We start from the raw sequence: 115343 nt of genomic DNA on the forward strand, positions 1-115343 counted from the left end.
GCGCACCGCGTCGGCCACTTGCGTAATGGCCTTGGCGGTGGCTTCGGCGATCGCCAGCACCGCCGCGGCCTCGCCCTGGGCCTGGTTGATCTGGGCCTGCTTCTCGCCTTCCGAGCGGGCGATGGCGGCTTCACGTTCGCCGGTGGCGATGTTGATCTGTTCCTGGCGGCGGCCTTCCGAGGCCGCGATCAGCGCGCGCTTTTCACGCTCGGCGGTGATCTGCGCCTGCATCGAGCGCAGGATCTCGTTGGGCGGCGTCAAGTCCTTGATTTCATAGCGCAGCACCTTCACGCCCCAGTTCAGCGCGGCCTCGTCGAGCGACGACACGATGGTGCTGTTGATGGCGTCGCGTTCCTCGAAGGTGCGGTCCAGTTCCATCTTGCCGATCACCGAGCGCAGCGTGGTCTGCGCCAGCTGTGTGATGGCCGAGATGTAGTTGGACGAGCCGTACGAGGCGCGCATCGGGTCGGTCACCTGGAAGTACAGCACGCCGTCCACCTGCAATTGGGTATTGTCGCGCGTGATGCAGACCTGGCTCGGCACGTCCAGCGGGATTTCCTTGAGCGAGTGCTTGTAGGAAACGCGCTCGATGAACGGGATCACGAAGCCGGCGCCCGGCGACAGTACGCGGTCGAACTTGCCCAGCCGCTCGACCACCCAGGCATGCTGCTGGGGGACGATGGCGATCGCCCTGATGACGATCAGGATCGCCAGCGCGACGATGACGAGCAGGACGATGGTGGAGTTATCGATCATGGTGTGGTGCCTCTTCTGGGGTGAATGCGATGACGCGCCTGCCCGCGAAAGTCAGGGCGCCTGCTGCGGCCGGCCCGTCTGCGCGGGTCCGGGTCCTGCCTTGGAACGGGCCGGCGCGCGAAGGCACGAAGCCTTCCACGCCGCCACGCCCTAGCGCGTGGCGCCGGTCGCGTCCCCCTTGGGAGTCAGGACCAGGCGCGTGCCGCGCATTTCGGTGATGATGTGTTCGCCGCCGTGGGCCGGCTGCCCCTCGGCCAGTTCCGCCTGCCAGTGCGCGCCGCGGTACCAGACGCGCGCGGTGCCGTCCTGGCTCCAGGCTTCCACCTTGACGGTCTGGCCGATGTCCAGGTTGACGTCGGCGTTGCGCGAGGCGTCGACCTCGCGCTTTTTCAGGACGCGCGTCTTGCGCAGCACCAGCAGGCCCAGCAGCAGCACGACGCCGCACGCCACCAGCTGCCATTCCAGGCCCGCCAGCAGCCAGGCGGCGACGCCGCCCGCGGCCAATCCCAGCGCCACCAGCAGCAAGTAGAAGGTTCCCGTCGCCAGTTCGCCAATGAGCGCCAGCGCGGCCAGCCCTAACCAAATCCACATAGTTACGTTCGCCTGAAAGGATGAGTCGGTCAGCGGATTGTACGTATTTCCATGACGCCGCGGTGACACCCCCGCCGACCCCGGACAATCGGCTGGATTATGATGTGCGCTGGCTGCAGTCCCCGGCCCCAGCATTTTCCACGCATACACCCCAATGACCGCTGCAATCTCCTCCGCCCGTCCCGTTCTCATCCTGCACACGGGCGACCCGGACGATACGCTCAAAAGCCAGTTCGGCGGCTATGCCGAACAGCTGGCGCGGGCCTCCGGCCTGACGCCGGACGCCCTCGAGGTCGTGGCCGTCCACGCCGGCGAACGCCCGCGCGTGCCAGACCAGTACCGCGCCGCCCTGATCACCGGCTCGCCCGCCATGGTCTCCGACCTGGAACCCTGGAGCGAGGACACCGCCGCCTGGCTGCGCGAGGCCGCCGCGGCCGGCCTGCCGATGTTCGGCATCTGCTACGGCCACCAGCTGCTGGCGCACGCGCTGGGCGGCAAGGTGGGCTACAACCCCGCCGGCCGCGAAGTCGGCACCCAGACGGTCGAGCTGCTGCCCGCCGCCGCCGGCGACAGGCTGCTGGCCGGCCTGCCGCCCACCTTCCCGGCCCAGATGCTGCACGCGCAGACCGTGCTGCAGCTGCCGCCCGGCGCCGCCGTGCTGGCGCGTTCCGACCTGGACCCGCACCAGATGATCCGCATCGGCCGCAACATCTTCTCGACCCAGTTCCACCCCGAATTCGGCCCCGATTTCGTGCGCGCCCATCTGGAACGCTTCGGCCGCCGCTACGCCGCCGAGAATCTCGACGTGCCCGGCCTGTCCGCCAACGTGCGCGCCACCCCGGTGTCGGGCGAGCTGGTGCGCCGCTTCCTGGACGCCTACGCGCCCGCCTGAGGCCCGGCCTGGGGCGCGCCGCCCCGGGCAACAACCGGAGTGCGGCACGGGCCGGCCTTTGAGAACATTGTCGAAAGCGCGCGAACCGGCGCGCCCCTGGAGCCCGACATGACCCACGCCGCCCCCTTGAGCAAACAGCACGCCGCCGCCGTCGAACGCGCCTGCCGGGCGCTGGAGGCCGAGCAGCCGCCCGACCTGAACACGCTGGCCGAACAGGCCGGCATGAGCCGCTTCCACTTCCACCGCATCTTCAAGGCCGCCACCGGCATCACGCCCAAGGCCTACGCCAACGCGCTGCGCGCCGACCGCGCCCGCCAGCAGCTGCGCCAGAGCGCCAGCGTCACCGACGCCATGTACGGCGCCGGCTTCAACTCCAGCGGCCGCTTCTACGAGGCCGCGCCGGCCATCCTGGGCATGACGCCCACCGCCTTCCGCAAGGACGGCGCAGGCGTCGAGATCCGCTTCGCCGTGGGCCAGTGCGCGCTCGGCGCGCTGCTGGTCGCGGCCAGCGACACCGGCATCTGCGAAATCGCGCTGCACGAGGATCCCGAACAGCTGGTGCGCGACCTGCAGGACCGCTTCAAGGCGGCCCGGCTGATCGGCGCCGACCACGAATTCGAGCAATGGATGGCGGCGGTGGTCGGCTTCGTCGAGAACCCGTCGGTGGGCCTGCACCTGCCCCTGGACGTGCGCGGCACCGCCTTCCAGCGCCGCGTCTGGGAGGCGCTGCGCGAGATCCCGGTGGGCACCACGGTCACCTACACCGACGTCGCCGAACGCATCGGCTCGCCGCGTTCGGTGCGCGCGGTGGCGCGGGCCTGCGCCACCAACAACATCGCGCTGGCGATTCCCTGCCACCGCGTGGTGCGCACCGACGGCTCGCTGGCCGGCTACCGCTGGGGCATCGAGCGCAAGCGCGAACTGATCGAACGCGAGGCCAAGGCGGCCTGAAGCAAGCAGCGCGTCATGGCCGCGGGCGCGGCGCAGCCCGCCTCGGCCCGGCATCGCATGCCACGGCAGGGAACCCCGGTATAATTGAGAAACGTTGTCAATCGTATTTGACTGATTCTCACCCGGGCCATTCCGCCCGCCGGCTTTCCATGAACGTGCCCGTTGGCGACATCTCCGCCCTCTACCAAGCCGAAGTGCGGCGCCTGCGCGCCATCGTGCGCCGCATCGTGGGCAGCCAGGGCGCGGCCGAGGATGTCGTGCAACAGGCCTTCACCAACCTGCTGCGCGTGGGCGCCCCGCCCACCCAGGTCAATGCCGGCTATATCACCCGGGCGGCCCACAACCTGGCCCTGAACCACCTGCGCGACGCGCGCAGGCGGGCGCAGATGGAACTGACCGGCCTGGAACTCGAGCACATCCCCGATCCCCGGCCCACGCCGGAAATGATCGTGATGTACCGGCGCGAGCTGGAGCGCCTGCTGCAAGCCATCGCGGCGCTGCCCGAACGCCGGCGCCAGGCTTTCGTGCTCAAGCGCCTCGAGGGCCTGTCCTATGACGAGATCGCCGAGCGCATGGGGACCAGCCGCAATACCGTGATCTCGCAGGTCGTGGCCGCCATGGCGCAACTGGATGCCGCGCTGGAGCCCGCCTGAGCCATGGCCGCCCCCGCCCAGGATCCGGTTTATCTGGCCGCCCTCGAATGGCTCGCGCGGCTGAACGACGAGGACGCCACCGAACAGGATCGCCGCGCGTTCGCCGGCTGGCTGGACGCGGATCCGGCCCACCCCGCCGCCTATGCGCGGGCGCAGGCGCTGTGGAACCGCTTCGACGCGGTCCGTCCCGCCGTCGACCGCATGCACCGGCGCCGCGCCATGCTGGGCGTGCTGGCGGCCGCCTTGACCGTTCCCGCGCTGTATGCGTTGTCGCGCCTGCACCTGCTGGCGGACTATCGCACCGGCATCGGCGAACGGCGCCGCATCGTTCTCGCCGACGGCAGCACGCTGGAACTGGGCAGCGACACCGCCTTGTCGGTCCGTTTCGACAGCCACCAACGCCAATTGACCCTGCATCGCGGCCAGGCCTACTTCCAGGTCGCCGCCGACGCCGCGAGGCGCTTTTCCGTGCGGGCCGGCCAGGGGATCAGCACGGCGCTCGGCACGCAATTCGACGTCAAGCTGCTGGACGACATCGTCACCGTGTCGGTCACCGAGCATGCGGTCGCGGTGCGGCCGCGCCCCGACGCGCCACCCGTTACCCTCGAGGCAGGCTGGCAGATGCGATACGGCGTCTCGGGCGGCGCCGCGCCCACGCGCTTCGACCAGGCGGCCGCGCTGGCCTGGCGCCAGGATCGCCTGGTGTTCAACGACGTGCCGCTGGCCACCGTGCTGGCCGAGCTGCAACGCTACCAGCGCGGCCCCATCTTCCTGATGGACGCGCGCGTCGGCGCCCTGCCGGTCACGGCCGCCTTCCACACGGCGGATCCGCAAGAGGCCCTGCGCGGCCTGGCGGAAACCTTCCCGATCCGGCTGCGCGTCGTGGCGGGCTACGCCACCCTGGTCTACGCGCGCTGACCACCTCAAAACATTTAGTTACCAACTACCCGCCCGCTTCGATCATCAGTTTCCGCGCGCCCGGTGTTTGACAGGGGGAGGACGCGCAATTCGCCGTCGCGATATCGAAACACGAACAAGGGCAAACCGCATATGTCGGCCGCACAACACCATTCCCTACGCCACCGCGCTGGCGCCTCTCTGCACACCGGCCGCCATGGCCTGCGCCGCCTGGCGGCCGCCCTGCTCGCGGCCACCGCCTGGACCGCGGGCCAGCCCGCCGCGCGGGCGCAGGCCGCTCCCGCCGCCACGCACCAACGCTTCGATATCCCCAGCCAGCCGCTGGCAAGCGCCCTGCTGTCCTATACCGCCTCCACGGGCCTGCAACTGGTCATGAGCGGCGACATCGCGCGTGACCGGACCGCCCCCGCACTGCGCGGCAGCTATACCCCCGATGAGGCCTTGACGCGCCTGCTGGCCGGCTCGGGCCTGGGCTGGCGCCACAGCGGCGACACCCTGATCGTGTCGCGGCTGCCCGCCGCCGCGAGCGACGCCACCACGCTCGCCCCCATCCGGGTGCAAGGCGCGAGCGAGACCGCCCGATACGTGGCCGACACCTCCGGCGCCGGCACCAAGACCGACGCCCGGCTGATCGAGACGCCGCAATCCATCTCGGTGGTGACGCGCCAGCAGATGGACGACCAGGCGGTGCAGAACGTGCGCCAGGCGTTGCGCTACACGCCCGGCCTGACCGCCGAATACCGCGGCGCCGGCGGCTCGCGCTACGACACGGTGATCTACCGCGGCTTTGGCGGCGGCATCAACTACGACTACGCCTATCTGGACGGGATGCGCCTGCTGGGCGCGAACTACGCCATCCCGCAGATCGACACCTACAACCTGGAACGCATCGAAGTGCTGCGCGGTCCGTCCTCCGTGCTGTTCGGCCAGGGCACCCCGGGTGGCCTGATCAACCTGGTCAGCAAGAAGCCCACCGCCACGCCGCTGCACGAGATCGAACTGCAAGCGGGCAGCCACAGCTTCGGCCAGGCCGCCTTCGACTTCGGCGGCCCGGTGGACGACGCCGGCAAGGTGCTCTACCGGCTGACCGGCATTGCCCACACCGGCAAGACCCAGATCGACCACCAGAAGGACGAGCGCGTGGCGATCGCGCCCGCGGTCACGTTCCGCCCCAACGCCGACACCTCGCTGACGCTCCTGGCGCAGTACCAGCATGATCCCTATGGCGGCTACTTTGGTTTCCTGCCGGCCGCGGGCACCGTCCAGGACCTGCCCGGCGGCGGCCGCATCGGCCGCCACTTCTTCGACGGGTCGCCGCGTTTCGACGAATTCAAGCGCACGCAGACGGCCCTGGGCTATCTGCTGGATCATCGCATCGACGCGGTCTGGTCGGTGCAGTCCAACCTGCGCTACATGCAGATGAAAACGGACTACAAGAGCGTCTACACCACGGGACTGAACGCCGCCGATCCGGCCAACCCGCTGCTGACGCGCCGCGCCATCGTCAATCACGCCAACATGGACGCCGTGACCGCCGACAACCATGCCCAGGCCCGCTTCAACACGGGGGCCCTCGCGCACACCGCGCTGTTCGGCATCGACTACCAGCGCCTGGGTTATCGCGAAGACCAGGGCATGGGCGCGGCGCCGTCCCTGTCGATCAACCAGCCTGATTACGCCGCCGCCATCGCCACGCCCTCGATCACCGTGCGCAGCAAGCAGACGCTGGACCAGCTCGGCCTGTACGCGCAGGACCAGGTCAAACTGGGCCAATGGACAGTGCTGGGCGGCATCCGCCAGGACTGGGCCGGCAACGACCGGCGCAACCGGATCAACGGCGACACCACCAACCAGTCCGACCGCGCCTTCACCTGGCGCCTGGGCTCGGTCTACGAATTCGACAATGGCGTGGCCCCCTACGTCAGCTATTCGCGTTCGTTCCAGCCGGTGGCCGACGCCGACGCCCAGGGCAATCTGTTCAAACCCACCAAGGGCGAGCAATACGAGGCCGGCATCAAGTACCAGCCGCCCGGCCAGGACGCGTTCATCAGCGCCGCGGTCTACCAGCTCACCCAGAGCAACGTGCTCACGACCGATCCGGCCAACACCAACTACAGCATCCAGACGGGCGAGGTGCGCTCGCGCGGCCTGGAACTGGAGGGCAAGGCCAGCCTGACGCGCAACCTGGATCTGCTGGCGTCCTACACCCTGATGGACAACGTCAACACGCGCAGCACCACCGCGCAGGGCAAGCACCCTACCTACGTCTCGCGCCACAGCGCCAACGCCTGGGCCAACTACACCTTCCACGGCGGCGCGCTGGCCGGCCTGAGCCTGGGCGGCGGCGTGCGCTACGTCGGCAGCAGCTATGCCAACGCCGACAACACGCTGAAGGTATCGCCCTTCACGGTGGTGGATGCCGCGGTGCGCTACGACCTGGGGCAAGCCATCCCTTCGCTCAAGGGCCTCACCGCCGCCATCAACGCCAGCAACCTGTTCGATCGCGAATACGTGTCGGCGTGCGCCACCGCGACCAAGTGCTTCTACGGCGCCGGACGCACCGTCATCGGCACCCTGACCTACCGTTGGTAAGCGTGGCGGCCCCGGCATGAGCACCGACGCCCCGCCTCGCCTGCGCACCTGGCGATGGCTCCATACGTGGTCCAGCCTGGCATGCACGCTGTTCCTGCTGATGCTGTGCCTGACCGGGCTGCCGCTGATCTTCCATGACGAGATCGACGCCTGGTTCGACACCCCCGCCAGTGTTCCGCCCGCGCGGCAGGCGGCCGCGCCACGGGACGTGGATGCCATGGCCGCGCAGGTGCGCGAGCAATACCCGCGCCGTGACATCCGCTTCATCGTCTGGCTGGATGAACCTCACCAGTACCGTTTCGGGCTGAGCCCCGGCGCGCCCGGCCAGAGGCCCTTCGCGCTGGTCGATGCGCGCGGCCCCGTGATCACCGGCGAGGCCTGGAGCGAAAAAGACTGGCGCCATGGCGGGCCGATGGCCCTGTTGTTGCGGCTGCATACCGACATGCTGCTGGGCATGCCGGGCAGCCTGATCCTGGCCGTCATGGGCGCGCTGCTGCTGGTATCGCTGGTTTCCGGTGTGGCGCTGTACGGCGGCTTCATGCGCAAGACGCCGTTCGGCACCGTGCGCAAGCGGCGTTCGCGGCTGCTGCGCATGCTGGACCTGCACAATCTGCTGGGCATGGTGCTGCTGGTCTGGTTGGCCGTGGTCGGACTGAGCGGCGCGATCAACACCCTCGATTCCTTCGTCTTTGGCGCCTGGCGCACGCACGCGGCCAGCCGGCAGTTGGCCGCCCCGCCGCCCGGTCCGCCGGTCGCCCGGCCGCTGCAGGCCGCCGTCGACCTGGCCCGGCGCACGCTGCCGGCTCGCGACGTCAGCTTCCTGGCGCTGCCCGGTTCGCTGTTCTCGTCCGACGGCGCCTGTACCGTCTTCATGCAGGGCCGCACGCCGCTGACGCGGCACCTGCTGCAACCGGTCGTGGTGCGCATCGCCGACGGCGCGCTGCTCGACGCGGATCCGCCGCCCTGGTACATGTGGCTGCTGGAAGGTTCGCGGCCGCTGCATTTCGGCAACTACGCCGGCCTGCCGCTCAAGCTGATCTGGGCCTTGCTGGACCTGGCGACCATCGCCGTGCTGGTCACGGGGCTCTACCTGTATCTGCCCAGGCGGCGCCGGCCAGGCCGGCCGCAGCCCGGCGAGACGCGCCGCGGCGCGCCCGCCGCACCACGAAGCTAGACGCGGCAGACAACGGCTGGCAGGCCGCGAAGCCGCCCCAAGAAAAAACCCCCGCTTCTTTCGAATGCGGGGGTTTGCGTCACAACGCGGGCGACTTACTGCTTCGCCAGGCGCTGCCAGGTGTCGACCACCGTGTCCGGGTTCAGCGACATCGACAGGATGCCTTCATCCTTGAGCCACTGCGCGAAATCCGGGTGATCGCTGGGGCCCTGGCCGCAGATGCCGACGTACTTGTTGGCCGCCAGGCAAGCCTTGATCGCGCGGCGCAGCATGAACTTGACGGCCTCGTCGCGTTCGTCGAAATCGGCCGCCAGCAGTTCCATGCCGGAGTCGCGGTCCAGGCCCAGGGTCAGCTGGGTCATGTCGTTCGAACCGATCGAGAAGCCGTCGAAGTACTGCAGGAACTCGTCGGCCAGGATGGCGTTGGAGGGCACTTCGCACATCATGATCAGCTTCAGGCCGTTCTCGCCGCGCGCCAGGCCGTGCTTGGCGAGCAGGTTGACCACCTTTTCCGCCTGGCCCAGGGTGCGCACGAACGGCACCATGATCTCGACGTTGGTCAGGCCCATGTCATCGCGCACCTTCTTGAGCGCTTCGCATTCCATGCGGAAGCACTCGGCGAAGTCGTCGGCGATGTAGCGCGAGGCGCCGCGGAAGCCCAGCATCGGGTTCTCTTCCTCGGGCTCGTAGCGCGAACCGCCGACCAGCTTGCGGTACTCGTTGGACTTGAAGTCCGACATGCGCACGATCACGGGCTTCGGGTAGAAGGCCGCCGCGATGGTGGCCACGCCTTCGGCCATCTTCTCGACGAAGAAGGCGCGCGGGCTGGCATGGCCGCGGGCGGCCGATTCCACGGCCTTCTTCAGCTCGCCATCAACGTTCGGGTAGTCCAGCACCGCCTTCGGGTGGATGCCGATGTTGTTGTTGATGATGAATTCCAGGCGTGCCAGGCCGACGCCGCCGTTGGGGATCTGGGCGAAGTCGAACGCCAGCTGGGGGTTGCCCACGTTCATCATGATCTTCAGGTCGATGGCGGGCATTTCGCCGCGGCGCACTTCCTCGACCTCGGTCTCGATCAGGCCGTCATAGATGCGGCCTTCGTCGCCCTCGGCGCACGACACGGTCACGGCCTGGCCTTCCTTGAGCAGGTCGGTGGCGTTGCCGCAACCCACCACGGCCGGAATGCCGAGCTCGCGCGCGATGATGGCCGCGTGGCAGGTACGGCCGCCACGGTTGGTCACGATCGCCGAAGCGCGCTTCATGACGGGTTCCCAGTTGGGATCGGTCATGTCGGTGACCAGCACGTCGCCGGGCTGGACCTTGTCCATGTCGGAGATGTCGCCGACCACGCGCACCGGACCCGAACCGATCTTCTGGCCAATGGCGCGGCCGGTGATCAGGACCTGGCCGGTGGCCTTCAGGCGGTAGCGCTGCTGCACGTCGTTGACGCCCTGCTGCGACTTCACCGTTTCCGGGCGCGCCTGCAGGATGTAGATCTTGCCGTCGACGCCGTCGCGGCCCCACTCGATGTCCATCGGACGGCCGTAGTGCTTCTCGATGATGACGGCGTAGCGCGCCAGTTCGTTGACCTCGTCATCGGTCAGCGAGTAGCGGTTGCGCTCGGACACCGGCACGTCGACCGTGCGCACGGCGCGGCCTTCCGGACGCTCGGGGTCGAATTCCATCTTGATCAACTTGGAGCCGATGCGGCGGCCGACGATCGGGAAATGACCCTGGGCCAGCGTGGGCTTGAAGACGTAGAACTCGTCGGGGTTGACGGCGCCCTGCACCACGGTTTCGCCCAGGCCGTACGACGAGGTGATGAACACCACATCCTGGAAGCCCGATTCGGTGTCGATGGTGAACATCACGCCGGCGCTGCCCTTGTCCGAACGCACCATGCGCTGGATGCCGGCCGACAGGGCCACATCGGCGTGGGCATAGCCCTTGTGCACGCGGTAGGAGATGGCGCGGTCGTTGTAGAGCGAGGCGAACACGTGGCGGATCTTGTCCAGCACGTCATCGATGCCGACGACGTTCAGGAAGGTTTCCTGCTGGCCGGCGAACGAGGCGTCGGGCAGGTCTTCGGCCGTGGCCGACGAGCGCACGGCGAACGAGCCCTTGCCATCAGCGTCGAGCTTGGCGAAGGCGTCGCGGATCTGGGCTTCGAATTCGGCCGAGAACGGGGCCTCGACGATCCATTGGCGGATCTGCGCGCCGGCGTTGGCCAGCTCGCGCACGTCTTCGGGGTTCAGCGTGGTCAGGCGTTCGGCGATGCGCTTGTCCAGGCCGGAGGCCTGGAGGAAGTCGCGGAAGGCGTCAGCGGTCGTGGCAAAGCCGCCCGGCACGCGGACACCCGCGCCAGACAGCTGGCTGATCATTTCGCCTAGTGATGCGTTCTTGCCTCCTACCGAGTCCACGTCCGTCATGCGGAGCTGCTCGAACAAAACAACATACGACATTGAAGTCACCTTTTACAATGGAATGAAAGCGAGTTTGGTCAATGCAGATTCGACGCCGGCTACCGCCGGGAATTCGTCGATCCGCCTGCGCTGACCAAACTGGCCTTGGACCGCCCTTGGGGTGACTTATAGGGGCCTGATTGTACTCGGAGGAGCACATCCGGCCATCCGCCTGGTTGGAATTTTTACATATGACATCTACCCCGATCGTACGCACGGTATACATCGTTTCCGACAGCACCGGCATCACCGCGGAAACCTTCAGCCAGTCGGTGCTTTCCCAGTTCGAGCAAGTCGATTTCAAGCCCGTGCGGCTGCCGTTTGTCGACACGCTCGAAAAAGCCGCTGAAGTGGCCATGCGCATCGACCGCAGCGCCCTCGAAGCCGGCGTGCCGCCGATTGTCTTCAGCACCCTGGTCAATCCCGACATCCTGGCCCGTGTTCGCCAGGCGAACGGGATTTTCCTGGACCTGTTCGGCACTTTCGTCAGCCATATCGAGCAGGCGCTGGGGCTGAAATCCAGCCACTCCATCGGCCGCTCGCACATGCAGGCCAATTCGGAAAAGTACCGCAACCGGATCGACGCCATCAATTTCAGCCTGGCGCACGACGACGGCCAGTTCGTCAACCAGCTGGACCAGGCCGACGTCATCCTGGTGGGCGTGTCGCGCTGCGGCAAGACCCCGACCAGCCTGTACCTGGCCATGCAGTACGCCATCAAGGCCGCCAACTTCCCCCTGACGCCCGATGATTTCGAGCGCGGCACCCTGCCCTCGACCATCGCCCCGCACCGCGCCAAGCTGTTCGGCCTGTCGATCCAGCCCGAGCGCCTGTCCGAGGTGCGCAACGAACGCCGCCCCAACAGCCGCTACGCGCAGCTGGAGCAGTGCCGCTATGAAGTGGCCGAGGCCGAGCGCATGATGCGCCGCGAGGGCATTTCGTGGCTGTCCACCACCACCAAGTCGATCGAGGAGATCTCGACTACGGTGCTGCAGGAAGTCGGCCTGGATCGCGGCTGAGCAGCTGCCGGCCCGGGCGGGCTTCGCCGGGGCCGGTGGAACGCGCCAGGATCAACGCGTCGCACAGCCGGCGCCTGCCGGCTGCGCAAAGTCCGTCACTGCCGCACGGCCCCGGGCAGGACGACCGGGCGCGACAGCTCGATGTAACTGCTGTCGACGGGCAGGTAGAACCCCACCAGCTTGCCGGACGAGGCCACCAGATAGGCGTCAGTCCGGTGGGGCAAGGCGATCGAGAACGGGCCGCCCAGCGGCCGGAACACGTCGCCCTGCACGATGGCGCCGGCCCGCCGCCATTGCGAGCCGGAAGGCAGCGTCACGGCGGCGTCATTGGGCAGCTTGGCCACCACCTCGCGCGACAGCTGCAGCCGGCCGGCCGATTCGGTCATGTCGACCGGCACCAGGCTGACCCGTTGCGGCTTGCCCGAGGCGCATCCGCCCAGCGCCAGCGCGCACAGGCAGGCGGCAAGCAACAACTGGCAGCGCGCACGCGTGGCGTGGCGTGGCTGGGAATGAGCGACCGGCAATGGCGCCATGGAACACCTTGGGAGCGGCAAAGCGTCGAGTATATGCCGGCCCGGCGCGCGCGACGCGTTGCCCGTCGCGCGCCGCGGCCACCACTCGAAGCACAGGATTGCATCGGCCGCATCGAGGCCATGGACGAGCCACTGCGGCCGGACATGGCCGGTCGTCTCTCAGACGGAATCAGGCGGACATCGGCAATCGATCCCGACAGGGATCCAGACACGCACCGAGGATCAGCGCGCCGCGCCCGCCAGCGCCTGGCGGCGCTGCTCGAACAGGCAGATGGCGGCGGCGGCGCCCACATTGAGCGACTCCACCGCGGCCATGTCATGGGGAATGCGCAGCTTGAGCCGCGCCGCCGCCAGCAACTCGGCGGCCACGCCCTGGCCCTCATGGCCGAAGACCCAGGCGCAGCGCTCGGGCAGGCGCCCGGCATACAGGTCCTGGGCGCCTTCCAGCGCGGTCGCCACCAGCGGCACGCCCAGGGTCGGCAACAGCGCCGGCAGGTCCACGTGCTCGTGGATCGCCAGCGCGAAATGCGCGCCCTGGCCGCTGCGCAGCACCTTGGGCGACCACGCGGCGGCGGTGCCGGTGGCCAGGAACACGCGCTTGACGCCGGCCGCCGCGCAGGTGCGCAGCAAGGTGCCGACATTGCCCGGATCCTGGATGCGGTCGAACAGCACGCAATTCTCGTCCACCGCCTCGGGCAGGGACGGCAGCGGCGGCGTCACCACGAAGGCCACGCCCTGCCCGCTTTCGACGCTGGCCAGCGCCTGCATCAGGCGGGCGTCCAGCGCCAGGCAGCGGGCATCCGGCACGGCCGCCGCCAGCGCCGCGATATCGGGCTGCGACAGTCGCTCGACATCGAAGATGGCCTGGTCCGGCGCGCCATGATGCTGCAGCCACGCCTGGCACAGGTGCACGCCGTCCAGCAGCACGGGCGCGCCGCGCTTGCCGGCGGTGCCCGCCAGCTTGACGAGCGCCTTGACCGCGGGATTGTCGCGGGAACTGATGTGTTTCATGAAACCAGGCCGAAGGCCTTGATGGGCGCGAAACTGCGGCGATGCTCGGCGCAGGGGCCGTGTTCGCGCAGCATCTGCAGGTGCAGCGCGGTGCCGTAGCCCTTGTGCTGGTCGAAGGCGTATTGCGGATAGAGCGTATGCAAACGCAGCAGATCGGCGTCGCGCGCGGTCTTGGCCAGGATCGACGCGGCGGAGATGGCCGGCACCAGGGCGTCGCCCTTGATCACCGTCTGCACCGTGCAACCCAGCTTGGGCGCCTGGTTGCCGTCCACCAGCGCCAACTGGGGCGCCAGCGACAGGCCCTCGACGGCGCGGCGCATCGCCAGCAAGGTGGCGCGCAGGATGTTCAGGCTGTCGATCTCGGCGACGCTGGCGCTGGCCACGCACCAGGCCAGCGCATGCGCCTGGATCTCGAGCGCCAGCGCCTCGCGCGTGGCGGCCTTCAGCACCTTGGAATCGGCCAGGCCATCGATGGTCCGGGCCGGATTCAGGATCACGGCGGCCGCGTACACGGCGCCCGCCAGCGGACCCCGGCCGGCTTCGTCGACGCCGGCCGTCACCAATGCCGGCTGCGCCGGCGCGGCAAACAGGTCAGGCTGCTCCACCGGCCACCTCCAGGATCGCCTGGGCGGCGAGCGCCGGCGTATCGCGCAGCAGCTCCTGGTGCAGGGCCGTGAAGCGCGCCTCGATGCGCGCCGCCAGGGCTTCGTCGGTCAACGCCGTCCAGGTGGCCTCGGCCAGCTTCTCCGGCGTGGCGTCGTCCTGCAGCAGCTCGGGCACCGCGAAGTCGCGCAGCAGCACGTTGGGCAACCCCACCCACGGCAGATAGGGCCGTTCCTGCCCGGACTTCCAGGCCATGATGCGACGCATCAGCGGCGACAGCACGTAGGAAATCACCATGGGCCGCTTGTACAGCGCGGTTTCCAGGGTGGCGGTGCCACTGGCCACCAGCACCGCGGTGCTGGCTTCCATCACCGACCACGCCACCGGGGCCTGGCGATCGCCATCGGCGCCATGCAGGTCCTGCGCGGTGACGCAGCGCAGCCCCGGCACCGGGTACTTGGCCAGGATCGCCTGGAATTCGGCGCGGCGCTGGTCGTTGACCATGGGCACCACGCACTGCAGCGCCGGATCGCGCTTCTGCAGCATTTGCGCGGCTTGCAGGAAGCGCGGCGCCAGCAGGCGGATTTCGGACGAACGGCTACCCGGCAGGATCGCCAGCACGCGCGCGTCCTGGTCGATGCCGAGTCGCGCGCGCGCGGCGGCGCGGTCTGGCTGCATCGGCACGGCGCCGGCCAGCGGGTGGCCGACATAGGTCACCGGAATGCCTTCCTTGCGGTAGATCTCTTCCTCGAACGGGAACAGCACCAGCATGTGCGACACCGATTCGCGGATCTTGTGGATGCGGTCGTAGCGCCAGGCCCAGATCGAGGGGCCGACGAAATGGACGGTCGGCATGCCGGCCTGGCGCAACTGGTGCTCCAGGCGCAGGTTGAAGTCGGGCGCATCGATGCCGACGAACACCGACGGCGGCTCGGCCAGCCAGCGGCGCGAGACGTCGCGATAGGTGCGCAACAGGCTGGGCAGGCGCTTGAGCGCATCGACATAGCCGAACACCGTCAGCGCATGCATCGGGTGCCAGGTGTCGAAATCGCGCGCCTCCATCTGCGGGCCGCCAATGCCTTCGCACAGCACGCCCGGGGCGCGCTGCTGCAGACCGGCAATGATGCGGCCGGCCAGCAGATCGCCCGAAGGCTCGCCGGCCACCATGCCGATCCGCATGTTCATGGACGGATGATGCCGCGGGACGAGACGTCGAGGAAATCCAGCAGCGTCTGCAGGTGCTCGGCGACTTCGGGCTCGGCCTGCTGGCGGGCGCGCAGTTCGGCGCGCGCGTCGTCCAGCGACAGGCCGCGGCGGTAGATGATCTTGTAGGCGTCGCGCAGCGCCGACACCTGGGCCGGCGTGAAACCGCGGCGCTTCAGGCCCTCGACGTTGACGCCGACCGGACGGCACGGGTTGCCCGCGGCCAGCACGAACGGCGGCGTGTCCTGCATCAACGAGCTATTGCCGCCCGTCATGCTGTGGGCGCCGATGCGCGAGAACTGGTGCACGCCGGTCAGGCCGCCGACGATGGCCCAGTCGCCGACGTGGACGTGGCCGCCCAGCTGCACCGAGTTGGCCAGGATGGTGTGGCTGCCGACATGGCAATCATGCGCCACGTGCACGTAGGCCATGATCCAGTTGTCGTCGCCCAGCGTGGTGGCGCCGCCATCCTGCACCGTGCCGGTGTTCAGCGTGACGAACTCGCGCACCGTGTTGCGGTCGCCGACCACCAGGCGGGTCGGCTCGCCGTTGTACTTCTTGTCCTGCGGCATGCCGCCGATCGAGCAGTACCGGTAGAACCGGTTGTCGCGCCCGATGGTGGTCACGCCATCGACCATGCAATACGGGCCGAGCTCGGTGCCGGCGCCGATCGTCACATCGGGTCCCACGACGCAGAACGCGCCGATGACCGCGCTGGGGTCGATTTTCGCCGCCGGATCGACGACGGCGGTAGGATGGATGTTTCCTGCCATTTACTCTTCCAGGCTACGGATCGCGCACATGAGCTTGGCCGACGCCACTTCCTGTCCGTCGACGGTGGCGCGCGCTTGGTATTTACAGATGCTGCGGCTCAGGCGCTCGGCTTCGACCTCGATGCGCAACTGGTCGCCCGGCACCACCGGACGGCGGAAACGCGCGCCATCGATGCCGACCAGGTAGTAGGCCGTCTTGGCGCCTTCGCACTTCAGGCCGCCGTTCTCGTCGGTGAACGAGAACAACGCCGAAGCCTGGGCCATCGCTTCCACGATGAGCACGCCCGGCATCACCGGATGGTGGGGAAAGTGGCCGTTGAAAAACGGTTCATTGATCGAGACGTTCTTGATGGCGACGATGGATTTGCCGGGCACCATTTCGACGACACGATCAATCAGCAGCATCGGGTAACGATGCGGCAGCCTCTCCATGATCCCCTTGATGTCGAGTTCCATTTTTCTGTGAATTCCTGCGTAATGAATTAAATCTGTCGGCGCCGCAAGCGCCAGGGCGGCATGGCGGCGCCCTAGTCTTTTTCCAGCGTCCGCAAGCGGCGGCGCAATTGCGCCAACTGTTGTATCACGGCGGCGTTGCGCTGCCATTCGCCATGTTCCGCATACGGGTACACCCCGGTATAGCGGCCAGGCTTGGAAATGTTGGACGTCACCGCGGTGCCGCCCGAAATGTGTACATCGTCAGCCAGCGTCAGGTGCCCCGACAGCATGGCCGCGCCGCCGATGGTGCAGCGCTCGCCGATGCTGGTGGACCCCGCCACGCCGACGCACGCCGCGATCGCGGTGTAGGCGCCGATACGGCAGTTGTGGGCCACCATGATCTGGTTGTCGAGCTTGACGCCGTTGCCCACGACGGTGTCTTCGAGCGCGCCGCGGTCGATGGTCGTATTGGCCCCGATTTCGACGTCGTCGCCCACCGACACCCCGCCCAGCTGGGGAATCTTGCCCCAGGCGCCCTTGCCCAGCGACGGATCCGGCGCGAAACCGAAGCCGTCGGCGCCAAGCACCGCGCCGCTGTGGATGATGGCGCGCGCGCCGATCTTCACGCCTTCGTACAGCGTGACGTGCGCATGCAGGCGGCTATCGGGGCCGATCGAGGATCCGACGCCGATGACACAGCTGGCGCCCAGCACGCTGCCACGGCCGATGCTCGCACCCGATTCGATCACGCAATTCGGACCGATACGCACGTCTTCCTCGATGTGCGCGTCAGGCGCGACCACGGCCGAGGGATGCGTGGACGCAGGCTGGGCCGGACGCCGGGCGGCATCGAACCACTGCGCCACGCGGGCGTACAGCAGATAGGGATGCTTGCAGACGACCAGTGTGAAGCGCGGCCGGTCGGCGCCGGCGGCTTCCAGCGCCTCGGCCACGTCGGCCGAGACGATCACCGCCCCCGCCTGGGTGGCGGCGAGCTGGCTCTGGTACTTGGGATTGGCCAGGAAACTGATTTCCTGGCCGCTGGCCGAAGCCAGGGTACCGATGCCACAGACCCGCAAGGGGTCTGCGCCAGCGGGCGCGCTGATGCGCCAGTCCATGCCCTGGGTATTGGCGGCGCTCAACAGCGCTTCGAGCGTCGGCGCGCGGGCAAGATCCAGTAGAACCGGCATACGGCGACTGCAGCTTACTTGCCCAGGCTCTGGATCACCTTGTCGGTGATGTCGATGCGCGGGTTGACCGTGACGGCGTCCTGGATGATCAGGTCGTAGTTTTCCTGTTCAGCGATGCGCTTGATGGCCTCGTTGGCCTTCGTCACGATGCTGGAAAACTCTTCGTTGCGGCGGCGGTTGAAGTCTTCCTGGAATTCGCGGCGCTTGCGCTGCAGGTCGGTATCCAGGTTCGACAGCTCGCGCTGGCGCTTGACGCGGTCGGACTCGGACAGCACGGGCGCGTCCTTGTCGAATTTCTCGGCTTGCGAACGCAGGCTGGTGTTCAGACGCTGCAGTTCGTCGTCACGCTTCTTGAATTCGGCTTCGATCTTGCTTTGCGCCGTCTTGGCCGGGCCGGACTCACGCAAGATCCGCTCGGTATTGACGAAGCCGATCTTGGTGTTTTGAGCCTGAGCGGGCACCGCCGCGACGGAACCGAGAATGAGCGCACCCACCAGGGCAATGGAGCCGCCCAACTTGCCACGACGATTAACGCGCGGCGAATTCGATGATTTAAGTGCGAAGTCAGACATCATGAAAATCTCACCTTCCAGTAAGGCAAAGCCAAAGTATGTATTGTGCCACTAAACGGCAAGGGAGCCGGACCAGGGGGTCCCTCCCTTGTTTTCAAGCGTAACGCCAGTGCTTAGAACCCGGTCCCGATCTGGAACTGGAAGCTCTGCTTGTCGTCGCCCGGCTTGGCATTGAGCGGACGCGCGTACGACAGTTGCAGCGGGCCCATCGGCGACTGCCACGACAGGCCGATACCGGCCGAGAAACGCCAGCCGCACGGATCGTCGACCTCGCTGCCCGGCTTGCCGTTGGTGCAAGACAGGCCGCTGCCCGCGCCCACCTGGCCCGCGTCGCTGAAGATGAACCAGCGCAGCGTGCGGTCCTTGGACGCGCCCGGGAACGGCAGGTACAGCTGGGCGTTCGCCACGATGCGGCGCGAACCACCCAGGTAGTCGCCCGTGACCGGGTCGCGCGGACCCAGCGACGAACCTTCGTAGCCGCGCACCGTGCCGATACCACCGGCGTACACGTCCTTGATGATCGGGTAGTCCTTGCCGCCGTAGCTCTGGCCCCAGTCGACCATGCCGTTCAGCGCCAGGGTGTACGAGCCGCCCAGCGGGATGAAGTACTGCTGCTGGCCGGTGAGCATGTAGTACTTCAGGTCGACCGTCGAGAAGTCGCTCTTCAAGCGGGTGTACGAACCCTTGGTCGGCGCCAGGGCGCTGTCGCGGGTGTCGTTGGACCAGCCGGCGGTGAAGATCACCGAGTTGGTCGCATCGCCGTACTGGTCGACGAAGTTGCGGTAGGCCAGCGGCGAATTCGAGAACAGATCGATCTGGTTGCGCTCGAGGTTGGCGCCCAGGAAGATCCGGTCGTATTCGGAGATCGGCACGCCGAAGTTCATGCCCAGGCCCATGGACTTGACGCGGTAGTCGCCGTCGTTGTTGTTCCAGGGCTCGGTCACGCGGTAGTACGCCGACGTGGTGCGGCTGATGCCGTCCTTGGTCCAGTACGGGTCGGTGTGCGACAGCACCACGGCGCGGTTGGATTTGCTGGTGTTCAACTGCAGCGTCAGGTTGGTGCCGCTGCCGAACACGTTGTCTTCGCTGATACCGGCCGACAGGATCGCTTTTTCAGACGAACCGTAGCCCACGCCCAGGTTGATCATGCCGGTGGGCTTTTCCTTCACGTCGACGTTGACGTCGACCTGGTCGGGCGAACCCGGCACCGGATCGGTCTTGACGTTGACGTCGCTGAAGTAGCCCAGGCGGTCGACGCGGTCGCGCGAGGTCTTGATGTCCTTGGCGTCGTACCAGGCGGCTTCCTGCTGGCGCATTTCGCGGCGCACGACTTCGTCGCGCGTGCGGGTGTTGCCGCCGATCTGGATGCGGCGCACGTACACGCGGCGGCTCGGATCGACGTAGAACGTCAGGTCGGCCTCGTGCTTGGCGCGGTCCAGCTGCGGGTTCGGGTTGACGTTGGCGAACGCGTAGCCCAGTTCACCCAGGTAGTCGGTGATCGCCTTGGCCGAATCGTTGGCCTTGGCCGCCGAGAAGGTCTCGTCCGGCTTGATCTTGACGAGGTCGTTGATTTCCTTGTCCAGGCCGATCAGGTTGCCGGCCAGCTTGACGCTGCGCACCTTGTACGGCTCGCCTTCATGGACCGTGATGGTGATGCGGATGTCCTTGCGGTCGGGCGAGATCGTGACCTGGGGCGGCTCGACGGTGAATTCGAGGTAGCCGCGGTCCAGGTAGAACGAGCGCAGGCGCTCGAGGTCGCCCTCGAGCTTTTCGCGCGAGTACTTGTCGGTGTCGGTGTACCAGGTCAGCCAGCCCGGCGTGGTCAGCTTGAATTCGTCGAGCAGGTCGCTTTCAGAGAAGGCCTTGTTGCCGACGAAGCGGATTTCCTGGATGCGGGCGACCGAGCCTTCGAACACGTCGAAGCTCACGCCAACGCGGTTGCGCGGCAGCGGCGTGACGGTGGAGGTGACCTCGACGCCGTACTTGCCCTTGGACAGATACTGCTGCTTGAGTTCGTATTCGGCGCGCTCGAGCATCGAGCGGTCGAAAATGCGGCCCTCGGCGAAACCCACCTGCCCCAGCGACTTGGTGATGGCCTTGGAATCGAATTCGCGCATGCCGTTGAAATTCACGGATGCAATCGTCGGACGTTCCTGGACCACCACGACCACGACATTATTGTCGGTCTGGATCTGCACGTCGGTGAAAAACCCCGTGCCGTACAGGCGGCGCACGGCCTCGGTGGCTTCTTCCTCGGTGAATTTCTCACCGACCTTGACGGGCAGATAACCGAACACGGTGCCCGCGTCGGTTCGCTGGATCCCCTCTACGCGGATATCCCGCACGACAAAAGGGTCGAAGGCGTGAGCCATGCCTGGCAGCAGCAATGCGGCGATCAGACTCGGCACTATGCCCGGCAGTACACCCTTTTTGTGATGAAACATCCGGCGAAAAGACATCCTTGAGTATCCTCGGTCGTGCAAATGGCGGGGGATTTTATGCTAATTGGCGCTTAAGTGAACAAGCGCGTGAAATCATTGAACAACGCAAGCCCCATCAGGCTTGCCAATAAACCAATGCCTGCGCGCTGTCCGATATCGATCCACCGTGCGGGCGGCGGACTGCCCCGCACAATTTCGACGAGATAGTACAGCAGATGGCCACCATCCAGCATAGGAATGGGAAGCAAATTTAGTACGCCCAGGCTGATACTGATCAACGCGATATAGGCGATATACGCAACAATGCCGATCCGGGCGGTCTGGCCGGCATAATCGGCGATCGTGACCGGGCCGCTGACGTTGCGCCAGGAAACGTCGCCCGTGACCATGCGGCCCATCATGCGCAGCGAAAACAGGGCGGTGTCCCAGGTGCGGACGGCGCCGCGCCAGAGGCTGTCGAAGACGCCATAGCGCACCGTCACCGTGGCCACGTCGCCGCCCAGCTGGACGCCGAGTCGGCCGACGACCTGGCCATTGACCGTTTCGGCGCGCGGCGTGGCATTCAGGGTGATCTGGGCGCCGTCGCGCACCAGCGTCAGCGCCAGCGCCTTGCCCGCGCTTTCCTGGATCTGCTGGACGAGCTTGCCGGTATCCGGGGTGGGCTGGCCATTGACGGCCACGATCAGGTCGCCCGGGCGCAGGCCGGCCGCCTGCCCTTCGCCGCCGTCGTTGACGACGCGCACGGCGGGCTTGGGCCGGACCAGGCTGATGCCGGCGGCCAGCAGCGGATCGCCGCCGGCCGGGTCCATGGCATTGGCCGGCAGGGTCACTTCGCGCTGCTGCGAGCCGCCGCCGGGCGTGGCGACTTCGATCTGGGTACGGCCGCCAGTGGCCATCACGTCCATCAGGCGCCAGCGGGCGTCGGGCCAGGACACGACTTCCTGGCCGTCGATGGACAGGATGCGGTCGCCCGCGGCCAGGCCGGCGCGCGCGGCGGGCGTCCCGGCCTCGGGCTGGGCGACGACGGCCACCGGTTCTTCGGTGCCCGCCATGTTCAGGCCGGCATACAGGAAGACCGCGAGGATGAGATTGAAAATGGGACCAGCGGCAACGATGGCGATGCGCTTGCCGACGGATTTGTTGTTGAAGGCGCCCGCCGCTTCGGCCGGGCTGGCGCCGACCGGGGCATCGTCCTGCATCTTGACGTAGCCGCCCAGCGGCAAGGCCGACAGGGCCCATTCGGTGCCATGGCGGTCGGTACGGCGCAGGACCACCTTGCCGAAGCCGACGGAGAAGCGCAGCACCTTGACGCCGCACAGCCGCGCCACCCAATAGTGCCCCAACTCATGGAAAATGATCAGGGAGCCAAGCGCGACGGCAAAGGCCAGCAGGGTGAAAAGCATCAGGGTCAGGAAATCAAGGAATCAACGCAGGGGATGAACGGCGCACGGTGCGGGAACGGTCCGTGCGCCATCACGCCAGGCCGAGATTGCCGGCGTAAACGCGCGCGGCGGCATCCAGCGCCAGCACATCGTCAAGACTGTTGAGCGTAACAGATGATTGCCCCCCCTGCCACTCCAGGGTCGCCTCGATAACCCGCGGTATCCAGGTATACCCCAGGCGGCCCGCCAGGAAGGCTTCCACCGCCACCTCGTTGGCGGCGTTCAGGGCGATGCACGCGCCCTGCCCGGCCCGCAGCGCCGCGAACGCCAGCGCCAGGCACGGGAATCGCGCCAGGTCCGGCTTTTCGAAGTCGAGCCGGCCCAGGCGGGTCAGGTCCAATGGCCCCACGCCGCTGTCCAGGCGTTCGGGAAAGCCCAGGCCGTAGGAGATCGGCGTGCGCATGTCGGGCTGGCCCAGCTGCGCCAGGATCGACCCGTCGTCATATTCGACCATGGAGTGGATCACGCTCTGCGGATGCACCACGACCTCGATGCGGTCGGCCGGCATGGCGAACAGCCAGTGCGCCTCGATCACCTCCAGGCCCTTGTTCAGCATGGTGGCGGAATCGACCGAGATCTTGCGGCCCATGCTCCAGTTCGGGTGGGCGCAGGCCTGGGCCGGCGTCACCTCGTGCAGGTCTTCCAGGTCGCGGCCGCGGAACGGGCCGCCGGAGGCGGTCAGCAGCAGCCGGCGCACGCCCGGCGCCGGCGCATCCGGCGCCCCGGCCCGGCCGCCATGCGGCAGGCACTGGAAAATCGCATTGTGTTCGCTGTCGATCGGCAGCAATTCGGCGCCGTTGTCGCGAATTGCCTGCATGAACAGGGAACCTGCGGCGACCAGGGCTTCCTTGTTGGCCAGCAAGACCCGCTTGCCGGCGCGCGCCGCCGCCAGGGCCGCGGGCAGGCCGGCAGCGCCGACGATGGCCGCCATGACCGCATCGCACTGCGCGTCGGCCGCCGTGTCGGCCAGGGCCCGCGCGCCGACCCGGATATCCGGCGCGGCCTGGCCGGCCGGCCAGGCCGCCAAGAACTTGTCACGCGCCTTGCCGTCGGGCACCACCACCACCGCGGCTTGGCTGGCCAGCGCCTGCTCGGCCAGCCGCTCCATGCGGCTGTAGGCGGACAGGGCATACACCGCCAGGCGGTCCGGATGGCGCGCGATCACGTCCAGCGTGCTCTCGCCAATCGAGCCGGTCGATCCCAGCACCACGACGCGTTGAAAAGCCGTCAAAACAACACTCCAGACAAGATTAGCGCCAACGGCGCGACCGGCAGGATCGCGTCGATACGGTCATAGACCCCGCCGTGGCCCGGCAGCAGCGCGCTGGAATCCTTGCGGCCCGCGCGGCGCTTGAGCAACGACTCGAACAGGTCGCCGATGATGGACAGCACGCCCAGCAGCGCGGCGATCGGCAGCGCCAGCCAGAACGACCAGTGCGCCACCAGCGCGTGGCCGAAGGTGCCGTCCCACAAGCTCGACAGGCCGATCCAGATGACCGCGCCCAGCACGCCGGCGACCGCGCCGGCCACCGTCTTGCCGGGGCTGACCCGCGGCGCCAGTTTACGCTTCCCGAACGCGCGGCCGGCGAAATAGGCGGCGATATCGGCGACCCACACCAGGGCCAGCAGCGACACCACGAAGGCGGCGCCGCGCGCCATGAACATCTGCGCCAGCACCGCCCAGGCGGTGAACGCGGCGGGCACCGAAAACAGCGACCACGCCAGGCTCGCCGGCGCGGCGTCCGAACGGCCGCGCACGACCGCGGCGGTGGCGCCGAACAGCCAGACCACGGCGACCAGCGGCGCGGCGTAGCGCAGGATCCAGGACGGATCCGCGATGCCATCGCGCTGGCCCGACAGCCAGGCCGACGCCAGGGCCAGCATGGCCGCGAACAACAGGATGGGAATGCCCGCGGCGATCACGGGCGAAGGCGGTTGCGGCAGCGTCAGGCGCAGCCACTCCCAATTGGCGCAGGCAGCCGCCAGCGCCAGCAGCGCCACGAACCACCAGGGATTGGCGCTCATCATCGCGGCCGCCAGGACGGCGAGCAGGACGATGGCGGTAACGATACGCTGGCCCAACATGGTGACGATCTCCTCGGGTCGGCCCACAGCCGCCGCGCGCGGGGCGCGGCGGGCCGCAGCCGGACTATTTTTCGCCGATCTCGGTGAGCTGGGCGCTGGTGCGGCCGAAACGGCGCTCGCGCGTCCGGTACCAATCGAACGCCTGGCGCAGCTCGTCGGCGCCGAAATCCGGCCAGTAGCGGTCGGTGAAGTAGAACTCCGCGTACGCCATCTGCCAGATCAGGAAATTGGAAATGCGCTGCTCGCCGCCGGTGCGGATGAACAGATCGGGCTCGGGCGCCCAGGACATGGAAAGATGCCGCGCCAGCCGTGCTTCGTCGACCAGTTGCGGTTGCGTCGCCAGGGCCGGCTCGGCCGCCAGCATGGCGCGGGTGGCCTGCAGGATGTCCCAGCGGCCGCCGTAGTTGGCCGCCACCGTGAGGTGCAGGCGATCATTGTGGGCGGTGCGGGCCTGCGCGGCGAAGATCAGTTCCTGCAGGCGCGGCTCGAACGCGGACAGGTCACCGATGACGTGCAGGCGCACGCCCTGCTCTTCCAGCTTGCCGACTTCGCGCTCCAGCGCCTGCACGAACAGGCGCATCAGCAGCGACACTTCCTCGGCGGGCCGGCGCCAGTTCTCGGAACTGAAGGCGAACAGCGTCAGATAGCGCACGCCCGCCCGGCCGCAGGCCTCGACCACGCGACGCACCGCCTGCACACCCTTGGCATGTCCGGCCGTGCGCGGCAACAGCCGCCGCGTCGCCCATCTGCCGTTGCCATCCATGATGATGGCCACGTGCTCCGGGATGTCGCGGGTATCGGGAACCGCCTGGGTAGAACTGGTTGCCATGGGTCTGGGGAGCGCCGTCGACCGGCGTAAAACAGGGAATACGGGGAAAAACCCGCGCCGTCGATCCACCGCTGCGTCAGTGTGCTGCGAAGCAATGGATAGGACGGCGCGAAGGCAAAAATCCTGGCGCCGGGGCGGCTGACTGCCCGCTCCGGCCCTGCAAGGATTATACGGTCATGATTTCCGCTTCTTTCTGCGTGACCATCTTGTCGATGTCGGCCACGTTGCGGTCCGTCAGCTTCTGGACGTCGTCCTGGGCGCGACGCTCGTCGTCCTCGGAGATTTCCTTGTCCTTGACCAGCTTCTTGAGCGTGTCGTTGGCTTCGCGGCGCAGGTTGCGCACGGCCACCTTGGCGTCCTCGCCTTCGCTACGCACGACCTTGGTCAGGTCGCGGCGACGCTCTTCCGTCAGCGCCGGCATCGGCACGCGGATGCTGTCGCCCAGCGACATGGGATTCAGGCCCAGGTCCGATTCGCGGATGGCCTTCTCGATCGCGGCGGCCATGCTCTTTTCGTAGGGCTGGACGCTGATGGTGCGCGCGTCGATCAGGTTCACGTTGCCGACCTGGCTGATCGGCACGGGCGAACCGTAGTACTCGACCTGCACGTGGTCCAGGATGCCGGTGTGGGCGCGGCCCGTGCGGATCTTGGCCAGGTTGGTCTTGAGCGTGTCAAGCGACTTGGCCATCCTGGCTTCGGCGGATTTGCGGATTTCTGCGACGCTCATGGATATTCCTTTTCTTTAAACGTGTACCAACGTGCCTTCGTCTTCGCCGCTGACGACGCGCTTGAGCGCGCCCGACTTATTGATCGAAAACACCTTGATCGGCAGCTTCTGGTCGCGGCACAGCGCGAACGCCGTGGCGTCCATGACTTCCAGGCGGCGGACGATGGCTTCGTCGAAGCTGATGCGCGCATAGCGCGTGGCGGAAGGATCCTTGTTGGGATCCGCGCTGTAGATGCCGTCGACCTTGGTGGCCTTCAGCACGATCTCCGCACCGATCTCGGCGCCACGCAGGGCGGCCGCGGTATCGGTCGTGAAGAACGGGTTGCCGGTGCCCGCGGCGAAGATGACGACCTTGCCTTCTTCGAGGTAACGCAGGGCCTTGGGGCGGATGTACGGTTCGACGACCTGGTCGATGTTCAGGGCCGATTGCACGCGGGTGTCGATACCCTTGTGCTTGAGCGCGTCCTGCAGGGCAAGCGCGTTCATGATGGTGGCCATCATGCCCATGTAGTCGGCGGTGGCGCGGTCCATGCCCTGCGCACCCGGGGCGACGCCACGGAAGATGTTGCCACCGCCGATGACGATGGCCAGTTCGACGCCGGTGGCGGCGACTTCGGCGATCTCATCGGTCATGCGGACGATGGTGGCGCGATTGATGCCGAATGCATCATCGCCCATCAGCGCCTCGCCGGAAAGTTTGAGAAGAACCCGTTTGTATGATCTGCTGCTCATAGGTGATATCCCGAAGAACAATCCGACGAAAGTTTAAGACAAGAAATAGGCCGGACTAGAATAATCTAGCGCCGGCCTCTAAGCACTACCCTGAGATCAGGCGCGGCCGGCGGCGGCGGCGGCAACCTCAGCGGCGAAGTCGCTGGTCTTCTTCTCGATACCTTCGCCGACGACGAACAGCACGAACTTGGTGATCGAGGCGCCCTTGGCCTTGAGCATCTGTTCGACCGTGTTCTTGTCGTCCTTGACGAACGGTTGCGACATCAGCGTCACTTCCTTCAGGAACTTCTGCACCGAGCCTTCGACCATCTTGGCGACGATTTCAGCCGGCTTGCCCGATTCGGCGGCCTTCTGTTCGGCGACCGAGCGTTCGGCGGCGATGTCGGCCGGGTTCACGCCGTCGGCGTTCAGGGCCTTCGGCTTGGTCGCGGCGATGTGCATCGCCAGGTCCTTGCCCACTTCCTCGGCGCCGGCGTATTCCACCAGCACGCCGATCTTGCCGCCGTGCACGTAGCTGGCCAGCGCGTTCGGGGTCTGGATGCGCTCGAAGCGGCGGATCGAGATGTTTTCGCCGATCTTGCCGATCAGGGCGGTACGGGTCGATTCGATGGTGCCTTCACCGTAGGGCAGCGCCGACAGGGCGGCCACATCGGCGGGGTTCTGCGTGGCGACCAGCTCGGCCAGCTTGTTGACGAAAGCGACGAAGTCGTCGTTCTTGGCAACGAAGTCGGTTTCGCAGTTCACTTCGATGACGGCGCCTTGCTTGGCGTCGGCCGAGATGAACAGGCCGATCAGGCCTTCGGCGGTGACGCGGGCGGCAGCCTTGCTGGCCTTGTTGCCCAGCTTGACGCGCAGGATTTCTTCAGCGCGGGCCAGGTCGCCTTCGGCTTCCGTCAGGGCCTTCTTGCACTCCATCATGGGCGCATCGGTCTTCTCGCGCAGTTCCTTGACCAGGGCGGCGGTAATTTCAGCCATGTTAGCTCCAAATTTTGCTAAGACATGCCCCGGCGGGCCGGGGCATTGGTGTGATTCGATGAGACGTCCGCAAGCTGCGGATGAGGAAGATGGGAGCCCACCTTCGCACTGCCGGCGAGGCGGGGGCACGCCGCATTCCGCGACCGCCCCCAGACACTAACCGCCGGACATGACAGCAGGCTTAGGCCTGGTTGTCCTGCACTTCGACGAACTCTTCCTGACCTTCACCGATTTCTTCGACCAGACCGTTCAGGTTCTGTTCGCGGCCTTCCAGCACGGCGTCGGCGATGCCCTTGGCGTACAGCGCGATGGCCTTGGCCGAGTCGTCGTTGCCGGGGATCACGTAGTCGATGCCGTCGGGCGAGTGGTTGGTGTCAACCACGGCGACCACGGGGATGCCCAGGGTCTTGGCTTCGGCGATGGCGATCTTGTGGTAGCCGACGTCGATCACGAACATGGCATCGGGCAGGCCGTTCATGTCCTTGATGCCGCCGATCGACTTGTTCAGCTTGTCCAGTTCGCGTTGGAACAGCAGGCCTTCCTTCTTGATCATGCGCTCGGCGCCGCCTTCGGCGACCACGGCTTCCATGTCCTTCAGGCGCTTGACCGAGGTCTTGACCGTCTTGAAGTTGGTCAGCATGCCGCCGAGCCAGCGGGCGTCGACGAAGGGCATGCCGCAACGGGCGGCTTCGGAAGCGACCAGCTCGCGGGCAGCGCGCTTGGTGCCGACGAACAGGATGTTGCCACCGCGAGCAGCCAGCTGCTTCACGAACTTGGTGGCTTCCTGGTACTTATCAACCGTCTTTTCCAGGTTGATGATGTGAATCTTGTTGCGATGGCCGAAGATGAAGGGGGCCATCTTGGGGTTCCAGTAGCGGGTCTGGTGACCAAAGTGGACACCCGCTTCCAGCATTTCGCGCATCAAAGACATAACTTTCTCCAAGGGTTGATTTCTTGCGCCGCACCTGCATCAGCCTGTGGCTGACACCCTGGGTGGTGTTGCGCGCGATTTCCCGCACATGCGGGATAGAAAACGATTTTAACCGGGCCGGCCGATCACTGCCGCAATACTCCGACGCTGCCGGGCGATTTGCCCCTCGCGCCTCTTGCTACGCTGCCGCGATAAACCCAGACGGCCGCCACGACGAAGCGCCTTGCCCTGCCTGCACGCATCGCGCCGTCCGACCCGCCAGGAAATTCCTGGCAGTTTCTTCCAGCGCACCCGGACCTGTTTTGTTGGCAGCGAAATCCAGTTCACTCGCGTCCTGGCCTCGCGGCCGGATGGCTTTTCAGCCATCACGCGCATCAGTCGCCGGGGGCATTTCTTTGAGAAAACACCGGTTTCCCGACATTTCCAAGAACTTAAGCCGGCAGCCACCTTGAACCTGCATCGCTGCTCGAAAACATGACCGGGCTTGCGAGCACGCAGCGCCCCGACCTGTGTCGATGCAACCGACCCGACCGCCCCGGCCCGCCGCCCGCTTTCGCCCGCTGTGCCGCGCAAGCCTCCCGGAACCTGGCGACTGGCTCGACTTTCCACCACAACCTTCGCTTGCGATGAAACTCCGAAGCCCGCCACCGATCTCACAAGATGCAGTGCAGCCCAACGTACTAAATCAGACAACCAACCGGGTGACCTGGATGATTCCATCCCCACCCGCCGGGATCGGCGCTTGCCGCTACCCAGATTGCTCCCCAAAATTTTAGGGAAGCCTATAATTCTACTATTCTTTCAAGCAGACATTCAAGCGAGATCCGTCAGTCATTCCATGGGCACCATTACCAATCCGGCCGACCTGGCCAAGATGCGCGCGGCCTGCCAGGACGCCGCCAAAGTCCTCGATTTCATCACCCCCCACGTCAAGCCTGGCGTCACCACCGGGGAACTGGACCGCCTTTGCCTGGAATACCTGACCGACGAGCTCAAGGTGAAGTCCGCCACCGTCGGCTACGCCCCGCCCGGCTATCCGCCCTTCCCCGGCGCCATCTGCACCTCGGTCAACCACCAAGTGTGCCACGGCATTCCCGGCGACAAGGCCCTGAAAAACGGGGACTCCCTCAATATCGACGTCACCATCATCAAGGACGGCTGGTTCGGCGACACCAGCCGCATGTACCCGGTGGGCGAACAGTCGATCCTGTCGCGCCGCCTGACCGACATCACCTTCGAGTGCATGTGGAAAGGCATCCAGCAGGTCAAAAATGGGGCCACATTGGGCGACATCGGCAACGCCATCCAGAAGCACGCCGAGGCCAACGGCTTCTCGGTGGTGCGGGAATTCTGCGGCCACGGCATCGGCCAGCGCTTCCACGAAGACCCGCAGGTGCTGCACTACGGCAAGCCGGGTACCGGCGTGAAATTGGTGACGGGTATGTTGTTCACCATCGAGCCGATGATCAACGCCGGCCGCCGCGAGATCCGCCAGTTGTCCGACGGCTGGACGGTGGTGACGCGCGACCACAGCCTGTCGGCCCAATGGGAGCATGCTGTCTGCGTCACCGACACCGGCTACGAGGTCCTGACCCTGTCGCCCGGCATGCCGCAGCCGCCCGCCTTCATCACCGAACCGATCATCATCCCCGCCGTCTGACCGCCGGCCGCCCGCCACCATGACCGCCGACATCCTCAGCACCCTGCGCGAACGCATCCAGGAATCCCGGCGGGCCGCGGTGGCCCAGTTCCGCGAGCACGAACGCCCCGACACGCTGCTGGGCGAACTGCGCCGCATCGTCGACGCGGCGCTGCGCGACCTGGTCAAGCACTATCCCCTGCCGGTCGGCGCCACGCTGGCGGCCGTGGGCGGTTATGGCCGCGGCGAGCTGTATCCGCACTCGGACGTCGACCTGCTGATCCTGCTGCCGCACGCCCCCACCGCCGAGGATGAATCCGCCATCGAGCGCCTGGTGGCCTCGCTCTGGGACCTGGGCCTGGAGCCCGGCCACAGCGTGCGCACCATCGAGGATTGCGAGCGCGAGGCCGACGCCGACATCACGGTGGAAACCGCGCTGCTCGAATCGCGCTGGCTGGCCGGCAGCCGCACGCTGATGAAGAAGTTCGAGGCCGCCACCCAGTCACGGCTGGATGCGCGCGCGTTCTTCCGCGCCAAGCGCGTCGAGATGCAGCAGCGCCACGCGCGCTACCAGGACACGCCCTACGCGCTCGAACCCAATTGCAAGGAATCGCCCGGGGGCCTGCGCGATCTGCAGGTGATCCTGTGGATGGCGCGCGCGGCCGGCTTCGGCGAGAACTGGCGCGCGGTGGCGCAGGCCGGCCTGCTGACCTCGTCCGAGGCGCGCGACCTGCGCAAGGCCGAGCAGGCCTTCAAGCGCCTGCGCATCGAGCTGCACCTGCTGGCCCGGCGCCGCGAAGACCGCGTGCTGTTCGACCTGCAGCCGGCCCTGGCCGAGGTCTACCGCATCCACGCCACCGCCACCCGGCGCGGCAGCGAACTGCTGATGCAGCGCTACTACTGGGCGGCGCGCCTGGTGACGCAGCTCAACGGCATCCTGGTGCAGAACATCGAGGAACGCCTGTTCCCGCGCCCCGACAGCGACGCGCGCGACATCGACGACGACTTCCGCAACCTGCGCGACCGCCTCGACATCATCCGCGACGACGGCTTCGAACGGAACCCCACGCTGCTGCTGCGCGCCTTCCTGGTGATGCAGCAGCATCCCGAGCTGACCGGCATGTCGGCGCGCACGCTGCGCGCCATCTGGCACTCGCGCCATCGCATCGACGCGCAGTTCCGCCGCAATCCGGTCAACCGCAAACTGTTCCTGCAGATCCTGCAGCAGCCGCGCGGCGTCGTGCACGAGCTGCGCCGCATGACCATGCTGAACATCCTGCCGCGCTACCTGCCGGTGTTCCGCCGCATCGTCGGCCAGATGCAGCACGACCTGTTCCATGCCTACACGGTGGACCAGCACACGCTGGCGGTGGTGCGCAACCTGCGCCGCTTCACCATGCCCGAGCATGCCCAGGAATATCCGCTGGCCAGCCAGCTGATCGCCGGCCTGGACCGGCACTGGCTGCTATACGTGGCGGCGCTGTTCCACGACATCGCCAAGGGCCGCGGCGGCGACCACTCCGAGCTGGGCGCGCGCGAGGTGCGCAAGTTCGCCCACGACCACGGCATGGAGCCGGAAGACACCAAACTGGTCGAGTTCCTGGTGCGCCAGCACCTGCTGATGTCGGCCGTGGCGCAAAAGCGCGATTTGTCGGACCCCGCCGTGATCCAGGACTTCGCCGCCACGGTCAAGGACGAGCGCCACCTGACCGCGCTCTACCTGCTGACGGTGGCCGACATCCGCGGCACCAGCCCCAAGGTCTGGAACGCCTGGAAAGGCAAGCTGCTCGAGGACCTGTACAAGCTGACGCTGGCGGCGCTGGGCGGCGCCCACGCCGACGCCCACACCGTGCTGACCGAACGCCGCGAGGAGGCCGCGCGCCTGACCCGCCTGGCCGGCCTGCGCGACGACGCTCGCGAAGCCTTCTGGAACCAGCTCGACGTGGCCTATTTCCTGCGCCACGACGCCTCCGACATCGCCTGGCACACGCGCCATCTGTATCACCAGGTGGCGCCGGCCCACGCGGTGGTCCGCGCCCGCCCCACCGAGCAGGGCGAAGGCCTGCAGATCATGGTCTACACGCGCGACGTGCCCGACCTGTTCGTGGCGATCTGCGGCTACTTCGACGCCAAGTCGCTGTCGGTGCAGGACGCCCGCATCCACACCACCCGCCACGGCTGGGCGCTGGACAGCTTCATCGTGCTGCTGCCCGAGGGCGCCAGCGACCTGCGCGCGCAGGCCACGCTGGTCGAGCATGAGCTGGCCGAACGCCTGAAGGACGCCAAGGCGGCCGCCCAGGCCCCCGTGACGCGCGGCGGCTATTACGGCCGCGGCCGCCAGTCGCGCATGTCGCGGGTGTTCCCGATCATGCCGCAGGCCGAATTGCAGCCGGACGAGCGCAGCACCTCGTGGCGCCTGTCGGTCACCGCGACCGACCGCCCCGGCCTGCTGCACGCCCTGGCGCGGGTCTTCGCCCGGCATGAAGTGAACCTGCTGATGGCCAAGATCATGACGCTGGGCGACCGCGTCGAAGACGTCTTCATCGTCGATGGCGCGGCGCTGACGCGGCCGCGCAGCCAGATGCAGTTCGAGCGCGACATCCTCGATGCGCTGGCCGGCGACGAGGTCCGGCAACAGGCCGCCTGAAGCCGGACCCGCGGCCCATCGCCAGACAGCCGCCGACCGCATACAATCCGGTTTTCGGCTTGGCGATACCGTGCGATGGAGCTAAACGAATACCTGCGGGTGCTGGGGACCAGCTTCTTTTTCGCGCTGGCGACGCTGCTGCCGTTCCTGAATCCGCCGGCGATCGCGCCCATCTTCCTGTCCCTGACCGAAGGCGCCTCGTCCGCCACCCGCACGGTGCTGGCCAAGCGCGTCGCCGTCAATGTCGGACTGATGCTCATCGTCGCCATGGTGGCCGGCAACGTGCTGCTGAGCTTCTTCGGCATCTCGCTATCGATCGTGCGCGTGGGCGGCGGCATGCTGGTCATGGCCAGCGCCTGGCGCCTGGTGAATTCGCCCGACGCCGACACCGAACGCGTGGCCCGCATGGCCGAGTCGTTCACCCCGGAAATGGCCAAGGCGCGCGCGTTCTATCCGCTCACCTTCCCCATCAGCTGCGGCCCCGGCTCGATCGCCGCGGCCATCACCGTGGGCGTGTCGCTGCGCGACCAGAACCACGTGCTGAGCCTGCTGCGGCTGGGCGGCTCGATCCCTGGCATCGTGGTCGTTTCGCTGACTTTGTACGTCTGCCTGCGCTTCGCGGCGCAGATGCTGCACCGGCTGGGCGATAATGGCACCGCCGTGTTCATGCGCATGTCGGCCTTCATCATGCTGTGCCTGGGCGTGCAGATCTTCTGGGAAGGCTCGCGCGAACTGCTGCTGGGGGTATTGCAGCAGGTCATGCAACCAATTCCGATTCCCAAGGCCTAACGCCTGGCGGCCGGATTGGCCATCCCCCGGGGCCCGGCCCCGTCGAACCCTTATCGTGCAACAACCATGACTTCTCGTTCCGAACGCCTGCTCCGCCTGATCGCCCTTTTCAGCTTCGGCGCCGTCGGCATCGCCCTGATTTCCCAGTACGTCTTCGACATGCCGCCGTGCGCCTGGTGCGTGATGCAGCGCCTGATCTACCTGGTGATCGGCGTCATCGCCCTGATCGGCGGCTTCGGCGGCGGCCGCGCCCTGACCCGCGTCTGCGCCGGCCTGGCCGGCCTGCTTTCCCTGAGCGGCATCGCCGCCGCCTGGTACCAGTACACCGTGGCCGCCAAGATGCTGTCATGCGACCAGACCTTCGCCGACCGCTTCATGACCGGCATCGGCCTGGACGGCGCCGTGCCGTGGCTGTTCGGCATCTACGCCACCTGCATGGACGCGGTGGTGCCGGTCCTGGGCATCGAGTACGCCCTGTGGAGCCTGGCGCTGTTCGTGATCCTGCTGGTCATGGCCCTGCCGGCGGCGTTCGGCCGCGGCCGCGCCGCCTGATCCCCGCATTCCGCGGCGGGAATGAAATACCTGACCGGTTACCCGGAATCGCTGCTGGCGCAGGCCCGCGTATTGCTCGACCAGGGCAAGCTCGGGCCGGCGCTGCGGGCCCGCTATCCCGCCGGCGCGCACACCGTGCGCACCGACAAGGCGCTGTACGACTATGTGGTGGACCTGAAGAACACCTACATCCGCAATGGCGCACCGCTCAGCAAGATCGCGTTCGACAGCAAGATCCACGTGATCCAGCACGCGCTGGGCCAGCACACCCTCATCTCACGGGTCCAGGGCGGCAAGCTCAAGGCCAAGCACGAGATCCGCGTGGCCACGCTGTTCAAGACGGTGCCCGAGGAATTCCTGAAGATGATCACGGTGCACGAACTGGCGCACCTGAAAGAGAAAGACCACAACAAGGCCTTCTACAACCTGTGCCAGCTGATGGAGCCGCAGTACCACCAGTACGAATTCGACCTGCGGCTGTACCTGACCCACCTGGAGGCCAGCGGCGACAGCCTGTGGTGACAGGCGCCGGCCGATAAAAAAAGCCGCTCCCGGGGGAGCGGCTTTTTCATGGCGCGAACCGGACTCAGGCGTCGTTGGCCGCGTAGCCCATGTTGAACTGCAGGCCGCTGGCGCCTTCGCCGTCGCCGGATTCCGCGCGCGCCTGGCCCAGGCGGGCCAGGTATTCGGCGGTGATGTCGCCGGTGACGTATTCGCCGTCGAAGCACGAGGCCTCGAAGCGCGACAGCTTGGGATTGATGTCGCGCACGGCCTGCTGCATGTCGTGCAGGTCCTGGTAGATCAGGCTGTCGGCGCCGATCGCGCGGGCGATTTCCTCGTCGCTGCGGCCGGTGGCGATCAGTTCGCTCTGCGTCGGCATGTCGATGCCGTAGACGTTGGGGAAGCGCACCGGAGGCGCGGCCGAGGCGAAGTACACCTTGTTGGCGCCGGCGGCGCGCGCCATGTCGACGATCTCGCGGCTGGTGGTGCCGCGCACGATGGAGTCATCGACCAGCAGCACGTTCTTGCCCTTGAACTCCATGCCGATGGCGTTGAGCTTCTGGCGCACCGATTTACGGCGCACGGCCTGGCCGGGCATGATGAAGGTGCGGCCGACGTAGCGGTTCTTGATCAGGCCTTCGCGGTAGTCCAGGTTCAGGCGGGCGGCCAGCTGCATGGCGGCCGGACGCGACGAATCGGGGATCGGCATGACCACGTCGATGTCGCCCAGGCGCATGTTGCGCGCGACCTTGTCGGCCAGGTATTCACCCATGCGCAGGCGGGCGTCGTACACCGACACGCCGTCGATCAGCGAATCGGGACGGGCGAAGTAGACGTATTCGAAAATGCAGGGCACCAGCTGCGGATTGTCGGCGCATTGGCGGCTGACGAAACGGCCGTCCAGGTCGACGAACACCGCTTCGCCCGGCTCGACGTCGCGCACGAAAGCGAAGCCGCTGCCTTCCAGGGCCACGGATTCCGAGGCCACCATCCACTCGACGCCTTCGTCGGTTTCCTGGCGGCCGATGCACAGCGGACGGATGCCGTTGGGATCGCGGAACGCCAGCAGGCCGTAACCGGAAATCTGCGCCACCACGGCGTAGGCGCCGCGCACGCGCTTGTGCACGGCGGCGACGGCGCGGAACATGGCGTCGTCGTCGAGCGAGACGCCACTGGCGGCCGACTGCAGCTCGTGGGCCAGCACGTTCAGCAGCACTTCCGAGTCGGAATTGGTGTTGATGTGGCGGCGGTCGACGCGGTAGAGCGACTCACGCAGCTCGCGCCAGTTGGTCAGGTTGCCGTTGTGGGCGAACATGATGCCGAACGGGGCGTTGACGTAGAACGGCTGGGCCTCTTCCTCGCTGGCGCTGGAGCCGGCGGTGGGATAGCGGACCTGGCCGACGCCCGAGGTGCCCGGCAGGGCACGCATGTTGCGCGTGCGGAATACGTCGCGCACCAGGCCGTGCGCCTTGTACATATTGAACTGGTTGCCTTGCGACGTCGCAATGCCCGCGGCATCCTGCCCGCGATGCTGCAACAGCAGCAAGCTGTCATAGAGCAGCTGGTTGACCGGCCCGCGCCCGATGACCCCTACGATTCCACACATGGTGAGATTTCCTGGTTGATGTGAAGCTAATCAATACGGCAGCCACGTCGCCAGGGACGGCGGCAGCCACGTCTTGATATGTTTGATGGCCTCGATGGCCGAATGCGAAAACATGGCGTCCTTCCACCACGGCTCCTGTGGCAGCGGCGTGTAGCCCGCGGCGGCGACCAGCGCCAGCACGATGAGCAGACCCCGGGCCAGCCCGAACATGCCGCCCAGGCCGTGATCGGCCGGGCTCAGCCCGGTGCTGCGGATCAAGGCGGCAAGCGTCATGTTGACCAACCCCACGCCGAGCAGCACGATAATGAAAACCACCGCGTACGAAACTCCCATGCGCAGCAGCGTCGTCTCGATATAGGGCTCCAGCCAGGTATAGACCGTGGGGCCCCACCAGATCGCGGCCACGAAGGCCAGCAGATACGCAACCAGCGACAGCACTTCCTTGAGCAGGCCGCGCACCAGGCCCAGCACACCCGATACCACCAGGATGGCCAGCACGACGAAGTCGAAGCCGGTCACTACTGGGCGGCGATGAAACCGTTGTCATAACCCAGGGTGCGCAACCGCGCCTGGGCCGCCTGCGCCGCCTCGCGCGAGGGGAACGGCCCCACCCGCAGACGGTACTGCTGCTTGCCTCCGATGGAAGCCTGCTCGACGAATGCATTGGTGACGCCGGCCTGGTGCAGCTTGTCGCGCCGCGACTGCGCGTCTTCGGACGTCGTGTAGGCGGCGATCTGCAGCACGAAATTGCCCTTGGCGGCCTGCGGCTTGGGCGCCGGCGTCGCGGCGGGCGCGGAACGGCCTTCGAGCAACGCCAGGGCGCGGGCGCCGTCGTCCGAACGGGTCTCGGGCTTGGGCGTGGCCGGCTTCGGCTCGGGCTTGGGTTCCGGCTTGGGCGGCGGGGTGCGCGGCGGCGTCACGGTCGCGGGCGGCGTGACCGCGGGCGGGGTCGTGGCGGACGGCGTGGTGACCGGCGGCGTGGTGGTGGACGGCGTCGCGGCCTGCGGCGCGCTGGCCTGCGGTCCGGACGTCACCGGCGGCGGCGTCGGGATCGTGGAGGGTTCGCCGGGCGTGGCGCCCTGCGCCGGCACGGCGGGCGCGTTGGCCTGCGGCTCGCTCACCTGCGGCTGGAACGGCGTATTGCGTTCCGGCACCTTGATGGGAATATTGTCGGCCACGGGCGTCGGCTGGGAATCCAGCACCATCGGCAGGATGATGACGGCCGCCAGCACCAGCGCGATGGCGCCTGCGAGCCTGCGCCGGGCGCGCCCGCGCAACTCAGCCGCCTGAACCTCGCTCGGCACGGCCGCTCGCTTGGAGGGTTGCGCCTGGTCGGCAGGATCCTTGCGTTTGAAAAAACCCATGTTTGCCTATGCCGCTCTTGCCTACGCCTTGCGACCCAGAGACTGCAAAACCGAGGCCACGGTGAGAAATGATCCGAACACCACGATTCTATCATTCTCCCCTGCCCGTTCGCGCGCCGCGGCAAAGGCCTGGGCGGGATCGGGGTAGGCCGAGACGCCAGGCGCCTCGGCCCCGGCGGGCGCGGCCGGCAGGCCGGCGGCAACCCGTTCGGCCAGGTGTTCGCCGGAGCCGCCGCGCGGCCCCGGCAGGCCGGCGCAGAACCAGTGGTCGATGCGGGTGCCGATCTTGGCCAGCACGCCGGCCAGGTCCTTGTCGTTGAGCATGCCGAACACCGCGTAGGTGTAGGGGTGGAAGCCCATGTTGTCGAGGTTCTGGGCCAGCACCGCGGCGGCGTGCGGGTTATGGGCCACGTCCAGGATCACCGTGGGCTGGCCCGGCAGGATCTGGAAACGGCCCGGCAGCGAAGCCTGCAGCAGGCCCTGGCGCACCGCCTGCTGCGGCACCGGCAGGCGGTCGCGCACCGATTCCAGCGCGGCCAGCGCCGCCGACGCGTTCAGCAGCTGGTTGGCGCCGCGCAGCGCCGGATAGGCCAGCGCGCTGCGGCGCTGCTCGCGGCCGCCATAGGCCCACTGCTGGCGGTCGCCGGAATAGTTGTAGTCGCGGCTGAACAGCCACAGGTCGGCGCCGATCTGCTCGACGTAATCGAGCAGCGACTGCGGCGGCACCGGATCGGCACAGATGGCTGGCCGGCCGGCGCGATAGATATGGGCCTTTTCGAAGCCGATCTTCTCGCGCGTGTCGCCCAGGTATTCGATGTGGTCCAGGTCGACGCTGGTGACGACGGCACAGTCGGCGTCGATGATGTTGACGGCGTCCAGGCGGCCGCCCAGGCCGACTTCCAGCACCACCGCGTCCAGGCGCGATTGCGAGAACAGGCGCAGGATCGCCAGCGTGGTGAATTCGAAGTACGTCAGGGACGTCTCGCCGCGCGCGGCCTCGACCGCGATGAACTGCTCGATCAGGGCCTCGTCCGAGGCGATCTGGCCGTTGACGCGCGCGCGCTCGTTGAAATCGATGAGATGCGGCGAGGTGTACAGCCCGACCTTGTAACCCGCGGCCAGCAGGATCGACTCCAGCATCGAGCAGGTCGAGCCCTTGCCGTTGGTGCCGCCCACCACGAACTTCACGCCCGGCAGTTCCAGGCTCATGCGCGCGGCCACTTCCCGCACGCGCTCCAGGCCCATGTCGATCGCGGTGGCGTGGATCGATTCCAGGTACTGCAGCCAATCGGACAGGGTGGCGCCGGCGGCGGGCTTTTGGGCAGAAGACATGGGGCGGGATCGCAAAGGTGAACAGCCCATGATTTTAGCAGTGCATGCCCGGTGTTTTCCCTAATCCCCCCGGGACGCCACGGGATCGCGGGGAAAAACCGCTTGCCGATGTTTTTTTCATCCGTGAAAATAAATTCACATATGAAAATTCACAAGGATGAGACATGACGCAGCGCAAGACCCCGGCCTGGCTGGTCCGGGAGGCCGACGTGCCCGGCTACCACCCGGCCAACCATACCGGCACCCTCAACCGCCGCCTGATCGGCCCCGACACGGTGGGCTCGCGCGGCGTGGAAGTGCTGCTGGGCGTGATCGACAAAGGCCAGGGCGCGCTGCCACACGCCCATCCGGGCATCGAGCAGGTCTGTTACCTGCTGTCGGGCAGCGCCCGCGCGCAGGTCCAGGACGAATGGGCCGACATGGTCCCGGGCGACTGCTGCTATTTCCCGCCGGACATCCCGCACGTGTTCACCGTGACCAGCGACGAGCCCGCGCGGCTGCTGGTGATCTACACGCCGCCGTATGAAGAATCGCCCGACCGCGTGATCCGCGGTTTCCCCGCATCGACCGCTGGCGCCTGACGCGCCACGGAGACCGGCCCCACCCCGGGCAGCGGCCGCAGAAGCCGCGCCCGCTTCGCATCCTCTGGAGACAAACCATGCGACTACTACGCCTGTTGGGCGCCACCCTGGTCGGCGGCGCCGCTGCGCTACCCCTGCCCGCGGCCCACGCCGCCGACTATCCGAACAAACCCATCACCCTGATCGTGCCGTTCCCGGCCGGTTCCGGCACCGACGCGGTTGGCCGCATCTTCGGCGCCGAGCTGTCGACCATCCTGGGCCAGCAGATCGTGGTGGAGAACAAGCCCGGCGCCAACGCCACCATCGCCGCCAGCTACGTGGCGCGCGCCAAGCCGGACGGCTACACGCTGTTCGTGACCACCAATACCTCGCATTCGGCCGCCCCCTGGCTGATGAAGAACATCCCCTACGATCCGGTCAAGGATTTCACCCCCATCGCGCGCGGTGGCAACCTGCCCTTCATCCTGGTCGCCAACCCCAAGCGGCCGTGGAAGACGGTGGCCGACCTGGTCGCCGACGCGCGCCAGCATCCGGGCCGCATCACCTACGCCAGCGGCAACAGCACCGGCATCGTGGCCGGCGCCACCCTGGCCAACCGCGCCAAGATCGACATCCTGCACGTGCCCTATAAAGGCACGCCGCAGGGCCTGACCGACGTGGTCGGAGGCCAGGTCGATTTCATGTTCACCGATCTGGCGTCCGGGCTGCCGTTCGTGCAGTCGGGCCAGTTGCGGGCGCTGGCGGTGTCCACCGCCGAGCGCAGCGCCATCGTGCCGGACCTGCCCTCCATGGCCGAGTCGGGCGTGCCGGATTTCGACCTGAATTCGTGGAACGGCTACTTCGGCCCGGCCGGCATGCCGCCCGAGGTGGTGGCCAAGCTCAACGCCGCCATCAAGCAGGTGGTGGCCAAGCCCGACGTGCGCAAGCGCCTGGCGGGCCTGGGCTTTGACGCTTTCTCCAGCTCGCCGGAGGCCTTCGGCCAGTTCGTCGGCGAACAGCGCGACCTGTGGGGCAAGCTGATCCGCGACGCGGGGATCGAGCAGCAATGACGATGTCCGCCGCCGCTTCCCCGCAGGCCGCCGGCCCCCTTGCCGGCGTGCGCATCCTGGACCTCAGTTCGGTCGTGATGGGTCCCTACGCCACCCAGGTGCTGGCCGACCTGGGCGCCAACGTCATCAAGGTCGAATCGCCCGCCGGCGACAACATGCGGGCCGTCGGCCCGATGCGCAATCCGGGCATGGGCCACCTGTACCTGCACCTGAACCGCAACAAGCGCTCGGTGGTGCTGGACCTGAAGACGCCGGAAGGCCGCGAGGCCTGCCTGCGCCTGGCCGAGACCTGCGACGCCCTGCTCTACAACATCCGCCCCCAGGCCATGGCGCGCCTGGGCCTGTCGTACGAGGCAGTGGCGGCGCGCAACCCGCGCATCGTCTACCTGGGCGCCTATGGCTTCGGCGAGGCCGGCCCCTACGCCGGCCGGCCCGCCTACGACGACCTGATCCAGGGCCAGACCGGCATCGCCGCGCTGGCGGCGCAGCAGAGCGGCGACGTGCCGCGCTACGCGCCGCTGACGCTGGCCGACCGCGCCGTGGGCCTGCACGTGGGCATCGCGCTGGTGTCGGCGGTGCTGCACGCCCGCGCCAGCGGCCAGGGCCAGCAGGTCGAGATCCCGATGTTCGAGGGCATGGCGCATCTGGTGCTGGGCGACCACCTGGGCGGAGCCACCTTCGAGCCGCCGCTCGGCCCCACCGGCTACGCCCGGCTGCTGGCGCCGCACCGCCGGCCCTACGCCACCGCCGACGGCTATATCTGCCTGCTGATCTACAACGACAAGCATTGGCGCAACTTCTTCGCGCTGATCGGCCAGCCGGAACTGGCGCAGGATCCGCGCTTTCACACCCATGGCGCCCGCGCGGCCCACATCGACGAGGTCTACGCCTTCGTTGCCGACGTCATCCGCACCCGCGCCAGCCAGGACTGGCTGCGCGAGCTGGCGGACGCAGACATCCCGGCCTCGCAGCTCTACACGGTCGACGACCTGCTGCTGGACGAGCACCTGGCCGCCACCGGCTTCGTGCAGGACCACCAGCACCCGACCGAGGGCCGCCTGCGCACGCCCGCCCCGCTCGGCCGCTACCAGGGCACGCCGACCGCCATCCGGCGCCCCGCGCCGACGCTGGGCCAGCACAGCCGCGAGGTGCTGGCCGAGGCCGGCTACGCCCCCGCCGGCATCGACGCGCTCTTTGCCAATCGCATCACCCAGGATGGAACCGACTGATGGACTTTGCATTCACCCCCGATCAACTGGCGTTGCGCGACGCCGTGTCCCGCATCTGCGCGCGCTATCCCGACGAGTACTGGCTGGAACGCGACCGTGAAGGCGGCTTCCCCGAGCCGCTGCACGCCGACCTGGCGCGCGACGGCTGGCTCGGCATCGCCATGCCGCCGGAACATGGCGGCGCCGGCCTGGGCATGACCGAGGCCGCCCTGATGATGCAGACCATCGCCGCCTCGGGCGCCGGCTTCACCGGCGCGTCGGCCGTGCACATGAACATCTTCGGCCTCAATCCCGTCGTGGTGTTCGGCAACGACGAACAGCGCGCCCGCTGGCTGCCGCCGCTGATCGCCGGCCAGCAGAAGGCCTGCTTCGCCGTCACCGAGCCCGACGCCGGCCTGGACACCACCAAGCTCGGCACCCGCGCCGTGCGCCAGGGCGACGAATACGTGGTGCATGGCCGCAAGATCTGGATCTCGACCGCCCAGGTGGCCGACAAGATGCTGCTGCTGGCGCGCACCACGCCGCTGTCCGAAGTGGCCAAGCCGACGCAGGGCCTGTCACTGTTCTACACCGACCTGGACCGCGACAAGGTCGAGGTGCGAGAAATCGAGAAGATGGGCCGCAAGGCGGTGGACTCGAACATGCTGTTCATCGACGGCCTGCGGATCCCGCTGGCGGACCGGATCGGCGAGGAAGGCCGCGGCTTCGAGTACATCCTGCATGGCCTGAACCCGGAACGCATCCTGATCGCGGCCGAGGCGGTCGGCATCGGCCGCGCCGCCCTGGAGCGGGCGGTGCGCTACGCCGGCGAGCGCCATGTGTTCGGCCGGCCGATCGGCCAGAACCAGGGCATCCAGCACCCGCTGGCGCAGGCCTGGATGCAGCTGGAGGCGGCCGACCTGATGGTGTTCAAGGCCGCCAGCCTGTACGACGCCGGCGAGCCCTGCGGCCCCAGCGCCAACGCCGCCAAGTACCTGGCGGCCGAGGCCGGCTACAACGCCTGCCAGACCGCGGTGATGACGCTGGGTGGCATGGGCTACGCCAAGGAATACCACGTGGAGCGGCTGCTGCGCGAGAGCTTCATCCCGCGCATCGCGCCGGTCAGCCCGCAGTTGATCATGTGCTTCATCGCGGAAAAGGTGCTGGGCCTGCCCAAGTCGTATTGAGGCCCGCACCCCTCGCTTGCCGGGCGCGCCGTCCGCCCGGACCGCGTGCCGGCCGGCCCCGCCTCAGGACTGCTGTTCCAGCCCCGTGCAGGCCGCCCGCAGGATGCGGGCGTATTCCTCCTGGCACGGCTCGATCCGGTAGATCGGGCCGCCCACGGAGATGGCGTAGTGCTCGCCCGAGAGCGTCACCGGCCAGGCAATGGCGCCGACGTCGGGAATCGACTCGCCGCTGTTCATGAACCAGCCGCGCTGGCGCGACAGCGCCAGATCCTGCAGGACCGCGTCGCGGGTGACCAGCGTGCGCTCGTTGTAGCGTGTCAGCGGCCCGCCGCCGAGCAGCGCGTCCCGCGCCGGCTCATCCATCAGCGACATGAGCGCTTTGCCCAGCGAATTGGCGTGTACGTCCTTGAACTCGCCGGCAACCGGCGCGTACCGGATCGTGTGCGGGGAATCCAGCACGTCCAGGTAGACCACCCTGCCGTCCTGCGTCAGCTTGGCGAATACGACGGTTTCCCGGGTTGCGTCCCTTAATTCAACCAGGCTGGGATAGACCCGGTCCAGCACCGGGTCGGCACGGGCGATGCGCTGCGCCATCGCCAGCAGGCGCCCGGTCGGGTAGTAGCCCTGACGGCGTCCGGTTTCATAGAGGTAGCCCAGGCCCGTCAGGGTGCGGATCAGGGCCAGGCAGCTAGATACCGGCACGTCCAGCAGCCGGGCCAGTTCCGACAGGGGCAGTGCGCGCTTCTCCCGGGCATAGGTTTCGATGATTTCGATGACTCGCAACGCCGTCTTGACACTCATTGCCCGATCCCAACTTGTTAGCACATGAAACAGCCCGCTGTGACGGGGGCTAAAGTTCCCTGCGGCGCTGCCGTAATCGTAGCTGAGAATTCCCTGAAAACAGCGCGTTCCTCCGAGACGCCCGCACCGCCGCTGGAGTGATCATGGCCGTAACCCCCTTAGCCCCCGCTACGTTCGCACCAGTGCCAATCGCGGCCGTGCCCGTCGCCGCAGATCCATCCGTCACCGTCGCCCCGCCCGCTGCCAGCACCAATAGCAGCGGCGCCGATTCCGCGACGTCGGAGCAGTCGAATTCGCAGAAGCTGCCTCTCGACAAGGCGCTCGACGAAATCAACGAGCAGATGAAGGCGTGGTCGACCCAGTTGCAGTTCGAGGTCGACCCGGACGTACACCAGGTGGTGGTGTCGGTGGTCGACGCCAAATCGGGGGACGTCATACGCACCATCCCCAGCGAAGCCGTGCTCAAGATCGCCAAAATGATCGTGAACATGCAGGGAAATGGCATCAAGACTTCGGCTTGACATGAGTTTCCGTATTTTCTTCTGTGCCCGTTTTGGCGCCAATCGATGATGGAAGCATCGAATTAGGCCCGCCTTATGCCCTTACCCGGCCAATCGCCGGCACCCTATTTTTGACAGAATCGCATCGCTAGGAAGGATTTCACATGGCCTCTATCACCAACCTCGGTTCAGTTTCCGGCTTGCCCCTGGAAAAGATCCTGTCGGACCTGCAGACGGCCGAGGACAAGAAGCTCTCGATTTACACCACCCGCGCTGCCAGTTACAAGACTCGCATCGATGCCTACGCGCAGCTGCAAAGCGCGCTGGAGGCGCTGCAGAAGTCCGCCGGCGTGCTGGGCAAGGCCGAAACGATGGCTGCCATCAAGGGCAGCGTCACCGGCGGCACCGCCTTGACGGCCACCGTGGCCGCCGAAGGCGCCACCGCGGGCCAGTACGTCATCGAAGTGAAGAACCTGGCCCGCGCCCAGAGCCTGCAGTCGGGCGCCGTGGCCGACCGTACCGCCAAGCACGGCGACACCGGCTCGTTCGAGGTCGAACTGGCCGACGGCACCAAGCGCACCATCGACCTGAAGGGCGACACCTCGCTCAACGGCATCGTCAAGGCCATCAACGCCGACGACAAGTCCGGGCTGCGCGCCACCGTCATCAACGACGGCAACGGCAACAACTACCTGATGCTGACGGCCAAGGACACCGGCGTCCAGGCCTCGGTCAAGAACATCACCGTCACCGGCGACCAGTCGCTCAAGGACATCCTGTCCTTCAGCACCGCCGCCGACGGCACCACCACCGGCATGGCCAGCACCAAGGCCGAAGACGCCCAACTGATCATCAACAATCTCGTCGTCAAGAGCGGCTCGAACAACGTCGCCAACGTTATTGACGGCGTGACGCTGAACCTGACCGAAAAGACCGAGACCGACAAGCCGATCACGCTCAAGCTCGAAGCCGACACGTCGGTCGCCAACAAGGCCATCCAGGACTTCGTCAAGACCTACAACGCGCTGCAGACGACCATCAAGAACCTGACGGCCTTCGACGCCAAGGCGGCCACCAATCAGCCGCTGACCGGCGACGGCACGACGCGCTCGATCCAGTCGTCGGTGACGGGCGCGCTGCAGGCCGTGCTGGGGGAAGGCACCGTCCGTTCGCTGGCCGACCTGGGCATCACCACCGATCCGCAGACGCGCCAACTCAAGCTCGACCAGACCAAGCTGGACAAGGCGCTGACCGCCAATCCGGCCGATGTCACGAAACTGCTGACCGGTGACAACGGCCTGGCCAAGAGTTTCGACAAGGCTTTCAAGGACGTGCTGGGCAGCACCGGTTCGCTCAAGACGCGCACCGACGGCCTGACCAAGTCGATGAGCGATCTGGACGCCCAGCAGAAGCGGGCCAAGGCCGCCAGCGATGCCGAAATAGACCAGATGCGCACCCGCTTCGTGGCGCTGGACAAGTTCTACATGCAAATGCAGACCACCGCCAACTACCTGACCCAACAATTTGCGGCGATGAACAAATCGAGCAAATAACCTGTAGAAGATGCATTAATGACTTACGCCGCCCGCCGCCCCACAGGGTCCCAATCCGTCCGCTCCTACGCCGATATCGGCCTGGAAACCCAGGTTCTGGGCGCGAGTCCCGAGCGGCTGATCACCCTGTTGTACCTGGGTGCCCGGGCGGCGATCGGGCAGGCGCGCATCCATCTGCAGGAAGGCCGGGTCGCCGAGCGCGGCGCGGCCATCTCGAAAGCGATCAAGATCGTCGATGAAGGCTTGAAGACCGGGTTGAACATGGAGGCTGGCGGCGAGATCGCCGCCAACCTCGCCCGGCTCTACGATTACATCGTCCGCACCTTGCTGACGGCAAATCTGAAAGCGAATGCCGAGCAACTCGACATTGCCGACCGCCTGTTGGCGGATCTGGCCGAGGCTTGGCAGACTTCCATCGACCGACCGGCTGGCCTTGCCCAGCCCTGATGGCCAAAAACACAAATTCAGCCAGCCATCGAACGCCCGAGATTTCCATGACGTCCCTTACCCAGTACTCATCCCCTATTCTGGAACACTACCAGGAGATCGCCCTCATCACGGGCGAGATGTTGACGGCCGCCCAGGCCGGCGACTGGGATACGGCGATGGCCCACGGGCAGCAATATTGCGAGCTGGTCGAACGCCTGCGGATCGCGGAACCGACCGCGCCACTGGACGAGGCCGGCCGCGCCATGAAGTACGACCTGCTGGTGCGCATCCTCGAAAACGACGCGCTCACGCGCGACCTGGCGCTCCCGCAACTGGCCCGGCTGGGCGAACTGCTGGGCCGCATGAAGCGCCAGCAGACGCTGCTGTCGGCCTACGGCTACCAGGCGCCTGAAGCATGAGCGTAGGTCCCGCGGCACTCGGCAACGTCCTAGTGCAGCGGTTGGACGCCGTGCTGGGCACGACGATGTCCGCCGCCAGCGCCAACCAGGTGTCGGGCGCGCGGCCGGATGCCGTCAGCCAGCCCGGCAACCTGGACAAGCCCGGCTCGGCCGACGGCTCCAATCGCGACCCACGGCAAGGCATCCAGACCGGCGGCGCCCGCGGCGACCGCCCGCCCACCGTCCTCGACGCCAAGACCGCCGCCGCGCTGGCGCTGGCCGCCCGTGGCCTGGTCACCAGCAGCGATACCACGGCTTCGGCCCCCACCACGCTGGGCACCACTGCCCGCGCGATCCTGTCGCTGCTGGCCCAATATCCCGACGCCGCGCCGGCGGTGCTGGGCCGCGCCCCCTTGTGGTCGCCCAACGCACCGGCGCAGGGTAGCGGCGCGCCGGCCCAACCGGGCGCCGGCCAACCCGCCGCGCAACCGGCGCAACCCGGACAACCCCAGGCCCCCGCCAGTGGCGCCGCGGCGCCCGCCACGACGCCGGCCGCCAGCGCGACCGCGGCCCTGGCCGCCGCCGCGGCAGCCACTGCCGACCTCGAAGCCGATACCCAGCTGGGCGCCAAGCCCGGCCGCCCTGGCGGCGCGGCTGACGCCCCCGGCGGCGCCAAGGGCGCCGACGCCACGACCCACGCCAGCCTGGCGGCGGCCGGACCGTCCGCCCGCGCGCTGGGCCAGGCGCTGCGCGTGGCGCTGCAGACCAGCGGCCTGTTCTACGAATCGCACCTGACCGACATGGTCTTCGGCCGCAGCAATCCGGCCCAGCTGCAGCAAGAGCCGCAAGCCAGGCTCACGCGCAGCGGCGTCCCCACCGAAGCCGACCTCGCCCGCCCGCGCGCCGACAGCGTCGGCACCTCCGCCAGCCGCTCCGGCGGCGATGCGCCGACGACGACGGGCGGCACCAACACCCCCGCGCCCGGCACGCCGGTCAGCGGCATCCACCAGGATCTCACCGTGCTGGTGCGCCAGCAGCTCGACGTGCTGGCCAACCAGGCATTGACCTGGCAGGGCGAAGCCTGGCCCGGCACCCCCATGGAGTGGGAAGTCGAGCGCGAGCCCTACGGCGGCGACCCGGAATCGGGCGTGCCCACCTGGGCCACCCGCCTGAAGCTGGACCTGCCCCGCCTGGGCCTGGTGGATGCGCGCCTGAACCTGGCCGGCGACCAGATCGTGCTGCAACTGGTCGCCCCGCACGGCGCGGCCGAGCTCAACGAGTCTTCGGACCAGTTGCGTTCACGCCTGCTGGCCGCCGGTCTCACGCTCAGCCACCTGGTGGTGAACGTGGTCGATCCGCGTCCCGTCATACCCACGGATTTCTGATGCGCACCGCCCCGCCGCCCGATCAGGGTCCCAACGCCAACCGCAACGCCGCGGTCGCGATCTCGTACGACGACAAGGATGCCGCCCCCCGGGTGGTGGCCAAGGGTTACGGCCAGCTGGCCGACACCATCGTGCGCGCCGCCGAGGAAAACGGACTCTACGTCCATGAATCGCGCGAACTCGTCGGTCTGCTGATGCAAGTGGACCTGGATGCGCATATTCCTCCCCAACTCTACGTAGCGGTGGCAGAATTGCTGGCCTGGCTGTATCGCCTCGAATCGCGCGAGCTTCCCGACGCCGCGCCGCCAGCCTGACCCCTATTTTCCAAGGACACCACTGTGTTGGATGCCAGCGATCCGGAATTCCTGCTCACGCGGCCGGAAGACATGCGCGCCGCCCTCTTCGAACTGACGCACCCCGACAGCCATATCCTGGTGCGCGACGCCGCCGATCGCGAGATGGCGGTGCTGGTGCTGGGCGCCGACAAGCAGACCCGCCAGTTCTTCTGGCGCCCGCGCGACTACGCCGGCGCCGACTTCGAACAGTCCGACAGCATGGGCCTGCTGAGCGGCACTACTTTCCATTTTCACGCCACCGCCTACGGCGGCGTGCAGATCCGCTTTCGCGTCGAGCGCCCCGAAGTCATCCATTTCGATGACGGCAGCGCCGCCCTGATGTCGCCCTTCCCCGAGCATCTGGCCCGCATCCAGCGCCGCAAGATGTTCCGCGCCTCGCTGATCACGAATGCCAACCGCTGCCAGGCGTCGTGGCAACCCGATCCGGCCGAAAAGCCGATCAGCTTCTCGGTGCGCGATCTGTCGGTGGACGGCGTCGGCCTGCGGGTGGAAATGGCGGTGCAGGCCCTGCCGGAACGCGGCTCGGTGCTGGAAGACGTGCGGCTGGATTTCGGCGACCTGGGCAAGCTCAGCGCGCACCTTCAAGTGCGCAATGTGTACCCGATTTCGGGCCAACCCATGGTCCAGGCCGACAGCCCCGACGAACCGGCGCCGACCCACGTGTCGCTGACCGGCGAACCGCCCATGAGCCATCTGGGCGCAGTGTTCCTGAACCTGGATGCGCGGCAGGAAAACTGGCTGCAACAGGTCGTCTGGCGCCTGGAAAAAAACGCAAGGTAGTGTTGCCCCCACGCGGCGCACGCGGCGCGTGCTTGCTGCCCCCCCGAGGGGGCTGCCCCGCCTTCGGGCGGCCGGGCGGCGGGGCGGGTGTTGTGGGCCCCCACGCGGCACACGCGTAGCGTGCTTGCTGCCCCCGAGGGGGCGGCCCCGCCTTCGGGCGGCCGGGCGGCGGGGCGGCTGTTGTGGGCCCCCACGCGGCACACGCGTAGCGTGCTTGCTGCCCCCCGAGGGGGCGGCCCCGCCTTCGGGCGGCCGGGCGGCGGGGCGGCTGTTCTAGCCGGCGGTGGTGACGGGGCCCGAGCGCCGCACGACACCCTTGCTTGCGGGCGATGCCGAACTTGTCTTTGCAGCCCCGCCTGGGCCGTTACACGGCCATCGACGAGATTTCCTTGTAGGCCGCGACCAGCTTGTTGCGGACCTGGACGGCCGTCTGGAAGCCGATGCTGGCTTTTTGCAGGTCGATCATCACGTCGTTGAGCGACACGTCGGGCGCGCCCATTTCGAAGGCCTTGGCCTGCGCCGTGGCGGCATTCTGCGCGCCGGTGACGCGGCGGATGGAGCGTTGCAGCTCGGCGGCGAAGCCGTCGGGCTGCGCCACGGCCTCGCCGGCGGCCAGGTTGCCGGTTTCGGCCTTGGTGACGGCCACGCGCATCTGCTGGAGCATGCTCTCGATGCCGGACAAGCCTGATACAGCCATTACGTTATTCCTTGCAGGTGGGGCGTGGACTACGCCAACAATGCACGCAGCGTAACCCGGCAACCCCGGCGTCATAGCGGTTAAAAGCCGCCAAAACACCCGATATTTCCCCCAATGCGCGGCCCCCGCCGGCGTCCGCCGCCGCCCTGCCCGTCCCGCCGCCACGGTCGCTTGTCTACATAGGGGATAAGTAACGCCAAAAAACCGCTGTTTTCGACGATTGGGTTTGCTAACGCAGCAGCAATAATCCAGGCTCTCCCCAGACCAGAAGCACGTTGCATGTGTAATCTGCCCCACCCGAACATGAAGTCATTTTCCCTGCTCCGCGAAGCCAGCGGGAGCCGCCAATGAATCAGCAGGCTACCCTGAGCGCGTCGCTACTGGCGAAGTTTCCCGTGTTGGAAAAGATACGCGCCCTGCCCAAGCCGGTCCTGCTGGGCGCGGCAGCCGCCGTGGTCGCGCTCATCGTCGCCGTGGCGATGTGGAGCAGCGAGCCCAAGTACAAGGTGCTGTTCTCGAACCTGGACGACCGCGACGGCGGCGCCATCGTGACGGCCCTGGGCACCATGAACGTGCCCTACAAGTACAACGACACCGGCACCGCCCTGCTGGTGCCGGCCGATCGCGTCTATGACGCCCGGCTGCAGCTGGCGTCCCAGGGCCTGCCGCGCGGCGGCTCGGTCGGCTTCGAGCTGATGGACAACGCCCGCTTCGGCGCCAGCCAGTTCGCCGAGCAGATCAACTACCAGCGCGGCCTGGAAGGCGAGCTGGCGCGCTCGATCGAATCCATGCACACCGTGCAGCACGCCCGCGTGCACCTGGCCATGCCGCGCCAGTCGCTGTTCGTGCGCGAACGCCAGCCGCCGACCGCCTCGGTGCTGCTGAATGTCTACCCCGGCCGCAGCCTGAGCGATGCCCAGGTTTCGGCCATTTCGTGGCTGGTCGCCTCCAGCGTGCCCGAACTGACGGCCGAGAACGTCTCGGTCGTCGACCAGAACGGCCGCCTGCTGTCCTCGCCGCTGGGCGAAGGCCGTGGCATGGACGCCGACCAGACGCGCATGGTCCGCGAAACCGAACAGCGCACCGTCGAACGCATCCTGACCATCCTCAATCCGCTGGTCGGCCCGGGCAACGTGCACGCCCAGGCCAGCGCCGAAATGGACTTCGCCCGCCGCGAGGAAACCTCCGAGGTCTACCGTCCCAACCAGGAACCCGGCCAGGCCGCCATCCGCAGCCAGCAGACCAGCGACCAGAACCAACGCGGCGTCAATCCCGCCCAGGGCGTGCCTGGCGCGCTGTCCAACCAGCCGCCGGGCAACGCCCAGGCGCCCATCGCCAATCCGCCGCAGACCCAGCCGCCGCGCCCGGGCCAGCCGCAACAGCAAGGCCAGCAACAACAGCAGCAACAGACGACCACCGGCGCCCAGAACGCCGGCGGCACCATCAACGACCGCCGCGACGCCACCACCAACTACGAAGTCGACCGCACCATCAGCCACATCAAGCAGCCGGTCGGCACGGTCAAGCGCCTGTCGGTCGCCGTGGTGGTGAACTACGTGCGCGACAAGGACGGCGACCTCAAGGCCCTGCCGCCGGAAGAACTGAGCAAGCTGACCAACCTCGTGCGCGAGGCGATGGGCTACTCGGAAAGCCGCGGCGATTCGCTGAACCTGGTCAACAGCCAGTTCAACGACGGCCCGCCGGCGCTGCCGATGTGGCGCGATCCGGAAATGATCTCGCTGTTCAAGACCATCCTGGCATGGCTGGTCGGTGGTGTGCTGGCCCTGTGGCTGTACCGCAAGGTGCGCCGTTCGGTGGGCGACTACCTGTACCCGCCGGTTGATCCGGAAGTGGCCGAGGCCGAACGCATCGAAGCCCAGCGCGAGGCCCAGGACATGGCTCGCGCCAAGGAAACCGACCGTTACCAGGACAACCTGGAACGCGCCCGCACGATGGCGAACAAGGATCCGCGCGCCGTCGCGATGGTCCTGCGCACCTGGATGACCAAAGATGAAAAATGATGCCAAGCCGATGGACGGCATGACGCGCAGCGCCGTCCTGATGATGTCGCTGGGTGAAGACGCCGCCGCCGAGGTCTTCAAGTACCTCTCCGCCCGCGAAGTCCAGCAGGTCGGCGCCGCCATGGCCAGCCTCAAGCAGGTCACCCGCAACGACGTCGCCGTGGTGCTGGAGGAATTCCGCCAGGAAGCCGACCAGTTCATGGCCGTCACGCTGGGTTCGGACGACTACATCCGCACCGTGCTGACCAAGGCGCTGGGCAGCGACCGCGCCGCCGGCCTGATCGAAGACATCCTGGAAGCCGGCGAAGGCGGCAGCGGCATCGACGCGCTGAACTGGCTCGACCCGCACACCGTGGCCGAACTGATCGGCGACGAGCACCCGCAGATCATCGCCACCATCCTGGTGCACCTGGAGCGCGACCGCGCCGCCGGCGTGCTGGCGCTGCTGACCGACCGCCTGCGCAACGACGTCATGCTGCGCATCGCCACCTTCGGCGGCGTGCAGCCGGCCGCCCTGTCGGAACTGACCGAAGTGCTCAATTCCGTGCTGGCCGGCCAGGGCGCCAAGCGCAGCAAGATGGGCGGCGTGCGCACTGCGGCCGAGATTCTCAACATGATGAATTCGGCCGAAGAGGAAACCGTGGTCGCCAGCCTGCGCGAACGCGACAACGACCTGGCGCAGAAGATCATCGACGAGATGTTCGTGTTCGACAACCTGCTCGACGTCGAGGACCGCGCCATCCAGCTCATCCTCAAGGAAATCGACAACGACACGCTCATGGTCGCGCTCAAGGGCGCCCAGGAAGAACTGCGCGCCAAGTTCCTGCGCAACATGTCCAGCCGCGCCGCCGAAATGCTGCGCGAGGACCTGGAAGCGCAAGGCCCGATCCGCATGTCGAAGGTCGAGACCGAGCAGAAGAAGATCCTGCAGATCGCCCGCCGCCTGGCCGAGAGCGGCCAGATCGTCCTGGGCAACTCCGGAGACGACGCGTATGTCTGAAGCGGATACCGGCCAGTCGACGCTCATCTCGCGCAGTGCCGCCTGGCGGCGCTGGCAGATGCTGTCGTTCGACGAGCCGCCGCCCGTCGAAGTCGAACCCGAGCCGGAACCCGATCCGGGCCCCGACCCCGAAGTGGTGATGGCCCAGCTGCGCGCCCAGGCCAGCGCCGAAGGCCACGCGGCCGGTCATGCGCAGGGTCACGCCGAAGGCCTGGCCGCCGGCCATGCCGAAGGCCATGAGGCCGGCCTCGCCGCCGGCCGCGAAGCCGGCTACGCCGAGGGCCTGGCCCAGGCCCGCGAACAAGGCGCCGAGGAAGCCCGGCGCCTGCACGCGCTGGTGCAGGCCTGCGCCGAATCGGTCGGCTCGCTCGAAGAAAAAATGGGCCAGAGCCTGCTGACGCTGGCGCTGGACATCGCCCAGCAGGTCGTGCGCACCACCCTGGCCGAGCAGCCCGACACCGTGGCCAGCGCCGTGCGTGAAGTGCTGCACATCAACCCCACCGCCGGTGGCCAGATGCGCCTGTGGGCCAACCCCGCCGACATCGAGCTGATCCGCCTGCACCTGGCCGACGAACTCAAGGAAGGCCACTGGCGCGTGCTGGCCGACGAATCCATCGCGCGCGGCGGCTGCCGCGCCGAGACGCCGTTCGGCGACATCGACGCCACCTTGCAGACCCGCTGGCGCCGCGTCGCGGCCTCGCTGGGCCGCAATGTCCACTGGGAGGATCCGGCGTGAGCGCCAATCCGGCCCCCGCGCAGCCCGGCCAACCGGCCGTGCCCGTGATCGACCGCTGGCAGACCCAGCTGCAGATCGGGTCGATCCGCGCCGCCTCGACCGACCCCTGGCTGGTCAGCGGCAAGATCACGCGCGCCACGGGCCTGGTGCTGCACGCCACCGGACTGCGCCTGCCGGTGGGCGCCGCCGCCCGCATCGAGATCGCGCGCGGCCATGACCACTGGGCCGACGCCGAAGTGGTCGGTTTCGACGGCCACACCCTGTACCTGATGCCGCAGGCCGATATTTCCGGCCTGCCGCCCGGCGCCCGCGTGGTGCCCGGCGAACCGCCCGTGCAACGCCAGATCCCGCTGCCGCGCAAGGCCGAGCTGAACGGCAACGCCAAGCCGCAGCTGGGCCGCCACCTGCCGGTGGGCAACGCCCTGCTCGGCCGCGTGCTCGACGGCGCCGGCCGGCCGCTGGACGGCCTGGGCCCGCTGACGGGCGCCGAACTGGCGCCGCTGTCGGCGCTGCCGATCAACCCGCTGTCGCGCGCCCCGATCGACACCGTGCTGGATACCGGCGTGCGCGCCATCAACGGCTTGCTCACCGTCGGCCGCGGCCAGCGCATGGGCCTGTTCGCCGGCTCCGGCGTCGGCAAGAGCGTGCTGCTGGGTATGATGGCCCGCTACACCAAGGCCGACGTCATCGTGGTCGGCCTGATCGGCGAACGCGGCCGCGAAGTCAAGGAATTCATCGAGCACAATCTGGGCCCCGAGGGCCTGGCGCGCTCGGTGGTGGTGGCCGCCCCGGCCGACGTCTCGGCGCTGCTGCGCCTGCAGGGCGCGGCCTACGCCACGCGCCTGGCGGAACACTTCCGCGACCAGGGCCTGGACGTGCTGCTGATCATGGACTCGCTCACCCGCTACGCCATGGCGCAACGCGAAATCGCGCTGGCCATCGGCGAGCCGCCCGCCACCAAGGGCTATCCGCCGTCGGTGTTCGCCAAGCTGCCGATGCTGGTGGAACGCGCCGGCATGGGCGCGCCCGGCCCCAGCGGCAAGGCCGGCTCGATCACTGCTTTCTATACGGTGCTGGCCGAGGGCGACGACCAGCAGGATCCGATCGCCGACTCGGCGCGCGCCATCCTGGACGGCCACGTGGTGCTGTCGCGCCACCTGGCCGAGGCCGGCCACTACCCCGCCATCGACATCGAGGCTTCGATCTCGCGCGCCATGACCTCGCTGATCACGCAGCAGCAGTTCTCGGTGGTGCGCCGTTTCAAGCAAACGCTGTCGCGCTACCAGCGCAACCGCGACCTGATCGCCGTGGGCGCCTACGCCGCCGGCAACGACCCGCAGCTGGACGATGCCATCGCCCGCTACCCGCGCCTCGAAGCCTTCCTGCAACAGGATATCGGCGAGAACGTCGGCTACGAGGACGCGGTCGAGCAACTGCGCGCCAGCTTTGAATTGAGGGACACCTATGCCTAGCCAATTGCCCCTGGACATGCTGATCAACCTGGCCAAGGAGAGCACGGACGAAGCCGCCCGCCTGCTTGGCCGCCTCAGCACCGAACGCACCAACGCCGAACGCCAGCTCGGCATGCTGCAGGACTATCGCCAGGACTACCTGGAACGCCTGCAGCAGGCCATGACCACCGGCATGTCGGCCAGCGATTGCCACAATTACCAGCGCTTCATCGGCACCCTGGACGACGCCATCGGCCAGCAGCAGAACGTGCTGCGCCAGGCCGACGAGAACCTGGCCAAGGGCCGGCTCTACTGGCAGCAGGAAAAGCGCAAGCTCAACTCGTACGACGCCCTGGCGCAGCGCGAATTGCGCGCCCAGGCCGTGGTCGAATCCCGCCGCGAACAGCGCGCCAACGACGAATACTCCGCCCGCCTGGTCCAGCGCCAGGCCGGGATGCATTAATTGCCCACAGGAAGCCCGCCATGACCGCTCCCCTGCCCACTCCCGCCATCGCGCCCGCCGCGCCGTCCTCGCTCGCCGACACCCTCGGCGCCAAGGCCGCGCCGGCCACGACCAAAAAGGGTCCGTCCTTCTCCGACGTGCTGGCCCAGCAGCGCCCCAATCCGTCCGCCGACGCGCGCCCTGCCGCCAACAGCGGCGCCAAGACGCCGGCCGGCGGCAAGAATTCCGGTGACGCCGCCGGCAACGCCGAGGACGCCGCCGCCCAGGTCATCGACAACGCCGTGCAGACCGCCACCCAGGCCGAAGCCGGCGCGCTCGCCGTCGCCGCGCAGCAGCCGGCCGCGCCGGTGCTGCCGCAGCAGGCGCTGGAGATCGCCGCCCAGGCCGCCGAACAGGTGCAGCTGGCGCGTGGCACCGCGCAGGCCGCCGCCACCGCCGTCAGCGCCGGCGCCGCCGTGGTGCAGGCCGCCCTGACCGCCAACGACGCCATCGCCACGCCGCGCGCGCCGGTGGCCGCCACCGCGCAGCAGGCCGAAGCCGCCGCCGCGCTGGCCAGCCGCGATGCACAGGTCGCCCAGCCGGTGGTCACCGCCGCGGTCAAGCCCGGCTCCGCTCCGGTGGTGGAGACCGCCGCCAAGGCCGCGCCCGCCGCCGAATTGCCGCGCCCCGCGCCCGAAGCCGCCCAGCCCCGCGCCGCCAACGTGCGCGTGGCCGCCGCCGAGCCGACGCCGGCCGCGCCGCAGCACGCGCGCACCGAAGAGGAATCCAACGCGCCGGTGCTCAGCACCGCGCAGCAATTCCAGGTGCCGCAGCATGCCGCCAATGCCCAGGATCACCTGGCCCAGGCCATCGCCGCCGCCTCGCAGCGCCAGCAGCCCGCGCCCATCGCCAACCCCGCCAGCGTCGCCGTGCCCAACGTGCCGGTCGTGCTGCAGGTCGCCACCCCCGTGGGCGGCACCCACTGGGGCACCGAACTGGGCCAGCAGATGGTCGTCATGAGCAACAACGTGCGCCAGGGCACCCAGACCGCCGAACTGCGCCTGGACCCGCCCGATCTCGGCCCGCTGCGCGTCAGCATCAACCTGGCCGACGGCGTGGCCAGCGCGTCGTTCGTCTCGGCCCACGCCTCGGTGCGCCAGGCCATCGAAACCGCGATTCCGCAGCTGCAGCAGGCGCTGGCCCAGGCCGGCATCTCGCTGGGCCAGACCAGCGTCGGTGAACAGGCCGCGCAACAGGAATTCGCGCAGCAGAATGGCGGCGGTTCGCAGCGCCAGGGTGGCGGCAACGGCGCCGCCGTGGCCGACGGCGCGATCGATGGCCAAGCGGTCGCCGTGACCACGTCGCGCAACGCCAATGCGCTGGTCGACACCTTCGCGTAACAATCGCGCGGCCCGCGGCTGGCAACGGTTGCGGGCGGTGCAGCAATAGCTTGAGATACGCGGCTTTCGCCCTGTTTTTCGCCTCCAAGCCGGGGGCGCATTTCGGGCAGAATGCTTTCATCCACTAAGAATCCGTTTTCATCAGCGGCAAAACACGCATCGACACCGAGATGGCGACTTCCAAACCCACAACCATGCCGCCGCGCGGCGCGCTTCCGACACGCTCCGGCGGCATTGGCCGAATCCTTCGCCCGTTGCTCATGATATTGGTGCTGTTGCTGGTGGCGGCCGCGAGCGCGGGCGCGACCTGGTTCGTCGCGCAGCGCATGCAGCCGCAAGGCGGCGCGCCGGTGCAACTGGGCGTCGGCCAGACCGGCGGCCAGCCGGGCCAACCCGGCGTCGCGGGTCCGCAAGCCACGCCGACCACCTTCGTCGCCCCGCCCACCACCCCGGCCGCGGTGCCCGCGCCGATCTTCGTGCCGATCGAGGCCTTCACGGTCACGCTGCAGAACGCCGACACCGAGCGCATCATGCACGTCGGCCTGACCCTGCGCGTCAGCGACGAGCAGACCCGCATCCGCCTCGAAAAGTACATGCCTGAAGTGCGCAGCCGCATCCTGATGGTGCTGTCTTCGCAATCGCCCACCGGCGTGCAGACGCAACAAGGCAAGACCGATATGGCCAACGCCATCAAGCAAGCCGTCAATCGCCCGTTCGCGCCCCTGCCGGACGGCCAGTATGTCACCGACGTACTGTATACGGCGTTCGTGGTGCAATAAGCATGGCCTACGAGGCGTTTCTTTCGCAGGACGAAGTCGACGCGCTGCTGGCCGGCGTCACGGGCGAGAGCGACAGCAAAAAGGAATCCGCGGGCCCCAACGACGGCGCCCGTGCCTATGACCTGAGCTCGCCGGACCGCGTGGTGCGCCGGCGCATGCAGACGCTGGAACTCATCAACGAACGCTTTGCGCGCCAGATGCGCAGCGTGTTGCTGAACTTCATGCGCCGCAGCGCCGACATCACCGTCGGTTCCATCAAGATCCAGAAGTACGCGGACTTCGAACGCAACCTGCCCGTGCCCAGCAACCTGAACATGGTTCAGATGAAACCGCTGCGCGGCACGGCCCTGTTCACCTACGACCCGAACCTGGTGTTCCTGGTCATCGACAGCCTGTTCGGCGGCGATGGCCGCTACCACACGCGGGTCGAGGGCCGGGACTTCACCACCACCGAACAGCGCATCATCCGGCGCCTGCTCAACCTGACCCTGGAAAGCTACGGCAAGTCCTGGGACCCCGTCTATCCGATCGAGTTCGACTATGTCCGCTCGGAGATGCACACCAAGTTCGCCAGCATCACCGGCAACAATGAAGTGGTGGTCGTCACCTCGTTCCACATCGAATTCGGCGCGACCGGCGGCGACCTGAACATCTGCCTGCCCTACTCCATGATCGAGCCGGTGCGTGACCTGCTCACGCGCCCGCTGCAGGAAACCACGCTGGAAGAAGTGGACCAGCGCTGGTCGCAACAGCTTTCGCGCCAGGTGCGCAGTGCCGACATCGACGTGGTCGCCGAATTCGCGCGCATTCCGTCCAATATCCGCGAATTGATGCGCATGAAGGTCGGCGACATCCTGCCCGTGGATGTGCCGCAGACCGTCACCGCCCATGTCGACGGCGTGCCGCTGATGGAATGCGGCTACGGCGTCTTTAACGGCCAGTACGCCCTGCGCGTGCAGAACATGTTTACCTACGATACCGAATCTAACGAGGCCCCCGACCATGACTGACAAGAACGAGCCCGGCTCCGGCTCGTCCCCGGCCGACGACTGGGCCGACGCGCTCGCCGAACAATCCCGCGCCAATCCGCCCACCCAGGCGGATGGCCTGAAGCCCGCCCAGGACGACTGGGCCGCCGCCATGGCCGAGCAGACCGCCGCCACGCCGCCCGCCGCGGCCGCCGCGCCGGCGCCGGCGCCTGCCCCCGCAGCCCCCGCTGCGCCCGCCCCGGCCGCGCCCGCCGCGCAATCGGCCGCGCAGTCGGTGTTCAAGCCTCTGGCCGGCGCGGCGCCGGGCACCGGCACCGATATCGACCTGATCATGGACGTGCCCGTCCAGCTGACGGTCGAGCTGGGCCGCACCCGCCTGACCATCAAGAACCTGCTGCAACTGGGCCAGGGCTCGGTGGTCGAACTGGACGGCCTGGCCGGCGAGCCGATGGACATCTTCGTCAACGGCTACCTGATTGCACAGGGCGAAGTGGTGGTGGTGGAAGACAAGTACGGCATTCGCCTGACCGACATCATCACCCCGTCCGAACGCATCAACCGCCTCAACAACCGTCGTTGACCCCGCGTCCGTGATGAACGACTCCGCCCTGCTGCGCGTCATCATCGGCCTGGTGCTGGTGCTGGCGGCCATCCTGGCCGCGGCCTGGCTGGCGCGCCGCGCCGGCCTGACGCAGCGCGGCGGCGGCAACCTGCTCAAGCAGGTCGCCAGCCTGCCGATCGGCGCGCGGCAGAGCATCGTCGTGGTCGAGATCGAAAATACCTGGGTGGTCGTGGGCGTCAGCCCCGGCCAGATCACTCCCCTGCATACCCTGCCTGCCGGCGAACTGCCGCAAGCCGCGACCTTGCCCACCGCCGCCTTCGCGGCCAAGCTGGGCCAGGCGCTCAAGCGCCGCTAGGCGGCGCGCGTTTCCACACCATGAGCTTGCCGACCCCTTCCCGCGCCCGCCGCAGCGCGCTGCCCCTGCTGGGCGCCGCCGCCCTGCTCGGCCTGGCCCTGTTTCCGGCCGGCGTCATCGCCCAGGCCACCCTGCCGGCCCTGACCGCCACGCCCGGCCCGAACGGCTCCGCGACCTATTCGCTCAGCATGCAGACGCTGCTGCTGATGACGTCGCTGTCGTTCCTGCCGGCGGCGCTGCTGATGATGACCGGCTTCACCCGCATCATCATCGTGCTGGGCCTGCTGCGCAGCGCCATGGGCACCGCGATGTCGCCGCCCAACCACGTGCTGATCGGGCTGGCGCTGTTCCTGACCTTCTATACGATGTCGCCGGTGTTCGACAAGATCTACACCGACGCCTACAAGCCACTGTCCGAGGGCTCGATCCAGTTCGAGGCCGCGGTCGAGCGCGCCGCGGGCCCGCTGCGCACCTTCATGCTGCACCAGACCCGCGAGAACGACCTGGCGCTGTTCGCCAACCTGGCCAAGCAGCCGGCGCTGGAAGATCCGTCGCAGGTGCCGCTGCGCATCCTGGTGCCGGCCTTCATCACCAGCGAACTCAAGACCGCCTTCCAGATCGGCTTCACCATCTTCATTCCGTTCCTCATCATCGACCTGGTGGTCGCCAGCGTGCTGATGGCGCTGGGCATGATGATGGTGCCGCCCGTGACCGTGGCGCTGCCGTTCAAGCTGATGCTGTTCGTGCTGGCCGACGGCTGGAACCTGCTGATGGGCTCGCTGGCCCAGAGCTTCTACCAATAGGGAATCGCCATGACCGCCGAAACCGTCATGACCATGACCTACCAGGCGATGAAAGTCGCGCTGGCGATGGCCGGCCCGCTGCTGATCATCACCCTGATCGTGGGCCTGGTGATCAGCATCTTCCAGGCCGCCACGCAGATCAACGAAATGACGCTGTCGTTCATCCCCAAACTGCTGGCCATGTGCGGCGTGCTGGTGCTGCTGGGCCCCTGGCTGATCGGCATCATGGTCGACTACATCCGCCAGCTCATCGGCCAGATCCCCGGCCTGGTGTCGTAGCGGCGCGCGCCGCCGGCCCCCGGGACGCGTCCCCATGTTCTCCTTCACCATCGAGCAGCTGAATGGCTGGATCGGCCAGTTCCTCTGGCCGTTCGTGCGCATCCTGGCGCTGGTGGGCACGGCTCCCCTCTTCTCCGAATCCACGGTCCCGGTCAAGGTCAAGATCGGCCTGGCCTTCGTGCTGGCGGTCGCCGTCAGCCCGGCGCTCGACCCCGCGCCGCCCATCGCGCCAGGCTCGTTCGCCGGCCTCTGGATGGTGATGCAGCAGGTGCTGATCGGCATCGCCATGGGCTTTTCCATGCGCCTGGTGTTCGCGGCCGTGCAGACCGCCGGCGAATTCGTCGGCCTGCAGATGGGCCTGTCGTTCGCCTCGTTCTTCGATCCCAGCACTGGCGCCAACACCGCGGTGTTGTCGCGCCTGTTCAACATCGTGGCGATGCTGACGTTCCTGGCGCTGGACGGCCACCTGCTGGTGCTGGCGGCCCTGGTGCGCTCGTTCGACACCCTGCCGGTGGCGGCGATCCAGCTGCACCAGAATGGCTGGGGCGTGGTGGTGGAATGGGGCAAGACCGTGTTCGTGTCCGGCCTGCTGCTGGCCCTGCCGCTGATCTGCGCGCTGCTGACCATCAACCTGGCGATGGGCATCCTGAACCGCGCCGCGCCGCAGCTGTCGGTGTTCTCGGTGGGTTTCCCGGTCAGCCTGATCGTGGGCGTGGTGCTGCTGACCGTGGTGCTGCCCAATGCCGGCCCGTTCCTGGAATCGCTGTTCGAATCCGGCCTGTCGGAGATGAGCCGGGTCGTCGACGCACTGGCCGGCAGATAGCGCCCCGATCGCGTCCGGGCCTGCGCAGTGCGCGGCGCCTTTTTCAGCGCGAACAATCCCGGGCAAAACGATGCCCACAAAAAAAACCGGCTCGAGGGCCGGTTTTTTCATGCGTGTCCGCGATCTACTGCTGCCCGGTCAGGCGGAACACACGGATGGTCTCGCGCAGCGTGCCCGACTGGTTGCCCAACTGCAGCACGGCGCCGCCCAGTTCCTGTACCAGCGCGGTGTTCTGCACCGTCATCACGTCCATCTGCGAAACCGCGCTGTCGACCTGCTCGATGCCGCTGGACTGTTCCTGCGACGCCTGCGAGATCTCGCCGATGATGTCGGTGACGCGATGCACCGCCGCCACGATCTCTTCCATCGTCGCGCCGGCCTGCTCGGCCTGGGCCGAGCCTTCCGTCACGCGCTCGACCGAATCCTCGATCAGGCCCTTGATCTCCTTGGCGGCCTGGGCGCTCTTTTGCGCCAGGCTGCGCACTTCGCCGGCCACCACCGCGAAGCCCTTGCCGGACTCGCCGGCGCGGGCCGCTTCGACCGCCGCGTTCAGCGCCAGGATGTTGGTCTGGAAGGCGATGCCCTCGATGATGCTGACGATGTCGACGATCTTGCGCGAGCTGTCGGAGATGCCATGCATGGTGCTGACCACCTGGCCCACCGCAACGCCGCCACGGCGCGCCACGTCCATGCTGCTGGCCGCGAGCTGGTTGGCCTGGCGGGCGTTGTCGGCGTTCTGGCGCACGGTCGAGGTCAGCTGCTCCATGCTCGCCGCCGTCTGCTGCAGCGAAGCGGCCTGGCCTTCAGTACGGCCGGCCAGTTCCTGGTTGCCCCGGGCGATGTGCACCGCCGCCTGGGTGGTGCCCTCGATGCCGCGGTACACGTCCTGGGCGATGCCGATCAGGCTCTTGCGCATGACTTCGAGCGAGAACTTCAGGCTGCCGATCTCGTCGTCGGACTCGGCCACGATCTGGGTGGTCAGATTGCCGGCGGCGACCTGGCGCGCCATGTTGGCGGCGTCGACCATCGGATCCAGCAGCGAGCGGCTCAGGCTCCAGCCCAGGCCGAAGATTCCCAGCACGCCCAGTGCCAGCAGGCCACAAGCCAGGCTGGCGCCGGTGGTGTCCAGCGAGGCCCAGTTGGCGTTCAGGCCATAGGCGCCGGCCGCCACCACGATGCCCGACGACAGCAGCGCATGACGGAACATGCGGCTACGCACATTGCGCTTGAACGGAAAGGCCAGCAGGTCCAGGCCGCGGCGCCAGCCGGCGCGCACCGGCCGGCCGCGCACGATGCGCACGCCGCGGGCGCGGCCTTCGCGGATGCGTTCGTACAGTTCCTCGGCCATCTCGATCTGTTCGTCGCTCGGCCGCACGCGCACCGACGAATACGCCACCACTTCGCCGTTCTCGACGATCGGCGTGGCGTTGGCCAGCACCCAGTAGTAGCCGCCGTCCTTGCGGCGGTTCTTGACCAGGCCGAGCCAGGACTCGCCGGCTTCGAGCGTCTGCCACAGGTCTTCATAGGCTTCTGGCGGCATGTCGGGATGGCGCACGATGTTGTGCGCCTTGCCGATCAGTTCTTCGCGAGAGAAGCCGCTGACTTCGATGAATGCCGGATTCGCGTAGAGGATGCGGCCCTTGGTATCGGTACGCGAGATCAGGTATTGATCCTCGCGCAGCTTGGTTTCCACGTCGTTGACAGGAAGGTTTACGCGCACAGCTTGTCTCCGGTTACATCATATGGCGCAGCGAACGGCCAACGGCGGCCAACCCGGACCCGGCGCCCCGCCGCAACCAGTCCCCGCCCGACCCCGAGGGCCTGCGCATGCCGATGCGCGACGCGACCTGGGGTGGTTCACTGCCCTTGTCCTGGGCGTTATGACTATGAACGGCAATATTTTCGAAAACTTAAGCTGTCCATGACAAAAATCAGACCCGTATAAGGTATTCGACCCGGCGGCCGCGAACGGGCGCCGGGTCGGCGGGAGCCACGGCCGTCGGGCCGCGCTCCGCATCACGGGGCTCGCGCCCCGGATGATCAGTCCTGCGTCAGCGTCGGCGCCTGGTAGCCACCCAGCTGATGCGCCGGCACCTCGATCACTTCGCCGGCATTGATCTTGAACACGGCCACCGCTTCGGACAGGCGATGCGCCTGTTCCTGCAGCGAGCCGGCCGCGGCCGCGGCTTCTTCCACCAGCGCTGCGTTCTGCTGCGTCACTTCGTCCATCTGCGACACCGCGCGGTTCACCTGGTCGATGCCGCTGGACTGCTCCTCGGACGCCGCCGAGATCTCGCCCATGATGTCCGTCACGCGCTTGACCGAGGCCACGATCTCCTGCATCGTCGCGCCCGCGCGTTCGACCTGTTGCGAACCGGCGCCGACCTTGGTCACCGAATCCTCGATCAGGCCCTTGATTTCCTTGGCCGCCTGCGCGCTGCGCTGCGCCAGCGAGCGCACTTCGCCCGCCACCACCGCGAAGCCCTTGCCCTGTTCGCCGGCGCGAGCGGCTTCCACCGCCGCGTTCAGCGCCAGGATGTTGGTCTGGAAGGCGATGCCGTCGATCACCGACACGATTTCCGAGATCTTGCGCGAGCTGGCCGAGATGCCCTGCATCGTGTTGACCACTTCGGCCACCGCCGAGCCGCCGCGTTCGGCCACGTCCGACGCGCTGGCGGCCAACTGATTGGCCTGGCGTGCGTTGTCGGCGTTCTGCTTGACGGTCGAAGCCAGCTCTTCCATCGACGCAGCGGTTTCTTCCAGCGAGGCCGCCTGTTCTTCCGTGCGGCTGGACAGGTCGGTGTTGCCGGCCGAGATCTCGCGCGAACCCACCGTGATTTCATCGACGCCGCGGCGCACCGTGGCCACCGTGCGCGTCAGGCTTTCCTGCATGCGCTTGAGCGCGGCGAACAGCTGGCCGATTTCGTTGTGCGAACGCACTTCGACGCGGCTGGTCAGGTCGCCGGCGGCGATCTTGTCGAAATGCTGGCCGGCCTCGACCAGCGGACGCACCACCAGGCGGCCGAACAGCACGCGGCAGAACACCATCAGGGCCAGTGCCAGCGCCACGGCGACGGCAACGGCGATCATGGCGCGGTTGAAGTTGGCCTCGGCCTGGTCGATCGTGGCCTGCTGCTGGTCGCCGATGTACTTGCTGAATTCAGCGATAGCCTCGATGAAGGCGGCGCTGCGGGGCGTGCCGTACTCGTTGTTGACCATGTAGAAGGTCGAATAGTCCTCGCTGCGCAGCGCTTCCACCATGGTGTCGACGCCGTCATCGATGTACGAACGGTAGCGGCGGACCAGGTTCATCGACAGCTGGCGGCCGGTGTCGTCCTGCAGCATGTTCTTCTGGAAGTCGGCGAAGCGGCTGCGCACGCCGGTCAGCAGGTCGGTGGCGCCCTTGAGCGCCGCGGCCGCGTCACGCGCCGAGTTCTCGCCGCTGCCCCAGCCGGATTCCTGCAGGTGGCGGGCCGCGACCATCAGGCTGACGCGGGCGCGCAGCATGTCGCTGTTGATCACATCCACTTGCTTGGAACGCTCGGTCAGCGCGTTGACCTCGCGGATGGACTCGTAGTTGTGCTGCAGGAAGAAGGCGGCCAGGCCACCCACCGCCGCGATCAACACCGCGAAGAACGCCATGACCCACAGCAGCATCGTGCCGACGCGGGCGTCGCGCAGTCTCAGCTTGCGTTTCACCTTGGGCGCACGCGAGGCCTTTTTCTTACCGACCTTGCCTGACTTCGCTCCGGATTCCAGACTCGCTTCCATATTCTTTCCCCATCCCTCAGGTACAGCTCTGACCAAATGAAAAACCACCCTGGCGTGCCTTCCTTGCGAAACGGGCACGCATCAGGGCGACGTACGCGGCGGTCTTTGAGGGCCGCACGCTCTCCGCGAAAAACGGGACCTAACGGCCCTGGCGCATCGGCTCGGGCGACACGACGGCCGGCCCCGGTATGACGATGGTTTCCACCTGGACCTCCGGTGCGGGCTGCTGCGCCCATTCCTGACTGGTGTCAGGCACAGGCGCGGGGCCCAGCAACTTCTGGCGTTCCCAGGGTTCCAGCAGAATATTGGTGCTGTCCACGAGGCGCATCAGGCGGCCGTCGGGGCCGAACTGCAGCAGCGCTTCCTTGCGGCTGTACAAGCCGTCCGTGACAAACGTGATCTTGAAGGACCAGAGGGCGAGGAAGGTGCCGTCGGTCTGTTTGTAGAACTTGTCGGGCGGGGCGGTGAGCGCCCGCGAGGCTTCTTCCAGCGTCGTCTGACCCGGCGTCAGGGTCGACAGCTTGCCGGGGTCGAAATTGTGGCCCGTTGCCGCGCAGCCCGCGATCAGTGTCGCAATCGCCGCTGCCGCCAGAAGATGTAGATAGCCTCGCATACCTGCCCATTTACCGGTCACAGCCGGCGTCAAAAAGATTCCCAATCATCGTCCGCCGGCGCCTGGCGACGGGTCGCCGCCGGTGCCGGCTTGGCATCGTTCGCCGCGGCCGTGGCGGCGCGCGGCGCCGGACGGCGCAGCGGACGCGCCGCGCTCGCCGCTTCCGCCACGGGCGCCGTCTTGGCGCGCGGCGCGGTGTGCGTCAGGCGGGCGGCCGGCGCGGCCCGGCGCGGCGCCGGCTCGGCGGGCGCCACGGCTTTCTGTTGCACAGGCGCCATTTCCTCGACCTTCGGCGCAACCACCCGCGGCGCGCTGCGCTGCTGGGCCAACTGGCGCGCCGGCACTTCGATCACGTCGCCGGTATTGATCTTGAACACGGCCACCGCTTCGGCCAGGCGCTGCGCCTGTTCCTGCAGCGAGCCGGCCGCGGCGGCGGCTTCTTCCACCAGCGCCGCGTTCTGCTGCGTCACTTCGTCCATCTGCGACACCGCGCGGTTCACCTGGTCGATGCCGCCGGACTGCTCCTCGGACGCCGCCGAGATCTCGCCCATGATGTCCGTCACGCGCTTGACCGAGGCCACGATCTCTTGCATCGTCGCCCCGGCGCGTTCGACCTGCTGCGAACCCGCGCCGACCTTGGCCACGGAATCCTCGATCAGGCCCTTGATTTCCTTGGCCGCCTGCGCGCTGCGCTGCGCCAGCGAGCGCACTTCGCCCGCCACCACCGCGAAACCCTTGCCCTGTTCGCCGGCACGTGCGGCTTCCACCGCCGCGTTCAGCGCCAGGATGTTGGTCTGGAACGCAATGCCGTCGATCACCGACACGATTTCCGAGATCTTGCGCGAGCTGGCCGAGATGCCCTGCATCGTGTTGACCACTTCGGCCACGGCCGAGCCGCCGCGTTCGGCCACGTCCGACGCACTGGCCGCCAACTGATTGGCCTGGCGCGCGTTGTCGGCGTTCTGCTTGACGGTCGAGGCCAGCTCTTCCATCGAAGCGGCGGTCTCTTCCAGCGAGGCCGCCTGCTCTTCCGTGCGGCTCGACAGGTCGGTGTTGCCGGCCGAGATCTCGCGCGAACCGACGTTGATCTCGTCGACGCCGCGGCGCACGGTCGACACCGTGCGCGCCAGGCTTTCCTGCATGCGCTTGACCGCCGCCATCAGGGCGCCGATCTCGTTGGTCGACTGCACCTCGACGCGCGTGGTCAGGTCGCCGCCGGCGATCCGGTCGAAGCTCTCGCCGACCGTGCGCAGGGGCCGCAGCACGACGCGGTTCATGAACAGGAACGCGCCCAGCGATACCGCCAGGATCACCAGCGCCAGCGCCAGGTAGACGTAGGTCATGACGGCGCCCTGCTCGCGCGAAGCGGCCACCTGCTCTTCACTGTAGGTGGTGATCGTGTTGGCAAACTCGGTCAACTGCTTGGAGAACGCGCCGCTGGCCGCGGCGGTCTTGGTGTTCTTCAGGCTCAGGTATTCGGCGTTGTCGCCCCGGTCCAGCGCGCCCAGCATGGCCTGCAGGCCTTCGGCGAAACCATTGAACGAGGCCAGCAGCTGGCCCTCCGCGGCGCGGCCGATATCGGTGGTCTTCGGAATCGCCTTGAAGCGGTCGAGCTTGGCCTTGCCGTCGGTCAGCAGCTGCTGGACGATGCGGGTGTTCTCGGCCGCGCCCGCCTTGTCGCCGGCGGCGCGCTGGGCGGCGGCGATGTCCGCGCGGATGGTGGCGCGCAGCATCTGCACATAAGAGTCCTTGACCAGATTGCTCTGCTGGACGCTCAGGCTATCCAAAGCGTTGATCGCCTCGGCGTTGGATCGCATGCTGTTCCAACCCAGGGCGATGGCAACCAGCGCGGCCACGGCGACGGCCAATTGGGCAAGCATCAACCCCGTGCGCACCTTCAGATTGCTTAACATTTTCCGATATTTCCGGTAACCGCCAGGGCGGCATATTGGCGCCGCCCCGTCGTAAAAGGGATGTGTTCTCTACTACCTATTCAATGCAACGAAATACCTTGGCAAATCACGCCGTCAGAACGATTCCCAATCGTCATCCGCGGGCGGCGTCCGGCGCGTCGCGGCCGGCGCCGGCTTGACGGGCTTGACGTCGGTGGCGTCGCTGGTCTTGACGACCGGACGACGCAGGGGCCGCGCCGCCGTGGCGCCGCTGTTCGGGGTGGGTCGGGCACGGGCCGGCTGAGCCAGGCGCGGCGCCGGCGCGGCGGCGGGCTTGGCCGCACGCGGGACCGGCGCGGCCGCCGCTTCCGGCTTGGCGGCCGGCGCGGCGACAGCGGGAGCCGCCGCGACGGGCGCTTCGTCTTCCTGCGGCGCCGCCACGCGCGGCGCGCTGCGCTGCTGGGCCAATTGGCGCGCCGGCACGTCGATCACGCCGCCGGCATTGATCTTGAACACGGCCACCGCTTCGGCCAGGCGCTGTGCCTGTTCCTGCAGCGAACCGGCCGCGGCCGCGGCTTCTTCCACCAGCGCCGCGTTCTGCTGCGTCACTTCGTCCATCTGCGACACCGCGCGGTTCACCTGATCGATGCCGCCGGACTGCTCCTCGGACGCCGCCGAGATCTCGCCCATGATGTCCGTCACGCGCTTGACCGAGGCCACGATCTCCTGCATCGTCGCCCCGGCCCGTTCGACCTGTTGCGAACCCGCGCCGACCTTGGCCACGGAATCCTCGATCAAGCCCTTGATTTCCTTGGCCGCCTGCGCGCTGCGCTGGGCCAGCGAGCGCACTTCGCCCGCCACCACCGCGAAGCCCTTGCCCTGTTCGCCGGCACGCGCGGCTTCCACCGCCGCGTTCAGCGCCAGGATATTGGTCTGGAAGGCGATGCCATCGATCACCGACACGATCTCGGATATCTTGCGCGAGCTGGCCGAGATGCCTTGCATCGTGTTGACCACTTCGGCCACGGCGGAACCGCCGCGTTCGGCCACGTCCGACGCGCTGGCGGCCAGCTGGTTGGCCTGGCGCGCATTGTCGGCATTCTGCTTGACCGTCGAGGCCAACTGCTCCATCGACGCGGCGGTCTCTTCCAGCGAGGCCGCCTGCTGCTCGGTGCGGCTGGACAGGTCGGTGTTGCCGGCCGAGATCTCGCGCGAACCGACGTTGATTTCGTCGACGCCGCGGCGCACCGTGGCCACCGTGCGCGTCAGGCTTTCCTGCATACGCTTGACGGCGCCGAACAGCTGGCCGATCTCGTTGGTGCTGCGCACCTCGATGCGGCCGGTAAAATCGCCGCCCGAGATCTTCTCGAAGTGATCGCCCGCCTCATGCAGCGGACGCAGCACGGTGCGGTTGATGAAAATCCAACAGCCGACGGCAAGCACCAGCGCGATCGCCAGCAAGGCGATGGTGACGCTGCGCGAGATGTTGTGGTCGACCTCGGCCTGCGCCGCGAGTTCGTCGGTGCGCGTGTCGATGAAACTCAGGTAATTGTCGACGGCCACGCGGAACTTGGTGTTGACGTCGCTGGCGGTGTCGTTCAGGTTCAGGTAGTCCTGGATGGCCATGTTGGCCAGCGCGGCCGACTGGCGCTTGAGCACACTGTCGTATTCCTTGAGCGCGGCCTCGACGGCCTGGCCCAGCGCTTCCGTGCCGGCCAGCTTCGGCGCCTTGCGGAAGGCGTCCATCATCTTGAAGGCGTCCTGCATCAGGCCATCGGAACGCTTGGCTTGCGCCGTGGCCTGTTCCGTCTTGCCTTGCTGCATGTCCATCAGCGACGAGGACAGCAACAGGCGAGCGCGCAGGAAAACGGTGTAGGCGCGGTTCAGCGGCACGGCCTGGTCGGAGTAGGCGGTGTTGATCTGTTCCAGCTTGTCGTTGCTGGAATTCAACCCCATCCAGGCCACGCCATTGGATATGAACATGGCACCCGTGAAGAGCAGCAGCACCAGAATTATGCAGGTGCGAACTTTCAAATTGACAAGCATGGAATATCCGAGCGTTAAGCGTGGTGAAACGACAAAATTCCTACCCTGTACGCACACACGGACGCTCCGGCATACCACCGGAAGCGTCCGTAAGGGCGCAACATGCCGGGCCCGCCATCGGGCACGGCCTATGGACTCACCGCATTATTTGCGGCTGAAAAGACTCGATCCCTGGATCGTCATGAAGGCCGCCGACGCCGCCTGCAGGGCCACCTGGCGCAGCGCCAGCTGGCTGGCGCCAGAGTAGTAGTCGAGGTCTTCGAGGTCGGACAGCGACTTCGAGTACGACAGGCCCTTCTGCGTGCCGGTGGCGTCCAGTGCCTCCAGTTCGTTCATGCGGGCGCCGACCGACGCGGCCACCGTCTGCACGTTGTCGTAGTTGGTCGACAGCTTCTTGTTGGCGGTCGCCAGCTCGTTGTTCAGCTTGGCCAGCGCCACGGGGTCGCCGGCGATGGGCGAATCCAGCGTCTTGATCAGGCTGTCCAGCGTATTGAACAGGTCGACGTCGGCCGACTGCACGCTTTCAACGTTGATCACGTCGCCGTTCTGCGGGTTGCCCTTGATCACGACCGACACGCCGCCGAAGTCGATGGCGGCATCCGGCGTGTAGGCGGTCGGGGCGGCCGGCGGCGCCGGGGTCGTGACCGGCGGCACCGGCGGGTTGGCCTTGGGATCGGTCGTGATGACGCGATAGCCCATGTTGCCGGTGGCCGGATCCGATTCGAACTGCAGGCTGAAATTCTTGCCGATGTTGGCGCTGCCCGGCGTCACCGACACCGTGCTGAACTGGGCGGTGCCCGTGTTGGCGGCGGCGGCGGTGCTGACGTAGGCTTGCGAACCCGGGTTGGCGCGGTTGAAGACGTCGCTGCCGATGTCGCTGGTGGACATCTGGCGCGACTGGTCGACTTGCACCGTGCGTTCGCCGGTGGCGCCGCTGTAGACGATCTTGCCGGTGGTGTCCTGGGCGTAAGGCACCACGCCGCCCTGGAAACCGGAGAACAGGTACTGACCGTTGCCGTCGGTGCTGTTGGCCAGGCCCAGCAATGCGTCGCGCGCATTCTTCAAGGCGGTGGACAAGGCCTGGCGGTCGCTGTCGGCGAACGTGCCGTTACCGGCCTGCACCACGCGGGTGCGCACGTCGGCCAGCGCCGTCGTGATCGAGTCCAGGACGTTGTTTTCCTGGGACAGGTTGGTCTTGGCCGTGTTGCGATTGAGCTGGTACGTCGCGTTCATGCTCTGCGTCTGCGCCACGTTGATCGACAACGAGGCGGCTAGCGGATCATCCGCCGGCGTCAGGAACTTCTTGCCGCTGCCCACCTGTTCGACCAGGCGGTTCATGTCGGATTCCTGAGCGAGGACGCCCTTGAGTCCGTTCGAATACATCATGGAGGTGCTCAGGCGCATGGGGAAGCTCCGAATTTTTCTTGATGGGTCACGATGTCAACGATCCGGTCAGCCGCGCAGGCCCAGCAGCGTATCGAACAGCGTGCTGGCGACGTCGATGATGCGGGCGCTGGCCTGGTATTGCTCTTGGTAGAGCGACAGGCTCACGTATTCTTCATTCAGGTTGACGCCCGACACCGCCTGCTGGGCCTCGAGCTTCTGGGCGACGAGGTTGGACTGGGCAGTGTTGGCCGACTTGATCTGCGCGGTCTGCACGCCAACGGTGTTGACCACCTGCGAGAACATCTCGTTGATGCTCATCGTGCCGTGGCCCAGCACCTTGGTGGTCTGCAGCTGTGCCAGCTTGAGGGCGTTCTTGCCGTTGGCATCGCCACCGGCGGTGTCGGCCGCGGCGATCTTTTCCGGATCGGTGATCAGCACGTTGATGTCGCGGGCGGCATCGCGCGTGGGAGACAGCGACCACTTGTCGCCGGCTTGCGGCGGCGAGTCGATCGTCAGGGTGACGCCCATTTCGGCGCTCAGGTCCAGCGTGGCGGTGGGCGGCGTGCCGGTGGCCGGGCCGTTGTACACCTGGGTGCCTTCCGGCACGCGCGTCACGCGGTAGTTGGCGCCGTCGAAGCTGACTTCGTAGTCTTTGGCGTTGATGTTGTTCAGGTTGGTGAACGTGCCGCTGATCTGCGCGCCGCTCTTGTTGGCGGCGTTCGGCACGCCCTGCGGCTTGCCGATGCTGAAGAAGTCCGTTCCCGGGTTGCCGGCGGTATCCAGGCCCTGGCGGTGCTGCTCGTTGAACGACATCGCCAGGCCGACGGCCATCTGGCCCAGCTGGGCCTGCATGACGTCCAGCGACGAGGCGCGGAACTGCAGCAGGCCGCCCAGCTTGCCGCCGGTGACGTCGGCGTCGTTCAGCTCGACCGACACGGTCTTGCCGCCCGAACCGGCCGGCAGCGTGTAGGCGACGACGGTGCGGCTGACGTCCTTGGACGATGCCACGGCCTGCAGCGGATAGATGGTGTTGCCCGACAGCAGCGCCTGGCCACCCGAGGCCAGCGAGATGTTGATCTTGTCGCCCTGCTCGTAGGTCGTGACGCCGATCAGCTGGTTCAGTTCCGAGACGGCCTGGTCGCGCTGGTCCATCAGGTCGTTGGGGGGATTGCCGCCGGCCTTGGCGCGGGCCGTGGAAATCTGGTTGTTCAGGTCGTCGATGCGGGTCAGGTAGCTGTTGACCTGGTCGACCGTGGTCGAGATCTGCGTATTCAGGCCCAGGCGCTGGTTCTGCATTTCCTGGTAGGCCGAGCGGATCTGCGTGGTCAGGCTGTTGGCCTTGCCCAGCAAGTCCTGGCGCGCGGCGGGATCCGCCGGCTTGCTGGCCACGGTGTTCATGCTGGTGAAGAAATTCGACAGGCCCGGGGCGATGCCCACGGTGCGGTCGGCGAACAGGTTGTTGACCTGGGAAATCTGGTCGAACTGGGTCTGTAGCTGGGCGCTGCTGCCCTGCGCGCCGACCAGCTGCTTGTACAGGAAGCTGTCGTAGCTGCGCACCACGGTGTCCACCTGGACGCCGCGGCCGATGAAGCCATTGCTGGTGGCCTGGGCGCCGGCGGTCGAGATCATGACGCGCTGGCGGTTGTAACCGACCGTGGTGGCATTGTTGATGTTGTGGCCGGTGGTTGCCAGGCCCGCCTGGGACGCGTTCAGCCCGCCCAATGCCAATTTGTACAGATTCATGCTGACAATGCCCCGTATGTAACCGCGACTGATATTTCTGGATACCCGATTAACGGCAGCAGGTAGTCCAAATTTAGAGTCCTTCCAACATCTGACGCGAAATATCGACCTTGGCGGCGGCGCCGCGCAGCTGGCTCATGACGCCGATCAATTTCTGCGCATACTGCGGATCGGTGGCGTAGCCGGAACTCTGGATGCGGCGGGCGGCCTCGATCTCGTTGCGCGCCTGGGTCACGCTCTCGTAGCGCGGACTGGTGCCGATCAGGCGGGCGTAGTCGGCGAACGATTCCTCGTAGGACGAATAGGCCCGGAAGGGTTGCGTCACCTTTTTCGCGACGCCGCCTTCGTATTCGGTGGTCAGCACATTGACGACCTTGCCCTTCCAGCTCGACCCCGCCTTGATGCCGAACAGGTTGTAGCTGGTGCGGCCGTCCTCGTGCTTGATCTCGCGCTGGCCCCAGCCGGACTCCAGGGCCGCCTGGCCCATGATGAGGCGGGCCGGCACGCCGCTCTGCTGCGACGCCAGGGTGGCCGCGCGCGACATCTTCGACACGAAATTGATGACGTGCTCGGGCGCGCCCTCGGCCGCGGCCAGGGCCCGGTCGCTGGCGCGGTTGTTGCGCATCACGTCCATCAGCGCCGACACCTGGCGCGAGCCGCCGGTCTGGAAATCCAGGTCGGTGCCCTGCCCCAGGCGCTGCACGGCCTCGGCCGACAGGTCGCCGGGCTTGCCCTGCTGCATCTGCGCCAGGATCGACTGCGACAGGCCGATGCCGGGCGTGGCCAGGTGCAGCGCCAGCTGCTCGTCGGCCATGGATTGCAGCATCTGGGTCTGCTGCGAGTCGAACAGCCCTTCCTTGGGCGTCGCCTCGCGCATGCGCTTGAGCATCATCTGCAGGAACAGGGCCTCGAACTGCTTGGCCACCTGCTTCTGCTGCTCGGTGCCGGGATTGGCCGGGTCCTTGGTCACGTCGCGCTTCAGGTCCGACAGGCGACCCATGTCGAACACGGAATCCTGGCGACTGCCCAGGGACGCGGAGGTGTTGGTGTAGCCCATGGCGGTCAGATGATTTCCAGCTCGGCGCGCAGGGCGCCGGCGCTCTTCATGGCCTGCAGGATCGCCAGGAGGTCCTGCGGCGTGGCGCCCAGGGCGTTCAGGCCCTTGACCACGTCGGCCAGGTTGGCGCTGGTAGTCACGCGTTGCAGCGAACCGTTGTCCTGGCGCACCTCGATCTGGGTGTTGGGCACCACCACCGTCTGCCCTTCCGTGAACGGCGTATCCGGTTGCGACACCTGGTTCTGGCGGTTGATGATGACCGACAGGTTGCCGTGCGCCACGGCGGCTTCCTCGATCATGACCGTGCGGTTCATGACCACCGAGCCGGTGCGGGCGTTGATGATGACCTTGGCGACGGTCGGCGCGCGCGTGACCTGCAGGTCCTCGACCTGCGACAGGAAGCGCGCCTGCGCCGACTGCTCCATCGGGCTGCGTACCTGCACCACGCGGCCGTCCAGCGCCGTGGCGGTGCCCTGCCCGAACTTGCGGTTCAGCGCCGCCACCACGTTCTGGGCGGTGCCGAAGTCGGTGTTGTTCATTTCCAGGTAGATGTAACCGTCGCGCGCGAAGGTGGTCGGCACCCCGCGCTCGACGATCGCGCCGGCGCTGATGCGGCCGCCGTTGAGCTGGTTGATCTGCACGCTGGAGCCGCCGGCCGAGGCGCCCGCGCCGCCGACCAGGATGTTGCCCTGGGCGATCGCGTAGACCTGGCTGTCGGCGCCCTTGAGCGGGGTCATCAGCAACGTGCCGCCGCGCAGGCTCTTGGCGTTGCCCATCGAGGACACCACCACGTCGAGCGTCTGGCCCGGACGGGCGAACGCCGGCAGGGTCGTGGTGACCATGACCGCCGCCACGTTCTTGAGCTGCATGTTGCTGCCGGCGGGCACGGTGATGCCCAGCTGCGACAGCATGTTGGTCAGGCTCTGCTGCGTGAATGGCGTCTGGCGCACCTGGTCGCCACTGCCGTCCAGACCCACCACCAGGCCATAGCCGATCAGCTGGTTGCCGCGCACCCCCTGGATGGAGGCCAGGTCCTTGAGCCGTTCGGCATGCGCCGCCGAGGCGCCGGCCAGCAGCCCCGCCGCGACACAAACGCGCGCCAGCAGGGACAACAGGGCGGAAATCGGAGTGGGTTGTTTCATGGTCAGAACGGCGAAGCGATCAGGAAGAAGCGTTGCAGCCAGCCCATGGTCTGGACCTCGTCCATGACGCCCTTGCTGCGGTATTCGATGCGGGCGTCGGCCACCTGGGTGGACGACACGGTGTTCGTGCCGGTGATCGAGCGCGGATCGACCACGCCCGAGAAGCGCACGTACTCGCTGCCCCGGTTGATGGCGATCTGCTTTTCGCCGGCCACTTGCAGGTTGCCGTTGGACATCACGCCCACCACCGTGGTGGTGATGGTGCCGGTGAAGGCGTTGTTGGCGGTGCTGTCGCCCTTGCCCTGCGATACGTTGCCGCCCTTGGCGTCGGTATTCAGGTTGGCATTGGCCCAGCTGTCCATGAACGACGGCGCGGCGGCGATGCCCAGGCTGGCATTGCCGCTGCGATTGGTGTTGGTCGCGACGTTCTTGGAGGCGTTGGTCTTCTCATTCAGGACGATGGTGACGATGTCGCCGACGTTGCGCGGCCGGCGGTCCTCGAACAGCGGATAGTTGCCGTACGTCGTGGGCTGGTAGATCGAGCCGGTGGGCTGCGCCGTCGGCATCGGCGGCGCCGGCGGCGCCGCCGTCGTCGGCCCGGTCACGATGGGCTCGGGCGGAATCATGGCGCAACCGGCCACCAGCAACGCCAGGGCCGCACTCGAAACCAGACGCAGGACAGACGACATAGGCATCACAGTTGGGTCAGGCGGGCCAGCATTTCGTCCGAGGTCTTGACGGCTTTGCTGTTCATTTCGTAAGCGCGCTGGGTCGTGATCATGTTGACCAGTTCCTCGGCGACGTTCACGTTGGAGGTTTCGACGTAGTTCTGCATGAACGTGCCGGCGCCATCGACGCCGGGCTGCAGCAGGTTGGCCGGGCCGGAGGCGTCGGTTTCCAGGTACAGGTTCTCGCCGACGCTCTGCAGGCCGGTCGGGTTGATGAAGGTGGCGATCTGCAGCTGGCCGATCTGCACGTTGACGCCGGCCGCGCCGGGCTGCGTCACCGAGACGATGCCGTCCTTGCCGATGGAGATCGACAGGGCGTTGTCCGGCACGTTCATCGGCGGCTGGATCACGTAGCCGCTGACCGTGGTCAGCTGGCCGTTCTGGTCGCGCTGCAGCGCGCCGTCACGGGTGTAGGCCTGGGTGCCGTCCGGCAGTTCGACCTGCAGGAAGCCGCGGCCGTTGATCGCCACGTCCAGTTCGCCGCCGGTGTTGTTCAGGCCGCCGGTGGTGTGGATGCGCTCGGTGGCGGCCACGCGGGCGCCGGTGCCGAGCTGCAGGCCCGACGGCAGCTGCGTGGCGTCGCCGACCTGGGCGCCGGGCTGGCGCAGGGTCTGGTACATCAGGTCCTGGAACACGGCGCGGCCGCGCTTGAAGCCATTGGTCGAGACGTTGGCCAAGTTGTTGGAAATCACGTCCATCGAGGTCTGTTGACCTTCCAGGCCCGTCTTGGCAATCCACAGCGAACGCATCATGATGAAGTACTCCTGGAGCGGCGGCCCGGCCGCGCGCGAAAATTATTTTGTTCGGATCGGCTGACCGGATCAGGAAACCGAGAGGATGCCGTTGGCGCGCTCGGCGTTGCGATCCGCCTGCTGCACCACCTGCATCTGCTGCTCGAAGCGGCGGGCGTTCTCGATCATGCCCACCATCGCCGCCATGGGATTGGTATTGCTGCCTTCCAGCACGCCGGACAGCACCCGCAGGCTGGGGTCGGCGGGGGCCGGCGGCGCCGGCTGGCCATTGACCGGCGCCAGGCGGAAGACGCCGTCGTCGCCGTGCACCAGTTGCGCTTCCGGCGGGTTGGCGAGCTTGATGCGGCCCAGGTTCAGGATGTTGTTCGGGGCATCGCCGGCGCCAATGGCGGTGATGGTGCCGTCCGAGGTGATCGTCAGCGCCGCCTGGTCGGGCACGTCGATGATGCCGTTCTGGTCGGACATCACGGGCTGGCCCAGCGAGGTCTGCAGCAGGCCGTTCACGCCCACCTGCAGGCTGCCGGCGCGAGTGTAGGCCTCGCCTTGCGGGGTCTGCACCGCGATCCAGCCGTTGGAGCTGGCCAGGGCCACGTCCAAGTCGCGGCCCGTGGTCTGCATGTTGCCCATCTCGAAGTTGTTGCGGGGCGTCGACGCCACCGTCGAAACACGCGTCGGCAGGCTAACGCCGTCGTTCACCGGAACCGACCGGTACAACGCGATCTGCTCGCGAAAGCCCGGCGTGTTCACGTTGGCCATGTTGTTGGAGAGCGCGGCCTGGTGCTCCGTGATCCGCGCTGCGCCATTCATGGCGGTGTAGATGATTCGATCCATTGCCTATTCCGTCGGTGTCGTCGCGTGCCCGTCAGGCATTACTTCAGGTTCATCAGGACTTGCATGATTTCGTCCTGGGTCTTGATGGTCTGCGAGTTGGCCTGGTAGGTGCGCTGGGCGATGATCATGTTGACCAGCTCCTTGCTCATGTCCACGTTCGAGGCTTCGGTCGCCTGACCCACCACCTTGGACATGCCGTTGTTGCCCGGCTGGCCCAGGATCGGCTGGCCCGACGAGGCGGTTTCCTTCCAGGCGTTGTTGCCCACCGGCTGCAGGCCCTGCAGGTTGGCGAAGTCGGCCAGCACGATGGTGCCGACGATCGAGGTTTCGCCGTTGGTGTAGCTGGCCACCAGGCTGCCGTCGGCGCTGATGTTGATGCCGCGGAACTCGCCCGAGGAGTAGCCGTCCGGCTGGGACTTGAGCGCGTAGGCGCTGCCGTACTGCGTGGTGCCGGCGTAGTTCACGGCGATCGCCATCGGATCGGCCGGGGTGGTGCCGCCGCCCGGCGTCGCGAACGACAGGTTGACCGTGGCGGCGCTGGTCATCACGCCGGCCTTGTTGAACGTGAACTGGGTCGGGTTGCCCCACACGCCGCCCGCCTGGGTGGTCGGCGCCATGGCCTGGCCGTCAATGGTGTAGTAGACGTCGTAGACGCTGTTGCCGGCGGCGTCGGCGGCGCGCTTGGCGAAGTACTGCATCACCTGGTGCGAGTTGCCCAGCGAGTCGTAGACCGTCATGGGCGAGGCATTGGTGTAGCTGCCGGGGACCTTGGGGTCGAACGGCTTGCCGACTTCGGTCACGGCGGCGGTGAAGTCGACGAAACCGGGGATGACGTTCAGGTTGCCGGCGGTGACCTGGCCGGTGCCGTCGATGGTGACGGTATTGGGCGCGGTGCCGTAGGTGTTGGCCGGCGGGTTGCCCGGCGCCCAGGTGATCGCGCCGCCAGGCGCCTTGGTGAAGGTGTAGGCGGTGCCGCCCAGCGTCACGGAGCCCGGCACGGCCGGCGACGTCACGGTGTCGACCTGGTAGATGACCTTGGCGTTGGCGTCCAGGTTGGCCACGGTGGTGGCGGTCGAGGTGGCCTTGGGCGCCACGTTGGCGGTGGGCAGCTGCAGCTCGACCGGGTTGGCGCCGATGCCGCCGTTGGGGTAGCCGGTCAGGCGGTAGCCCTGCGCGTTGACGATGAAGTTGTTCTTGTCGACCAGGAACTCGCCGTTGCGGGTGTACATCACGGCGCCGCTCTGGTCGGTGACGCGGAACATTCCCTTGGCGCCATCGATGGCGATGTCGTATTCGCCGCCGCCGCCGTTGACCGTGCCCACCGTGAAGCGCTGGGTGATCGCCGACACCTTGGTGCCCAGGCCCACGCGCGAGCTGGCGTAGACGTCCGCGAACGACGCGGTCGACGACTTGAAGCCGACGGTGCCCGAGTTGGCGATGTTGTTGCCGATGACGTCCAGGTTCTGCGCCGCGGCGTTCAGGCCGCTCAATCCTTGTCCGAAACCCATGTTTTCTCTCGCTAATCTTTAAAGGGGAAACCGCCGCCGTGGCGCCGGCTGATAATCAAACCGGCTGGCCTCAGCCGATCACCTTGCGCACATCCAGCATGCTGGTCTGGCCATCCAGGCCCATATCCAGGCGCAGGCCGTTGGTGGAGTAAGCCACGCTCTTGACCTTGCCGTACTTCAGCACTTCGGCGGCCACCTTCTTGTCATCGCCATCCGTGGCCAGGACGGACACGGTGTACGCGCCCGCATCCAGCGCCACGCCGGAGTCGTTCTTGCCGTCCCAGTCCAGCGTGTACACGCCGGCCTTCTGCTCGCCCAGCTCGATGGTGCGCACGACCTGGCCGTTGGCGTCGGAAATGCGCACCTGGACCTTGGCGGCGTCCTTCTGCAGATCGATGCCGTAAGGCGTGACCACGCGCTCGGAGGGGTTCGCGCTGTCCACGCCGACCTTGACGGCCGAACCGGGCACCAGCACGCCCTTGCCGATCATCGCGACCGCGTTCATGGACTGCGACACGTCGATCTGGCCGCTGATGGCCAGCATGGTGTTCTTGAGGTTGGTGATGCCTTCCACCGTGGAGATCTGCGCCAGCTGCGAAGTCAGCTCGGCGTTCTGCATCGGGTTCAGCGGGTCCTGGTTCTTGAGCTGCGTGACCAGCAGCTTCAGGAACTGGTCCTGCAGGCCCTGGGCGGTGCTGGAGCCATTGGCGCCGCTTTGCGCCAGGCCCAGGCCGGTCTTGCTCGTGGATTGGTCGACGGTGGTCATGGGTTCACTTCTTCAAAAACTTCCGCGCGGGCGGCGCGGCGCGCGGAATCAGGCGGATCAGGATTGGCCGATGGTGAGGGTTTTCTGCATCAGGCTCTTGGCGGTGTTGAGCACCTCGACGTTGGCCTGGTACGAACGCGACGCCGCGATCATGTTGACGGTTTCCGCGATCGGATCGACGTTGGGCATGCTGATGTAGCCCTGCGCGTCGGCCATCGGATGCTTGGGGTCGTAGACCTGCTTGAGGGGGGACTGGTCCACCACCACGCCGGCCACGCGCACGCCGCCGATCTCGCGGCCCTGCGTCTGGCCGGCCGGCGGGTTGACCTGGAACACCACCTGGCGGGCCCGGTACGGCTGGCCGTCGGGACCGACCACGCTGTCGGCGTTGGCCATGTTGCTGGCCGCCACGTTCATGCGCTGTGACTGCGCGCTCAGCGCCGAACCGGCGATATCGAAAATGCTCAACAAGGACATTGCCTGCGGTTCCCTATGAAAATCAATCCTGGATGGCGGCCATCATGGTGCGGATACGACCCGACAGCAGCTGCATCGTGCTCTGGTAGTGCAAGGTGTTGTCGGCGAACTGGACCCGTTCGATGTCCATGTCGACCGTGTTGCCGTCCATGCTGGGCTGGTACGGCAGGCGATACAGCAGATCGGTCGGCCCCTGCGACACGGCCTTGGCCGGGATGTGGCGCGCCGACGTCAGGGTCAGCGAGGTATCCGGCAGGCGCTTGGTACCTTCCATGGCGTTCTGCATCGCCGTCTTGAAATCGAAGTCACGCGCCTTGTAGTTGGGCGTGTCGGCATTGGCGATGTTCGAGGACAGCACTTCCTGGCGCTGCGCGCGCAGCCCCAGGGACTGCTGGAAGAAGCGGAAATCTTCATTAAGCCGGTCTAGCATCGGATCGCCTTCAATACGGATGAAACCCGGGACAGCGGACACACCGTTATCCCATTGGATGACGGCATCATAGGGGCGGGTGCGACAACACAATCAGCCAAATAACCCGTCATTTCTCATCCAATTCACGTATTGCCAAGCGGCGCGCGCTTCTACAATTCGGACATGATGAAATTCCCCGCAAACCTCCGCGCGCACGCCGCCTGCCTGGCCGCCCTGTTGCTGGCCCCGGCGGCCCAGGCGCAGGACGCCGCCGTCCAGGCGCCCGAGGCGATCATCATCGCCGCGCAGACCTATTTGCTGGAACAACTCGCCGCGCTGCCCGGCCAGGCATCGGTGGCCATCGATCCGCCGCGGGCGGAGCGCCTGGCGCCCTGCGATGCCTTGTCCCCATTTATGCCCTCGGGCATGAAACTGCGCTCGCGCATGACGGTGGGCGTGCGCTGCAACGCGCCCAAGCCCTGGACCACCTACGTGCAGGCCACGGTCAGCGTGCCGGGCTACTACTATGTGGCGTCGCGCATGATCGCGGCGGGCCAGGCCCTGACGCCCGCCGACCTGGCGCCGCGCGACGGCGACCTGGTGGCCCTGCCCCCGGGCGTCATCACCAATCCCGACACGGTGGTCGGCATGACCGCGGCCTACCGGATCAATGCCGGCCAGCCGGTCAAGGGCGCCGCCCTGCGCAACGCCCAGTCGGTGGTGCGCGGCTCGAACGTCCGCATCAACGCCCGCGGCAAGGGGTTCGTGGTCAGCAGCGAGGGGCAGGCCCTGGACAACGCGGCGCCGGGCGCCACGGTCCAGGTCCGCACCGCCAGCGGCCAGGTGGTCAGCGGCGTGGTGCGCAATGCAGGCCTGGTCGAAATACAACTTTAGGCAATGTTACATATCGCGTTGCGGCAAGCGCCCTCCTACCCTAAAGTTCCTTCCGACCCTGTCGTTACAGAGACATAAGTAGGCGGAGCCGTCGCAAACCGACCCAGGACGCCCTGCGGAGAAAACCTTGAAGATCAATTCGACAACCAACCGGCCCATCTCGGCAGATGCGGTCAGCCCTCGCGCCGAGTCCGCGGTCGCCCAGGCCTACGGCGCCGGCAGCGGCAGCGGTTCCAGCAGCTCGCAGGTCGCGCTGAGCTCGGCCTCGCGCAAGATGCTGGCCCTGCAGGACGGCTCGAACGACATCAACGTCGAACGCGTCGCCGCGATTCGCGCCGCCATCGCCTCGGGCCAGCTCAAGATCGACACCAGCCGCATCGCCGATGGCCTGATCGCCAGCGCCCGCGACCTGCTGAAGTAACACCGTCTTTGCAAGATCGCCGTTTTTTCGACCCGTCCGCCCGAGTATGACCATGAGCCCTGTCGAGTCCCTGCAAGCCTGCATGAAGCAGGAAGATGCCCTGATCACCGAGTTTTCCTCCATCCTGGAAGAAGAAACCAAAGTGCTGGTCGGGCCGGGCAATGTCGACGCGCTGCATGACATCACCGAGCGCAAGGGCAACATCGCCCAGCAACTGGTCGACCTCAGCCACACCCGCGACGGCCTGCTGGCCGAGATCGGCCTGCCCGCCGGCCACGCCGGCACCGAGCAGGCCGCCGTGCAGCATCCGCAGCTGTCCGACGTCTGGCAGGCCCTGCTGGCCAAGTCGGCGTCGGCCAACGAAATCAACATGCGCAACGGCGCCCTGATCGACGTGCACCTGCGCTACACCCAGCAATCCCTGGACGCCCTGCGCCAGATCGGCGGCCTGGGCGGCACCTCGACCTACGACGCCCAGGGCCGCGGCGCCCGCGCCACCCCAGGCCGCAAGCCGATCGTCGCCGGCTGAACCGGATCCCGACACTCCCAAGACAAACAGCCCGCTTTCGCGGGCTGTTTGTCTTGGCGGCCGTGCGGCCTTCCCGCGCCGGGACGCCCTAGACGCCGCCGGCCATTTCCAGCATGGCGAACATCTTCAGCAGCGCCACCGGCAGCAGGCGCCCGGAAAGCTTGCGCTCCGGGCTGACGACGCCGGCCAGCGTGGCGCGCACGCCGTCCGCCGCCGAGGCATGCGCCAGTTGCCAGCAGGCCGCGCCCAGTTGGCCGGCCATGAGCGACTGCCGCGCCAGCGTATGCGCGCCATCGACCGCGGGCAACGCCTGCCAGGCATTGGCCATGTAGCGGAAACCGGCGCGCGCCTCTTCCTGCAGCACCAGCCAGCGCGCCACCGTGGCGGCGTCCGCCTGGCCCGCGGCCAGGTTGGTCAGGCCGAACAGCTGGCCAGCCACTTCGCCGCTGGTGGTATCGATCAGGCGGGCGCACACCAGCCGGAAGCGGGTTTCGTCGCCGCGGCCGGGCAGGCCGATCTCGGTGCCCGAGGCCCACAACGCCAACGGCGCCGGGCGGGTGCCGGGCACGGCGCGCAGGCCGGGCATGTCGCCCGGCTGGCCCACCGGCAGGTAACCGACGCTCTTGCCCACCGCATTCAGGTTGGTCGGGCATTCGTCCTGGATCACGCGCATGCCGCCCGGGCTGCGCGCCACCCACGACACGCCCTGCTCGCTCAGGCTTTGCCACAGCGCCGAGGTGCCGGCTTCGAGCATGTGCACGGCCGGCACCTGGGCCAGTTGCTCGTTCAGCCAGCGCACCCGCGCCTCCAGGGCCAGCGCCGTGTCCGGCTGCGCGGCGGCGGCCGGCGCGAACGACGACAGCATGCCGTGCGGCAGCACCAGCTGTTGGGCCGGCGCGGCCAGGGCCGCGCCGCGGTCGCTCATCAGCACGGCGCTGAGCAGCGTGCCACCGGGCAAGGCCTCGCCCTTCATGCTGGTCTTGCCGTGCATGACCAGCAGGTTGCGGCTGCAGGCGGTGGAAAATTCGCGCCGCACCATCGCCAGCGGCGTTTCGCCCAGCGCCGCGAGGCTCGAACCCGCGCCGTCGCTGACATACTCGCGCCACGAGGCGCGGGCCTGCACGCAGGCCGGGTCGCTGTCGAGCCAGCCCAGGGTGTCATCCAGGTTCTGCGCGGCCTCGATCGTGCCGGCGCCGCCCTGAGGACGCAGGATCGCCGAGGCCAGCAACTGGCGGCGGCGGGCGGGGTCGACGGTCGCCTCGGTTTCGCGCGGCGTCGACCACAGCGACGCCATGTCGGCCTCGCTGGGTGAATACAGGGCGCGGGCGCGCTCGACCATGGCGAAGGCGCGGTCGATCAGCGCGTCTGCGCGCGCCAGCTCCAGGTGCTCCGGCACCTTCTGGCCGATCGACGAATAGTGGATCGGCAGCCGGTGGCGGATCGCCGTGTCCAGCGCCGCGCCCAGGCGCGAAGCCTCGTCGAGCTTGGTGATGATGCAGCCGGCCACGTCCTCGCCGACGCCGTTGCGATAGGCGTGGGCGACTTCATCCAGCGTATCGCCCTGGCTGGCGGCGTTGAGCACCAGCAGCCGGCGCACCGGCTTGCCGGCGTTGCACAGCATCGCGGCCTGCTCGGCCACCTGGCGGTCGCGCTGGCTGATGCCGGTGGTGTCGATCAGCACGATCTTGCGGTTGCCCAGCTCGGCCAGGATGCGGCGCAGCTCGCCGGCATCGCGCACCGAATGCGCCGGCACGCCCATCAGGCGGCCGTAGATCTGCAACTGCTCGAGCGCGCCGATCCGGAAATTGTCGGTGGTCAGCATCGCCACCTGCTCGCGGCCTTCGCGCGCGACGCAGCGCGCCGCCAGCTTGGCCAGCGTGGTGGTCTTGCCGACGCCGGTCGGGCCGACCAGCGCGTACACGCCGCCGCCCAGGAATTCGTCTTCCGAGCCCAGCACCGGCAGGTGCGTGACCAGTTCATTGCGGGCCCAGGCCAGCGCGGCCTCGGCGCTCATGCCTTGCGGCATGCGCTCGACCAGCGTGCGGACCAGCTTGGTGCTGAAACCGGCGTCCAGCAGGCTGCGGAACAAGGCGGCGCCCGCCGGCTCGCGGCCAGGGCCCTGGCGACCGCCCCACAACAGGCCGTCCATGCGGCTTTCGAGCGCGCCACGCAAGGCGCTGATGGCGTCCTGCAAGCCCGCCGCGGCGTCGCCGGGCAGCGCCGCGGGCGGCATCCCCGGACCATTGCGCAGCGGCGCATCGGGCATGCGCGCCATCGGCGACGGCGCCACCGGCGGCAACTCGCGCGCCGGCGGCAAGGCCGGCATTTCCATGCGCACCGGCGCGGCGGGCGCGACGGGCGCCATCACCGCGGGCGTGGCCACTGCCGCCGTCACGGCGGGTGGCGCGGCGACCGGCGCCGGGGCCATGGCGGGCGGCGCCTGGCGAGCGACGGGTTCCGGCAGCACGTCCGGTTCGGGCAACGACTGCGCGGCATAGGCCGACTGATAGGCGGCGATCGAACGCGACGGCACCGCGTAGGCGGGCTGGGTTGCGGCAACGGTCGCCGGCGCCGCGACGGGCGCCGGCGGTGCACCGTAGGGCGGTTGCGGGGCGATCGGCGCCGCGCCATAGGCGGGTCGCGGCGCGACCGGCTGCGACGCGGCGGCGGCCGGCGCGCCATAGCCAGGCTGCGCGCCATAAGGCGGTTGCGAGGCCGTGGCCGGCGTAGCGCCGTAGCCGGGAGGCGGCGCCAGGTTGGCGGGCGCGGCGTGGCTGTACGGCGCGGGCGCCTGCGGCGGCACCGGCGCAGCCGGGGCGCGGGCCGGCGCGTGGCCGTCGGCGTATCCCTGCGGCGCGGACGCCTGCGCATGCTGCGGCGCGTCGTCGAACGCGCCATCCACCGTGGCCAGCACCTCGATGCCGCCATCGACGCTGCGGTTCGACACGATCAGCGCATCGGGACCCAATACCTGGCGCACCTGGCGCATGACGTCACGGCTGTTGGCGCCAAAGAAGCGGCTTATTTTCATTGACCATTACCCCCGCCGATGAGCGCCGTCACGCGGACCATGCGCTCATCCGGAATTTCCGTATTCGACAACACACCCAGCTGCGGCAGGTGGTGGCGCAGGAAGCGCGACAACGGCGCTCGCAGCACCGGCGACACCAGCAGCACCGGCGCGTTGCCCTGCGATTCCTGGCGCTCGACCGCCGCCTGGGTTTCGCGCAGCAGTGTATCCGCCAGGCCCGGCTCCAGGCCGCCGCTGGTGGTCAGCGCCTGCGACAGCACGCGCTCGAGCTTGACGTCCAGCCCGATCACGCGCAGCTCGCCCTCGCCCGGGAACCATTGCTGGGTGATGGCGCGGCCCAGCGAACGGCGCGTCAGCGCGATCAGCTCGTTGATGTCGGGCTGGCCGCCGGTGCCGGCCGCCATCGCCGCCAGGCGCGGGCCGTGCTCGGACAGCGTGTCGATGATGGTGCGCATGTCGCGGATCGGCACTTCCTCGGCCAGGAGGCCCTGCAGCACCTTCTGCAGCGCGGTGAGCGACAGCGTCTTGGGCACCAGGTCCTCGACCAGCTTGGGCGCGTCGCGGCCGATGCGGTCCAGCAGCTGCTGCACTTCCTGGCGGCCCAGCAGGTTGGAGCCGTGGCGGTGCATCAGGTGGTTCAGGTGGGTGGCGACCACGGTGCCGGCATCCACCACCGTGTAACCGACCACCTGGGCCTGGTCGCGCAGGCTGCCGTCGATCCACAGCGCCGGCAGGCCGAAGGCCGGATCGGTGGTGGGCGTGCCCTTGATCTGCATGGTCACGCCGCCCGGGTCGATGGCCAGCCACTGGCCCGGCATCGCCACGCCGTGGCCGATCTCGACGCCGGACAGCAGGATGCGGTAGTCGTTGGGCTTGAGTTCCAGGTTGTCGCGGATGTGCACCACCGGCGGCAGGAAGCCCACGTCCTGGGCGAATTTCTTGCGCAGGCTGCGGATGCGGTGCAGCAGCTCGCCGTTCTGGGCGTGGTCGACCAGCGGGATCAGGCGGTAGCCGACCTCCAGGCCGAGCTGGTCCACCATCGAGACGTCGTCCCAGCTGGCTTCGGCCGCGGCGGCCTGCGCCTGCGTCACCGCCTGCTGCGGCACTTCGCTGGCCGCCACCTCGGCGGCCTTGCGCCGCTTGTACATGGCCCATCCGCCCCAGGCCAGCGCGCCGGCCAGCGTCAGGAAGGCGACGTGCGGCATGTTGGGGATCAGGCCCATGATGCCGATGATGCCGGCCGTCAGGAACATCACGCTGGGGTTGGAGAACAGCTGGCTGATGATCTGCTGGCCGATATCCTGGTCGGTCGACACGCGCGACACCACCACGCCGGCGGCGGTCGAGATCACCAGCGCCGGGATCTGCGCCACCAGGCCGTCACCGATGGTCAGCAGCGTGTAGACGCGGGCCGAGTCGCTCATCGACATGTCGTGCTGGGCCACGCCCACGATCAGGCCGCCGATGATGTTGATCGCCATGATCAGCAGGCCGGCGATGGCGTCGCCGCGCACGAACTTGCTGGCGCCGTCCATCGAGCCGAAGAAGTCGGATTCCTGCGACACCTCGGCGCGGCGCTTGCGGGCCTCGTCCTCGCCGATCAGGCCGGCGTTCAGGTCGGCGTCGATGGCCATCTGCTTGCCGGGCATGGCGTCCAGGGTGAAGCGCGCGCCGACTTCGGCGATCCGCCCCGCACCCTTGGTGATGACGATGAAGTTGATGATGGTCAGGATGATGAAGACGATGATGCCGACGGCGAAGTTGCCGCCCACCAGGAAGTGGCCGAAGGCCTCGATCACCTTGCCCGCGGCGTCCGGGCCGGTGTGGCCGTGCAGCAGCACCACCCGGGTCGAGGCGACGTTCAGCGACAGGCGCAGCAGCGTGGCGAACAGCAGCACGGCCGGGAAGGCGGCGAAATCCAGCGGCTTGCGCGTGAACATGGCCACCAGCAGGATCATCACCGACAGCGCGATGTTGAAGGTGAACAGCAGGTCCAGCAGGAAGGTGGGCAGCGGCAGCACCATCATGCCCAGCACCATCACGATCAGGACGGGGCCGGCCAGGAGACGCGCATGCGCCGCGCCGTTGCTTTTCAACATGGTGAGCAGAGCGCTCATTCCTTAGACTCCTTGTGCTGCGGTTTTTGCCTGCGGGTCCAGCGCGGCCGGCACGGGCAGGGACTTGGGCGCCGTCGGTTCGACCCCCCATCCCGAGCGCCACGAGCGCAACTGGAAAACCCACGCCAGCACTTCCGCGACCGCGGTATATAGCTCGCCCGGGATTTCATGCCCCAGTTCGACGTGTTGATACAGAGCGCGCGCCAGCGGCGGCGCTTCCAATGTGGGAATGCGATGCTCGGCGGCCAGTTCGCGGATCTTGGCCGCCACCAGCCCGGTGCCCTTGGCCAGCACCCGCGGCGCACCGTTTTTGTCTTCCTCGTACTTCAGCGCCACGGCGTAATGGGTCGGGTTGGTCACGACCACGTCGGCCTTGGGCACCTCGGACATCATGCGCCGGCGCGCGGCCTGGCGCTGCTGCTGGCGGATGCGCGCCTTGGTGTGCGGATCGCCTTCGCTTTCCTTGTGTTCCTGGCGCACGTCTTCCTTGGACATGCGCAGCTTTTTCAGGTGGCTCCAGATCTGCCAGGGCACGTCCAGCATCACGATCACCAACAGCGAGGCGACGATGAAGGCGCAGCACATCGCCACCAGGCTCAGCGCCTTAGTCAGGGCGGCAGCCGGCGCCACGTGCATCAGGCCGAGCATGTCGTCGTGGTAGCGCCAGATGATCCACACCGCCACGCCGCCCACCAGCAGGGCCTTGGCCAGCGCCTTGATCAGCTCGACCACCGTCTGCGACGAGAACATGCGCTTGAGGCCGGCAAACAGGCTGAGCTTGGAGAAATTCGGCGACAGCGGCTTGCCCGAGATGACGATGCCCCCCAGCAGCACGCTGGACAGCACGGCGATCACCGCCAGCAGGCCGAAGATCGGCAAGATCACCATCAGGGCGTGGCCGAAGCCGTTGACGGCCTGCTCGACCATCACGCCCGGGTCGGCCACCACGCGCTGGTCGAACGCCAGCCCGTTGCGCAGCACCCCGCTCAGTCCCTGATAAATCGTGCCACCGCCGGCCCAGATCGCCGCGACACCGGCGGCCAGCATCATGAACGTGCCCAGTTCCCGGGAACGCGCAATCTGCCCCTCCTCGCGCGCCTTTTCCAGGCGCCTGGGAGAGGCGGCTTCGGTTTTCTCGAGGTCGCTTTCTTCGGCCATGCTCTGCGGTGTCGTTGCGGCTCGCGGATTGACGGATTACGAGCTGCCCGCCGAGATTCTAGGAGGCCTGGGCCTTTGGCGATAAGCCAAGAAACGGGGGGAAAGCGGCGCTATTCCCGGATGCGCCCGGACCGGGCCGGCCGGGGCGGGCCGCCGACCAGGTGCCCTGCCCCGCCTGCCTGGCGGATCGGTCCGGTTCAGCCGGCCGCCGCGACCACCGGCCGGGCCGGTTCGCCGGCGTCCAGGGTGGCCTGGAAGCGCACGTAATCGAGCCCGATCCGCACCGCGCCCCAGTGCTCGCCGTCCAGGAACAGGGGCACCGAGATGTCATTGACGATCTCGCCGGTATCGCGGGAATAGGTCTGAAACAGCAGGGTTTCGGTGTTGGCGGCCAGCCGCGCCCCGACCGGGTCGTCGAAGATGCGCTTGTGCCGCGACCGGGCGATGTCCTGGGCCGGGTCGCCGCTGGGCGGGTGCGAATAGCGGCTGTTATGCGCCGGCGCGTAGCCGCGCGCGTCCACCAGCAGCGCGTAGCTGCCGCCCGGCACGGCCTCCAGCACGCGGTCCAGCAGGCGGGTCAGCGCCTCGTCGATGCCGCGGTCATAGGCGGTGTGGTAGCGCGGCGGCTCGCTGCCGGCGATCCGCTGGTAATGGCGGTCGAACACGTCCAGGCCGCGCTCGCGGGCATGATCGAGCAGCCGGATCGCCGCCAGCCGGAAGGCATCCAGCGTCTCGGACAGGCGGTCGAAAGCGGTGTTGCCGGTGCGCATGTCCGACAGCACCTCCTGCACGCTCTCGGTCTGGCGCCGGATGCGGTCGATCTCGCCGGACATGCTGGCCACCCGCTCGCGCACGTCGGCGCTCAGCGCGGCGATGCGGCTGACGTCCTGGCTCATGCCGTGATTGGTGGCGTCGACCTCGCCGATCGCCTGCACCACCTCGCCCACCTGGCGGTTCATGCTGTCGAAATCCCGCACGAAATGCTGGAAATCCTGGCGCGTCTTGTCCAGCACCGCGCCCGACGCGTCCACGTCCTCGCGCAGGGTGCCGGTCTGGCGCTGGGTCGAATCGACCAGTTCCAGCATCTCGCCGGTGTGGCGGCCGATGTCGCTGGTGGCGGCGTTGACCCGCTCGGCCAACCGGCCCACCTCGCTGGCCACCACCGCGAAGCCGCGCCCGGCGTCGCCGGCGCGGGCCGCCTCCACCCCGGCGTTCAGCGCCAGCAGCTGGGTCTGCAGGGCAATGTCCTTGATGAGCTTGCTGATGTCGCCGACCGAGCGCGCCCGACCGGTCAACTGCTCCACCACGTCGGTGAAGGCCGCCATTTCACGGGTCATGCGGTCGACCCGTTCCTTGACCTCGGACAGCTCGGCCAGCGCCTGTTCGGCCGCGCGCAGATTCTGCCCGGAAACCTGGGCGATCTCGCGCGCATGGGTCGAGGTCGAGGCCGACAGCGCCGCGATCTGGGCGCCGCTGGCCGCCAGCGCCTCGGCCGCGCGCGCCTGCTCCTGCGCCAGCAGCGCGCAGCGGCCCGCCTGGAACTGGGTCCGGGCGGTGTTCAGGGCGATCTCGATGCTGGATTGCCGCACGGTGCTGATCCGGCTGCGGATGCCGGCCAGGAAGCGGTACAGCGGCCAGGCGGCCGGGCTGAGGGACAAGGGGCGTTCGGACAGCGTGGCACGGCCACGATTGAGCCGGCGCAACAACCCCCAGATACCTCCGAATCGGAATATGGATCTGGCCAAGATGGCACCTCCTTGTGCGGCCCGGATTGCCTTCTGTGGGCATCCGTTGCCTGGGCGCGATGCGCCCTGTCTCCTGCTGCGGCCCCGATTCTTATTGTTTTGCAGTCTACCCAAGGGCGCGCGTTCGCACCCTTAGGGAATACGACCATGCCCGACCGGCGGGCATGGCGGCAGGCGGGCCAGCGCGGCCCGCCGCCCGGCGGACTCAGAAGCCCAGGCTGGCCAGCAGGTCGTCGACCTGGTCCTGGCTGGTGACCACGTCGGTCTTGCCTTGCGGGCTGACCTGCGGGCCGTTGAGCAGGCTGTTGGCTTCGTCGCGGCGCTCTTGCGGCACGTTGTCCAGCAGCACCTGCAGCAGCTCGCGCTCGATCGCGCCGACCACGTCCATCATGCGCATGATGACCTGGCCGGTCAGATCCTGGAAGTCCTGCGCCATGATGATTTCCATCAGCTTGGACTGGGTCTGCTGCGTCTGCTTGGGCACGTCCTGCAGGAACGCGCGCGTGTCCTTGACCAGTTCGCGGGCCTCGGGCAATTCCAGCGGCTGGTCGTACCATTGCTGCCAGCGGCCGTCCAGGGCCTGCGCCGAGCGTGACATGCCGTCCTGGATCGGGCCGGCGGCCTCGGTCGCGTTCAGCACGCGGTTGGCGGCCTGTTCGGTCATCTGCGCCACGTAGCGCAGGCGGTCGCGGGCATCGGGGATGGCGTTGGCCGCGTCCTTGATCGCCTGGTCCAGGCCCAGCTCGCGCATGCTGTCGCGCAGCATGCGGGTCAGCGAGGCGATACGGTGAATCAGGTCCGGGGATTCCGTCGAGTCTTCATTCTGCGTCGTGCTCATCGCGCACCTCAGCCGCCAATTTTCTCGAAGATCTTGACCAGCTTCTCTTCCAGCGTCGCCGCGGTGAAAGGCTTGACCACGTAACCGTTGGCGCCGGCCTGGGCCGCCGCGACGATGTTTTCCTTCTTGGCCTCGGCCGTCACCATCAGCACCGGCAGCGAGGCCAGGCTGGCGTCGGCGCGGATCTGCTTGAGCATTTCCAGACCGTCCAGATTGGGCATGTTCCAGTCGGACACGACGAACTGGAAGCCGCCGTTGCGCAGCTTCTCCAGTCCGATCGCGCCGTCTTCGGCCTCATCCACGTTCTCGAAACCCAGCTCTTTGAGCAGGTTGCGGATGATCCGCCGCATGGTGGGGAAGTCATCCACCACCAGAATCTTGATGCCCTTGTCTACCATCTTTTACTCCAGAAGAAATTTGCTTGAGATCGATCGGGACGACAGCCGCGTCAAACGCGGTGTCCCCGGTCGCCCAGGCGAGTCAGAATGCGCTCACTCATTGCCGACAGCGGCACCACTTCGTCAGCCGCACCGATTGCGATGGCCTCCCGGGGCATGCCGAAGACCACGCAACTGGCTTCATCCTGCGCGATGGTATGGGCGCCGGCGCGGTGCATGGCCAGCATGCCGGCCGCTCCGTCCTTGCCCATCCCGGTCAGGATGACGCCGATGGCGTTCTTGCCCGCTGCCACGGCGGCGGAATTAAACAACACATCCACCGACGGGCGGTGGCGATTGACCGGTTCGCTGGCTTCCAGCTCGATCACGTAGTTGGCGCCGCTGCGGCCCAGGCGCATGTGCATCTCGCCGCCCGGGGCCAGGTACACGTGGCCCGGCAGCACGCGCTCGCCGTGCACGGCCTCGCGCACCGTCACCGCGCACAGGGCGTCCAGGCGCTGCGCGAACGACCGCGTGAAGCCGGCCGGCATGTGCTGCGTGATCAGGATGGCCGGGCTGTCCGGCGGCAGCGGCTGCAGTACTTCGCGAATGGCCTCGGTGCCACCGGTGGAGGCGCCCACGATGACCAGCTTTTCCGAGCTGGCCAGCGGCCGGCGCAGCATCGGCACCGGCGCGGGCGCCGGGGCGTGCGGGCTCGGCGTGCGCAGCTTGGCGCGCGAGGCGGCGCGGATCTTGTCGGCGATGATCTCGGTGTATTCCAGCAGGCCGTCGCGGATGCCCAGCTTGGGCTTGGTCACGAAGTCGATGGCGCCGAGCTCGAGCGCGCGCAGCGTGATTTCGCCGCCGCGTTCGGTCAGCGACGACACCATCACCACCGGCATCGGCCTCAAGCGCATCAGCTTTTCAAGGAAATCCAGCCCGTCCATGCGGGGCATTTCCACGTCCAGCGTCAGCACGTCGGGATTGTGCTTCTTGATCAGCTCGCGCGCCACCAGCGGATCGGGCGCGGTCGCGACCACTTCCATATCCGGCTGGCTGTTGATGATCTCGGTCATCAGTCCGCGCACGAGCGCGGAATCATCCACACATAGAACTCTGATTTTCTGCATTGTTTACCGCCTCAGGCGGACCTGGAACCCGTCGTCACCGACCGGCCTAGGCCTTGCCCGCGCATTCGTAGACTGTCTGCCCGCGCAGACGGAAATCCCGACTGATATAGGTGAAGTTCTCGGAATGGCCCGCAAACAGCAGGCCGCCCGGCTTGAGCAGCGGAACGAACCGCTCAAGGATCTTCGCCTGGGTCGGCTTGTCGAAGTAAATCATGACGTTGCGGCAGAAGATGACGTCGAACTTCTCGCTGATCGGCCACGACGGCGCCAGCAGGTTCAACGTCTCGTACCGCACCATGTCGGCGATCTCGGGACGCACCCGGACCTGTCCGGCGTTGGCGCCGCGGCCCTTCAGGAAGAAGCGCTTGAGGCGGCTCTCTTCCATCTTGGCCACGCGCTCGGCCGGATAGACCGCCGTGCGCGCCCGGTTCAACACGTTGGTGTCGATGTCGGTCGCCAGCACCGAGCAGGCGCTGGCGCGCGGGCCCAGGGCCTCGGCCAGGGTGATCGCGATGGAGTACGGTTCTTCGCCCGTGGACGCCGCGCAACACCACACCGACACCGGGCCGCTGCGCTTTTGCGCGAAGTCGGCCAGGATCGGGAAATGGTGCGACTCGCGAAAGAACGCGGTCAGGTTGGTCGTCAGGGCATTGACGAAATCTTCCCATTCGGCCGCGTCCGGCTCGTTCTCGAGCTGGTCGAGATAGCTGCCGAAGTCCTGCCGGCCCAGCGCCCGCAGGCGCCGCGCCAGCCGGCTGTAGACCATTTCGCGCTTGTGCGTGCCCAGCGAGATGCCGGCGCGCGCGTGAATCATCTTGCGGACGCGGGTGAAGTCCGCGTCCCGAAAATCGAATTGGCGGTCCACCGGGATGGACGGCGCCATGTTTGCCGCTGTCGCCACTGCCGCCCTCAGCGCTCAAGAGCAAGCGCGTCAGGCGCTTGCAGCCGTGATTCGTCGGCGCCGGCGCGGCCCGAAGACAGGCGATGCGCCGGCACTTCGATCACTTCGCCGATGTTGACCTTGAACACGGCCACCGCTTCGGCCAGGCGCTGCGCCTGTTCCTGCAGCGAGCCGGCCGCGGCCGCGGCTTCTTCCACCAGCGCCGCGTTCTGCTGCGTCACTTCGTCCATCTGCGACACCGCGCGGTTCACCTGGTCGATGCCGCTCGACTGTTCTTCGGACGCCGCCGAGATCTCGCCCATGATGTCCGTCACGCGCTTGACCGACGCCACGATCTCCTGCATCGTCGCGCCCGCGCGTTCGACCTGTTGCGAACCCGCGCCGACCTTGGCCACGGAATCCTCGATCAGGCCCTTGATTTCCTTGGCCGCCTGCGCGCTGCGCTGAGCCAGCGAGCGCACTTCGCCCGCCACCACCGCGAAACCCTTGCCCTGCTCGCCGGCGCGCGCGGCTTCCACCGCCGCGTTCAGCGCCAGAATATTGGTCTGGAAGGCGATGCCATCGATCACCGACACGATTTCCGAGATCTTGCGCGAGCTGGCGGAAATGCCGTGCATGGTGTTGACCACCTCGGCCACGGCGGAACCGCCGCGCTCGGCCACGTCCGACGCGCTGGCCGCCAGCTGATTGGCCTGGCGCGCGTTGTCGGCGTTCTGCTTGACGGTCGAGGCCAACTGCTCCATCGACGCGGCGGTCTCTTCCAGCGAGGCCGCCTGCTGCTCGGTGCGGCTGGACAGGTCGGTGTTGCCGGCGGCGATCTCGTGCGAACCGGTATTGATCTCGTCGACGCCGCGGCGCACCGAGGACACCGTGCGCGTCAGGCTTTCCTGCATGCGCTTGAGCGCGGCGAACAGCTGGCCGATCTCGTTGGTGTTGCGGACCTCGACGCGGGCGGTCAGGTCGCCGCCGGCGATGCGGTCGAAGTGATGGCCGGCGTCCTTGAGCGGCTGCAGCACGCGGCGGCGCAGGAACACATAGGTGGCGAACACCAGCAGCGCGGCGATCACGCCGCCAGCGCTGACCGCCAGCAGCACGAACTGGTAGCGCACCTGGGCCACCTCGAACGCGTCCAGCATCTTGCTGGCGCGCCAGAAATCAAAGCCTTCGACGGCGCGGGCGAAGCGCCCCTCGAGCGCGTCCTGCACCTTCTGCACCTGCGCCTGGTAGGCCGGCATGTCGGCCTTTTCCAGCGCGGCGGTCAGCGGCACCACGCCCTGCTGCACCAGCGCGCCGTACGAGTCCTCGACTTCCTTGAGGGACTCTGCCGCCTCGGGCGGCCTGGGCAGGGTCTTGAAATAGTCGAATTCCGCCTGGCCCTTGTTCTGCGCCGCCTTGGCGCGTTCCAGCAGGCCGGCGGCCTCGCTCGACAGGCCCTGCGTCAGCAGCGTGGGCTGGCCGACGCTGCGCACGATGTCGGCGTAGTTGGACGAGGCCGTGCGGCCCAGGCCATTGAGGGTGTCCTTGTAGCTCGAGACGACACGGCCCAGCGCGTCGTTCAGTTCTTGCGATTGCTTGATTTCCGCCAGCGTCGCGTTGCTGATGCGCAACGACAGCACGCCCAGCGCGGCTCCGATCACCAACATGAATGAGAAGAACGCCAGCACCCACAACAGGCTGCTGCGTATCGTCATGTTCGCGAAAAACTTGCGCATCACAAGCACCACTCCTGACTGCAATCGTTAAGAAAAGCGCCATATCGAATCCAATATGGCGCGCCCTACCCTGCCTGCTGGGCGGTCGGCCGCGTAGCGGACCGAGACGCCCGGATCCCGCCGCTCCGATCAGGAGGCGACCTTCTCCACCAGAGCCATTTCGTCGCTGGTCATCATCTTCTCGATGTCGACCAGGATCAGCATGCGTTCGTCGACCGTGCCCAGGCCCGTCAGGTACTCGGTGGACAGGGTGGCGCCGAATTCCGGCGCCGGGCGGATCTGGCCGGCGTTGAGCATCAGCACGTCCGACACGCCATCGACGACGATGCCGACCACGCGGCGATCGAGGTTCAGGATGATGACGACGGTCTGCTCGTTGTATTCGACGCTGCCCAGGTTGAACTTGATGCGCAGGTCGACGATCGGCACGATGATGCCGCGCAGGTTGGTCACGCCCTTGATGAACGGCGGAACATTGGCGATACGGGTCACCGTGTCGGCGTCGTAGCCGCGGATCTCCTGCACCTTCAGGATATCGATGCCGTACTCTTCCTCGCCCAGCGTGAACACCAGGAACTCGTTGCCGACATCTTCATTGCGCGCGGCTTGCGCTTGCGGTTTGGCTGCCATGGGACTATTTCTCCATCAATTCAGAATGGCTTCGGGCTGCGACCAACGCTCACGGTTGGCGCGCGCAAGCGCAAATACGTCGACGATCAGCGCCACGCTGCCATCGCCCAGGATGGTGGCGGCGGAAATGCCGGGGACCTTGCGGTAATTCGACTCGAGGTTCTTGACCACCACCTGGTGCTGGCCGATCAGGTGATCCACCAGCAACGCGAAACGGCGGTCTTCGGCCTGCATGATGACGGCGATGGCCTGGGTCGGGTCGGTCTGGGCCTCGCCAACCGAGAACACGCGGTGCATTTCGACCAGCGGCAGGTATTCGCCACGCACGTGCATGACGCGCTCGTTACCGGCCACGGAGTAGATCTGATCGTTGGTCGGCTGCAGCGATTCGGTCACGTGGTTCAGCGGCAGGATGAAGGTTTCCTCGCCCACCCGCACCGACATGCCGTCCAGGATCGCCAGCGTCAGCGGCAGCACGATGCGCGTGGTGGTGCCGTTGCCCGGCTCGCACGACAGCTGCACGTGGCCGCCCATGTCCTGGATGTTCCGGCGCACCACGTCCATGCCGACGCCGCGGCCGGAGATGTCGGTGACCTTTTCCGCCGTGGAAAAGCCCGGCGCGAAGATCAGCTGCCAGATTTCGTCGTCCGGCGAGTTCTCGTTGACCGGCAGGCCCTGGGCCATGGCCTTCTTGAGGATCTTCTCGCGGTTCAGGCCGGCACCGTCGTCGCTGACCTCGATCACGATGTTGCCGCCGTTGTGCTGGGCCGACAGCACCAGCTGGCCGACCGGATCCTTGCCGGCGGCGACGCGCTTCTCGGGCGTCTCGATGCCGTGGTCCAGGCTGTTGCGCACCAGGTGCGTCAGCGGGTCGATGATGCGTTCGATCAGGCTCTTGTCGAGTTCCGTGGCGCGGCCGTAGGTCTGCAGTTCGATCTGCTTGCCCATCTTGCCGGCGATGTCGCGCACCAGGCGCGGGAAGCGGCTGAAGACGTAATCCATCGGCATCATGCGGATCGACATGACGGCTTCCTGCAGGTCGCGCGCATTGCGTTCGAGCTGCTCCATGCCGTTGAGCAGGCGGTCGTGCAGCACCGGGTCCAGCGTCGACGCGGTCTGCGCCAGCATGGCCTGGGTGATGACCAGTTCGCCCACCAGGTTGATGACCTGGTCGACCTTTTCGACGCCGACGCGGATCGAGGTGGATTCCTTGTCGGCGTGGGCCGGCGCGGCGGCGCGGCTGGTGCGCGCGGCCTGCGAGATGGCTTCGGCGGCGGCGGCGGACTCGGCCACCGCGGACGCGGCGGCGGGCGCCGACGCGGCTTCGGCGGCTGCGGCGGGCGCCGCGGCCACGGCGGGCGCGGGCGTGGCTTCAGCCACGGCGGCCGGCGGCGCTTCGCGGGCGATGTTCAGCTGGTCGGCGTCGACGATGAAGCAGCAGACGGCCTCGATGTCGTCCGGGGTGCAGGTGCTATCGACCCAGACGGTCAGCACGCCGTTGGCGCGCTCGCTGGCCTTGACCTGGCCGAGGTTGCCCATTTCTTCGAGCAGCGACTCGGCGTCCTTGTCCGACACCTTGGTGATGCGCACGCGCAGCGGCAGGCCGGCGGCATCGGCGGCGGGCGCCGCTTCGGCCACGGGCGCGGGCTCGGGCGCGGCCTGCACCGGCGGCGGAGCGACCGGCGCGGGGGCGGGCGCAGCGGCCGGGGCCGCGGCGGCCGCGGGATCCTTGTGCTCCAGGGCGAGCTGCCTCAACACCGCGCAGATGCGCTCAAACACGGCTTCATCGGGCTCTTCGGAGGCCCGGTAGGCATCCAGTTGGCTTTTGAGCACGTCTTTCGTTTCCAAGAAAATATCAATCATGTCCGTACGCAGCGCCATTTCGCCGCGACGGATCGCGTCCAGAAGGTTTTCAAGCAGGTGGGTGGTGCCCGCCAGCTGGTTGAAACAGCCGAACGTGGCCGCGCCGCCCTTGATCGAGTGGGCCGCGCGGAAAATGGCATTGAGCTGCTCGATGTCGGGCGCGCCGACGTCGAGCTCGAGCAGCAACTGCTCCATTTGCGCGAGCAGCTCGTCCGCCTCGTCGAAAAAGGTCTCGTAAAACTGACTGAGGTCCAAACCAGAACTCATGACCCGTACGCCTTCATAAATGAACTTGCCTACGCGCCGGATTGCTCGTCGAGCAATTCGGACGCCAATTCCACCAGTACATCGGGATCGACCGGCTTGGACAGCCAGCCGCACACGCCCAGATCCCGAGCCGCCATCTTGCTATCCACGTCGTCTTCGGTGGTCAGCACCAGCACCGGCACGTCCAGGTACTGTTCCTGTTCGCGCAAGCCCTGGATCAATTGCAGGCCGCCCATCACGGGCATGTTCCAGTCGCTCACCACCAAGTCCACCGGATGGCTCTTGGCCACCTCCAGCGCTTCCTGGCCGTTTCCGGCCGTCAATACCTTCCATCCCGCGCCCGTCAGCGTCGCCTGGACGATCATTCTCATCGTCGCCGAATCGTCCGCCACCAGAATCGTTGCCGCCATTGCTATCGAGCCCCTTCGGCGGGCGGCGTTGCCGCCGCGTCGCCTTGCTTGGTTGCCGTCGTGGCCTGGGTGGCGGTGTTCACCGCCTCCACGGCCGATCCAACCTCGCGGGCATCCTTGGCGCTGACGTCCGCTGCCGCGGCGTTCTCGTTTTCGATGCGCCGCTGGGTGCTCTGGTTGAGCACCACTAGGCTGATACGTCTATTAACGGCCGCATATGGATCATCTTTAACGAGGCTCATGCTCGAGGACAGACCCTGGATGCGCATGACCTTGCTTTCGCTCATGCCGCCGGCCACCAGTTCCTGGCGCGAGGCGTTGGCACGATCGGCCGAGAGTTCCCAGTTGCTGTAGGCGCGCTCGCCGCGGGCGTACTGCGACGCGTCGGTGTGGCCAGAGATGCTGACCTTGTTGGGCAGCTCGTTCAGCACCGGCCCCAATTCCCGCAGGATGTCGCGCATGTACGGCTGCACTTCGGCGCGGCCGGTGGCGAACATGGGGCGGTTCTGGTTGTCGATGATCTGGATCCGCAGGCCTTCGGTGGTCAGGTCGATCAGCAATTGGGGCCGGAAGCTCTTGAGGACCGGGCTGTTCTCGATGACGTTTTCCAGCCGCTTCTTGAGGTTTTCCAGGCGATGCTGGTCGCGCCGCTCGGCGTCGCCCATGGGCTGGGCCTCGACCCGGTTGCCCTGGGCGCGGCGCTCGTCGCCGTCGCTGCGCAGGGGGTCGCGGCCGCCGCCGGGGACCGCGCTGGTCTCGGCCGAGCTGCTGGGCCCGCCGGTCAGCGCCACGCGCAGGGGCATGCGGAAGTATTCGGCGATGCCCTTGAGTTCCTCGCGCGGCACGATGCTGATCAGCCACATCACCAGGAAGAACGCCATCATCGCCGTGATGAAGTCGGCGTAGGCGATCTTCCAGCTGCCGCCGTGGTGTCCGCCGCCGTGGACCTTCTTGCGGCGGATCACCACACGGTGGTTGTTTACCGTGCTCATGGCCCGCTCCGTCAGGCCTTGGCGGTGGACTTGGTCTGCCGGACGTGCTCTTCCAGCTCACCGAAAGTCGGACGCACCGACGAATACAGCACTTTGCGGCCGAATTCCACCGCCAGCTGCGGCGGGTAGCCGTTCATGCTGGCCAGCAACGTGGTCTTGATGCATTCCAGCACCTTCATGGCCTCGTCCGTGCGGCGCTCGATGCGCGAGGCCAGCGGACCGACGAAGCCGTAGGCGAGCAGAATGCCCAGGAAGGTGCCGACCATGGCCTTGGAGATCAGGTCGCCGAGAATGGCGGGCGGCTGGTCCACGGCGGCCAGCGCCTTGATCACGCCCAGCACCGCGGCCACGATGCCGAACGCCGGCAGGCCGTCGGCCATCTGCCGGATCATGCTCGCGGGCACTTCGCGCTCGTGGCGGTAGGTCTCGATTTCCTCGTCCATGAGCGTTTCGATTTCGAACGAGCTCATGTTGCCGCTGATCATGATGCGCAGGTAGTCCGTGATGAACTCCATGAGCTTCTCGTCTTTGGCGATGCGCGGATACTCGCTGAAGATCGGACTGGAGGCCGGATCCTCGATGTGCGATTCGATGGCCATCAGGCCTTCGCGGCGCGCCTTGTTCAGCAGCACGTACAGGAGCGCCATGAGCTCCATGTAGACGTCCTTGCCGTAGCGCGAGCTTTTCAGCGTATCGGGGAGTGCCTTCTTGACCAGCATCAGCGACTTCTTGCTGTTGCCGGCCAGGAACGCGCCGAAGGCCGCGCCGAAGATCAACGTCAATTCGAACGGCTGGTAAAGCGCGCCCATGTGGCCGCCCAGCGCTACGAAGCTGCCGATGACCGACACGATCACCACTAGAAAACCGATAACAATCAACACATCAGGCCCCTGCCAACGAAGTCTAAAACCGGCGTCAATGATCCCCTGTTCCCCCCGACCCAAAAAGGCGGGTTACGGGGAGTTTTCCAGGGCTTTTGATGTATTTGGACGCGCCGCTCAGGAGCGGGCGGCGTCTACGGCTGGCGCGGGACGGCTGCCCGCGCGCGCCTTGGCGGCGGCGCGGGTCTTGCCGGCCCGGGGTGGCGGACGGCAGATCGCGCACACGAAATCCGACTGCGGATCATGCGCGTGCGCGATGAAATGCCCGCCGCACTGGCGGCAGGCGGAAAGCTGCAACATGCCGCTGTCGAAGAACCTCACCAGCATCCAGGCCCGGGTGAAGCTCAGCACGGGCTCGGCGGATTCGGCGTTGTCCACGCCGGCGTTCTCGAGATAGAGGCGGTACGCGTCGATGATGGCGCGGATGCCCTTGCTGCTGGTGCGCGTATTCAGGAACGAATAGACGTTGTAGAACAGCGAGGAATGGATATTCGGCAACCAGGTCATGAACCAGTCGACCGAAAAAGGCAGCATGCCCTTCGGTGGCGAGCAGCCGCGGATTTCGCGGTACAGACGTGCCAGGCGGTCGTGGCTGAGGCTGGTTTCAGCCTCCAACACCTGCAGCCGCGCGCCCAGAGTGATCATGGAGCTGGCTAGCAGGATGTCATCCGCTTCCTGCGAAACGCTCTTGGTGGCCATTACACGTGTCCGAGTGGGAATCGACAGGCCGTCAGGCCAGTTCTTCAACAGGTTGCTTGGCCAGCAGGATCGTCGCGTGCGCTTGCTGCAACGCGCCGCCCAGCACATCGTGGGTCAGTGCGGACAGCAGGCTGTAGTCGTCGAAACGGAAACGGCACAGGAGCGAACTGGAGCTGGCCAGCTTCACCAGCTGAGCCGGAGAAAGACGCATCAGGATATCGGCAACCTCGTTGCTGAAACCCAGGCGGAACATCGATGCAGCATAGTCATCGCGCAGCATGCGCTGTGCGAGAAGAAGGTAGGACAGATTCACTTCACGGATATCTGCCAGCAAAGAATTTTCGACTTGTTGCACGCCCGACTCCCTATTCCCTATCCCACCGAAGGGGCTTGATAACCAAGGACAATGGCAACGTTTGTTGCACAGTATCCGCTGCATCCTGTTTTAATGCGAAATGTATCATTTGTTCGCAATTTAAGTAAAATTTACCACAGGTCATGTCATTTTCTATGACTTATATGACAAATCTTTGTTGATATCGCGCAACTTGAGACTTTAGATACACCTTGACATAGAAAGTCCTGGCAAATGTACGTCAATTTGGCAAATAAGCATTCAAAACGTTGCGTGCTTTAAGGAATGAAATACCGACTTTTGCCGACAATGACACCTTGCCGATCACAAAATATTGCTAGCTTTAGCGTAGCCGCGCGTTTGTCGACAATGTCGCAAATTGACAACAACCGACAATGCGTCACGATGGACACCGCCTGACACTCCCGCAATGCCCCACGCAGATGACAGCCTGGTCGAATATGCCCCGCTAGTGCGGAAGCTGGCCCTGCAATTGCTCGCCCGGCTGCCGGCCAGCGTCGAGCTCGACGACCTGATCCAAGCCGGCATGATCGGCCTCTTGGATGCCGTGCGCCGCTACCAGGAAACCGCCGACGCCCAGTTCGAGACCTACGCCACGACCCGCATCCGCGGCGCCATGCTCGACGAGCTGCGGGGCCAGGACTGGCTGCCGCGCAGCGTGCGCGCCAAGGCCCGCAAGATCGAACAGGCCATCCAGCAACTCGAACAACGCCTGATGCGCGCGCCCTCCGAGGCCGAGATCGCGCAGCAGATGGAAATGCCGCTGGCTGAATATCAGACGCTGTTGCACGACGCCCAGGGCGTGCAGATCGTCCACTACGAAGACTTCGCCACCGAGCCCGACGCCGCGTCGGGCCAGACCGACTGGACCGCCACGCTGAATCACGGCAACGCCGGCGGCAACCCGCTGGACTCGCTGCTGGCCGGCGATTTCCGCCAGGCGCTGATCCTGGCCATCGACACCCTGCCCGACCGCGAGAAACTGCTGTTGTCGCTGTGCTACGAGCAGGGCCTGAACCTGAAGGAAATCGGCGCGATCATGAACGTGACCGAGGCCCGCGTCTGCCAACTGCGCTCGCAGGCGACGGCGCGCATCCGCGCCAAGCTGCGTGAACAGGCCTGGCAACACCTGCCCCAGGAGGGGCAGATCGCGCAAATAATCTAGGACTGACGGCGTACTGCGGCCGGAATTCCAGGGAAATCGGACGTTATTCATCCCATTACGCCGCGCGCGCCCTTGTTAGCCTTGCAGGCTGACACCAATAAGGTGCGCACGGCGATCCGCCGCCGGCCACGCACCGCGATCCCTGGAATTTTCGCCATGAGCGCACCCGACGTCCTGACGCAGGCCATTTCCGACGCCTACGACGAAACCCCGTACATCTCGCTGCCGTTCTCCTATACGTCGCCGGGCAACCTGCGCGCGGTCGCCCGCCTCTACCAACTCGAGGCGCCGGCACTGGAACAGGCGCGGGTACTGGAACTGGGCTGCGCCGCCGGCGGCAACCTGCTGCCGTTCGCGCTGGCCTACCCCGAGGCCCGGGTCGTCGGCATCGACCTGTCGCCGCAACAGATCGACGCGGGCCGCCAGACCGCGGAAGCGGCCGGCGCGCGCAATCTGGACCTGCGGGCCATGAGCCTGACGGACATCACCGCCGATTTCGGCGTCTTCGACTACATCATCTGCCACGGCGTGTTCAGCTGGGTACCGCCGGAAGTGCGCGACGCCATCCTGCGCATCTGCCGCGAGAACCTCGCGCCGCAGGGCGTGGCTTACGTCAGCTACAACACCTATCCGGGCTGGAAGGCGTCGGACGTCATCCGCGACGCCATGATCCTGAACAGCTTCGGCGCCGAAACGCCGCAGGAAAAGGTGGCCCGCGCCAAGGACATGCTGGAGCTGATCGAGGGCGGCCTGTGGCAGAACAACCCGCTGCGCTCGGCGCTGCAGCAGGCCGCCAGCAAATTGCGCGGCCAGACCGACCACTATCTGCTGCATGAATACCTGGAGGCGATCAACACGCCCTGCTATTTCCTGGAATTCGCCGCGGCGGCGCAACAGGCCGGGCTGGCGTACGTGACGGACGCCGAACCGCAACTGACATTCCCGTCCACTTTCGGCGCCACGGTGGCGGTGGGCCTGAACGGGCTGTCGGTCAACGCCGGCCGGGAAATGCGCGAGCAATACCTGGACTTCGCCGTCGGCCGCTCGTTCCGCAAGAGCCTGCTGGTGCACGCCGAACGCGCCGGCGAGATCCTCGAGCAGCCCGAGGGCGGCGCCTTCGCCGCCATGCATTTCGCCGCCGACCTGACGGCGCTGGCGGGCGCGCCGGCCGGACAGCGGCAGTTCCGCACCGCGGCCGGCACCGCCATCACCACCCCGGATCCGGCGATGATCGCGCTGATGGAGACGCTGGCGCAGGCCTGGCCGCAATCGCTGCCGTTCGCCGCGCTGCTGGAAAGCCAGCGCGGACACGCCGCCTCCGACGCGTCGGCCGACGCCCTGGCCAACGCGATGGTCGGCCACCTGGTGACGCTGGTGCAGGCCGGCGCCCTGCACTACCGCCTGGAACCGGTGGCCTACCAACCCGCGCAGGCCAAGCCGCGCCTGATCCCGGGCGCCCTGGAACTACTACAAGAAGTAACAAAACCGGGTTGCCAGGTCGGCATGCACAGCCTCTGGCACCATCCGGTCACGGCGCCCACCGACGCCCTGCACCAATACCTGATGCGCCACATCGACGGCGAGCGCAGCACCGCCGAGCTGCGCACCCTGGCGCGCGACGCGCTGACCGCGGGACGCCATCCGCACCCGGACGGCAAGCCCTATAAGGGCGCCCGCAACCTGGATCCGGTAGCCCAGGAAATCGTCAACAGCCTGCTGGTCGCCCTGCGCCGCGTCGGCCTGCTGCTGCATTGACAGGCCCGTCCGGCGGCCGTCCTCCGGCCGTCGGACATGTCTGTATATAGTGCTGGCCACCCCGTCCAGCCGCCCGACCAAACCGTAAGACCAGTCTGTAAGTGGTATCCAACAACATTTTGCGAATACCAAAAAAAAGCCCTAAAGATTGATTTGCGACTGCCGTAATCCTTGCAACGGAGAAATTCGAAGACGCAAGAAATCGAATTCTTCCCGTTACAACGATGGGCGGCCCCGCTGCCCGGTTTGAAGAAGCCTTTCTCTCTTGGGAGCCTAAACATGGCTGCAGTCATTAACACCAACTACTTGTCGCTGGTTGCTCAGAACAACCTGAACAAGTCGCAATCCGCCCTGGGTACCGCCATCGAGCGTCTGTCGTCCGGCCTGCGCATCAACAGCGCCAAGGATGACGCCGCCGGTATGGCCATTGCCAACCGCTTCACCGCGAACGTCAAGGGCCTGACCCAAGCCGCTCGTAACGCCAACGACGGTATCTCGCTGGCCCAGACGACGGAAGGCGCCGCCTCCGAAATCAACACCCACCTGCAGCGCGTTCGCGAACTGTCGGTGCAAGCCGGTAACGGCAGCTACTCGCAAGAGCAGCTGAACTCGATGCAAGACGAAATCAACCAGCGTCTGTCGGACATCGACCGCATCTCGCAACAAACCGACTTCAACGGCGTGAAGGTCCTGTCGGCCAACGCCAAGCCCCTGACGCTGCAAGTCGGCGCCAACGACGGCGAAACCATCACCCTGAACCTGTCGGAAATCAGCGTCAAGACGCTGGGTCTGGACGGCTTCAACGTCAACGGCTCGGGCGTGACCCAGAACCGTTCGGCCACCGTGTCCGACCTGCAAGCCGCTGGTGGCGGGACCGTCGCCGCCAACGAATGGCAAGTCACCACCACCCACGCCGCCGCGACCGCTGACCAAGTCTTCGGCAAGCTGGAGAATGGCAACAAGGTCACCGTGGGCACGGCTGCTACCGGCACGACTTACACGTACGACGCCGCCAACAAGAACTTCACGTTCACCGACAAGTCGGCTTCGGATGCCGCTTCTGTGAACGCCCTGGCCGACAAGCTGCGTCCGGCCACGGGCACCGCCACCGGCACCTACACCCACAGCAACGGCGCCGCTGCGACGTCGTTCGAAGTGGATGCTACCGGCAAGGTCACCGTCGGCGGCCAAGCTGCCTTCCTGGATACCGATGGCAACCTGACCACGAACAGCGCTGGTGGCACCGCCGCCACCATTCGCGGCGTCATGACGGCTGCTGCGCAGAACACCGGCGCCGCCGGCACCTCCTCGGTCGCCATCGGTGGCAAGACCTACTCCAACGTCGGTACCGCCGCTGGTGCCAACCAGTTGCAATTCACCAACACCATCGCTTCCGACGCGCTGCTGGCCAACGTCAAGGCCAACACCACGGCCGGCGACGTGACGATCACGCTGGGTTCGGGCATCACCAGCGCGACGGTTGCCTTCAACGCTGGCAATTCGACCAACACGTACGTCGACGACAAGGGCACGTTCACCTCGACCAAGACCTACACCACCAACTACCAGGTCGACCCCAACACGGGTAAGGTCACGGTCAAGAGCGGAACGGGCACGGGCGACTACGCCCCCAAGGTCGGCGCCGAAGCCAAGGTCAGCAGCTCGGGCAAGCTGACCACGGAAGAAAAGAGCAAGGGCACGCTGACCACCGATCCGCTGAAGACGCTGGACGCCGCCTTCACCAAGCTGGACAAGCTGACCGGTGAACTGGGTGCCGTGCAGAACCGCCTGGAATCGACGATCGCCAACCTGAACAACGTGGTCAACAACCTGTCCAGCGCCCGTTCGCGCATCCAGGACGCCGACTACGCCACGGAAGTGTCGAACATGTCGAAGGCCCAGATCCTGCAACAGGCTGGCACCTCGGTTCTGGCGCAAGCCAACCAAGTACCGCAAACCGTGCTGTCGCTGCTGCGTTAATTCACGGCAGGCAATACGGACGGGTGGGGAAATTCCGATTTTCCCGCCTGGCCGGTCGGCCAAGGGTCTTCGAGCCTTGGCCGACTCCCCTTCAAAACCCGCCTCTCGGCGGGTTTTTTCATTGCCGCCCCAAATGTACGGTTTCATCCAAACTGGCGGGAAATTCGCACGCTGATTCGCCGAATGAGACGGTGCCGGCATTCATAGAATTACCGCAATAGTCTTCCGGGCATGCCCGCCCGCTCTTCCGAATCACATGTCTTATCCGGCCCATAACCACCGACAAGCCGCCGCCGACCCCGGCCGCCTGGCTCCCAGTCATTCCCCCGCGAGACTGCGCGCCACGGCTCATCTTTATGGTGTCGGGACCGTGCCCCTGGAAAGCGCCCGCGTGCTGGCAATCGGTTGCGGCGATGGCTCCGGCCTTCTCCCGTTCGCATTGGCCTATCCCCAGGCGCAGGCCGTCGGCATCGATGCGTCCGAGCTGCTGGTCGCCCAAGGCACTGCGGCAGCGCAACGCCTGGGGATGGCCAACCTGACGCTGTATGTCGGCCAGGCGACCGATATCGGTACACAGCTAGGTCTCTTCGACTACGTCATCGTCACGGGTCTTTATAGTTACCTGCCCTCCGAGGCCGGGCAGGCGCTGCTGCAGGCATGCGGCCAGTTGCTGTCGCCGTGCGGCATCCTGTACCTGGACAGCCACGTGTATCCTGGCGCCAAATCCCTCGAAGTCGTACGCGACGCCATCCTGCTGCACGGCCATGCCGCACAGAACGACGCCGAGCTGCGCCAGGGCGCCATGGCGGCGCTGTCTCTGTTCAAGGAGGGCATGGCGGCAGCCAATCCGCATGGACCCACCCTAGCGGCAGCCGCCGCCAGATTCGAGCGTGCCCTAGCCCAGGGCGACACGCACGACGGCGCCAACCCACTGGCCTGCAATCCCTGCTATTTCGTTGAACTGGCGAACGTGGCGGCACAGGCGGGGCTGGCCTATCTGGGCGATGCGCAACCGCTCAGCGAAATCCCCATGACATTCGGTCAGGGTGTCTCGCTCAACCACAGCCTGCTGGCCATGGGACAGCCGGCTACCGTTCGCCAGCAGTACCTCGATTTCGCCACGGGCCGGGCCTTTCGCCAATCCCTTTGGCTGCCCCAGGAGCGCGCCGGCGACGTGCTGGCCAAACCCGACCTAGCCCGCCTGCGCGACCTGCGCTTTGCCGCGGGTATGATCCGATTGGCTCCGAACGGCCAGGAACTGGGCACCGTCCATATCAACCACCTGGGCCGCGCCCTGATCACGCAAGACGCCGACGTGGTCACCGTGGTCGAGACCCTGGCCCACGCCTGGCCTGGCTCGATACCCTACAGCACCCTGCTGGCGGTCCTGCTGCACAAGAACCAGAGCGACGACGCCGTGACCAGAAAGACGCTGGATCGCGTGCTTCAGACGTTGATGGAAAACGATCTGGTGCATTACTGCCTCGATCGCGGCCCCTACGAGCCCGAAACGGGCATGCCGGTGCGTCCGTTGGCGTTTCTCGTTGACCCGCCTCCGGCGGACGGGGCCGCGCTGCCCCGCTTCAATCTGTGGCATGAACCCACTAATTACCTCCCTTCGCCGGCCCAGGCCGCAATCCTGAACGACCTGGCGGCCGGCCGCCTGCCAGGCGAAGCCGCCGCGGATGACTCGCCAGCCGAACCGTCGGAAGTGGGCGAAACGCTGGCATTGCTCAAGCGCTATGCGCTGGCGCAGGGCGATGCCAAAGCCTGGGCCGACTTGCTGCGCCGCACGCTGAAAGCGGCAGGAGAAAGCTATATGCCGCTGGCTGGCCTGTATGTCAGCGCCCTGGCAAGCTTGAGCCTGAATGCCCAAGTATTGACGGCAAGCGGACATCAGACCAATCCAGGCCCAGCCATCGCGCCGCAGGTCAAGCGGATGCACGAGCTGATGGTGCAAAGAGCCTACGCAGAAGCTGAGCCCGTGGCGCGCCAGTTGACAAAGGTAGCGCCGCGTTTCTGGGACGCCTGGGAAGCCCTAGCCGTTTCCCTGTTCAGCACGTTCCGTACCCCCAAGGCCCTGCAACCCGCCTTGACCATGCTGGACCTGGCGCCCGCGGATTCCCAGAGCCATATCGTGTTGGCCGCCATACTGGCGCAACTGGGCCGCACCTCCGAAGCGATCGCGGTTGGCCGCCGCGCCGTCGAGCTGGGTCCTCGGAATGCCGAGGCGCACGCCATCCTGGCGGATGCCCTGGCTGCCGAGCGACGCCACAAGGAAGCCCAGGCTAGCAACCTGACGGCCATCGCCCTTGACCCCAAACAACGCAAAGCCCGCATCAACCTCTGCAAAGCCTACATCGATGCCGGCGAGGTGTCCCTGGCCGAACAGGCGGCCCGCGAAGCCGTCGCGATATTCCCGACGGACGCCATTGTCCGCAACAACCTGTTGTTCGCCCTTAACTACTCGCACGAACGCACGGCCGAAGAGGTGTTCCAGGCCTACCAGGAATGCGACCGCCAGCTGTTCCAGCCCTTGCGCAACAAGTGGCGGCCGCATACCAATCCCAGGCATGCCGACCGCAAGCTGAAGATCGGCTACGTTTCGCCTGATTTCAGGAAGCACTCCGGCAACAACTTCGTCGAACTGGTCTTCGCCCATCACGACCGGCAGGCATTCGAACTGACCGCCTACGCCGAGCTATTGGTCGAGGACGAGGTGACCGAACGCTTCAAGGCATACTTCGATCACTGGACGTCCACGGCGGGGCTAACCGACGCAAAGCTCGCGGAAAAGATCCGCGACGACGGAATAGACATCCTCATCGACCTGGCGGGACACACTCAAGGCAACCGGCTTGGTGCCTTCGCCCGCAAGCCGGCGCCGGTATCGCTGACCTGGATGGGCTACGGCTACACCACCGGCCTCTCGGCGATCGACTACATCGTGATGGACGAAACCATGGCGCCAGCCGGCAGCGACACGCTGTTTTCCGAGAAGGTCTGGCGCCTGTCGACTGCGGGCGCCTATCGGCCCATCGCCACCATGGGAGAGGTCAGCGAGCTTCCCGCCCTGTCCACGGATTGCGTCACTTTCGGCACCCTTTCGCGCGCCATTCGCATTAACGAACGGACGATCCGCACCTGGGCCGCCATCCTGCAACGGCTACCCCATGCCCGCCTGGTGGTTGACAGCGGCAGCTACCAGGATGCAGCGATGTGCGAAGCCTTGGTCACCGAGTTCGAAGCCAGGGGCGTCTGCCGCAACCGGCTGTCGATCGGGTTCCACAGCCCTCCCTGGGATGTCTTGCGGCAAATCGACATCGGGCTGGACTGCTTCCCCCACAATTCCGGAACGACCCTGATGGAGTCCATCTACATGGGGGTGCCTTATGTGTCGCTTGCGGACAGGCCCAGCGTGGGCCGGCTGGGTGGCTCCATCCTGAAATCGGTCGGCCTTGCCCACCTGATCTGTGCCACCGAGGAAGAGTACGTGGAAAAGGCAATCGCGCTGGCCAGCGACCTGCCGGCGCTGGCCGATATCCGCCGGGGCCTGCGCCAGGCGGCGCGCGACAGCGTCTTGATGGACGAAGCCGGTTTCACGCGGGAATTCGAAATGGGACTGAAGAAAATGTACAGCCAATGGTGTGAGGAACAAGCATGAAGGCCGTCATCCTCGCGGGCGGACTGGGCACTCGCATCTCGGAAGAGACGCAGGCACGCCCCAAGCCGATGATCGAAATCGGTGGCCGCCCGATCCTGTGGCACATCATGAAGTCCTATTCAGTCCACGGCGTGAACGACTTCGTGATCTGCTGCGGCTATAAGGGCTACATGATCAAGGAGTATTTCGCCAATTATTTCCTGCATATGTCCGACGTGACGTTCGACATGGCCGACAACCGCATGGAGGTGCACCAACGCAAGGCCGAGCCCTGGCGGGTGACGCTGGTGGACACTGGCGAAACCACCATGACCGGCGGACGCCTCAAGCGCGTAGCGGATTACGTGAAGGAAGAAGAGGCCTTCTGCTTCACCTACGGCGATGGCGTGTCGGACGTCGATATCAGCGCCTTGATCGCCTTCCATCGCCGACATGGCAAGGCGGCCACGGTGACCGCGGTGCAGCCGCCTGGACGCTACGGCGCGTTGCGGCGCGAGGGTGACATGGTGACCGGTTTCACCGAAAAGCCGCGCGGCGATGGCGGCCTCATCAATGGCGGCTTTTTCGTACTGTCGCCGAGCGTGCTGTCGCTGATCCAGAATGATGATATGCCTTGGGAAGCGGTGCCACTGGAAACCCTCAGCCGCAATGGCGAGCTGCAGGCCTACGAGCACCTGGGGTTCTGGCAACCCATGGATACGCTGCGCGACAAGAACCAGCTGGAGGCCTTGTGGGCACAGGGAAATCCGCCATGGAAGAAATGGGCGTAAGGCAATTCCACGGAGCCTATGAGGGCACCCGGGTACTGCTCACCGGCCACACCGGCTTCAAGGGAAGCTGGCTGGCCGCTTGGCTGGCCCAATTGGGCTCGCAGGTGACTGGCCTGTCCCTGGCACAGCTCGACGAGCCCAATCACTGGACACAGCTGGGCGACTGCGCGGTCGACTGGCGCGGCGACATACGCCACCCCGGCACCGTGGCCGACGCGATCGCGCAGGCCCGGCCCGAGATCGTCTTCCACCTTGCCGCCCAGACACTGGTGCGCCAATCTTATGGAGCGCCGCTGGACAGCTGGTCCACCAACGTCATGGGCACGGCCAACGTGCTGGAGGCGTGCCGCCGCACGCCCAGCGTGCGCGCGGTGGTCATCGTAACCACCGACAAGGTCTATGCCAACCGGGAATGGCACTGGGGCTACCGCGAGAACGACACGCTGGGTGGGCATGATCCGTACAGCGCCTCCAAGGCGGCCTGCGAAATCCTGGTGCATAGCTATCGCAAGTCATTCTGGCAAACGGCTCCCTCCGTGCTGGTGGCCTCGGCGCGCGCTGGCAATGTCATTGGCGGGGGCGACTGGGCACAGGATCGCCTAGTACCGGATCTGGTCCGGGCGATTCGCCAGAAGCAGCCGCTGGAAATCCGCTCACCGGCGTCGACGCGGCCATGGCAGCACGTACTCGATTGCCTGGCCGGCTACCTGATGCTCGGCCAGCAACTGCTGGCGGGCAACGCGACGTTCGCGGACAGCTGGAACTTCGGGCCCACGTCGCAGGACAACCGCAGCGTGGCCGAACTGCTAGGCATGCTGAACGGCTATTGGCCTGAGCTGAAATGGAACGCACGGCCCCCCGCCGAAGCCTTGCACGAAGCCACCCTGCTTCTGCTCGACTGCGCCAAGGCGCACAACATCCTGGGCTGGCGGCCAGTCCTGCCGCTGCATGATGCCGTGGCGATGACGGCCAACTGGTACCGCCATCATCACCAAACCGGCCAATCCCTGGCGCGGGAACAACTGCGCCAGTATGTAACACGGGCGGCAGTAGCCGGCAGCGCGTGGGTGCAAGGGTGAACGTACGCCCCACCCCCATCGCCGGCGCCGTCGTCGTCGAGACGCGCCCCCATCAGGATGCGCGCGGCGCGTTCACCCGCCTCTTTTGTGCCGACGCGCTCAGTGCCGTGATCGGGTCGCGCCACATCGTGCAGATAAACCAGTCGCGGACCCTGCATGCGGGCGCCGTGCGCGGCATGCACTTCCAGCGCCCGCCGCATGCTGAAATGAAGCTGGTGCGCTGCATTCGCGGCCGGGTCTGGGACGTGGTCGTGGACCTGCGCACGGGCTCGCCGACCTTCCTGCATTGGCATGCGCAGGAACTAGACGCGGAATCCGCTCGCATGCTGGTGATTCCAGAAGGCTGCGCGCATGGCTTCCAGGTGCTTGAGGCCAATAGCGAATTGCTCTACCTGCACACGGCGTACTACACGCCGTCGGCCGAAGCCGGAGTACGCCACGATGATCCCAGGCTGGGCATCCGCTGGCCGCTGGCCGCCACCGATCTTTCCTCCCGGGACCAGGCCCACGCCCCGCTGTCCGATGATTTCGCAGGAATCCAAGTATGAAATGCCGTCATTGCGCAACCCCCTTGCGGCTGACGCTCGTCGACCTGGGCACGGCGCCGCCCTCGAACGCCTATCTTTCCGAGGCAAGCCTGTCCCGCCCAGAGGCTTTCTACCCCTTGAAGGTGCGCGTCTGTGACGCCTGCTGGCTGGCGCAGACCGAGGACTACACTGAGGCCGACGCGCTGTTCACGCAGGACTACGCCTACTTCTCATCCACCTCGGCAAGCTGGCTGGAGCATGCCCGGCGCTACAGCGAAATGGCCACCGAACGGTTTCGCCTGAACGGCGAAAGTCTGGTGGTGGAGCTGGCCTCCAACGATGGCTACCTACTCAGGAACTTCGTGGCGTCGGGCATCCCTTGCCTTGGGGTCGAGCCCACCGGCAGCACCGCCGACGCCGCGCAGGCGCTTGGCATCCCGGTGCTGCGGGAGTTCTTCAACGAACCGCTGGGCCGCCAGTTACATGCACAGGGCAAGGCGGCCGACCTGATCATCGGCAACAACGTCTATGCGCACGTGCCGGACATCAATGACTTCACGCGCGGCATGAAAGCGCTGTTGAACTGTGGCGGCACGATCACGCTGGAGTTCCCGCACCTGCTGCGTCTGCTGGCCCATACCCAGTTCGACACCATCTACCACGAGCATTTCTCGTACCTGTCGCTGTACGCGGTCAGCCGCATCTTCGCCAGTTGCGACCTGCGCGTCACCGACGTCGAGGAACTGCCGACCCATGGCGGCAGCCTTCGCATCTATGGCTGCCACGCTGCCGACGGCCGCACCGACAGCCCCGCGGTCGAGCGTGTCCTGCGGGCCGAGCGTGACGCCGGTCTGCAGTCGCCGTCGGTCTACCAGGCCTTCCAGGCACGGGTGGACGAGATAAAGAACGGCTTCGTCGACTTCCTGATCCGGCAGCGGCGAGCCGGCAAGACCGTTGCCGCCTACGGCGCCGCCGCCAAGGGCAACACATTGCTGAACTATGCCGGCGTCAAACCGGACCTGCTGCCGCTGGTGTGCGACGCCGCCCCCTACAAGCAGGGCAAGTACCTGCCGGGCAGCCGCATTCCGATCCATGCCCCGGAAAAACTGAAAGAGTCCCGACCCGACTACGTGGTGGTGTTCCCGTGGAACATCATCGAGGAAGTGATGCAGCAGAACCAACACGTCCGGGATTGGGGTGGAAAGTTCGTCACGGCCGTTCCCACCCTGGAAATACGATGAGCGCACGGATCCACTACACCAAGCCGTCGATCACCGACCTTGAGGTCGAATTCGCCACGGACGCCGCGCGCCATGGCTGGGGCGAGCGCTGTTACGAATACCTGGGACGTTTCGAGCAGGGCTTCCGCCACCACATCGGCTCGGGCCACGCCATCGCCACCTCAAGTTGCACGGGCGCCCTGCATATCGGCATGGCCGCCCTGGGAATCGGCCCGGGCGACGAGGTAATCATGGCCGACACGAACTGGATCGCCAGCGCCGCGCCGGTCGTGCACCTCGGCGCCAGGCCGGTCTTCGTCGACATCCTGCCCGACTCATGGTGCATCGATCCGGAACAGGCCGAAGCGGCGATCACGCCTCGTACCAAGGCGATCCTTGCGGTCCACCTGTACGGCAACCTGTGCGACATGGACCGACTGCTGGCCATTGGCGAGCGTCATGGCATCCCCGTTATCGAGGATGCCGCTGAGGCCATCGGCTCGTCCTACCATGGCAAGCGTGCCGGTAGCATGGGCGTGTTCGGCGCATTCTCCTTCCATGGCACCAAGACCCTGACAACCGGCGAAGGCGGGATGTTCGTCACCTGCGATCCCACGCTGTACGAAACGGCCGCCACCTTGTCCAACCATGGGCGCCATGCCAAACAGACCAAGCAATTCTGGCCCGATCTGCTTGGCTTCAAATACAAGATGTCGAACATCCAGGCAGCAATCGGCTGCGCCCAGCTCGAGCGCATCGACGAACTTATCGCCGGCAAGCGTCGGATATTCGAATCCTATCGCGACGCCTTGGGCGGCATCCCGGGCGTCGTTCTGAATCCCGAAGCGGAAGGGACGCGCAATGGCTATTGGATGCCGACCGTGGTGCTTGACCGCTCGCTCGGGATTTCCCGCGAACACCTGCAGGCCGCGCTCAATCCGGAGGGCATCGATGCGCGCGTGTTCTTCCATCCCCTGTCGAGCCTGCCGATGTTCGAGGCCTGCCCACGCAACGTCAACGCCTACGACATCCCGCAGCGCGCGATCAACCTGCCGAGCTATCACGACATGACCGCCTCGGATCTGGATCGCGTCATTGGGACGATCCGACGGCTATTGGGGGAACCCGTCCATGGCTGACAGCCGGACCCTCTGCCTGGTCATTTCGCAGCCCATGTATTTCCCTTGGGTGGGAATGCTCGAACAGATCCGGCTCGCCGACCATTTTGTCTATTACGACGATGTTCAGTTTTCACGCGGCGGTTTTTCCAATCGCGTGCAGATCAAGACCCGGAATGGCATTCGCTGGCTGACGGTGCCACTGGCCGACCAGAAACTCGGACAGCTGATCAACGAAGTCCGGATCGACGACCGGTTCGATTGGCGGCGCAGCCACGTCGACCAATTGAAGCAGGCCTACGACGGCGCACCATTCCGGTCGGAGATGCTCAGCGTGGTGGACCAAGTGTTTTCGACGCCGCATCAAACCCTTGCCGACCTGGCGCAGGCGTCGATGGACGCCCTGGTCCGCTATTACCCACAGCTTGGCGCGCGCAAGCCCTTCACGGTTTCCTCGACGCTCGACACTCCAGGCGCCAGCACGCA

General features: G+C 67.0%; 108 protein-coding genes (2 of these 108 running past the window's edge). 50 read left to right on the forward strand and 58 right to left on the reverse strand.

Annotated elements, in window-relative coordinates; all coding sequences use genetic code 11:
- Together I6I07_RS26150 and I6I07_RS26155 are read right to left on the reverse strand one after the other, a co-directional pair.
- A protein-coding gene (locus I6I07_RS26150) for an SPFH domain-containing protein (RefSeq protein WP_006394518.1) crosses the window boundary here: on the reverse strand, positions 1-756 show its 5' portion. It extends 171 nt beyond the left edge of the window; only the first 756 of its 927 coding nucleotides appear in the window; the start codon lies at positions 754-756; its stop codon lies off the left edge, out of view.
- 150 nt (positions 757-906) lie between these two features.
- On the reverse strand, positions 907-1347 hold the full coding sequence (locus I6I07_RS26155) for an NfeD family protein (protein ID WP_006394517.1): 441 nt from the start codon (positions 1345-1347) through the stop codon (positions 907-909).
- A 154-nt stretch (positions 1348-1501) separates the two neighbouring features.
- Between I6I07_RS26155 and I6I07_RS26160 the strand changes: the two genes are divergently transcribed.
- The 6 genes from I6I07_RS26160 (at position 1502) to I6I07_RS26185 (ending at position 8527) form a co-directional block, all read left to right on the forward strand.
- A complete protein-coding gene (locus I6I07_RS26160) occupies positions 1502-2239 on the forward strand; it encodes a glutamine amidotransferase (RefSeq protein WP_198484314.1) in 738 nt (245 codons plus the stop codon).
- Positions 2240-2347: 108 nt separating this feature from the next.
- The gene (locus I6I07_RS26165) at positions 2348-3190 is read left to right on the forward strand and encodes a bifunctional transcriptional activator/DNA repair enzyme AdaA (RefSeq protein ID WP_198484315.1); all 843 of its coding nucleotides are present in this window, start codon (positions 2348-2350) and stop codon (positions 3188-3190) included.
- Between the two features lie 149 nt (positions 3191-3339).
- Positions 3340-3843, forward strand: a complete 504-nt coding sequence (locus tag I6I07_RS26170) for an RNA polymerase sigma factor (protein WP_198484316.1) — start codon at positions 3340-3342, stop codon at positions 3841-3843.
- Positions 3844-3846: 3 nt separating this feature from the next.
- Positions 3847-4761, forward strand: coding sequence for a FecR family protein (locus tag I6I07_RS26175; protein ID WP_198484317.1), 915 nt, complete (start codon positions 3847-3849; stop codon positions 4759-4761).
- Between the two features lie 132 nt (positions 4762-4893).
- A complete protein-coding gene (locus I6I07_RS26180; RefSeq protein WP_198484318.1) occupies positions 4894-7353 on the forward strand; it encodes a TonB-dependent siderophore receptor in 2460 nt (819 codons plus the stop codon).
- Between the two features lie 16 nt (positions 7354-7369).
- On the forward strand, positions 7370-8527 hold the full coding sequence (locus tag I6I07_RS26185; protein WP_198484319.1) for a PepSY-associated TM helix domain-containing protein: 1158 nt from the start codon (positions 7370-7372) through the stop codon (positions 8525-8527).
- 95 nt (positions 8528-8622) lie between these two features.
- Here the strand turns inward: I6I07_RS26185 and ppsA are convergent, their stop codons facing one another.
- Positions 8623-10989: a phosphoenolpyruvate synthase gene (gene ppsA, locus I6I07_RS26190; RefSeq protein WP_198484320.1), complete on the reverse strand. Its 2367-nt coding sequence runs from the start codon at positions 10987-10989 to the stop codon at positions 8623-8625.
- Positions 10990-11180: 191 nt separating this feature from the next.
- Between ppsA and ppsR the strand changes: the two genes are divergently transcribed.
- Positions 11181-12008 carry a pyruvate, water dikinase regulatory protein gene (gene ppsR, locus I6I07_RS26195; protein ID WP_054431142.1) on the forward strand — a complete coding sequence of 276 codons (828 nt, stop codon included), beginning with the start codon at positions 11181-11183 and terminating at the stop codon, positions 12006-12008.
- Positions 12009-12103: 95 nt separating this feature from the next.
- On the opposite strand, the gene I6I07_RS26200 is transcribed toward ppsR, so the two are convergent.
- The 17 genes from I6I07_RS26200 to rpsB form a co-directional block, all read right to left on the reverse strand.
- Entirely contained in the window at positions 12104-12541 is a 438-nt protein-coding gene (locus I6I07_RS26200) for a hypothetical protein (protein WP_232625756.1), read from the reverse strand.
- Positions 12542-12763: 222 nt separating this feature from the next.
- Positions 12764-13552 (reverse strand): TrmH family RNA methyltransferase, encoded by a 789-nt coding sequence (locus tag I6I07_RS26205; RefSeq protein ID WP_198484321.1) that lies wholly within the window; start codon positions 13550-13552, stop codon positions 12764-12766.
- The gene (gene rnhB / locus I6I07_RS26210; protein WP_198484322.1) at positions 13549-14157 is read right to left on the reverse strand and encodes a ribonuclease HII; all 609 of its coding nucleotides are present in this window, start codon (positions 14155-14157) and stop codon (positions 13549-13551) included. Before rnhB ends, I6I07_RS26205 begins: the two co-directional genes overlap by 4 nt.
- Positions 14144-15340 (reverse strand): lipid-A-disaccharide synthase, encoded by a 1197-nt coding sequence (gene lpxB, locus I6I07_RS26215; RefSeq protein ID WP_198484323.1) that lies wholly within the window; start codon positions 15338-15340, stop codon positions 14144-14146. The genes rnhB and lpxB overlap by 14 nt, the downstream gene beginning before the upstream one ends.
- Positions 15337-16131: an acyl-ACP--UDP-N-acetylglucosamine O-acyltransferase gene (gene lpxA, locus I6I07_RS26220; RefSeq protein ID WP_198484324.1), complete on the reverse strand. Its 795-nt coding sequence runs from the start codon at positions 16129-16131 to the stop codon at positions 15337-15339. The genes lpxB and lpxA overlap by 4 nt, the downstream gene beginning before the upstream one ends.
- A complete protein-coding gene (fabZ, locus tag I6I07_RS26225; RefSeq protein ID WP_006385190.1) occupies positions 16132-16587 on the reverse strand; it encodes a 3-hydroxyacyl-ACP dehydratase FabZ in 456 nt (151 codons plus the stop codon).
- 71 nt (positions 16588-16658) lie between these two features.
- Positions 16659-17756 carry a UDP-3-O-(3-hydroxymyristoyl)glucosamine N-acyltransferase gene (gene lpxD, locus I6I07_RS26230; RefSeq protein ID WP_198484325.1) on the reverse strand — a complete coding sequence of 366 codons (1098 nt, stop codon included), beginning with the start codon at positions 17754-17756 and terminating at the stop codon, positions 16659-16661.
- A gap of 14 nt (positions 17757-17770) precedes the next feature.
- Positions 17771-18331 (reverse strand): OmpH family outer membrane protein, encoded by a 561-nt coding sequence (locus tag I6I07_RS26235; RefSeq protein ID WP_035360323.1) that lies wholly within the window; start codon positions 18329-18331, stop codon positions 17771-17773.
- 110 nt (positions 18332-18441) lie between these two features.
- Positions 18442-20787, reverse strand: coding sequence for an outer membrane protein assembly factor BamA (gene bamA / locus I6I07_RS26240; protein ID WP_198484326.1), 2346 nt, complete (start codon positions 20785-20787; stop codon positions 18442-18444).
- A gap of 53 nt (positions 20788-20840) precedes the next feature.
- Complete coding sequence (gene rseP, locus I6I07_RS26245; RefSeq protein WP_198484327.1) at positions 20841-22172, reverse strand: RIP metalloprotease RseP; 1332 nt, start codon at positions 22170-22172, stop codon at positions 20841-20843.
- Positions 22173-22242: 70 nt separating this feature from the next.
- On the reverse strand, positions 22243-23442 hold the full coding sequence (locus I6I07_RS26250; protein WP_198484328.1) for a 1-deoxy-D-xylulose-5-phosphate reductoisomerase: 1200 nt from the start codon (positions 23440-23442) through the stop codon (positions 22243-22245).
- Positions 23439-24296 carry a phosphatidate cytidylyltransferase gene (locus I6I07_RS26255; RefSeq protein WP_198484329.1) on the reverse strand — a complete coding sequence of 286 codons (858 nt, stop codon included), beginning with the start codon at positions 24294-24296 and terminating at the stop codon, positions 23439-23441. The genes I6I07_RS26250 and I6I07_RS26255 overlap by 4 nt, the downstream gene beginning before the upstream one ends.
- 64 nt (positions 24297-24360) lie before the next feature.
- On the reverse strand, positions 24361-25125 hold the full coding sequence (uppS, locus tag I6I07_RS26260) for a polyprenyl diphosphate synthase (protein WP_061071508.1): 765 nt from the start codon (positions 25123-25125) through the stop codon (positions 24361-24363).
- A gap of 166 nt (positions 25126-25291) precedes the next feature.
- Positions 25292-25852 carry a ribosome recycling factor gene (frr, locus tag I6I07_RS26265; RefSeq protein ID WP_006394496.1) on the reverse strand — a complete coding sequence of 187 codons (561 nt, stop codon included), beginning with the start codon at positions 25850-25852 and terminating at the stop codon, positions 25292-25294.
- 15 nt (positions 25853-25867) lie between these two features.
- A complete protein-coding gene (gene pyrH, locus I6I07_RS26270) occupies positions 25868-26584 on the reverse strand; it encodes a UMP kinase (RefSeq protein ID WP_006394495.1) in 717 nt (238 codons plus the stop codon).
- Between the two features lie 96 nt (positions 26585-26680).
- Positions 26681-27559 carry a translation elongation factor Ts gene (gene tsf / locus I6I07_RS26275; protein ID WP_006394494.1) on the reverse strand — a complete coding sequence of 293 codons (879 nt, stop codon included), beginning with the start codon at positions 27557-27559 and terminating at the stop codon, positions 26681-26683.
- Between the two features lie 181 nt (positions 27560-27740).
- Positions 27741-28490 carry a 30S ribosomal protein S2 gene (rpsB, locus tag I6I07_RS26280; protein ID WP_054476904.1) on the reverse strand — a complete coding sequence of 250 codons (750 nt, stop codon included), beginning with the start codon at positions 28488-28490 and terminating at the stop codon, positions 27741-27743.
- A gap of 223 nt (positions 28491-28713) precedes the next feature.
- Between rpsB and I6I07_RS26285 the strand changes: the two genes are divergently transcribed.
- The 6 genes from I6I07_RS26285 to I6I07_RS26310 all read left to right on the forward strand — a co-directional run bounded on the left by I6I07_RS26285 (position 28714) and on the right by I6I07_RS26310 (position 34639).
- Positions 28714-28968: a hypothetical protein gene (locus I6I07_RS26285; RefSeq protein ID WP_198484330.1), complete on the forward strand. Its 255-nt coding sequence runs from the start codon at positions 28714-28716 to the stop codon at positions 28966-28968.
- 360 nt (positions 28969-29328) lie between these two features.
- Positions 29329-30150, forward strand: a complete 822-nt coding sequence (map, locus tag I6I07_RS26290; RefSeq protein WP_198484331.1) for a type I methionyl aminopeptidase — start codon at positions 29329-29331, stop codon at positions 30148-30150.
- A gap of 19 nt (positions 30151-30169) precedes the next feature.
- Positions 30170-32776, forward strand: a complete 2607-nt coding sequence (locus tag I6I07_RS26295; RefSeq protein ID WP_198484332.1) for a [protein-PII] uridylyltransferase — start codon at positions 30170-30172, stop codon at positions 32774-32776.
- Between the two features lie 75 nt (positions 32777-32851).
- The gene (locus I6I07_RS26300) at positions 32852-33565 is read left to right on the forward strand and encodes a MarC family protein (RefSeq protein WP_198484333.1); all 714 of its coding nucleotides are present in this window, start codon (positions 32852-32854) and stop codon (positions 33563-33565) included.
- A 66-nt stretch (positions 33566-33631) separates the two neighbouring features.
- Entirely contained in the window at positions 33632-34117 is a 486-nt protein-coding gene (locus tag I6I07_RS26305) for a disulfide bond formation protein B (RefSeq protein WP_198484334.1), read from the forward strand.
- Positions 34118-34138: 21 nt separating this feature from the next.
- On the forward strand, positions 34139-34639 hold the full coding sequence (locus I6I07_RS26310; RefSeq protein ID WP_198484335.1) for a M48 family metallopeptidase: 501 nt from the start codon (positions 34139-34141) through the stop codon (positions 34637-34639).
- Positions 34640-34703: 64 nt separating this feature from the next.
- On the opposite strand, the gene purF is transcribed toward I6I07_RS26310, so the two are convergent.
- The 4 genes from purF to folC are packed head-to-tail and all read right to left on the reverse strand — an operon-like array spanning position 34704 to position 38920.
- Positions 34704-36224 (reverse strand): amidophosphoribosyltransferase, encoded by a 1521-nt coding sequence (purF, locus tag I6I07_RS26315; protein ID WP_006394481.1) that lies wholly within the window; start codon positions 36222-36224, stop codon positions 34704-34706.
- 30 nt (positions 36225-36254) lie between these two features.
- Entirely contained in the window at positions 36255-36743 is a 489-nt protein-coding gene (locus I6I07_RS26320; RefSeq protein WP_006394480.1) for a CvpA family protein, read from the reverse strand.
- Positions 36743-37588, reverse strand: coding sequence for an SPOR domain-containing protein (locus tag I6I07_RS26325; RefSeq protein WP_198484336.1), 846 nt, complete (start codon positions 37586-37588; stop codon positions 36743-36745). The genes I6I07_RS26320 and I6I07_RS26325 overlap by 1 nt, the downstream gene beginning before the upstream one ends.
- Before the next feature lie 21 nt (positions 37589-37609).
- Positions 37610-38920, reverse strand: coding sequence for a bifunctional tetrahydrofolate synthase/dihydrofolate synthase (gene folC / locus I6I07_RS26330; protein WP_198484337.1), 1311 nt, complete (start codon positions 38918-38920; stop codon positions 37610-37612).
- A gap of 164 nt (positions 38921-39084) precedes the next feature.
- On the opposite strand from folC, the gene I6I07_RS26335 reads away from it, so the two are divergent.
- The 4 genes from I6I07_RS26335 to I6I07_RS26350 all read left to right on the forward strand — a co-directional run bounded on the left by I6I07_RS26335 (position 39085) and on the right by I6I07_RS26350 (position 42945).
- Entirely contained in the window at positions 39085-39501 is a 417-nt protein-coding gene (locus tag I6I07_RS26335) for a cupin domain-containing protein (RefSeq protein WP_006394477.1), read from the forward strand.
- 77 nt (positions 39502-39578) lie between these two features.
- Positions 39579-40550: a Bug family tripartite tricarboxylate transporter substrate binding protein gene (locus tag I6I07_RS26340; protein ID WP_198484338.1), complete on the forward strand. Its 972-nt coding sequence runs from the start codon at positions 39579-39581 to the stop codon at positions 40548-40550.
- Positions 40547-41779 (forward strand): CaiB/BaiF CoA transferase family protein, encoded by a 1233-nt coding sequence (locus I6I07_RS26345; protein WP_198484339.1) that lies wholly within the window; start codon positions 40547-40549, stop codon positions 41777-41779. Before I6I07_RS26340 ends, I6I07_RS26345 begins: the two co-directional genes overlap by 4 nt.
- The gene (locus tag I6I07_RS26350) at positions 41779-42945 is read left to right on the forward strand and encodes an acyl-CoA dehydrogenase family protein (RefSeq protein WP_198484340.1); all 1167 of its coding nucleotides are present in this window, start codon (positions 41779-41781) and stop codon (positions 42943-42945) included. Before I6I07_RS26345 ends, I6I07_RS26350 begins: the two co-directional genes overlap by 1 nt.
- A gap of 63 nt (positions 42946-43008) precedes the next feature.
- On the opposite strand, the gene I6I07_RS26355 is transcribed toward I6I07_RS26350, so the two are convergent.
- Positions 43009-43746, reverse strand: coding sequence for an IclR family transcriptional regulator (locus tag I6I07_RS26355; protein ID WP_198484341.1), 738 nt, complete (start codon positions 43744-43746; stop codon positions 43009-43011).
- A 143-nt stretch (positions 43747-43889) separates the two neighbouring features.
- On the opposite strand from I6I07_RS26355, the gene I6I07_RS26360 reads away from it, so the two are divergent.
- The 7 genes from I6I07_RS26360 to I6I07_RS26390 all read left to right on the forward strand — a co-directional run bounded on the left by I6I07_RS26360 (position 43890) and on the right by I6I07_RS26390 (position 49147).
- Positions 43890-44267: a flagellar protein FlaG gene (locus tag I6I07_RS26360; protein WP_198484342.1), complete on the forward strand. Its 378-nt coding sequence runs from the start codon at positions 43890-43892 to the stop codon at positions 44265-44267.
- A gap of 143 nt (positions 44268-44410) precedes the next feature.
- Positions 44411-45799, forward strand: a complete 1389-nt coding sequence (fliD, locus tag I6I07_RS26365; RefSeq protein WP_061071516.1) for a flagellar filament capping protein FliD — start codon at positions 44411-44413, stop codon at positions 45797-45799.
- Positions 45800-45817: 18 nt separating this feature from the next.
- Positions 45818-46246 carry a flagellar export chaperone FliS gene (gene fliS, locus I6I07_RS26370; RefSeq protein WP_054431116.1) on the forward strand — a complete coding sequence of 143 codons (429 nt, stop codon included), beginning with the start codon at positions 45818-45820 and terminating at the stop codon, positions 46244-46246.
- Between the two features lie 47 nt (positions 46247-46293).
- On the forward strand, positions 46294-46647 hold the full coding sequence (locus I6I07_RS26375) for a flagellar protein FliT (protein WP_035360316.1): 354 nt from the start codon (positions 46294-46296) through the stop codon (positions 46645-46647).
- On the forward strand, positions 46644-48011 hold the full coding sequence (locus tag I6I07_RS26380; RefSeq protein ID WP_198484343.1) for a flagellar hook-length control protein FliK: 1368 nt from the start codon (positions 46644-46646) through the stop codon (positions 48009-48011). The genes I6I07_RS26375 and I6I07_RS26380 overlap by 4 nt, the downstream gene beginning before the upstream one ends.
- Positions 48011-48325 carry an EscU/YscU/HrcU family type III secretion system export apparatus switch protein gene (locus tag I6I07_RS26385; RefSeq protein WP_006394467.1) on the forward strand — a complete coding sequence of 105 codons (315 nt, stop codon included), beginning with the start codon at positions 48011-48013 and terminating at the stop codon, positions 48323-48325. The genes I6I07_RS26380 and I6I07_RS26385 overlap by 1 nt, the downstream gene beginning before the upstream one ends.
- A 24-nt stretch (positions 48326-48349) precedes the next feature.
- Positions 48350-49147 (forward strand): flagellar brake protein, encoded by a 798-nt coding sequence (locus I6I07_RS26390; RefSeq protein ID WP_198484344.1) that lies wholly within the window; start codon positions 48350-48352, stop codon positions 49145-49147.
- 364 nt (positions 49148-49511) lie between these two features.
- On the opposite strand, the gene fliE is transcribed toward I6I07_RS26390, so the two are convergent.
- Positions 49512-49844, reverse strand: a complete 333-nt coding sequence (gene fliE / locus I6I07_RS26395; protein WP_035360311.1) for a flagellar hook-basal body complex protein FliE — start codon at positions 49842-49844, stop codon at positions 49512-49514.
- Positions 49845-50191: 347 nt separating this feature from the next.
- Between fliE and fliF the strand changes: the two genes are divergently transcribed.
- The 13 genes from fliF (at position 50192) to fliR (ending at position 61484) form a co-directional block, all read left to right on the forward strand.
- Positions 50192-51865: a flagellar basal-body MS-ring/collar protein FliF gene (gene fliF / locus I6I07_RS26400; RefSeq protein WP_198484345.1), complete on the forward strand. Its 1674-nt coding sequence runs from the start codon at positions 50192-50194 to the stop codon at positions 51863-51865.
- Positions 51855-52865 (forward strand): flagellar motor switch protein FliG, encoded by a 1011-nt coding sequence (gene fliG / locus I6I07_RS26405; protein ID WP_035360309.1) that lies wholly within the window; start codon positions 51855-51857, stop codon positions 52863-52865. The genes fliF and fliG overlap by 11 nt, the downstream gene beginning before the upstream one ends.
- The gene (fliH, locus tag I6I07_RS26410; RefSeq protein ID WP_006394462.1) at positions 52858-53601 is read left to right on the forward strand and encodes a flagellar assembly protein FliH; all 744 of its coding nucleotides are present in this window, start codon (positions 52858-52860) and stop codon (positions 53599-53601) included. Before fliG ends, fliH begins: the two co-directional genes overlap by 8 nt.
- Positions 53598-55073 (forward strand): flagellar protein export ATPase FliI, encoded by a 1476-nt coding sequence (gene fliI / locus I6I07_RS26415; protein ID WP_198484346.1) that lies wholly within the window; start codon positions 53598-53600, stop codon positions 55071-55073. The genes fliH and fliI overlap by 4 nt, the downstream gene beginning before the upstream one ends.
- Positions 55066-55515 (forward strand): flagellar export protein FliJ, encoded by a 450-nt coding sequence (fliJ, locus tag I6I07_RS26420; RefSeq protein WP_006385228.1) that lies wholly within the window; start codon positions 55066-55068, stop codon positions 55513-55515. The genes fliI and fliJ overlap by 8 nt, the downstream gene beginning before the upstream one ends.
- Positions 55516-55535: 20 nt before the next feature.
- A complete protein-coding gene (locus I6I07_RS26425) occupies positions 55536-56894 on the forward strand; it encodes a flagellar hook-length control protein FliK (protein ID WP_198484347.1) in 1359 nt (452 codons plus the stop codon).
- Positions 56895-57064: 170 nt separating this feature from the next.
- Complete coding sequence (locus I6I07_RS26430; RefSeq protein WP_198484348.1) at positions 57065-57673, forward strand: flagellar basal body-associated FliL family protein; 609 nt, start codon at positions 57065-57067, stop codon at positions 57671-57673.
- Between the two features lie 2 nt (positions 57674-57675).
- Entirely contained in the window at positions 57676-58683 is a 1008-nt protein-coding gene (fliM, locus tag I6I07_RS26435; protein ID WP_198484349.1) for a flagellar motor switch protein FliM, read from the forward strand.
- Entirely contained in the window at positions 58676-59242 is a 567-nt protein-coding gene (gene fliN, locus I6I07_RS26440) for a flagellar motor switch protein FliN (RefSeq protein WP_198484350.1), read from the forward strand. Before fliM ends, fliN begins: the two co-directional genes overlap by 8 nt.
- A 13-nt stretch (positions 59243-59255) precedes the next feature.
- The gene (fliO, locus tag I6I07_RS26445) at positions 59256-59579 is read left to right on the forward strand and encodes a flagellar biosynthetic protein FliO (protein WP_006394455.1); all 324 of its coding nucleotides are present in this window, start codon (positions 59256-59258) and stop codon (positions 59577-59579) included.
- Between the two features lie 20 nt (positions 59580-59599).
- Entirely contained in the window at positions 59600-60382 is a 783-nt protein-coding gene (fliP, locus tag I6I07_RS26450; protein WP_198484351.1) for a flagellar type III secretion system pore protein FliP, read from the forward strand.
- Positions 60383-60391: 9 nt separating this feature from the next.
- Positions 60392-60661: a flagellar biosynthesis protein FliQ gene (fliQ, locus tag I6I07_RS26455; RefSeq protein WP_025138879.1), complete on the forward strand. Its 270-nt coding sequence runs from the start codon at positions 60392-60394 to the stop codon at positions 60659-60661.
- A gap of 34 nt (positions 60662-60695) precedes the next feature.
- The gene (fliR, locus tag I6I07_RS26460) at positions 60696-61484 is read left to right on the forward strand and encodes a flagellar biosynthetic protein FliR (RefSeq protein WP_198484352.1); all 789 of its coding nucleotides are present in this window, start codon (positions 60696-60698) and stop codon (positions 61482-61484) included.
- Positions 61485-61608: 124 nt separating this feature from the next.
- Here the strand turns inward: fliR and I6I07_RS26465 are convergent, their stop codons facing one another.
- The 16 genes from I6I07_RS26465 to flgB all read right to left on the reverse strand — a co-directional run bounded on the left by I6I07_RS26465 (position 61609) and on the right by flgB (position 80626).
- On the reverse strand, positions 61609-63204 hold the full coding sequence (locus tag I6I07_RS26465; protein WP_198484353.1) for a PAS domain-containing methyl-accepting chemotaxis protein: 1596 nt from the start codon (positions 63202-63204) through the stop codon (positions 61609-61611).
- A 320-nt stretch (positions 63205-63524) separates the two neighbouring features.
- Positions 63525-65255 (reverse strand): methyl-accepting chemotaxis protein, encoded by a 1731-nt coding sequence (locus I6I07_RS26470; RefSeq protein WP_061071521.1) that lies wholly within the window; start codon positions 65253-65255, stop codon positions 63525-63527.
- A 139-nt stretch (positions 65256-65394) separates the two neighbouring features.
- Positions 65395-65868 carry a hypothetical protein gene (locus tag I6I07_RS26475; RefSeq protein ID WP_035361922.1) on the reverse strand — a complete coding sequence of 158 codons (474 nt, stop codon included), beginning with the start codon at positions 65866-65868 and terminating at the stop codon, positions 65395-65397.
- A 29-nt stretch (positions 65869-65897) separates the two neighbouring features.
- The gene (locus I6I07_RS26480; RefSeq protein ID WP_198484354.1) at positions 65898-67781 is read right to left on the reverse strand and encodes a methyl-accepting chemotaxis protein; all 1884 of its coding nucleotides are present in this window, start codon (positions 67779-67781) and stop codon (positions 65898-65900) included.
- A gap of 114 nt (positions 67782-67895) precedes the next feature.
- The gene (locus tag I6I07_RS26485) at positions 67896-69806 is read right to left on the reverse strand and encodes a methyl-accepting chemotaxis protein (RefSeq protein WP_198484355.1); all 1911 of its coding nucleotides are present in this window, start codon (positions 69804-69806) and stop codon (positions 67896-67898) included.
- Positions 69807-69950: 144 nt separating this feature from the next.
- Positions 69951-71210, reverse strand: a complete 1260-nt coding sequence (flgL, locus tag I6I07_RS26490; protein ID WP_198484356.1) for a flagellar hook-associated protein FlgL — start codon at positions 71208-71210, stop codon at positions 69951-69953.
- A 48-nt stretch (positions 71211-71258) separates the two neighbouring features.
- Positions 71259-72935 carry a flagellar hook-associated protein FlgK gene (gene flgK, locus I6I07_RS26495; RefSeq protein WP_198484357.1) on the reverse strand — a complete coding sequence of 559 codons (1677 nt, stop codon included), beginning with the start codon at positions 72933-72935 and terminating at the stop codon, positions 71259-71261.
- Between the two features lie 73 nt (positions 72936-73008).
- Complete coding sequence (gene flgJ / locus I6I07_RS26500; RefSeq protein WP_198484358.1) at positions 73009-73992, reverse strand: flagellar assembly peptidoglycan hydrolase FlgJ; 984 nt, start codon at positions 73990-73992, stop codon at positions 73009-73011.
- Between the two features lie 5 nt (positions 73993-73997).
- On the reverse strand, positions 73998-75134 hold the full coding sequence (locus tag I6I07_RS26505) for a flagellar basal body P-ring protein FlgI (RefSeq protein ID WP_061071527.1): 1137 nt from the start codon (positions 75132-75134) through the stop codon (positions 73998-74000).
- Positions 75135-75136: 2 nt separating this feature from the next.
- Positions 75137-75829 carry a flagellar basal body L-ring protein FlgH gene (locus I6I07_RS26510; RefSeq protein ID WP_035360293.1) on the reverse strand — a complete coding sequence of 231 codons (693 nt, stop codon included), beginning with the start codon at positions 75827-75829 and terminating at the stop codon, positions 75137-75139.
- Positions 75829-76614 (reverse strand): flagellar basal-body rod protein FlgG, encoded by a 786-nt coding sequence (flgG, locus tag I6I07_RS26515; protein WP_020927340.1) that lies wholly within the window; start codon positions 76612-76614, stop codon positions 75829-75831. The genes I6I07_RS26510 and flgG overlap by 1 nt, the downstream gene beginning before the upstream one ends.
- A gap of 69 nt (positions 76615-76683) precedes the next feature.
- A complete protein-coding gene (locus I6I07_RS26520) occupies positions 76684-77445 on the reverse strand; it encodes a flagellar basal body rod protein FlgF (protein WP_054435491.1) in 762 nt (253 codons plus the stop codon).
- A 38-nt stretch (positions 77446-77483) separates the two neighbouring features.
- Positions 77484-78953 (reverse strand): flagellar hook-basal body complex protein, encoded by a 1470-nt coding sequence (locus I6I07_RS26525; RefSeq protein WP_054435493.1) that lies wholly within the window; start codon positions 78951-78953, stop codon positions 77484-77486.
- 70 nt (positions 78954-79023) lie between these two features.
- A complete protein-coding gene (locus tag I6I07_RS26530) occupies positions 79024-79719 on the reverse strand; it encodes a FlgD immunoglobulin-like domain containing protein (RefSeq protein ID WP_198484359.1) in 696 nt (231 codons plus the stop codon).
- A 57-nt stretch (positions 79720-79776) separates the two neighbouring features.
- Positions 79777-80196: a flagellar basal body rod protein FlgC gene (gene flgC, locus I6I07_RS26535; RefSeq protein WP_198484360.1), complete on the reverse strand. Its 420-nt coding sequence runs from the start codon at positions 80194-80196 to the stop codon at positions 79777-79779.
- 22 nt (positions 80197-80218) lie between these two features.
- Complete coding sequence (flgB, locus tag I6I07_RS26540) at positions 80219-80626, reverse strand: flagellar basal body rod protein FlgB (RefSeq protein ID WP_006394438.1); 408 nt, start codon at positions 80624-80626, stop codon at positions 80219-80221.
- A 168-nt stretch (positions 80627-80794) separates the two neighbouring features.
- Here flgB and flgA point away from each other — a divergent pair, with 168 nt between their 5' ends.
- From flgA to I6I07_RS26555, 3 genes are all read left to right on the forward strand, one after another.
- On the forward strand, positions 80795-81502 hold the full coding sequence (flgA, locus tag I6I07_RS26545; RefSeq protein WP_198484361.1) for a flagellar basal body P-ring formation chaperone FlgA: 708 nt from the start codon (positions 80795-80797) through the stop codon (positions 81500-81502).
- Between the two features lie 127 nt (positions 81503-81629).
- The gene (gene flgM / locus I6I07_RS26550; RefSeq protein WP_198484362.1) at positions 81630-81923 is read left to right on the forward strand and encodes a flagellar biosynthesis anti-sigma factor FlgM; all 294 of its coding nucleotides are present in this window, start codon (positions 81630-81632) and stop codon (positions 81921-81923) included.
- A 52-nt stretch (positions 81924-81975) separates the two neighbouring features.
- Positions 81976-82452 (forward strand): flagella synthesis protein FlgN, encoded by a 477-nt coding sequence (locus I6I07_RS26555; RefSeq protein ID WP_035361419.1) that lies wholly within the window; start codon positions 81976-81978, stop codon positions 82450-82452.
- 88 nt (positions 82453-82540) lie between these two features.
- Here I6I07_RS26555 and flhF read toward each other — a convergent pair whose 3' ends face one another.
- The 16 genes from flhF to flhD form a co-directional block, all read right to left on the reverse strand.
- Positions 82541-85483 carry a flagellar biosynthesis protein FlhF gene (flhF, locus tag I6I07_RS26560; protein WP_198484363.1) on the reverse strand — a complete coding sequence of 981 codons (2943 nt, stop codon included), beginning with the start codon at positions 85481-85483 and terminating at the stop codon, positions 82541-82543.
- Entirely contained in the window at positions 85480-87600 is a 2121-nt protein-coding gene (flhA, locus tag I6I07_RS26565; protein WP_198484364.1) for a flagellar biosynthesis protein FlhA, read from the reverse strand. The genes flhF and flhA overlap by 4 nt, the downstream gene beginning before the upstream one ends.
- A gap of 3 nt (positions 87601-87603) precedes the next feature.
- On the reverse strand, positions 87604-88758 hold the full coding sequence (flhB, locus tag I6I07_RS26570; RefSeq protein WP_006394431.1) for a flagellar biosynthesis protein FlhB: 1155 nt from the start codon (positions 88756-88758) through the stop codon (positions 87604-87606).
- 197 nt (positions 88759-88955) lie between these two features.
- Positions 88956-90473 (reverse strand): methyl-accepting chemotaxis protein, encoded by a 1518-nt coding sequence (locus I6I07_RS26575; protein ID WP_198487681.1) that lies wholly within the window; start codon positions 90471-90473, stop codon positions 88956-88958.
- A gap of 235 nt (positions 90474-90708) precedes the next feature.
- Entirely contained in the window at positions 90709-91341 is a 633-nt protein-coding gene (cheZ, locus tag I6I07_RS26580; protein WP_006394429.1) for a protein phosphatase CheZ, read from the reverse strand.
- Positions 91342-91349: 8 nt separating this feature from the next.
- On the reverse strand, positions 91350-91739 hold the full coding sequence (gene cheY, locus I6I07_RS26585) for a chemotaxis response regulator CheY (RefSeq protein ID WP_006387517.1): 390 nt from the start codon (positions 91737-91739) through the stop codon (positions 91350-91352).
- A 50-nt stretch (positions 91740-91789) separates the two neighbouring features.
- Entirely contained in the window at positions 91790-92848 is a 1059-nt protein-coding gene (locus tag I6I07_RS26590; protein WP_198484365.1) for a protein-glutamate methylesterase/protein-glutamine glutaminase, read from the reverse strand.
- Between the two features lie 46 nt (positions 92849-92894).
- A complete protein-coding gene (locus tag I6I07_RS26595) occupies positions 92895-93731 on the reverse strand; it encodes a CheR family methyltransferase (protein ID WP_006394427.1) in 837 nt (278 codons plus the stop codon).
- 26 nt (positions 93732-93757) lie between these two features.
- Entirely contained in the window at positions 93758-95461 is a 1704-nt protein-coding gene (locus I6I07_RS26600) for a methyl-accepting chemotaxis protein (protein ID WP_198484366.1), read from the reverse strand.
- A gap of 129 nt (positions 95462-95590) precedes the next feature.
- Positions 95591-96091: a chemotaxis protein CheW gene (cheW, locus tag I6I07_RS26605; RefSeq protein WP_006396234.1), complete on the reverse strand. Its 501-nt coding sequence runs from the start codon at positions 96089-96091 to the stop codon at positions 95591-95593.
- A gap of 15 nt (positions 96092-96106) precedes the next feature.
- A complete protein-coding gene (gene cheA, locus I6I07_RS26610) occupies positions 96107-98221 on the reverse strand; it encodes a chemotaxis protein CheA (protein ID WP_198484367.1) in 2115 nt (704 codons plus the stop codon).
- Between the two features lie 29 nt (positions 98222-98250).
- Positions 98251-98631, reverse strand: coding sequence for a response regulator (locus I6I07_RS26615; protein ID WP_006387511.1), 381 nt, complete (start codon positions 98629-98631; stop codon positions 98251-98253).
- A 2-nt stretch (positions 98632-98633) separates the two neighbouring features.
- Complete coding sequence (gene motB / locus I6I07_RS26620; protein ID WP_198484368.1) at positions 98634-99623, reverse strand: flagellar motor protein MotB; 990 nt, start codon at positions 99621-99623, stop codon at positions 98634-98636.
- A gap of 11 nt (positions 99624-99634) precedes the next feature.
- Positions 99635-100504 carry a flagellar motor stator protein MotA gene (motA, locus tag I6I07_RS26625; protein ID WP_006387509.1) on the reverse strand — a complete coding sequence of 290 codons (870 nt, stop codon included), beginning with the start codon at positions 100502-100504 and terminating at the stop codon, positions 99635-99637.
- 117 nt (positions 100505-100621) lie between these two features.
- Positions 100622-101203, reverse strand: a complete 582-nt coding sequence (flhC, locus tag I6I07_RS26630; RefSeq protein ID WP_006394423.1) for a flagellar transcriptional regulator FlhC — start codon at positions 101201-101203, stop codon at positions 100622-100624.
- Between the two features lie 31 nt (positions 101204-101234).
- A complete protein-coding gene (flhD, locus tag I6I07_RS26635; RefSeq protein ID WP_006219025.1) occupies positions 101235-101558 on the reverse strand; it encodes a flagellar transcriptional regulator FlhD in 324 nt (107 codons plus the stop codon).
- 430 nt (positions 101559-101988) lie between these two features.
- Here flhD and I6I07_RS26640 point away from each other — a divergent pair, with 430 nt between their 5' ends.
- The 10 genes from I6I07_RS26640 to I6I07_RS26685 all read left to right on the forward strand — a co-directional run.
- Positions 101989-102744 carry an RNA polymerase sigma factor FliA gene (locus I6I07_RS26640; RefSeq protein ID WP_198484369.1) on the forward strand — a complete coding sequence of 252 codons (756 nt, stop codon included), beginning with the start codon at positions 101989-101991 and terminating at the stop codon, positions 102742-102744.
- A 156-nt stretch (positions 102745-102900) separates the two neighbouring features.
- Complete coding sequence (locus tag I6I07_RS26645) at positions 102901-104499, forward strand: methyltransferase regulatory domain-containing protein (protein WP_198484370.1); 1599 nt, start codon at positions 102901-102903, stop codon at positions 104497-104499.
- Positions 104500-104778: 279 nt separating this feature from the next.
- Positions 104779-106479, forward strand: a complete 1701-nt coding sequence (locus I6I07_RS26650) for a flagellin (RefSeq protein WP_198484371.1) — start codon at positions 104779-104781, stop codon at positions 106477-106479.
- Between the two features lie 370 nt (positions 106480-106849).
- Positions 106850-110143 carry a bifunctional class I SAM-dependent methyltransferase/glycosyltransferase gene (locus I6I07_RS26655; RefSeq protein WP_232625757.1) on the forward strand — a complete coding sequence of 1098 codons (3294 nt, stop codon included), beginning with the start codon at positions 106850-106852 and terminating at the stop codon, positions 110141-110143.
- Positions 110140-110913, forward strand: a complete 774-nt coding sequence (gene rfbF, locus I6I07_RS26660; protein ID WP_198484373.1) for a glucose-1-phosphate cytidylyltransferase — start codon at positions 110140-110142, stop codon at positions 110911-110913. Before I6I07_RS26655 ends, rfbF begins: the two co-directional genes overlap by 4 nt.
- Entirely contained in the window at positions 110904-111992 is a 1089-nt protein-coding gene (gene rfbG / locus I6I07_RS26665; RefSeq protein WP_198487682.1) for a CDP-glucose 4,6-dehydratase, read from the forward strand. Before rfbF ends, rfbG begins: the two co-directional genes overlap by 10 nt.
- Positions 111989-112540 carry a dTDP-4-dehydrorhamnose 3,5-epimerase gene (gene rfbC, locus I6I07_RS26670; RefSeq protein WP_198484374.1) on the forward strand — a complete coding sequence of 184 codons (552 nt, stop codon included), beginning with the start codon at positions 111989-111991 and terminating at the stop codon, positions 112538-112540. The genes rfbG and rfbC overlap by 4 nt, the downstream gene beginning before the upstream one ends.
- Positions 112537-113760 (forward strand): class I SAM-dependent methyltransferase, encoded by a 1224-nt coding sequence (locus I6I07_RS26675; RefSeq protein ID WP_198484375.1) that lies wholly within the window; start codon positions 112537-112539, stop codon positions 113758-113760. Before rfbC ends, I6I07_RS26675 begins: the two co-directional genes overlap by 4 nt.
- Positions 113757-114878 (forward strand): DegT/DnrJ/EryC1/StrS family aminotransferase, encoded by a 1122-nt coding sequence (locus I6I07_RS26680; protein WP_198484376.1) that lies wholly within the window; start codon positions 113757-113759, stop codon positions 114876-114878. Before I6I07_RS26675 ends, I6I07_RS26680 begins: the two co-directional genes overlap by 4 nt.
- Positions 114871-115343, forward strand: the 5' portion of a protein-coding gene (locus I6I07_RS26685) for a WbqC family protein (protein ID WP_232625758.1). The gene runs 283 nt beyond the window's last position; the window shows 473 of its 756 coding nt (coding positions 1-473); the start codon lies at positions 114871-114873; the stop codon falls past the right edge of the window. The genes I6I07_RS26680 and I6I07_RS26685 overlap by 8 nt, the downstream gene beginning before the upstream one ends.

This window comes from Achromobacter deleyi (assembly GCF_016127315.1).
GTDB lineage: Bacteria > Pseudomonadota > Gammaproteobacteria > Burkholderiales > Burkholderiaceae_B > Achromobacter > Achromobacter insuavis_A.

Coding starts and splice junctions, on each gene's coding strand:
- I6I07_RS26155 (WP_006394517.1), bottom strand. CDS start 1,347: ATGTGGATTTGGTTAGGGCTGGCCGCGCTGGCGCTCATTGGCGAACTG.
- I6I07_RS26160 (WP_198484314.1), top strand. CDS start 1,502: ATGACCGCTGCAATCTCCTCCGCCCGTCCCGTTCTCATCCTGCACACG.
- I6I07_RS26165 (WP_198484315.1), top strand. CDS start 2,348: ATGACCCACGCCGCCCCCTTGAGCAAACAGCACGCCGCCGCCGTCGAA.
- I6I07_RS26170 (WP_198484316.1), top strand. CDS start 3,340: ATGAACGTGCCCGTTGGCGACATCTCCGCCCTCTACCAAGCCGAAGTG.
- I6I07_RS26175 (WP_198484317.1), top strand. CDS start 3,847: ATGGCCGCCCCCGCCCAGGATCCGGTTTATCTGGCCGCCCTCGAATGG.
- I6I07_RS26180 (WP_198484318.1), top strand. CDS start 4,894: ATGTCGGCCGCACAACACCATTCCCTACGCCACCGCGCTGGCGCCTCT.
- I6I07_RS26185 (WP_198484319.1), top strand. CDS start 7,370: ATGAGCACCGACGCCCCGCCTCGCCTGCGCACCTGGCGATGGCTCCAT.
- ppsA (WP_198484320.1), bottom strand. CDS start 10,989: ATGTCGTATGTTGTTTTGTTCGAGCAGCTCCGCATGACGGACGTGGAC.
- ppsR (WP_054431142.1), top strand. CDS start 11,181: ATGACATCTACCCCGATCGTACGCACGGTATACATCGTTTCCGACAGC.
- I6I07_RS26200 (WP_232625756.1), bottom strand. CDS start 12,541: ATGGCGCCATTGCCGGTCGCTCATTCCCAGCCACGCCACGCCACGCGT.
- I6I07_RS26205 (WP_198484321.1), bottom strand. CDS start 13,552: ATGAAACACATCAGTTCCCGCGACAATCCCGCGGTCAAGGCGCTCGTC.
- lpxB (WP_198484323.1), bottom strand. CDS start 15,340: ATGAACATGCGGATCGGCATGGTGGCCGGCGAGCCTTCGGGCGATCTG.
- lpxA (WP_198484324.1), bottom strand. CDS start 16,131: ATGGCAGGAAACATCCATCCTACCGCCGTCGTCGATCCGGCGGCGAAA.
- fabZ (WP_006385190.1), bottom strand. CDS start 16,587: ATGGAACTCGACATCAAGGGGATCATGGAGAGGCTGCCGCATCGTTAC.
- lpxD (WP_198484325.1), bottom strand. CDS start 17,756: ATGCCGGTTCTACTGGATCTTGCCCGCGCGCCGACGCTCGAAGCGCTG.
- I6I07_RS26235 (WP_035360323.1), bottom strand. CDS start 18,331: ATGATGTCTGACTTCGCACTTAAATCATCGAATTCGCCGCGCGTTAAT.
- bamA (WP_198484326.1), bottom strand. CDS start 20,787: ATGTCTTTTCGCCGGATGTTTCATCACAAAAAGGGTGTACTGCCGGGC.
- rseP (WP_198484327.1), bottom strand. CDS start 22,172: ATGCTTTTCACCCTGCTGGCCTTTGCCGTCGCGCTTGGCTCCCTGATC.
- I6I07_RS26255 (WP_198484329.1), bottom strand. CDS start 24,296: ATGTTGGGCCAGCGTATCGTTACCGCCATCGTCCTGCTCGCCGTCCTG.
- uppS (WP_061071508.1), bottom strand. CDS start 25,125: ATGGCAACCAGTTCTACCCAGGCGGTTCCCGATACCCGCGACATCCCG.
- frr (WP_006394496.1), bottom strand. CDS start 25,852: ATGAGCGTCGCAGAAATCCGCAAATCCGCCGAAGCCAGGATGGCCAAG.
- pyrH (WP_006394495.1), bottom strand. CDS start 26,584: ATGAGCAGCAGATCATACAAACGGGTTCTTCTCAAACTTTCCGGCGAG.
- tsf (WP_006394494.1), bottom strand. CDS start 27,559: ATGGCTGAAATTACCGCCGCCCTGGTCAAGGAACTGCGCGAGAAGACC.
- rpsB (WP_054476904.1), bottom strand. CDS start 28,490: ATGTCTTTGATGCGCGAAATGCTGGAAGCGGGTGTCCACTTTGGTCAC.
- map (WP_198484331.1), top strand. CDS start 29,329: ATGGGCACCATTACCAATCCGGCCGACCTGGCCAAGATGCGCGCGGCC.
- I6I07_RS26295 (WP_198484332.1), top strand. CDS start 30,170: ATGACCGCCGACATCCTCAGCACCCTGCGCGAACGCATCCAGGAATCC.
- I6I07_RS26300 (WP_198484333.1), top strand. CDS start 32,852: ATGGAGCTAAACGAATACCTGCGGGTGCTGGGGACCAGCTTCTTTTTC.
- I6I07_RS26305 (WP_198484334.1), top strand. CDS start 33,632: ATGACTTCTCGTTCCGAACGCCTGCTCCGCCTGATCGCCCTTTTCAGC.
- I6I07_RS26310 (WP_198484335.1), top strand. CDS start 34,139: ATGAAATACCTGACCGGTTACCCGGAATCGCTGCTGGCGCAGGCCCGC.
- purF (WP_006394481.1), bottom strand. CDS start 36,224: ATGTGTGGAATCGTAGGGGTCATCGGGCGCGGGCCGGTCAACCAGCTG.
- I6I07_RS26325 (WP_198484336.1), bottom strand. CDS start 37,588: ATGGGTTTTTTCAAACGCAAGGATCCTGCCGACCAGGCGCAACCCTCC.
- folC (WP_198484337.1), bottom strand. CDS start 38,920: ATGTCTTCTGCCCAAAAGCCCGCCGCCGGCGCCACCCTGTCCGATTGG.
- I6I07_RS26335 (WP_006394477.1), top strand. CDS start 39,085: ATGACGCAGCGCAAGACCCCGGCCTGGCTGGTCCGGGAGGCCGACGTG.
- I6I07_RS26340 (WP_198484338.1), top strand. CDS start 39,579: ATGCGACTACTACGCCTGTTGGGCGCCACCCTGGTCGGCGGCGCCGCT.
- I6I07_RS26345 (WP_198484339.1), top strand. CDS start 40,547: ATGACGATGTCCGCCGCCGCTTCCCCGCAGGCCGCCGGCCCCCTTGCC.
- I6I07_RS26350 (WP_198484340.1), top strand. CDS start 41,779: ATGGACTTTGCATTCACCCCCGATCAACTGGCGTTGCGCGACGCCGTG.
- I6I07_RS26355 (WP_198484341.1), bottom strand. CDS start 43,746: ATGAGTGTCAAGACGGCGTTGCGAGTCATCGAAATCATCGAAACCTAT.
- I6I07_RS26360 (WP_198484342.1), top strand. CDS start 43,890: ATGGCCGTAACCCCCTTAGCCCCCGCTACGTTCGCACCAGTGCCAATC.
- fliD (WP_061071516.1), top strand. CDS start 44,411: ATGGCCTCTATCACCAACCTCGGTTCAGTTTCCGGCTTGCCCCTGGAA.
- fliS (WP_054431116.1), top strand. CDS start 45,818: ATGACTTACGCCGCCCGCCGCCCCACAGGGTCCCAATCCGTCCGCTCC.
- I6I07_RS26375 (WP_035360316.1), top strand. CDS start 46,294: ATGACGTCCCTTACCCAGTACTCATCCCCTATTCTGGAACACTACCAG.
- I6I07_RS26380 (WP_198484343.1), top strand. CDS start 46,644: ATGAGCGTAGGTCCCGCGGCACTCGGCAACGTCCTAGTGCAGCGGTTG.
- I6I07_RS26385 (WP_006394467.1), top strand. CDS start 48,011: ATGCGCACCGCCCCGCCGCCCGATCAGGGTCCCAACGCCAACCGCAAC.
- fliE (WP_035360311.1), bottom strand. CDS start 49,844: ATGGCTGTATCAGGCTTGTCCGGCATCGAGAGCATGCTCCAGCAGATG.
- fliF (WP_198484345.1), top strand. CDS start 50,192: ATGAATCAGCAGGCTACCCTGAGCGCGTCGCTACTGGCGAAGTTTCCC.
- fliG (WP_035360309.1), top strand. CDS start 51,855: ATGAAAAATGATGCCAAGCCGATGGACGGCATGACGCGCAGCGCCGTC.
- fliH (WP_006394462.1), top strand. CDS start 52,858: ATGTCTGAAGCGGATACCGGCCAGTCGACGCTCATCTCGCGCAGTGCC.
- fliJ (WP_006385228.1), top strand. CDS start 55,066: ATGCCTAGCCAATTGCCCCTGGACATGCTGATCAACCTGGCCAAGGAG.
- I6I07_RS26425 (WP_198484347.1), top strand. CDS start 55,536: ATGACCGCTCCCCTGCCCACTCCCGCCATCGCGCCCGCCGCGCCGTCC.
- I6I07_RS26430 (WP_198484348.1), top strand. CDS start 57,065: ATGGCGACTTCCAAACCCACAACCATGCCGCCGCGCGGCGCGCTTCCG.
- fliM (WP_198484349.1), top strand. CDS start 57,676: ATGGCCTACGAGGCGTTTCTTTCGCAGGACGAAGTCGACGCGCTGCTG.
- fliN (WP_198484350.1), top strand. CDS start 58,676: ATGACTGACAAGAACGAGCCCGGCTCCGGCTCGTCCCCGGCCGACGAC.
- fliO (WP_006394455.1), top strand. CDS start 59,256: ATGAACGACTCCGCCCTGCTGCGCGTCATCATCGGCCTGGTGCTGGTG.
- fliP (WP_198484351.1), top strand. CDS start 59,600: ATGAGCTTGCCGACCCCTTCCCGCGCCCGCCGCAGCGCGCTGCCCCTG.
- fliQ (WP_025138879.1), top strand. CDS start 60,392: ATGACCGCCGAAACCGTCATGACCATGACCTACCAGGCGATGAAAGTC.
- fliR (WP_198484352.1), top strand. CDS start 60,696: ATGTTCTCCTTCACCATCGAGCAGCTGAATGGCTGGATCGGCCAGTTC.
- I6I07_RS26470 (WP_061071521.1), bottom strand. CDS start 65,255: ATGGAAGCGAGTCTGGAATCCGGAGCGAAGTCAGGCAAGGTCGGTAAG.
- I6I07_RS26475 (WP_035361922.1), bottom strand. CDS start 65,868: ATGCGAGGCTATCTACATCTTCTGGCGGCAGCGGCGATTGCGACACTG.
- I6I07_RS26480 (WP_198484354.1), bottom strand. CDS start 67,781: ATGTTAAGCAATCTGAAGGTGCGCACGGGGTTGATGCTTGCCCAATTG.
- I6I07_RS26485 (WP_198484355.1), bottom strand. CDS start 69,806: ATGCTTGTCAATTTGAAAGTTCGCACCTGCATAATTCTGGTGCTGCTG.
- flgL (WP_198484356.1), bottom strand. CDS start 71,210: ATGCGCCTGAGCACCTCCATGATGTATTCGAACGGACTCAAGGGCGTC.
- flgK (WP_198484357.1), bottom strand. CDS start 72,935: ATGAATCTGTACAAATTGGCATTGGGCGGGCTGAACGCGTCCCAGGCG.
- flgJ (WP_198484358.1), bottom strand. CDS start 73,992: ATGGGCTACACCAACACCTCCGCGTCCCTGGGCAGTCGCCAGGATTCC.
- I6I07_RS26505 (WP_061071527.1), bottom strand. CDS start 75,134: ATGAAACAACCCACTCCGATTTCCGCCCTGTTGTCCCTGCTGGCGCGC.
- I6I07_RS26510 (WP_035360293.1), bottom strand. CDS start 75,829: ATGCCTATGTCGTCTGTCCTGCGTCTGGTTTCGAGTGCGGCCCTGGCG.
- flgG (WP_020927340.1), bottom strand. CDS start 76,614: ATGATGCGTTCGCTGTGGATTGCCAAGACGGGCCTGGAAGGTCAACAG.
- I6I07_RS26520 (WP_054435491.1), bottom strand. CDS start 77,445: ATGGATCGAATCATCTACACCGCCATGAATGGCGCAGCGCGGATCACG.
- I6I07_RS26525 (WP_054435493.1), bottom strand. CDS start 78,953: ATGGGTTTCGGACAAGGATTGAGCGGCCTGAACGCCGCGGCGCAGAAC.
- I6I07_RS26530 (WP_198484359.1), bottom strand. CDS start 79,719: ATGACCACCGTCGACCAATCCACGAGCAAGACCGGCCTGGGCCTGGCG.
- flgC (WP_198484360.1), bottom strand. CDS start 80,196: ATGTCCTTGTTGAGCATTTTCGATATCGCCGGTTCGGCGCTGAGCGCG.
- flgB (WP_006394438.1), bottom strand. CDS start 80,626: ATGCTAGACCGGCTTAATGAAGATTTCCGCTTCTTCCAGCAGTCCCTG.
- flgA (WP_198484361.1), top strand. CDS start 80,795: ATGAAATTCCCCGCAAACCTCCGCGCGCACGCCGCCTGCCTGGCCGCC.
- I6I07_RS26555 (WP_035361419.1), top strand. CDS start 81,976: ATGAGCCCTGTCGAGTCCCTGCAAGCCTGCATGAAGCAGGAAGATGCC.
- flhF (WP_198484363.1), bottom strand. CDS start 85,483: ATGAAAATAAGCCGCTTCTTTGGCGCCAACAGCCGTGACGTCATGCGC.
- flhA (WP_198484364.1), bottom strand. CDS start 87,600: ATGAGCGCTCTGCTCACCATGTTGAAAAGCAACGGCGCGGCGCATGCG.
- flhB (WP_006394431.1), bottom strand. CDS start 88,758: ATGGCCGAAGAAAGCGACCTCGAGAAAACCGAAGCCGCCTCTCCCAGG.
- cheZ (WP_006394429.1), bottom strand. CDS start 91,341: ATGAGCACGACGCAGAATGAAGACTCGACGGAATCCCCGGACCTGATT.
- cheY (WP_006387517.1), bottom strand. CDS start 91,739: ATGGTAGACAAGGGCATCAAGATTCTGGTGGTGGATGACTTCCCCACC.
- I6I07_RS26590 (WP_198484365.1), bottom strand. CDS start 92,848: ATGCAGAAAATCAGAGTTCTATGTGTGGATGATTCCGCGCTCGTGCGC.
- I6I07_RS26595 (WP_006394427.1), bottom strand. CDS start 93,731: ATGGCGCCGTCCATCCCGGTGGACCGCCAATTCGATTTTCGGGACGCG.
- I6I07_RS26600 (WP_198484366.1), bottom strand. CDS start 95,461: ATGCGCAAGTTTTTCGCGAACATGACGATACGCAGCAGCCTGTTGTGG.
- cheW (WP_006396234.1), bottom strand. CDS start 96,091: ATGGCAGCCAAACCGCAAGCGCAAGCCGCGCGCAATGAAGATGTCGGC.
- cheA (WP_198484367.1), bottom strand. CDS start 98,221: ATGAGTTCTGGTTTGGACCTCAGTCAGTTTTACGAGACCTTTTTCGAC.
- I6I07_RS26615 (WP_006387511.1), bottom strand. CDS start 98,631: ATGGCGGCAACGATTCTGGTGGCGGACGATTCGGCGACGATGAGAATG.
- motB (WP_198484368.1), bottom strand. CDS start 99,623: ATGAGCACGGTAAACAACCACCGTGTGGTGATCCGCCGCAAGAAGGTC.
- flhC (WP_006394423.1), bottom strand. CDS start 101,203: ATGGCCACCAAGAGCGTTTCGCAGGAAGCGGATGACATCCTGCTAGCC.
- I6I07_RS26640 (WP_198484369.1), top strand. CDS start 101,989: ATGCCCCACGCAGATGACAGCCTGGTCGAATATGCCCCGCTAGTGCGG.
- I6I07_RS26645 (WP_198484370.1), top strand. CDS start 102,901: ATGAGCGCACCCGACGTCCTGACGCAGGCCATTTCCGACGCCTACGAC.
- I6I07_RS26650 (WP_198484371.1), top strand. CDS start 104,779: ATGGCTGCAGTCATTAACACCAACTACTTGTCGCTGGTTGCTCAGAAC.
- rfbF (WP_198484373.1), top strand. CDS start 110,140: ATGAAGGCCGTCATCCTCGCGGGCGGACTGGGCACTCGCATCTCGGAA.
- rfbG (WP_198487682.1), top strand. CDS start 110,904: ATGGGCGTAAGGCAATTCCACGGAGCCTATGAGGGCACCCGGGTACTG.
- I6I07_RS26675 (WP_198484375.1), top strand. CDS start 112,537: ATGAAATGCCGTCATTGCGCAACCCCCTTGCGGCTGACGCTCGTCGAC.
- I6I07_RS26680 (WP_198484376.1), top strand. CDS start 113,757: ATGAGCGCACGGATCCACTACACCAAGCCGTCGATCACCGACCTTGAG.